Source organism: Cohnella soli, assembly GCF_042655525.1.
Taxonomy (GTDB): domain Bacteria; phylum Bacillota; class Bacilli; order Paenibacillales; family Paenibacillaceae; genus Cohnella; species Cohnella soli.
Genome location: NZ_JBHSMI010000023.1, coordinates 121,842 through 231,166 on the forward strand (window position 1 = coordinate 121,842; position 109,325 = coordinate 231,166).

Here is a 109,325-nt window from a genome sequence, read left to right on the forward strand (position 1 = left end):
AAACGGAACGAGCCTCCGCGCGAATCCGAACGACGGCAACAGATATCGCATGCAGTTCGCCGAAATCCAGCTGTACCACAACACGTCGGAAACGGCTACGACCGGCTTGTTCTCCGACGATTTCAGCGGAGACTTGAGCAAGTGGGTATACACGGACAGCAGCGCCATTCAGAATGGCGAGTTCCGTGTAACCGCCAACGAAAGGATCCGCAACGCGCAAGGCGGCTATGATTGGACGAACTACGCGTTCGAGTCCGACGTCAAGATCACGAAGAGCGCGGTCGGCCTCGTCTTCCGCAGCGCGGACGATAACAACTTCTACATGTGGCAAGTTACGGCTGCGGGCAAGCTGCGCCCGCACAAGAAAGTGAACGGCGTATGGACGCTGATCAAGGAAGTGAATGCCGGTTTCGTCGCCAACACGGCTTACAACGTCAAGATCGAAGCGAACGGTTCTACGATCAAGACGTACGTCAACGGTACGTTGGTCGACACGACGACCGATACGACGTTCTCGCGCGGCAACATCGGCTTCCGCGTCGACACCTCTGTCGAGGAAGGCATTATCGACAATGTTAAAGTGACTGCGCTGTAAGGATTGACGAGAACTAGAAAAAGGGCAGTTCCAAGCGTCGCATTTGCGGCCCTCGGGACTGCCCTCTTGAGCTTTTCAGCAATTGTTGGCAATTGTTTGTTCACTTTAATATAAAACTCCCCTGGACAATGCCTTCAATTCAGGCAATTGGAAAGAACAAAGAATGATAAATCTGATAAATTAAAATATTCTGTCATTTGTTATGATGGGAACTACCCCACGCAATTAAAATCGATCACAGAGGAGGAAGATGATGGAAGCGTATTCGGTAGGTTATGCGACGGGAAAGTTATCCAGGGTATCCAAGGCGTCTGGCTCGTTCCGGCTGCTCGTTGTGGCAGCTCTGTTGTTAACGGGCCTTCTGTTCTGGTTCCCGAATACCGGCAGCGCCGCAGGGCAAGCAGGGTGGAGCAAGCTCTACTCCAACGACGGCACGTTCACCGCGATGGCCATCGGATCAGGTCAGTCGCGAGGCGAACAGTTTAACGCCGATCAAACGTTCAATTCGCTTAAGGTGTTGTGTCCGAGTTACTCGAACAACATTGGCAATCTGACGTTAAGCCTTTACAAATGGCGCTCCGATTACGCGACGGCGGTTGCCGGAACGCCGATCGCCACCCAAACGTATACGAACTTTACCGATAATTCATGGTTGACGCTGAACTTCGCCAATTTGCCGGCCGGTTCGTATTTATGGGTGCTTAACGGAGCGACGGAGAGCGTCGGCGTATGGGCGTATGCATCCAGCACGCATCCTTCGACCGCCTATTATCAAGGCAGTACGACAGGGCTGCAAGGCTATGATTACGTATCCGAGATTTACACGTTAGGAGAAGCGCCCAACGTTGTGCCCAGCTTGCGGGAATGGGCGAGCTCCACAGGGATTTTCAGTCTTGTAACCGGTTCCCGTATTGCAATTGACAGCGCCTACATTGCTGCGTTAACGGATACGGCTCAGACGTTCCGCGATGATGTGCTGGCGCTGAACGGCCGTTCGCTTACCATTGTAAACACGACGACTCCTCAAGCGGGGGACTTATTCCTGACCATAAACAATTCCGATACGGGAATCGGGGATGAAGGCTATATTTTGCAGGTCGCCGGGTACACAACCATTAAAGCGAACACCGTCAAAGGCGTCTTCTACGGCACGCGAACCGCGCTGCAATTGCTGAATCAAAGCCCCGGCAAGATCAGCATGCCGCTGGGGACGGCCCGGGACTATCCGGCTTATCCAGAACGCGCGTTTATGCTGGACGTTGCGCGCAAGTACTTCACCGTCGATTTTATTAAGGACTATATTAAATTCCTTTCCTTCCACAAGATCAACGATCTTCACATTCATTTCTCCGACGATAGCGCGTTCCGTCTGCAAAGCACGACCTATCCGGGCTTGGCTGCTGCACAAAGCTACAGTCATGCCGATATTGCCGCCATACAGGATGCAGGACGCAAATACCATGTCACGATCACGCCGGAAATTGACCTGCCTGGCCACGCTCTATCCATGACGACTTATAACCCTGCGATCAAAAATCAAACCTGGAGCAATGTGATCGACTTGTCGCTTCCGGCAACTTTTACATTCGTGAACAATTTGCTCGACGAATTTGTGCCGCTGTTCGAGGCGCCGGATTTCCACATTGGAGCGGATGAAACGCCGAACGATGCCAGGGGGTTCCCATATGGAGACGCGAATGTGGACTCGGATCAGCGCACGCATAATTACGCGTTATCGAAAGGCTATTCGACCGCAGGGGAACTGTATCGCAAGTTCATCAATGATTATAATGCCTATCTGAAAAACAAAGGGAAGCATACGCGCGTATGGGCCTGGTTCGATACGCTTCCCGGCAACATTCCGATCGATACGGATATCGTCTATGACGCTTGGCTGGCCACAAATATTCAATCCGTATCGCAGCGCGGCTTCTCCATCATCAACTCTTCGGCCGCGAACCTGTACAGCGTACCGGGGACGGAGTGGCAGCCGAACAACGTCAATATGTATCCGAACTGGCAGCTGAGTATGTTTGATGCCTTCGGCACGTCCAACCAGCTTTTGCCCAACGATCCGCATATTCTGGGAGCGAAATTCAACAACTGGAACGACATCTCCTTAAACAAAGGCTTTACGGAGCTTGAGATCGACAAGGTGATCGCTCCTCCGATCAAGATGGTGGCCGAATTCACTTGGGGCGGACCGCGTTCTCCCGAAGGGTATCCCGCGTTTATTAACCGCACCGCGTTAGCCGGTCAAGCGCCCGGTCTGACGACGCTCGGCAACGATCCGTCCGTCAATCTGGCATTGACGCGTCCGGTAACCGTCTCGTCGACGGTAAACGGCAACTATCCCGGCATGGCGGCAGTCGACGGATCGGCGCAAACGAGGTGGGCAAGCGCCGAAGGGGTTGATCCGCAATGGATCTACGTAGACCTGGGGGCGCGATCCAGCTTTAACCGCATCAAGCTGAACTGGGAAGTCGCATACGCCTCGGCCTATACGATAGCGGTGTCTGACGATGCGACGAACTGGAAAACGATCTACTCGACAGCTTCGGGAGACGGCGGCATCGATGAAGTGGTCGTGCCTACGACAACGGCAAGGTATGTGCGGGTTTATGGTACGCAAAGAGCGACGTTATATGGATATTCGCTGTGGGAATTGGGCGTGTATTACGATCCGCCGATGGAAGACAATTACGCGCTGAACAAGACAGCGAAGGCGTCCTCTGTATTTCCCCCAGGGAATAGCGCTGACAAAGTATTGGACGGCAACGCGATGACAAGATGGTCGAGCGCGGAAGGCGTCGATCCGCAATGGGTCAGCATCGATCTGGGGCAAACGACGACAATTAACCGGGTTCAGCTCCATTGGGAAACGGCATATGGCAAATCGTACAAAATCCAGGTGTCGACCGACGAAGTGAATTGGACCGACGTGTATGCGACGACGAGCGGCGACGGCGGCATTGACGATATCGCATTCGCCAATACGAGCGCCAGATACGTACGTATGCTCGGGACGGCCCGGGGAACGGCATACGGATATTCGCTTTATGAATTCGGCGTATACAGCGATAACCCGACACCGGCCAATATGGCGCTCTCCAAGCCTGCAACCGCTTCGGGCGTTGACAGCGGTCTCGTGGCGAACAATGCAACCGACGGCAACGCGACGACCAGGTGGGCAAGTCTAAATGGCGTTGATCCGCAATGGATCTATGTCGACCTGGGCTCGGCGCAAAGCTTTAACGAAGTCAGACTGCTCTGGGAGACGGCTTACGGCAAAAGCTACAAAATTCAAGTGTCCAACAACGCTTCGACATGGACAGATGTATACCAGAACGCATCCGGAGACGGCGGGCTGGACGTCATTCGTCTGAAGGACACCAATGCCAGGTATGTCAGAATGTACGGGATTGAAAGAGGCACAGCCTGGGGGTATTCCTTGTATAGCTTTGAGATTTATAAGAGGTAGATCGGCTTCATGGTCAGCCTGCATGAAGCATGTCCCAAATCAGTCAAGGGAGGAGTCCGTGATGAGAAAACAATTCAAATCGTTGTTAGCCGTAAGTTTATTGGCGTCGTCGTTCGTGTTCGTCAAACCGTCCAATGCAAGCGCGGCTGCTGAGGACTTTCAAATCGGTATTTTCTGGCCGCCGGCCAGCGCTTATTCCAATGCGACCCAGTTCGACTATATCCGTGATGCGCACATTAATCTCATCCACAACGTGGATTCTACGGACTTGGATACGGTCGCCGAGAACGTCAATATGCTGAATCTCGCAAGCACGAGAGGCATCGCGGTTTCCGTGGCGGATTCCCGAAGTACGGCGCTCGACAGCGCCACGAACGCGCAGATCGATGCAATTGCTAATGATTATAAGAGCCACTCGGCTACTCACGGCTATTATGTCAAGGACGAGCCTGTGCCTTCGCAGTTCGCCGGATTCGCCCGGGCATATAACCGCTTCTTGTATAACCATCCTAGTTCGGAGCCTTACGTCAACATGCTGCCGACCTACTTCGGCTTCGCGGATTATCCGGCATACTTGAACCAGTGGGTTGAAACGGTAGGCGCCTCCAATCTGAAGACGCTGGCATTCGATAACTATCCTTGGAAAGCTGCAGCCGGGTCGTTCGGCGCTGATTATTTTCAGAACCTGGAGTACATTCGGCATGCCGGCTTAAAATATAACGTGCACACGGGTTCCTACCTGCAATCGGTAGGGATCCCGAACTCGCTGCGGCGGCCGAACGCCAACGAACTGAGATATAACGCTTATACGAATGTCGCTTACGGCATCAAGGAGCTGTACTGGTTCACGTGGTGGACCCCGACGGGACGCTCTGAGCCGTTCACCAACGCCATTATCGACCCGAACGGCAACAAGACGGATTTGTATGTACCGGTTCAGACGATTAACGGAGAAATCGAGAAGCTCGGGCCGACGCTCGTCAAGCTGACCTCCCAAAGCGTCTACCACAACGGCGTTATGGCGAGCGGTACTGTGCCGATTCCGAACAATTTCTTCTGGAAGCCGGCGGACGCGAGCGCCAATGTCATGATCTCGCATTTCAAACATTCGAACGGCAGACACTACGTGATGGTCGTCAACAGAACGTTGACGGATACGCTTACGCTGTCTTTTAACGTGAATCCGAAGCCATCCACTGTAACTGAAGTTTCCAAATCAACGGGACTGGGAGTGGCTACGAACTATAACGCAACTACAGGCACGATTTCCTCGAATTTCGCTCCGGGCGAAGGCAGACTGTATGCGTTACCGGCAGGCTTCGATCCCGAGTACAATCTGGCGTTGAACCGCAGCGTATCGTCCTCTAGCTCGGTCGAGGCGTATGGTTGGTCCAAATCAGCGTTGGTTGACGGACAAACGGGTACGGTTACCGGCTCCGCGGGTTGGTCGAGCTCCAACAGCTTGGCGACGAACCATACGGAGTGGGTTACGATCGACTTGGGCGGGTTGAACGTCGTCAACGAAATCCGCATGTTTCCGCGTAATGACGCCGTTAATGCGGGTTACGGCTTCCCCGTCGACTTCCAAGTACAAGTCTCCTCCGACAATACGAACTGGACGCCTGTCGTTACGCGCACCGGTTACGCCAATCCGGGCGGCGCCGTTCAAACCTTTACGTTCGGCAGACAAGCAGCGCGTTATGTCAGGGTGAACGGCACGAGCCTGCGCGCGAATCCGAACGAAAGCAACAACTATCGCATGCAGTTCGCCGAAATCCAGCTGTACCACAACACGTCGGAAACCGCTACGACCGGCTTGTTCTCCGACGATTTCAGCGGCGACTTGAGCAAGTGGGTATACACGGATAGCAGCGCAATTCAAAACGGCGAATTCCGTGTCACCGCCAACGAACGCATCCGCAACGCGAAAGGCGGCTATGATTGGACGAACTACGCGTTCGAATCCGACGTCAAGATCACGAAAAGCGCGGTCGGCCTAGTGTTCCGGAGCACGGATGATAACAACTTCTACATGTGGCAAGTAACAGCCGCAGGCAAGCTGCGCCCGCATAAGAAAGTGAACGGCGTATGGACGCTGATCAAGGAAGTGAATGCCGGCTTCGTCGCCAACACCGCTTACAATGTCAAGATCGAAGCGGTCGGCTCCACGATCAAGACGTACGTTAACGGTACGTTGGTCGACACGACAACCGATACGACGTTCTCGCGCGGCAACATTGGCTTCCGCGTCGACACCGCTGTCGAGGAAGGCATTATCGACAACGTGAAGGTATCGGCGCTGTAAGGGTTTGACGCGAACTAGAAAAAGGGCAGCTCCAAGCGTCGCATTTGCGGCCCTCGGGACTGCCCTTTTGAGCTTTACAGCAATTTTGGGCGATTTAATGATCGGCAACCATTTCTCCCAGCTGTATATAATAATTGCCGAATTGATCGGCGCTCAGCTTGGTTGCGTAGAGCCGGAAATACCGCGCCGACACAAGGCCGCTAAACGGAAACACCTGCGTCGTGCTTCCCGGATTGTAATAATCGACATAAGTATGACCGCTAATGTCAGTCCAATTCACGCCGTCGGTGCTCGACTGCAGCTTAAAGTTGACGGGAAAACAGTAGTCGGGCCGCGGCCTTACACGTAATCCGCTCCAGTTTTGCACGCTGCCCATGTCGATCGACACCCACTCGGTGCTGGAGGCGGAGCCATGAGCGTTACTGGACCAGTAGGTGTTGTTCTGCCCGTCGGCTACTTTGGCCGCCTCCCATCCTGCGATCGACGAAGATACGGAGGCGGTTCGCTTCGGCGTCATGTCCGGCTTCACGTCGGCGATCTGCATATAGTAATTGCCGTATTGGTCCGCGCTCAGCTTGGTCGCATATATCCGGATATAACGGGCGTTCACGGTGCTGTCGAATTTGAAAGTTTGGGTAGCGGTTCCGGGATTCGGATAGGCTGTATAAGCGGCTCCGGTTATGTCCGTCCAAGTGGTGCCGTTGTTGCTGCTCTGGAATTTGAAATCGACCGGAAAGCCATATCCGTTAAGAGCGCGCGGCGTGACTTTAATTGCGTCGAAGCTGTTCACAGCCCCCGTATCTATCGCCACCCATTCAGTAGAGGCTGCCGATGCATGACCGATGCTAGACCACGCAGTGTCCGGATTGTCATCCAGAACTTTGTAACCTTCCCATCCCGAAGTCATGGACGATTGACTGACACTGTAAGGGATATCTTCTATTTTCACATCGCCAAGCTGTAAGCGATAGATCCACGGCTGGTTCTCGTCATGGCCGAGCTCGGTCGCGTAAATTCTGACATAGCGGCCGTTCAGCGGCTCGTTAAAATCATACACCATCTGTGTCGGCGACTCGATCCTATACTGGCGGATGTCATAATCGGCGTCGATCCACGTGCTGTTGTCCGTGCTCACTTGAATGATGAATTTGCCTGGGAACGAAAATTCGTTTGGTTGCCGCGGCGTCAGCGTCACCCGCTTGACCATCCGGTTGCCGCCCGTGTCCACGGTAATCCACTCCGTGCTTTTGCTGTCAGTATGGCCAATGCTCGACCAGGTCGTGTTCACATCCGCGTCGACCGCCTTGGATGCCTCCCATCCGCTCAACTGGGAAGATGCGGAGACGCCGGCGCGCGGGCTAGCCGTCAGGTTAAGCGGCATGACGCTCACCTGCGGGGAATTGCCGCTATCCCCGGCTGCATTGGTGGCGACGACGGTAAAATAGTATGCCGTGCCGTTCGTAAGTCCTGTCACCGTATACGGGCTGGAGGTAATGCCGGACAACGTCGTTGTATACGAGCCGCTGGACGTGCCGTATTTCACGTTGTACGTTTCGCCCGCCACACCGGATGTGCGGAAATGCAGCGTCGCCTGGCCGTTGCCTGCGATGGCCGCTTTGACGATCGGCACAGCCGGCAAATTTGAGTCGGTCAGCATGATCGGATTCATCGCCGTGTACCAATAGGCCCACTTCGTACCGTAAGCGTAGGCGATGCGGTTGCTCTTCGTCGTGTCGAATTGCCCAAGCTCGTTGCCGGTGATGCCGGCATTGTGAGCCGCGACGTTGATAAAGCTTTTCGGCAGCGTGGCCGGCTTGTAGCTGATACCGTCAGTCGATTCGTATAGCTTGATATACGCGAACGGACTGAACCGTCTGGCGGTGCCGATCGCGATAAACTTGTTCATCGAAGGCACATATTTGTGGTCTGTCGAATCGTCCCCATCGATGTCGCGGTTGATCGCAACTCCCTGATACGTCGTGCTGCCGGGCCAGTTGGGATTCGAAGTCGAGGCTGTCCGCACCCGCGTCTGATTGATTGGTTTACCCGTTGCCGGATCTCGACTCCACCAAGTGTAGTAAATATAGAGAGTCGAATCCTTAACGACGAAACTTGGCTCGCCGGCACCATACGTATCGATATTCGGGTCGTCGAACGCGATGAATGGCTGCGGATTCGCGCCACCCCAGCCGCTTCCGTTCCACTTGGCCCATGGTCCGGCCGCGCTGGTAGCGCGGGCGACATAGACGTCGTTGTCGGTGCCGTTGCTGTTTTCCGTCGAGGTGTAGCCCATGAAATAATAGCCTCCGAATTTGACGACGCCCGGATCGCACACCGAATAGGCGTCTCTCGCGCCGGGCGTCGGCTGCAGGGCGATCGATTCGGCGCCCCACGTCGCGCCGTTGTCGGGAGAATGCTTGTAACGGATGTAATCCCACGCACCGGAAGCGCCCGGCGAGCATGTCCACATGTCGATGCTGTTGTCCGCGTTCAGAATCATCGACGGTCCATAGCGGTACGCTCCGCCCGTTGACGGGTCGTATACGTTCCAGCCAGCCGACGTCGTCCCCGTTACGGCGGCAAATACGTTAGTCGGAAATGCGACGAGATGAGCCAGGGCGATGATGATTCCGCGCAAACCGGTTGATATTCGTTTCATCATGAATGCCTCCTTTTTGTATCCGCTGGGATAAGGGATACCCGTCGAAAAAAGTCGTCATTCTTTCCCGATTGATGAAACGTCCGAGACGATAGGCTTCGTCTCGGACGTTTCGTTGTACGTAGATAAAGTATTGCACGGATAAAACTTACTGGGATTGTTTCGAAGCAACGAACGCTGCGACCTGTTTTTTGACCTCTTCGACGATTTTTTCCGCGCCGGCTTTTTTGTAGCGGGAGAGCAGATCTTCGACGGCGGCATCTACGTCTTTAACAAGGCCCATCTGAATCGGCTGCATATACTGTTTGTCGATGTTGCTAATGAGCGCAAGCTCGGACTTGAAGCTCGTCGTGTCGATGTTAAAGCCGTTGAGCAGGCTCGGCTGCGCTTTGGCCAATAGCGCGTTTTTCATGTCGATATAAGCTTGCGTATAGTTTTCGAGCGGGGGCCATTGGTCGCGGTTGTTCGACCACCAGCCTGCGCCGTACATCGGATATGGATTCGGATCGGCTTGGGTGACGACGAGTTTACCGTCGGCGTTGATCGTATAGTTTTTGCCTTCGATGCCGAATGCGAGCAGCATGTTGTACGACTTGTCTTGGTGCAGCAGGTCGAGGGCCATCAACGCGCGTTCGTAGTTTTTCGATTGCGGCGAGATCGCGAAACCGTTGCCTGTTGCCGGACGGGTCATGACGAAGCCGCTTGCCGTAATATTAGGGATGGCGCCTAATTCCCAGCCTTTGGCGGCCATGTCGGCGCTGTACTGCACGTAATTTTCGAAGGCGTTCGCCCAGTAGCCCGATTTCCCTTCTTTGCCTAGGTCGGCTCCGCTCGTTTTTTGCGCGAACGCATTTTTGGGTAACAGTCCTTTGTCGGCCCATTCTTTCATCGTTTTGGCGGCATCGATAAATTTCGCTTTGAACGAATCATCGAGCAAGCCGGTAATCGAATAAGCAGTATCATCCGGATAGAACCCGATCAGGAACGTGTTTTCTTTCTGGACGTAGTTTTGCAGCAATGCGGCGAAGATGCCTTGAACGTCGCTTGCCGCTCCGTCGATCGGCAGCATTCCCTTCTCGTTGTCCTTCAGCGCCTGGAAGTAAGCTCCGAGATCCTTAAATGTTTTCATTTCCGGCACATTGTACTTTTTGCGCAAATCTTCTCGGTAGAAGCCCGTGCCAACGTCAAGCTCCTTAAATGTCTGCGGAATCATATAAATTTTGCCGTTCACGCGCGCGTCAGCCCATTGCCCTTCGGACGTCGCCTTGGCGGAAAGTGGCATGAATTTATTGACATCGTCCAGCGTAATTTCGTGATAACCGCCTTTAGCAGCGTTCGAGGGATAGTTGACGTTGCCGTAAATGACGTCCCAGTCTTGCGGCGAAGCGAGTACGAGCGGATATTTCGTCTGCATGTCGGCGAACGGAATGTACGTCAGTTCGATCGTTGCGTTGATGTCCGCTTCCAGCTTTTTGTTCACTTCGGCCATAACAGCGTCATTATCTTTAGGCGGCTCGCCGAGCAGAACGAACTTTAACGTTACTTTGTCAAGCTGCGCTTTCGCCGACTCCGACGCGGGCGGCGATTTCGACGATGCCTGAGCGCTTGAGGGCGGAGCGCTCGAATCGCCGGACGGCGAAGCGGCGTTCGTATTATTGTTTTTGCTCGAGCAGGCAGACAAAATAAGAATCATACAAATCATGTAGACAATGCCCCATGACGCCTTTCTATTCCATTTGCGCATGTTTCGATTAACCTCCCGTTTTGTATTGTAACTATGTTAAACCGCCTTGCGGCGGAATTAACCTTTGACCGCACCGATCGTCATACCGGCGACAAAATATTTCTGCACGAACGGGTAAGCGAACACAATCGGGCCCGTCGCTACGACAGTAAGCGCGAGCTTAACCGTCTGCTGCGGCAATTCGATCACGGAAGCCGCGCCGTTGTTTTGCAGCATCTGTTTGGCGAATGTCGTGGAGCTAAGAATTCTGTACAGCGTATACTGGAGCGGGAACAGGTTTTCTTTGGTGACGAACAGCGTCGCCGTGTACCAGTCGTTCCAATAGCCAAGCGCGATAAACAGACCGATGGAAGCGAGAGCTGGCTTGAGAAGCGGGAACACGACTTTGACGAAAATGTATAAATCGTTGGCGCCGTCGATTTTGGCTGATTCGGAGATCGAATCCGGGATACTGTTCACGATATATGTCCGCAGGATTAAAATGTAGATGACGTTAAACATCCCGTTCAGTACCAATATCATCAACGTATTGCGCAACATTAAGTAGTTGGACATGAGCAGGTAGAATGGAACTAGTCCTCCGCTGAAAAGAGTCGTGAAAAACAAGTAGAACGCCATCGCGTTACGGTATTTCACATCTTTCCGCGATAGCACATAAGCGGTCATCGAGGAGAAGAAAAGGGCAACCGCAGTTCCGACGACCGTAACGAACATCGTAACCAAGTAGCTGTGTATGATTTTGTCAGGCTGCAAAAAAATGAACTTGTACGCGCTAAGATCGAACGTTCGCGGCAGCAGCGAATAGCCATCCTGCAAAATCGTGCTTTCGTCTTGGAACGAACCTACGAGTAGCATGATGAACGGCAGCACCGCAGCCAAGCCGACAAATCCGACGATAACGAAAGCGAATAGGTTAAACACGATAACGTCTTTTCCTGTTCTCATGCGGCTAATCCGCCTCTCCCCTCGCGAACCGCGATTCTAGTAAAGTGCATAGTCGCTATTTCCTTTTTTGACGAGCCAGTTGACCGTATAGATGATTAGAAAGCTCAGAACGGACTGGTAGACGCCGCCAGCGGAGGCCATGCCGAAATCGTTCGCGAACACGAGTGAGCGGAATACGAACGTGTCGATAATGTCCGTCTTGTCGGCCAGCAGTCCGTTGTCGCCGATCAGTTGGTAGAACATATCGAATTCGCCGCGCATAATACGGGACAAGCCGAGCAGCACAAGTGTGATGATTGTCGGCTTCAGCATCGGAAGCGTAATGTACAGGATGCGTTGGAAAATGTTCGCGCCGTCGATCTTGGCCGATTCGTAGCTTTCCTGATCGGCGCCCATAATCGCCGACAAGTACAGGATGCTGGAAAATCCGATCCCCTTCCAGACATAGAACAGCGGAAGCAGCAGCAGCCAAATGTTCGGATTGGAGTAGATGTCGATCGGCTGCGCGCCGAGCGCTTTGAGCCACCTGTTCAACGCGCCGTAATCATAGTTGAAGATGTTGTAGACGAACGCCGACACCGTCACCCATGAAATGAAGTACGGCAAGAACATAAACGTCTGTGCTGTCTTTTTGAAATATTTGCCGGCCATTTCCGCGATCAGAACGGCGACGAGCACCGATAGCACCGTGCTGACCGTCAGGAACACCAGATTGTACAAAATCGTATTTGTTGTAACAGTCCAAAGTTTTCCGGATTCGACGAAAAATCTGAAGTTGATCCAGCCGTTCCACTTGCTTCCGAAGATGCCGCCGCTATAGGAGTACTCTTTGAACGCGATAATAATACCCGGCATCGGAAGGTACGCGAGAACAAGGAAATAAAGGCCGACGGGCAGGAACATCAAATATAAAATCCGGTTTTTGGCCAACTCGTACAGGAAACCGCTGCGTTTGTGGACCTCTTTCATTGCTTCACCTCTTGCATATGGCATTTATGTGTGCGCTTTCATAATAAAGCGCTTGCAACATCCGTCGCTACAAGACAAATTTACGATCTCTTTTTTATCTTATGGAATGCAAGGGCAATGAAACCGACACCGTCACGCCCGGACCCGCGTTGCGTCTGTAGGTCAGCCCGTAATCTTCCCCGTAAAGCAGCTTGATCCGCTTGTTGATGTTATTTGCGCCGTACCCGCGGAATGCATTTGTTTTATTCACATCGAAAATGTTGTCCAGATTTTCGTTGGAAATACCGACCCCATCATCTGAGACGGTAACGACGAGCTTCCCATCTGCTTCTTCGGCGCCGATCCGGATCGTTCCCGTTCCGTTTTCCGTCTCAAGGATACCGTGAATAATCGCGTTCTCGACAAGCGGCTGCAGCGTTATTTTCGGCATTGGACATTCATGCAGCGCTTCGGGAACGTCGACGAGCAGCGTAATGCCGTTGCTGAACCGCGCGTTCTGTATCGCAACGTACGCCTTAATATGTTCGATTTCATTGTGCAGCGTGACGAGGTCCTCCCCTTTGCTTAAGCTCAGCTTGTAAAACTTCGACAACGACTGTACGAGATCGTAGATGCCCTGCTCCTGAATGCGCATCGCCTTCCAGTAGATGAGATCAAGCGTGTTGTACAAAAAATGCGGATTGATCTGGGCTTGCAGCGCTTTGAGCTCCATCGATTTCACTTCTTGGCCGAGCGCGTATTTCTCGTCGAGCAGCTGCGTCACTTTGGTGATCATCGATTTGAAGTTGCGCGACAGTTCGCCGATTTCGTCCTTTCCCTCATGTGTGATCTGAATGTTGAAATCGCCCTGCCGTATGCTCTTCATTTGAACGATCAAGCTGCGCATTCTGCGTGTGCTCGACGCCGCTGCGACGAACGCGAGCGGCAGCAGAAACAGCGCAATAACAAACGTAATGGCCAGCATCCGTTCCACCGCTTTTTTTTGCGATCCCAAAATTTCCTTATAAGGCGTAAGACCGATCAAATACCAGTCGGTGTCCGCAACCGTCTGCGCGCCGACCAGAAATTCTGCTTGCCCGAAAAATCGTTTCTCCCATATCCCCGATTTCAACTGCGTCGACGTGTATTGCTGCAAAATATCCGTACGGAACGACAAGCCGCTCGCATTCGCCCCCGCCGAACGGACAATGACCTCTCCGCGAGGGTCGACGAGAAACACGGCTGTCTCCTTCGTAATGGCGACACCGTCGAGAATCGAAGCGAAGATGCTTTCCGGTACATCGATAGTGAACACGCCAATGACGCTTTGCAGGCTTTCTCTGTCGTAGATGTTTCTGGCAATGGCAACGGTGCGCTTCGTATCCGACAACAGGGCGCCGGTTTTGATTTCGTTCGGAAAAATGGCGAATGTCGACCGGTTTTGTCTCAGGTTCTTGTACCAGGAAGCCCCGGCGAGGCGGCTTATTTTCATGACGTCGTCCGTCTCGTTATTAGCGGCGACGGCTTGCGACGTATACAGGTTTGTTTGGAGAATATCTTCGCTCGGCTTCGTGAAATAAATTTGCTTGCGAATATCTTCGACGTCGAAGTTCCATAAGCCGTAATTGTTCGCGTAATACGCCGAGTCCCGATGAAGAATGTCCTGAATTTTCTCGTTGGAGGCCAGTATGTTCAGGAAGTTTTTGGCGATGTACAGTTTGTACTCCATGAAGGATCGGCTTTGCTCGAATGCTTGTCGTGAGGAATAGCGCGCTTGCGCTTCGAGATCCTTCGAGGTCATCCGGTAATCGACGAAAATAAACAATGTGAACGAAAGGGCCAGCAGCAGCAAATATTGGAGGAACAGCTTGTAGTGAAGGCGCAAGTCGCGGTAAAAGCCGAATAGTTTAGTCATACTGATGCTTCACCCTGTATTCGGAAGGCGTGCAGCCCGTATATTTTTTGAACATGGTCGAGAAGTAGTTCGTATCCGTAAGCCCGATGTCGGTCGTAACTTCGTATAGCTTCTTCTGCCGGTCGCGAAGGAGCTCTTTGGCCTTCTCGATTCGCAGCTCGGTTATATATTCGCCAAGCGTGCGGCCTGTCGTTTTTTTGAACAGGGCGCATAGGTACGTCTGGCTCAAATGCGTATGCGCCGCAATCGTTTGGATCGACAACTGATTGCTCTCGTAATGGCTGGCAATATATTTTTTGACCTCGTCGATTTTTTCCAGGGAGCCGGACTTGCCCTCCGGCTTCTGCATCGTCATTTCGATATGCGTGAGCAGCAGCTGCGCCAGCTCGTCCAGCGTAATCCGCGTGTTGATTTCCCGCCACATATAGGTTCCGCCGCTGTCGTCAGTCGCATCGGCAATATCCCACTGCATTGTCGCTTCGAACAGTGCACGCATGAAGTTGAAATAAACGTTTCTGATCTTGCTCGTATCCGGATCCTCTGTCCGTCTGATGTCTGCGGTCAACTGCCGGACGTACGCTGTCACGCGTTCCGGCGAGTCGCTCCGCAGCTGTTTTTTGAACCGGGCGTATTCGGCTTTGTCGATGTCGTAACCTGTCGGAGCGGCCAGCGGCGGGACAAAAATCCGGTTCGTGCCGGCATAGAACTGCCTGCTGGCCGCTTCGAGCGCCGACTTATTTAGTTCCGCGAACGCGTCCCCGCGTTCCGTCGCGGAGCTGCAGCCGACAGACAGCGTATAGGCGTCCGGAAACGCCTCCTGCAATTGAACAAGCATGCGCTCGGCCGCCGCCTTCGCCTGCAGCGGCCCGGATACCTGCGCTCCGGTGATAACCGTCAGACAGTCGCTGCCCATAAATCCGGCGATATGACGTACATCCGCGGACGCATGCGCCCGGTCCACCGCGTTCAGCATGATCAACTTCATCAGTGTCTTCTCATGCTCGGCGACGGCGGGCGACCAGTTCAATACGATCGTATAAACGCGATACACATCCTCGCGAAGTAACGGCAGGACGGTCGGCTCGGCGCGCTCGAGCCAGACGGAGATGTCCGTCTCCTTGCAGATCAGATCGACAATTATTTCTTCGCGCCGGTAATGGACGCTCTCCTTCCGGTTGGAGAGGTCGAGCCGCTTCTGCACAACATTGACGAACAAGTCGCGCAGTTGCTCCATGTTGACGGGCTTATCCAAATAATCGGCGGCTTGCACATGAATGGCCGATTTCAGGTAAGCTTTGTCGGAGAAGCCGCTGAGAAACACGATTTCGCATGTTGGGTACAGGCTGCGGATGCGCTGCGCCAGCTCGATGCCGTTCATCTTCGGCATGCGGATATCGGTCAGCAGGATCGTAGGCCTGAACTTCTCGGCCAGCGCCAGCGCCGCCACGCCGTTCTCCGCTGCGCGAACTTGCTCGATGCCCCATTCTGACCACGGAACGAGCTCCATCAAGCTGTTGCGCGTCGTTTCCTCATCGTCGACTATTAGCAGGTTAACCATCGGTTCAACTCCCTTTCGCAATCGGCTGCAACCTTACGATAACAAGCTTTGTATTCGGTTACAAGCATTTCACTTTTGTATAAACGCGACTGCGCTACAGCACGGATTGCTTACGTTTTAACAACTGAACAGTTACGGATATGTGGTAAATACAAAGGGGATGTTGCCGCTTACAATGAAGGCAGAACGGAAGAGCAACCGCTGACAAGGCTGTAACTTCCGCGCTTTACAATCAAATAAGGGGTGAATGTATTGCGTATCAAAGGAAAAAGAAAAATGACCGTTTTATCGTTGTGCACAGCGCTCGTATTGACCCAGCTAGCGGGATGCAGCGGCAATAAAAATGCTGAGAATAGTCCCGAGAACAGCTCCCCGCCGCCGCCGTCGACGGCAAGCAGCAGCCCCTCCGCTTCGCCGGAAGCGTCAACTGCAGCCCCGGCCCCGGAATTGAGCGGTACGATCAGAATTTCTCTCGCCAATTTGTCGAATAAAGTATGGGGCGCGGTTGGAGAGGCTTACATGAAGAAGCATCCGGGCGTAAAGGTGATTGTAGATAATAAGCCGGCCGAAGGGTATAGAGATTGGCTGACGGCGCAATTCGCGGCTGGAACGCCGGAAGTGGACTTGGTCGTCAACAATGAAGTTGCGGATTTGAAAGCAGCTGGCAAGTTTGTCGATTATTATCCGTATTTCGAGAAAGACAATCCGTACACATCGAAGAAGTGGAAAGAAAGCTTTAATCTGCCGGCGATGAATATTAATCTGGACGCCATTAGCGCGGAAGACCATTTGTACGATCTGAGCTTCGAATCGATTCAGGTTGTGTGGGTGTATAACAAGGAAATATTCGCGAAGGCAGGCATTACCGATCCGCCGAAGACATTCGATGAATTGCTCGCAGACATGAAGAAGGTAACGGATGCAGGTTATGCAGGACTCGCTCTTGGCGGAGGCGCCAATTCCTTCTGGACAGGACGCGTCGGCTGGCTGGAGGGGATTTATGCGGATCAATATATGCGCGATTCCGTTAACATTTACCGCTCGCAAAGCAATGACTACACGTATTTCCCGAAAATCGACGATGCGTGGAAATACGATCCTACGGATCCGTATAACGATTCGAATCAGAAGACGACATCCAATGACTTGCGCGCTTTGAAAGCGATTAAGGATAAAGAAGGTCCTTACAAGATCGCAGGAAACCCGAAATGGAAAGAGTACATTGAACATCTGAAAGCATTGTTGAAATTTACGCCGAAAGGTTTCTTAGGTCTTAGCGACGATCAAGCATACACGTTGTTCCTGACGGGGAAAGCGGCAGCGACTCTCGCTTTCCCTGACCTGTACTGGCAGCTGCCTAAAGATTTCAAAGACGCGAAGAAGACGGGAGCAGCCGGCGGCGTCAAGCCTTTCGAATTCGGATTCTTTAATATGCCTTCGATAGAAGGACCGGAAGTGATGGCGCCTGCCCGCTCGGTTCAAATCCCGATCGGATATTGGGGCCTCGTGCAGAAGGATGCCGCCCAGACGGACCTTGATATCGACTTTATGATGTATTTGACGAGTCCGGAAGGCTATAAAGTTTATTTGGAAGCCATTCAGAACAGCACCGACGCTTCCTTGGCCGGTCCTCCGATGCTGAGAGACGTTCAACTGCCGGAAGAGATGCAGAAAGTATTCGCAAGCGTCGAACCGATCGGTCATTTCCAGAACGGTCCGACAGCAGCAGGCGTTCTTCCGCGCGGGTTGTGGGATTACCAGCCGTCTGTTCAAGACATGATCGTATCGATTCAGAAGTATTTGGGCGACAAAATTACGACGGAACAGTACTTGCAAGCACTGCAAGATAACGTCGACAAAAACTTCGAACCGATGTTGAAGGAGCGGAAAAAAGAGTTGTCCGATCTCGATCATCCTGATGTTAGACCGCCTGAACGCAAATAAGCAGACAAACATCGGATCGCGAAGACTTCCGCATGAGTGGGTTTGCAGACACGCCCCCATGCGGAGTCTTCGTTTGTAGCACAGGAGGGAAAGCATGATAAGAACGATCGTCATCATCCTTGTATGGGTATTCATGCTGCAAGCCTCATCTGTCAGCGCCGCCGCAGATTCGACATGGACGGTTGATAAACAAACAAGTGTAACTTCCATTGCCGTATCGCCGGATGGCATGCAAGTCGCTGTCGGCGGTAATAACGGAGCCGCCGCCCTATTCGATCAGAGTGGAGAACCGCTATTTCACTTTAAAGCACGGAACAAAGTGACAGGCGTGGATATGCTGTCGAACGGCACGTTGTTAGTCGCCTCGGATGACCGTCATTTATATGCGTATAGCCATGACGGGAAGTTGCTGTGGGATGCAGATATGAAGACGAGGGTGAAGGATATCTCAGCATCAAGCGACGGAAAGCTCGTAGCTGTCATTTTGCAGGCAGACGCTTCGCTCACTTACGTGGATGTCTCTAATGGTCAGATCATGGGAACAGCGGATACCGGAACGACCTCCAAGACGATTAAAGTATCCGATAATGGAGATTGGACAGCAGTGGGAGCCAGCGATCAATATATGTATTTGCTCGATCGCAACGGTCAAATCTTGCATAAAGTCGGTGTAGCAGGTCCTATTCAGGCAATGGCAGTATCCGATAAGGGCACAACAGCGATCGGCAGCATAGGCGGTCGAGTCGAATTGTTCGATTCGGATGGGAAGCCGCTAGCCTCCTTTAAGGTGAAGGACAATCCGACTTCCGTTGCGTTGTCCGCAGACGGAAATTACGTCGCTGTCTCCGATCTTAAGGAATTCGTGTATGTGTTTTCAAGCGCGGGAGATAAGTTGTGGGAGCAAAATGCAGGCACGACCGTTCGTCAAGTAGCGTTTAGTCCGGAATCGGCAACGTTGTACAGCGGCACCGATGCGGGCGTCGTTACTCCGTATGACGTAGGCAGCGTGCTAAGGGACGCGAAGCGCCAAGCCGCGCTTAAGCTGATCTGGTGGACAATCGCAGCGGTCGTTATCGTTATTTTGATGCTATTGATGCTTTACCGAATGAAAAAGAGAGATCAACTTCATGTATTCCGCGCCATCTGGAAATCCCGTTTTATTTATTTGGCACTGGTTCCAGGCTTCGGACTGTTATTGTTGTTTCTATACTTTCCTGCCTTCTCGGGGCTGTATCACTCGCTGTACGATTGGCATCCGGGCGGCCGCACAACCTATGTTGGCCTAGACAATTTCAAACGTGTTGTTCATGATCCCTATGTATCCAAGGGGCTCGGCAATTTATTGTTATTAATAGTTACCGGGCTGATGAAAGCGATCATTCCGCCGTTAATTACCGCAGAGTTAATCTATCACTTGCGCGGCAAGCGGCTACAATACGGGTTCCGAACGGCATTCGTGTCGGCGATGATTCTGCCGGGCGTAGCCGCATTGTTGATCTGGCAGAACCTCTACGATCCGAACATGGGGGCGATTAACGCATTTCTGGAGGCCATCGGACTCGGTTCATGGGCGCATGAGTGGCTCGCCGATCCGAAGACGGCCATATGGGCGATTATATTCATCGGTTTCCCTTTTATCGGTATTCTGCAATTGCTCGTGTTCTATGCCGGCCTACTAGCGATACCCGAGGAGCTGACGGAATCGGCGAGAATCGATGGCGCAAGCTTGGCCCGCATCATTCGCTCTATACACTTGCCGCTTCTAAAGGGTCAATTCAAATTGCTTGTCATATTGACGTTGATCGGCACGATTCAAGACTTTGGCAGCATTCTCATCGTCACGGCAGGGGGGCCGATGTCTTCTACCTATGTCCCCGCGCTCCAAATGTATTATGCGGCGACCAAATTTAACGATTTGGGTTATGCTTCCGCGCTCGGCGTCGTCATGTTCGTCGCCATTATGATCATTACGATTCTGAATATGAAGCTGTTCAAAACTGCGGAGGAGTAGGAGGAGGGACTACCTTGAGCAATATACATTCGATTAAGCTGGCTTCGAGGCAAGCCCTCGTCATTGCTGCGCTCTGCCTGCTCGTACTGCTGACCGTATTGCCGATTGTATTTATGATCATCAGCTCGTTAAAGAATAACGCGCAAATATTGGGCAATTTCTGGTCGCTGCCCGTTCCGCCGCAGTGGGAAAACTATCAGGAAGCGTTCCATAGCATCTGGCGCTATATCGTGAACACAGTCATCTATGCGATATCCGGAAGCGCATGCGTGATTCTCTTATCGGCGGTTAACGGATACGTTTTTGCCAAGAAGTCGTTTCCCGGCAAGGAATTATTGTTTGTCATGATGCTGGCGCTCTTGATGATCCCGGGCATTCTGACGCTGATTCCTTCCTATGTACTCTATTCGCAGATCGGACTGACCAATACGCCATGGGTCATCATCGTGGCAAGCGCTGCGGGGGGACAAATATTCGGAACGTTCCTGTGCCGCAGCTTCATGAGCGGGTTGCCGGGGGAACTGTTCGAGGCGGCGCGCATCGACGGGGCCAAAGAGCTGACGGTATTTATCCGCATCGTTATTCCGCTCACGCTGCCGATTCTTGCTACCATCCTGATTATGCAGTCTGTCGGCATCTATAACGATTATATTTGGCCGCTCTTGACGTTGCGCGATAGCAGCATTCAGATGATCTCGGTCGGACTGACGCAGTTCCAGAATCAATTCGGCGTTGCGGACAAGGGGATATTGTTTGCCGCGTATGCCATTTCCTCCGTTCCATTGCTGGTCATCTTCTCGTTCGGGATGAAGTACTTCATTCAGGGAATGACGCAGGGCGCGCTGAAAATGTAAGTAAAAAATCGAAACGAGGAGGCAGGATGATGAGAAGGTTAGTGATTGCTTTGTGCATCGTTATGTTGGCGCTTTCAAGCAGTGTAGTGCATGCTGATGGCGCTGACGGTAGGCCGACTGTCGGATTGTGGTACAGCTCATGGTATGCCAAAAAACCGAATGTTGCTTCAACATGGGCCACAGGTTTTGGCATCGGCAGTACGAACCAGTTTCTCGGAGATGTCAATGGAGACGGCAAGGCTGACGCAGTCGTTTTCGTTGCAAGCTCGGGGACATGGTATGTAGAGCTATCTAACGGAAATGGCTTCGATTACTTTTCGACTTGGAGAACGGGGCATGGAACCGGCTCAAGCGAGCAATTTCTAGCGGATGCTAACGGCGATGGCAAACTCGATGCCATTGCGTACACCGGTTCTACCGGAGCATGGAGCGTCGCGCTCTCGAACGGAACCGGATTTAATGCGCCGAGCACTTGGATTAGCGGGCATGGCATCGGTTCCGCCAAGCAGTTCATGGCGGATGTCAACGGAGACGGCAAAGCCGATGCGATCGTGTTTTTCAGCTCCGCCGGCAGTTGGTATGCGTCTACTTCCACAGGTTCGTCATTTAACGCGTATACGCAATGGGCCAACGGACATGGCGTCGGCTCAAGCAATCAACTGATGGGCGATGTTAACGCGGATGGCAAAGCGGATGCGATCGTTTTCTTCAATGCCGCCGGGAGTTGGTATAGCGCGCTTTCTAGCGGGACTGTGTTTCAGTCCTATACGCAGTGGGCCAACGGATTTGCCGCAAACTCGCAAAATCAATTGGCGGAAGACGCAAATGGCGATGGATATGCGGATATGTTCGCCTTCTATAATTCGGATCGCAATTCAGACGGCAAAAGCGGCGATTGGTACGGCAGAACGTATAGCAGAGACTTCCCCGGCACCTGGAACGGGGAGCTCATCATGAATAGCGGTCTAGGTTATGGAGCGACGAAGACGTTCCAAGCAAACGTGACGGGCGATCCTTATGGTTGGAAAGCATCGGTGGCCTTCATTGAAAGCACGGGGACATGGAAAGTCGAGCCTTATCGGTATGCGAAGTTGAATCTGCATAATAGTTGGGATGCTTGGGGGATCAAGTATGTACCGTACACGCTCGGTTCCTATCAAACCTACGATAGTAATAATACCGCGGTCATTGACGAGCATTTGCAAAACTTCGCAGATGCCAAAATCGATTTCCTGCTATTCGATGCGACCAACGGACTGTATGCAGACGATGCCTATATTTACGAGCGACAGCAAACGGCCGCATCTCGAATCCGTAACTGGAACAGCAACCCGAGCAACCGTAAAGTCAAATATGCGCTTGCGGTCGGTGTCGTGCAGTTCACGCATACGCCTAAATCGGTGGAGTTTGAAGCCGGGGAAGTGTGGGACCGTTTTGTCAACACAGTGAACGGCGGAACGAACAACTTCTATTACGAGAATGGGAAGCCTCTCTTGGTACTGTATTGCAGCAATGCCGATCATGTTGCATGGGAGAACTGGACCGGGGATAAGACGAATTCCAATAAATTTACTGTACGTTATGCGGAAGGTCCAGCGTCGGCGGGCTACTATGGATGGTTTACGCCAGCTTCCGGAGCGATCCTTGACGATCATGCGATGAATGTCATGCCGGGCGTAGACAATCATTATCCAGGATTCACGCCGATCTCGCGCGAGAACGGAGATTATTATTCCAAGAAATCCTGGGATAAAGTGATGACGAAAAATCCGCGTCCCGAGGTCGTCGTCATCAGTTCGTATAACGAATACAGGGAAGATAATCCGATCGCGGCGACGGACACTTCTAACGTAACGGGAACGACTGAGAAATGGTACAACAAGAATGGCGTCATCGATAATTTCATGTATTGGAATATGACCAAAGAGTATATCCGCAGACTTGAAAATCGGGCATTCGGCGTAAGTCGATCCGCATCAAGCTCGGGCGAAAGCAGCGATTGGGGACTCAGCCGCCTGAATGACGGGCAGTTGAATACGGTAACCGGGTCCAGCGGTTACACCAGTCAAAATTCGTTGACAACAAATCATACGGAGTATGTCAAGTTGGATTTGGGCGCTAGCAAAACGGTGTCGAAAGTTGATCTGTATCCGCGGAATGACGGCGTTAACACAGGTTATGGCTTCCCTGTCGACTTTACCATTCAGATTTCGACCGACAATGTGAATTGGACGACGGTTGTAACCCGCACAGGTTATGCCAAGCCGAGCGACGCCGTCCAAAGCTTCTCGTTCACTGCCGCATCCGCGCGTTATGTGAAGCTGGAGGCGACGAGCCTGCGCTCGAATCCGAATGACAGCAACAGCTACCGTCTGCAATTGAACGAATTCGAAATCTATTAGGGCTTGCTTGTGCAGTAGATAGATAAAAGGATGTGGAGAATGTGCTGATCGCAACGCGTTTAACGGTAGAGTACGTAGAAAATCCGCTCGGCATCGACCGGAAGCAGCCGGGATTAGGCTGGCAATTGCAGGCGGCGGAGCGCAATAGCCGCCAAACGGCCTATCAAATTATCGTTTCCCGGAGCGAGGAGCTGCTTCGCGAGGATGTCGGGGATGTATGGGATACCGGTAAAGTCGCATCCGATCAATCGCAGCATGTCATTTACGAAGGCGCTCCGCTTGTTGCCGTGACGCGTTACTACTGGAAAGTCAAGGCATGGGATCAGCACGGGAGGGAAGGAGCATGGAGCGCGCACGGGTTTTGGGAAACGGGGTTGCTGGAACAGGCCGCCTGGCAGGCAGAATGGATTACGGGGTCCTTCCTCCCGGACCCGCAGCCGGAGCCGGACATGCTGCGGGATATTCCCGTCGTGTGGGACAGTGATGCCGGCCCGGCAGAGCGCAAGGAACAGCTTGTTCGCTATTTCCGCTTCGTTTTCGAGTTGGACGATCAACCGCTCGCCGACGCCAAACTGCAAATCTACGCTGCGGACGCCGTGCATATTCACGTCAACGGGCAGGATGAGGGGTTGATTTTTCCCTATTCCCAATCGGTCGCGCTCGATATCATCCACTGGCTGCAAGCCGGCCGGAATCTGGTCGCTTGCCGGGCTGACGGCGAGAAACAAGGATTTATTGTCGCCGTGTACGTGACGTATGCCGATGGACGAACGAAATCGTTCACGACCGCAGACGGCTGGACTACGACCGATCTTCCGGGCGAGGACTGGATTTCTCTTTCCATGGATGACGGGAACTGGCGACCGGTTGCGGAAATCGGAAAGTTCGGGCACGGAGACTGGCAATCTTATAACCGCATTCTGTATCCGGTCAATACCGCTTACGGCCCCAACCCTGTCTTCGGAAAGACGTTTCGCGTGGAGAAAAAGGTTGCGCGGGCGAGATTGTACATTTCGGCGTTGGGCGTATACCGAAGCACATTGAATGGCGTCCCGATCGGCGACGAGCTGTTCGCGCCGGGATGGACGGATTACCGGAAGCGGATTCCGTATCGGGTGTATGACATCGCTCCCTATCTAGCGGGCGGAGACAACCGGATCGAAGTGCTCGTCGGCTCCGGCTGGTATGCGGGCAACTTGAGCATTATGGGTCCGTATCATTACGGAACGAAGGTTGCCTGCAGGGCGCAAATGATCATCGAGTACGAGGATCGGTCCAGCTCGGTTCTGTTTTCGGATGAAACGTGGCAGGTGGCGGCCAGTCCTGTCGTCAGCGCGGATTTCTATATGGGTGAGAAGTACGATGCGCGCCTGGAGCTGCTGTCTCCCGTCTGGCAAAGCGCGGTTGCCCTGGACCTGTTGCCGGGAGGCGCAATGAAAGCGCAGGAAGGCCCGCCGATTCGGGCAAACCGCGAGCTCGCGCCGAAAGCTATTACCCGTCGGAGCGATTCAGTCTGGCTTGTCGATATGGGTCAGAACATGGTCGGGTGGCTTCGTCTCCAAGCGACCGGTGCTGCCGGAACGACCATCGTCATTCGTTATGGGGAGAGGCTCTCGGAGGAAGGCGAGCTATATCGCTTGAACTTGCGGACGGCCAAATCGACGGACGTCTACGTGATGAAGGGCGGCCAGGAAGAGCAATACGAGCCGCGCTTCACGTACCACGGCTTTCAATACGCGGAAATTGAAGGCTATCCGGGGGAGCTTACCGCAGACAAAGTGGTGGGGATCGTTGTCGGCTCGGAATTGGAGGAAGCGGGAGAGCTTCATACTTCCCACCCGCTCGTCAATCGCTTGCTCGACAATATTCGCTGGAGCCAGCGCGGGAACTTCTTCAGCGTTCCGCTGGACTGTCCGCAGCGGGACGAACGTCTTGGATGGACGGGGGACGCGCACGTCTTTGCCAGAACGGCGACCTATAATATGAATTGCGCAAGCTTCTATCAGAAGTGGCTTGCGGACATCCGGGAAGCGCAGCAGACGAGCGGTGCTTACACCGACATTGCGCCTGTTCTCGACTACTTCGGGATAGGAAACGTGTTTTTCGCGGACGCCGGCGTCATTATCCCGTGGACGATGTACAAAGTATACGGAGACCCAAGGTTCATCAAGGATTCCTATTCTTCCATGAAGCAGTATATTGCATTTTTGCTTGCGGATTGCGATGAGGAACTGCGTAGACGATCGGAAAGTTATGCCGACCATCTGAGCTTCGGCGCCGATACGCCCAAGCCTCTCATTAATGCAGCCTTTTTCGCGTATAGCGTCAAATTGATGGCGGAAATGGCCGGCATCGTCGGGCAAGCGGAGGATGCGACTTATTACGCAGATGTATTTGCCAAGCTGAAAGCGGCTTTCCAGCAACAGTTTGTCGGAGATGACGGCCGCCTGGTTAGTCCCACTCAAACCGCCTGTGTGCTCGCTTTAAAAATCGGCCTGTTGCCGCCCGAGACGGCATTGGCGGCAACGCAATATTTGTTGGAGGATATTCGCAGCAATGGCTGGCATTTGACGACAGGTTTTATGGGAGTCGGCTACATCTTGTCGGTGTTGACCGAGCAAGGCGAGATCGATGCGGCGTTCCGGTTATTGCTTCAGGAAACGTTCCCGTCATGGCTGTTCCCTGTCGTGAACGGGGCGACGACGATCTGGGAAAGATGGGACGGATGGGCGAATGACAGAGGGTTTCAGGATCCGGAGATGAACTCGTTTAATCATTACGCGCTCGGTTCCGTCGGCGAATGGCTTTATCGTTATTTGGCCGGTATCGATCTGGCGGATGATGCATACGGTTTCCGGAAATTCCTCATTCGCCCTTGCCCGGGCGGCGGATTCACGGAAGCGAAGTGCCGCTACCAAACGTTGTATGGCGGGATAGAGAGCGCTTGGGAACTGAACGACGATGCCTTCACGCTGCATGTCGAAGTGCCTGTCAATACGACGGCGGATATCACCCTGCCTGCGTGGGCCGACTCGCAGGTTTATATGGACGGCGTAGAGCTTCAGCCGCATCGTTTGCAATTTCAAGTCGGCTCCGGCCGCTATGTTTTCAAAGTCGTTTTCGATTCTTCCAAACGGCTTGCCGTGGGGACAACGACATGACGAGCCGCCAAGCGACATGGATATGTTACCCGAACGACTACGAGATCTGGCTGCATGCCCAAGCATCCGTGAAACGCCAATTTCGCGGCTACATCTGCCCGCCGTTCTGGCGTCTGGATGGCGCTTATTCGAACGTGATGTTCCGCAAACGCTTTGACATCGCGGAAGAGGAGACGGTGGCGCTGTCGGTGCAGGGCGAATTCGTGCTGCACCTGGACGGCAGCATGATTCCCCTCCCTTACGAGAAGACACAGATAACATCGGTTAAAGTTCCCGCCGGGCGGCATGAGCTTCTCGTTAAAGTGTTTAACGACCGGACTGTTCCTTCCGTCTACGCGGAAAGCGCATCATTCGTTACGGACGCTTCCTGGGAAGCGACATGCCATAACGGCAAATGGGTTGCTGCGGCAGCGGTCGGCTTTGACGACATCGCCTGTCCGCCGGCCGATTTTCCGTTCGCCTACGACACTGTGCGTCCGGTGGACACGATCGCAACGGAGAGGGGCGTCGTTGTCGATTTCGGACAGGAGACCTTCGGATTTGTCCGATTGCTGCAATTGACCGGCCGGGGCAAGCTGCGCTTGTATTACGGGGAGACTTTGCCGGAGGCAATGGCTGGCGAGATGGCGGAAACGTTCGACGAGTTGAGCATCGATAACGAGCTTCCGCGAACGGTGAAGACGCCCGTAACCCGTGCCTTTCGTTATGTGAACGTGCAAGCGGGCCCCGGGCTCGTCTGGTCGGACATTGTACACGATTACGAATATTTGCCGTTGACGCAATTGGGCGAATTCCGCTCCTCCGACGATCGTCTGAACCGAATCTGGGATGTGTCGGTGCGCACCTTGCACATGAATACCCGCGAGTTTATGTACGACGGGTTAAAGCGCGACCGCTGGGTATGGAGCGGGGACGCCTACCAAAGCTTCCTGATGAACAATTATGTGTTTTTCGATCAGGACGTCACGAGACGGACGCTCATTGCGCTGCGGGGCAAAGAGCCGGTCGAGATGCACATCAATACGATTATGGACTATACCTTTTACTGGTTTATCGCGTTTTACGATTATTACATGTATACCGGCGACCTTGCTTTTATCCGGCATTGCTATCCGCAAATGATGTCGCTAATGGATTTTTGCCTGAAACGACGTAACGACGCAGGAATGATGGAAGGCTTGCCGGAAGACTGGGTATTTATCGATTGGGCGCCGATGGAGCTAAGAGGCGAGGTGAGTGCGGAACAGCTTCTATTTTGCCGCAGCCTGGAGACGATTGCGCTGCTCGCGAAGGAACTGGGCGACCTCGACAACGAAAGCAAGTTCGCGAAGCTTGCGGCGGAGCTGCATGAACGGATGAGGGAGCGGTTCTGGGACGAGGAGGAAGGGGCCTTTATTTCCGGCACGTTGCAGGGCGAGAGGATCGGACAAATTTTGAAATATCCGAACATGTTCGCGTTGCGGTTCGGCTATTTGAACGACAGTCGGATCGAAGCAGTGAAACGGAACGTCATGCTTAACGAGGCGGTGCAGAAAATTACGACTCCGTATATGCGTTTCTACGAGCTGGAAGCGATGTGCGAGCTCGGAGAAAAGCAGCGCGTCCTCCGTGAAATTCGCGAATATTGGGGAGGCATGCTTGACTTGGGGGCGACGACGTTCTGGGAGCAATATGACCCCGAGCTGCCTGCCGAAGCGCAGTATGACATGTATGGCGACAAATACCGCAAAAGCTTATGCCACGCCTGGGGGGCTGCACCGATTTATTTGATCGGCAAATATTTGACCGGTGTCCATCCCGTCGGCCCCGGGTATGCTCATTACCTGGTCGAACCGGAGCTTGGCGATCTCGATTGGCTGGAAGGAACGGTGCCGACGCCTCATGGCGTTATCTCTGTTTATGCTGACAGAGACTGCATTCGAGTCACGACCTGTGCCGGTGGAAGCGGCACGCTGCGATTCAGAAGCGCCTCCGTTCCCGCGACGAACGAAGGGGAAATCCGCTTAAGCGGCCCAGGGACGTATGAAATCGCGCTTACGCTGCCGTCATCTGTCTATGAAGTCAAACGTGCGTTTTTTTCCACTCCGTCGGACTGACGCCGAACTTCTTTTTGAACATACGACTGAAATAATGAATGTTCGGGAATCCGATCGACTCGGCAATTTTCTGAATGCTTTTCTCGCCCGATTGCAAATAAGACGTGGCGGCGAACATGCGGAGCTCGTTCAAATATTGGAAAGGCGTCGAGTCGGTCATTTCCTTGAACAAGCGAATGATGTAAGAAGGCGTGTAGCCCGAACGCTTGGCGAGCTCGTCCAACGTAATATCCTGCATATAATGATCTTCCATGAACCGGATCAGTCCGTAAATATGACTATGAGCAGACCATTTTTCCGAAGGAGGAGAGAGGGCTGCTTTTTTCGTCGCCGTAAGGGTAGTCGTCGCGTAGTGGTCGATTTGGAGCATCAGCTTCTGGATATCGCAAGCCATGATCCGGTAAAAAATATCGCCGGACGTTCGGGGAAGGTTGGCGCAAATCGTTTTGTCCAACGCTTGCACGGTGTCTCGCAAGTCGGACAAACTGTCCGCACTCCAATCCAGATGGCTTTGCGACGTATTCCACATTCGCAAGACGTCAAGAGAAGGAACGAATTCCGCATGCTGAAGCCGGAACTCGACAAACCAGCAGTCCAGCACCGGGGAAAGCTGTTCAATCTGGTGCGGCGATGACGGCGTCACGATAAACAGAGCGGGGCCGCGTGCCGTGAATGCGCTGTCAATCCATTGAATATTAAATTCTCCCTCAGAGACGTAGAGCAGCTCATAGCAAGGGTGAATGCCGCCGCCCATAATTTGCTTGGAGCGCAGGGAAGTAATTTTCTCATATTCGCGAATATGCATCGGAATCATCCCTTTCACCCCTTTATCCGAAGCGGGGCGGTGTCTTATACAATATTCATTATAACGATGATAAAGGGGCGTTTCCCAGTTAAATACTCTCTCAGACAGCGTTTCATTGTCCTGACCGTCGTCATCGTATTGTTTTCGATGTTAGTTACGGGCATTTACGTGTATTCTATCATCAATAACGAGAAGGTGGAACGAACAAGCAAGGATATCGCTTCGATGATTCAGCAGCTATAAGTTTTCGGTTATTCGCCGGATGCTTTGCATGCCAATCACAATCTTCTCAGAAGTGTTTATTTATTCGAGAATAAAGATGTATTTTACAAGGGCATCCAGATCGACGGCTACAGTATGAGCTTTATGATGCCAAACATCAAATGCTGTACGGGATCGTCAAAGAAAACAATTCGGAAAATGTGATATGCCTCCATCCGATCAAGATCGGACAGTTCCAAATGGTTTCTCATAGACAACCAGCGCCAAATTTTGTCCAGTTCGGACAAAGCGCTGCTTGGCCGGAAATAGGACGGGGCCGTGACGGATAACGGCAATGCGCAATCCTTGCAGGAGGTTACGATAGACGGAGAAACTTATGGCTCAGGATATTCGGGCAGCGGTTATATCTCCCATCTTGATTTAGCGACAGGAAACTCCGTGTCGACAACGATCAATGTGGCCGCGGCGGGAACCCATAATATCGATTTCCGCTACAGCAACGGGACGGGCGCCAGCAGCACGTTAAGCGTGCACGTCAACGGGACGAAAATCAAGAACGTCACTTTCCCGGTAACTGGCGCCTGGAATACGACATGGGCGACCGTAACGAGCGCCTTCACTTTGAACGCAGGGAATAATACGATCAAAATTCAATACGATGCTGGCAACGGGCCAACGGATATCGATTATATCGTCGTGTGGTAGAAGAGTAAGAAATGAAACCCAAATTAGACTTGCCCAACTCTTCCGCGTTTGTTATGATCTAGACATTAATTCGAAATTGGCCGTGAAGAACACGCCGCTCATTTTCCCTTCAGGGGAGATGAAGCGGCGTTTTGTTGTTTTGCGGCCTGTGACGGCGATGTTATAATGGGGGAGAACGCTATGACAGCAAGTCGGTTGAATCCGAAAAACGATTATTTGTTTAAGAGACTTTTCGGAGAGCATGAAAGCAAACAGCTGTTGATCGAGTTGCTAAACGCAATTCTGCGTCCGTCGTACAACAAGAGGATCGTAGACGTTACGATCTTCGACAACACGGAGCTTACCGCCGAAGCGCTGGATGGCAAAGTCGGTCGTCTTGACGTCAGATGCGAGACGCTGGATCGCGAACAGATTGATCTGGAAGTGCAGCTTAAACGCGACTATGAGATGGAGAAGCGAACGCTGTATTATCTTGCGCGGCTGTACACAGGCTCGATTAAAGAAGGCCTTGACTACGATCTGCTGAAGAAGACGGTCACGATCAACATACTGGACTATTCCTTTCTTCCTATCGATGCGTTTCACACAACGTTTCATCTTTATGAAGAAACGCACCGCGCGTATAGGCTGACCGATGTGTTCGAGATTCATTTCCTGGAATGCGCGAAATTCCGCAAAATGGCGGTAGATATAAATGACCCGTTGCACAGGTGGCTGTTGTTTCTGGAACATAAGGCGACCGAACGTCAATTAGAGGAGCTGATGGAGATGGATGCGACGATCAAATCGGCTGAGGAACGATTGCGCATGCTGAGCGCCGACGAGGAGACGAGACGGTTATACGAAGTAAGGGAAGATGCGATCCTCGAGTACAACAGCGGACTTTCGGCCGCCGAGCGTAAAGGCAGATTAGAAGGCAAGCTGGAAGGAAGGCTAGAAGGAAAGCTTGAAGGAAAGCTTGAAGGCAAGCTTGAAGGCAAGCTCGAAGTCGCTGCGAATATGGTCGCGTTAGGGCTTGATACCGAGACGATCGTTAAGCTTACCGGACTTCCGGCTGAAGACATCGAGCGACTGAAGCGGGATAAAGTTTGAAATATCGGGGTATCGAAGAAGCAGGCAGTCTCGCTAATGAGGCAGCCTGCTCTTATTTTTACATATAAGAATTTATATCATTTTAAGGGGTAAGAGCTTCCCAAACCGCCCTTTTTCGAAATCCAAGTAGCGGCCTCGTAAGCGCATGACTCCCGTGCCTGCTGCAACGAAGGCACTACCGGATGGCGAGGGAGCTATCCCGATGTCATCAGGTTTACAATTGAAACTGTAGTTGCTAAAAAGACAACCGTGTGCGGAAAACGCGACGACGTGGAAGGCTGGAGGTTGTAGGCCCGCCGCCACTCCGCCCCCAGCTCAGCTTAGCCGGGAAGCGTTCTGCGCTCGTGTTTGACCGGAGCGCCGGACTTTCGCAAATTCGCATGTCCAAGCCGCTGCGTACCGATGACCCCGGCAACGATGAGCACCGAACCGATCAGGTGGTAAATGGTTACTTTTTCTTCGAGGAACATTGCCCCGGCCGCGATGGAGACAATGGTGGACAAGTTGTTGAATACGCTCGCTTTGGAAGCTTCCATCTTGGACAGCAAGTAGTTGGAGGTTAGCGCCGAGGTTAGCGTAGCCAATACGCCGAGAAACAGAATCGCCAAGACAAAGGAACTGTTCGCCAGCGGCGCTGCGAACTTCGTCAACGTCCCTGATGCCGCATGGCGGGTGAACGATGCGGCCATGAAGCTGACGAAGCCGACGCCAAGAATCAGGTAAGTGATTTCCACCGGGGTAAATTGTTTCGTGAGCGATCGGGCGAACACGCTGTATCCGGCGAAGGCGACGCAAGTCATTAGAAGCAAAGAAATGCCGACCATACTCGACCAAGCAATGCCCCCGTCTTTCATGACGAAGATAAAGACGACGCCGAACGCCGATAGGAGGATCGAGAGCTTTTGCAGTGCGGAAGTTCTTTCTTTCAGGAAAAAAGAAGCCAGAATCGTCGTCATCGCAGGCGTGAAGGCGTACAGAATGCCGCCTTCCGCCGAAGTGGCGTGCTGCAGCCCGTACGCTTGCAGCGTGAAGAACCCGAGCGGGTACAGCGTGGACAGCAGAATTAATCTGCCGAATGGCTTGCCCCGGTAGTTTAACTTGATCCAACCGAAAGCTACCGGAATAGACATGGCCGTGAACGAGGCTGCGAACCGGAACGCGAGCGTGTCGAGCGGGTGGGCGTTATCGATCGCGATCTTGGACATCAGAAAGGAGAAGCCAATAAAGGACGCGTTTATGACAGCTAAGAAATAAGCGAGCGTTAAACTGGATTTGCGCATCGGAGAACCTCCAAACTTATTATCGGGGACACGTTCGAACGAAACTGATTTATCCCCGTAGCATGAGGTTACGTCACCGTGAAGCAAAGAGCGATGGCGTTTTTGTTCAACTGTATTAATACAGTTGAGCTGAATGCCGTATACTAGTGGGAACAGTATGCAGAAGGGAAAGCGATGCAATGGAGACGAACGGGCGGGTCAAGAAGAAATACTTATCGGTGTTGACCGACTTGGAGTCGAAGTTAAGAGAGGGACATTACGGCCCAGGGCGAAAGCTGCCTTCTGTCCGCGAAGCGACAACGTTGTACGGATGCAGTGCGGGCACGATCGTGCGCGCTTATGCCGAGCTTGAGAGGCGACATGAGATTTATTCGATTCCGCAAAGCGGTTTCTACGCGGTGGCGAGATCCAGGGACACAAGCGACCCTGACGAAGGTGGCAAGATCGACTTCGCCTCGGCTTCCCCGGACGAGGAAATGTTTCCTTATTTGGACTTTCAACACTGTCTGAACCGAGCGATCGATCGGCATAAAACGAGCCTGTTCACTTACGGCAATCCGCAAGGGCTGGATACTTTGCGACAGACGTTGGTATCTCACTTCGCCGGTGATCAAGTGTTCGCCAAGGCGGAGAATATCGTCGTCACGTCCGGCGCCCAACAAGCGCTTGATATTTTGGCGAAGATGGCGTTTCCGAACGGGAAAAAAACGGTGCTTGTCGAGCAGCCGGGATATGATCTCTATTTGCGGTTCCTGGAGGCAGAGGGAATCCCTGTTCGCGGTTTTCCCCGTACTTCGGAGGGCATCGACCTCGCTGAGCTGGAGAAAATGTTCGCGAGCGGGGAAGTCAAATTTTTTTACACGATGTCGAGATTCCAGAACCCGCTCGGCACCTCCTATCGCGAAGAGGAGAGAAAGGCGATCGCCAAACTTGCCGGCAAGTATGACACGTATGTCGTCGAGGACGACTATGTGGCCGACTTGGGCGGCGGGAGGCGGTACGAGCCGATCTTCTCTTACGACAGGAACGACCATACGATCTATGTGAAAAGCTTCTCCAAAATCGTGTTCCCCGGGCTGAGGCTGGGCGCTGCCGTGCTGCCGGAAGCGCTGCGGGCGATTTTTCAGGCGCACAAAAGGTATGGGGATGCGTCGTTGTTGTCCCAGGCTGCGCTGGAAGTCTATATTCGCAACGGGATGTACGACAGGCACAAACATGCGATAGCCAGCCAATATGCCGAGCGGATGATGACGTTAAACGAAGCGCTAGGAGCATGCGACGACGAAGGCATAATCGAAGCGGCCGACGTTCGCGAAGGCGTCTACATTCAGTTTAAATTGCCGCGAACGGTGAATCTGGATCGGATGACGAAGCAGCTTGCGGAGCGGGGAGTTCTGGTCGTGCCGGGCAAAGAATTCTACTTATCGGACTACGGTGATTGGGACAAGTTCCTTCGGATCAGCGTGTCGAGAGCGAAGAAGGACCGAATCGAAGAAGGTGTGAGGGCGATCGTAGAGGAAGCGAAACGGTGTAACCGGAAGTAGCCGCAGGTGAGCGCTGGCGTCACTGGTAATCCGACTTATTGCCGCAACTTATAGATGCTATAAAATCAATTGTATTGTGCCTTGGGGCAAGGCATGATAGGGTTAATACATCATTGTCGTAAAATAATATCAGAATGATCGGATATGACTCATTCGGATATGGCGCATATCAAGCGAGCGAGGTGTCTCAGAGTTATGTTTCAGGCAACTAACAGCCCTTTTCGGGAAGATCAGGTGCAATGGCTTAACCAACTGTTGCCCACATTGACGGACGGGCAGAAAATTTGGCTAAGCGGGTTTTTGGCCGCCCAGTTGAGCGCAAGCGCTCAGATGGCAACTGCAACGTTGGCGCCGGCGGCGGTCCAATCGGCTGCGCCTGCACCGGCAGTTCCTGCCGCGCCGAAGGAAGCGACCGTTTTGTTCGGATCTCAGACGGGTAACAGCCACAAGCTGGGGAAGAAGCTGGCCGGCAAGCTGCAAGATCAAGGATTTGAAGTGGCACTGTCTTCGATGATTGATTTTAAGCCGAATACGCTCAAGAAAGTTCAGAACTTGTTCGTCATTGTTAGCACGCACGGAGAAGGCGATCCGCCGGACAATGCGATTTCCTTCCACGAGTTTCTGCTTGGCAAACGTGCGCCCCGCCTGGAAGAGACATCGTTCTCGGTGCTTGCGCTCGGCGACACTTCGTATGAGTTTTTCTGCAAGACCGGCAAAGACTTCGATCAACGTCTCGAGGAGCTCGGGGCCAAACGCATCGCCCCGCGCGTCGATTGCGACGTTGATTACGAAGACGCTGCGAATCAATGGTTGGCGAGCGTGCTGTCTGCGGTCGGTCAGGTGCCGACTGGCGCTCAAGCGGTGTCGGGCGGCGCGGTGCAAGCAACGCCAACCGCGACCGAATCCGCTTATTCGCGTTCGAACCCGTTCCCGGCTTCCGTGCTCGAGAACCTGAATTTGAACGGTCGCGGTTCGGACCGCGAGACGCGCCACCTGGAGCTTTCCCTCGAAGGCTCCGGTCTCCAATATGAAGCGGGGGACAGCTTGGGCGTCTACCCGGCCAACCATCCGAAGCTTGTGGACGATGTGATCGAAGCGTTCGGATGGAATGCCGAGGCGCCGGTGCCGCTTCCGAAGAACGCGGGCGAACGCCCGCTTAAGGAAGCGCTGGCCAGCGTGTACGAAATTACGGTGCTGACGAAGCCGTTGCTCGAGCAAGTGGCCGCTCTCGCAGCGAGCAGCGGACTGCAGGAGCTGCTCGCTGCCGGCAAGGAGCAGCAGCTCAAGGAGTACGTGAAAGGCCGCGATCTGCTCGATCTCGCTCAAGACTACAATCTGAAGGCGATTCCGGCGGCGAAGTTCGTTACGCTGCTGCGTAAGATCCCGGCTCGGCTTTATTCGATCTCTAGCAGCCCGAAAGCTTACCCGGATGAAGTGCACTTGACGATCCGCAAAGTGGAATACGAATCGCAAGGCCGCGTCCGCTATGGCGTATGCTCGACTTACGTGTCCGAAAGAGTGGAGCCGGGGCAAGAGTTGCCTGTTTTCGTGCAGGATAATCCGAACTTCAAACTCCCCGCCGACGGAGACGTGCCGGTCATTATGATCGGTCCGGGAACAGGCGTTGCTCCGTTCCGCGCATTTTTGGGCGAGCGGGAAGAGACGGGCGCGACCGGCAAAACGTGGCTTTTTTACGGGGATCAGCATTTCGCTTCCGATTTCCTCTATCAAGTGGAGTGGCAGCGTTGGCTGAAAGACGGCGTTCTGACTCGCATGGACGTCGCATTCTCACGCGATACCGACCGGAAAGTATACGTACAGCACCGGATGCTTGAACATAGCAAGGATTTGTACGAATGGCTGATGCAAGGCGCCGCCGTCTACGTCTGCGGAGACGAGAAGAAGATGGCGCACGACGTACAGGCTGCATTGTTGACGATACTCAAGCAAGAGGGCGGCCTTGGGGAAGAGGAAGCGGCGGCTTACTTGACGCAGATGCAACAGGACAAGCGTTATCAACGAGACGTCTATTAAGTCGGATTCGAGAAGGCAAGGGGGAAGGGACATGTCCGAAAATAATTTGTTATCGAAGAACAGCGCACCGCATAGCGATGTGGAAGCGATCAAGATCCGCAGCAACTACTTGCGCGGGACGCTGAACGAGTCGCTGATCGACCGGATCACGGGAGCGATCTCCGAAGACGATAACCGGTTGATGAAATTCCACGGCAGTTATATGCAAGACGACCGTGACGTGCGGAACGAACGGAACAAGCAGAAGCTGGAGCCCGCTTATCAATTCATGGTTCGCGTTCGGGCCGCGGGCGGCGTCGTAACACCTGAGCAATGGCTCATGATGGACCGGATCGCGCAGCGCTATGCGAACGGAACGATCCGTCTGACGACAAGGCAGTCGTTCCAACTGCACGGCGTCATCAAGTGGAATATGAAGTCGGTGATTAAGGAAGTCAATGACGAACTGCTCAGCACGCTTGCAGCCTGCGGCGATGTCAACCGCAACGTCATGTGCAATCCGAACCCGTATCAATCGGAAGTGCATGAGCAAGTGCTGGAGTGGGCGAATAAAGTCAGCGTCCACCTCGATCCTCGCAGCCGGGCTTACCATGAAATCTGGCTCGGCGAAGAGAAGGTGGCGGACAGCCGCGACGGCGAAGAGCAGGAACCGATCTACGGTCCCGTCTACTTGCCGCGGAAGTTCAAGATCGGCATCGCGGTGCCTCCGGCGAACGAAGTCGACGTCTTCTCCCAGGATCTCGGTCTCATTGCGATTCACGAGAACGGACGTCTGCTCGGCTTTAACGTCGCGGTCGGGGGCGGTATGGGCATGACCCACGGCGACACGAAAACGTATCCGCAACTGGCGCGGACGATCGGGTTCGTTACGCCGGAGCAGGTAGTCGACGTCGCCGAGAAGACGGTTACGATTCAGCGCGATTACGGCGACCGCTCGGTGCGCAAGCATGCGCGGTTCAAATACACGATCGACGACCGCGGTCTGGATTGGTTCGTTGAAGAGCTAGAGCAGCGGCTTGGATGGAAGCTGCAAGAGACGCGCCCGTATCACTTTGATCATAACGGCGATCGCTATGGCTGGGTAAAGGGCAGCAACAACAAGTGGCACTTCACGCTGCTCGTCCAGAACGGCCGCGTGAAGGACGAAGAAGGCTACTTGCTCATGACCGGCCTGCGCGAGATTGCGAAAGTACATTCCGGCGACTACCGTCTGACGCCGAACCAGAACTTGATCATCGGGAACGTTCCGACGGCGAAGAAGAAAAAAATCGACCAACTGATCGAACAATACGGCCTAACGGCAGGAGCGGCATACTCTGCGCTGCGCAGAAACTCGATGGCTTGCGTCTCCCTTCCAACGTGCGGGATGGCGATGGCGGAGGCGGAGCGTTACATGCCGACCTTGCTCGACAAGCTCGAGACGGTGCTGGATGAAGCGGGCTTGCGCGACGACGAGATCGTCATCCGCATGACGGGATGCCCTAACGGTTGCGCTCGTCCGGCCCTCGCCGAAGTATCGCTCATCGGCAAGGCGCCCGGCAAATACAATTTGTACTTGGGCGGAGGTTTTGCCGGCCAGCGCCTGAACAAGCTGTACCGCGAGAACATCGGCGAGAACGAAATTCTCGGCGAACTCGGTCCGATCTTGAATCGCTACGCGAGGGAACGGAACGAAGGCGAGCACTTCGGCGACTTCTGCATCCGTGCCGAATACGTGAAAGAGGTCACGTCCGGCCTCGATTTCCACGATTGAGATGTCATGAAAAAGGGTTGAGCGGCCGCGAGTGGCTGCTCAACCCTTTTTTTGTGGCTGGATAGTAGAAGTAAATGACATACAGCACTGAGTTGTCCGTAACGGGCAAGTCCCTTTGACGCTGTGCTTCGGCAACTTTCTGGCCAATTTGGTAAGCCCAGATGAAAGTCCAAATGCCGCATGTGACGAGCGTGAGAAGAAAATGCTTTCCACTGTGAACGAGGAATCCCCGCTTAATTCGCCGACATCATTGGTCAAAACAATGAACCAATAGATGCCGTAAAGGCCGCAAGTAACAATTGTGAGTATGATTGCCGCTGCTATGCCGCGTTGATTGACCACTGGACACCATCCTGAGAATGTTTTTATTGTCAGACACCGAGGGGACGGCGCCGATCAACCGAGTTACATTTACTCTGCTTCGACCGCGGGGCTGAGTTCGTCGAAGGATCGCTCGATCTCTTTCCAGGCAGCCTTGCCGGCAGGTCCCACAGTGCGATAATGGGCTTTGACGAACTTCGCTGATAAGCCCGATTTCCGAACGTGGGGTAGTACTCTTCTCATTTTGAACTTGAGATGTGTATCCTCGTAACGGTCGGACAGATCGTCGGACATCCAATAGTTATCCGTCAGAACGGCAGCATGCGTCAATTTGGCGATCTCCCATACATCGTAGCGGGTCAGGCCGAGATTCGCTAGCAATGCATGCGAGCCTTGCCGGTTTTCCGGAAACACGCGATCGCTGAGCCAGTGGATGATATCAGCGTGTTGCGGGGCGTATTCGGGGTTAGGCTGCAACCGGTTTCCGCTCAGAATAACCGGAAATAGCCCGATCGGATATCCCAAGCCCGAAGGAATGCTATTAGCGCCAGGCCTCGAAGGGGTGTAGTGCAAACGGGAATTGGCCTCTTCGAACCAGCCGATAAACGTGTTTCTATATCTCAGAAAGTATTTTTTGTCGGACATACTCCCACCTCTTCCCGATAACGGATCGAATTAGCGCGGTTCTTTCTTTTCCGAGCAAAACTTCGAATGAATCTATAATAAGGAGTAAGTCTTCTTGTGAAACATTCAGATTTACCCGGTGTTTACCAAGTTCTTTATCGAAATACTTGGCAAAGGACGGACCCAAATCCCCGAACGGCTTTCCTTCGCAGAAGTCTAGCAACTGAATGCCCTCTTCGGCAATTTCGTCATTGCTGAATTCGCTGAACATCGAGAGCCCATGATCGTAAAGAGGAGCGAATTCCAACTCTTGATTTTCTCGTTGCAGGAATCCGAAATTTTTACGATGGCGATCCGTATTGTTTGTCAAATAGTCGAATAGCAGCATATTGTTGATTCCTTCTCGGATATTCGAGCCCATTCCACAGAGAAAAGAGTGCAATTGCTGGTTGGATACGCCATTTGTGATTTGATCCGCGCTGATGAATGTATATGACTCGTCGGGAATGAAACTTTTCGAGACGCTGACGAGGACTTTGTCGTTTAGTGCCAATGCTTTCTGGAAACTGGTGGAGTGATCTATCTGTGGGGGATCAGAAGATTCGGGATTTCCTCGGGAGGGCACGTTGTAGTTGTCAATGTACTCGAAAAGGTGTCTATCGATTACCCATAGCTTGTATTCAACGACGTTCAATCCTATTAGACGTCCAATCAGACTTGCGATTCTCTCCGTCACAGGTTGTCTGATATTAAAGAGCTTGCCTGTGGAAGAACCGGATTTGATATAGAGATCGTCATCCTTAAGTCGTACGTTAAATTTCTTAAGGACGCCAGCTGAAGACTGAGTCGCTGTAATTAAGCCCCTTACTCTCGAGGCGGGGATATCTACAGACACAATATCCATTTTGTTCAAGTCCCAATCGCCAATAAATTGGTTTTCTGACCGTAGAATGGGCAGCATCTCCATCATCCCCCAGCGTATCATAGCTTCTCTTCAATGTAGACCGAGTATCGGCCACTTGTCAAACCGCGTTCAATATAGCTGTTCAACCAAAAAAGGCTCAACAACCTGCGGAAATGCAGTTGTTGAGCCGAAACCGGTCGCTTTATGGCAGCACGTTCCCCGCCGAGCGGTAAATGTCATACCATTCTTCGCGAGTCAGATAAATATTGCACGCTTTAATGCAGTCCCGCAGGCGCTCGATATTCATCGTGCCGATGACCGGCTGCATTTTGGCTGGATGACGGAGCAGCCATGCAACGGCGATCGTCGTGTTGCTGACACCGTAATTCGCTGCTACTTCGTCGATCTTCTTGTTCAGCTCCGGGAACTTATCGTTTCCGAGAAACACGCCTTCGAAGAAGCCATATTGGAACGGGGACCACGGTTGAATCGTGATGTCGTGCAGGCGGCAGTAGTCGAGAATGCTGCCGTCGCGGTTCACGGCTGCGCTGTTCTCCATGTTAACGTTAAAACCCTGGGAGATCATATTGGCGTTCGTGATGCTCAGTTGAAGCTGGTTGGCGACAAGCGGCTGCTTGACGTGTTTTTTCAGCAGCTCGATCTGCATCGGATTCTGGTTCGACACGCCGAAGTGGCGCACTTTGCCCGAGCTTTCGAGTTGATCGAACGCTTCCGCGACTTCCTCCGGTTCGACAAGAGTATCTGGGCGATGAAGCAGCAACACGTCGAGATATTCCGTCTTCAGCCGCTTCAGAATGCCGTCCACGGAATTCAAAATATGCTCTTTAGAGAAGTCGAACATGCCGACGTCGGGGCGAATGCCGCATTTGGATTGCAGGATGACGCTCTCGCGTACCGATGCGCTCATACCGATCGCTTCCGCGAAAATTTCCTCGCATTTACCTGCGCCATAAATGTCCGCGTGCTCGAAGAAGTTTGCGCCTTCATCCAACGCCGTGCGAACGAATTGCTCGGCTTGCTTGCCGTCAAGGGAATTGATGCGCATGCAGCCGACCGCGACGACGGGAACTTCGAGTGTGCTCGTGCCGAGTTTGATTGTTTTCATGAAAGGACAGGCCTCCTATATCCAAGTAATGATTAATGTATCGTCCATCCTTGAATATAGTCGCACACCTTGGCCCAAGATTCAATTCGGTTACAGGACGAGCGCTTCCGAAGGCTCATGGATATACGCCGCATATCGGATTGCCTCCTCGGCGAGATAACTCTCCGAACCCGCATTGGCGTTGTACGTCACGAAAGCAGGCAAATACGTAATGCCGCATTTCGTCAACGTGCGCTCGATCGGACGAAGCATTTCGCTGACCGTGTACAGATTCTCCCCGCCGGCCCGATAGGAGTTCTCGGTACCGCCGGCCGTCGTCGCGATGATAAATTCTTTTCCCTTCAAGTTGTCGCCCCCGGAACCGAAAGCCCAACCATACGTCAGAACATCGTCCAACCATTTTTTCAGAAGAGGCGGACTGCTGTACCAGTAAAATGGAAATTGGAGTACAACGCGGTCAACCTGCAACAGCAGATTTTGTTCGTGCTTCACGTCGATCGTCCAGTCGGGATATTCGGCATACAGATCGCGGAAGGAGATGTCTTCATATCGTTTCAATTCGCGCGACATCGCTTGATTGGCTCGGGATTGCTCCAGGCAGGGATGTGCGGAGATTACCATCGTTTTCATGGGGATCATCCTTTCAAAGTGGCATTAACCTCGCGAGTTAGCCCCATTATTAACGATGAATCCGGATTTGAAAAGTAAGCACTTTTTTCGTACATAGTCTCTTCAAGCATACTTTCAATAGTATGGTAAAACGTACTTAGTACAATGAATCGGCGTACTTTGAATGACGGATATCCTCTGTTATAGTTGGGGAAAGGGAGTGTTGCGCATGGCTGGAGGTATCCGGGAAACCGCGCCGACGCAAGGGGTTCTGGCGACGCTGCAAGCAATCGGAGGCAAATGGAAGCCGCTTATTCTGTTTATCCTTCTCCATGAAGGCAAGAAGCGGTTCGGCGAACTGCGGCGCCAATTGCCGAATGTCACTCAGGGGATGCTGACGAATCAGCTCAGGGAGATGGAGCGGGAGGGGCTGATCGTAAGGCGTGTATACAGCGAAATTCCGCCCAAGGTGGAATACGAGTTATCGGAGCACGGACTGTCTCTGAGCAACGTGTTGCATGAAATGTGCGGCTGGGGTTTCGATCATCTTGAATTTATGGACGTCAATGCGGAGGGACAGCTTTCGGATGACGCGGAAGCTTCGCGCTGATCTGAAGCCGGGCCGCATAAGATAACAAGCTCGTTCCGCGATTCGGGAATGAGCTTGTTGTCGTTACTGCGTGTCTTTTATCCCCAATCAGGAGAAAATACCTCGTGATTAAACATGCGGCGGATATACTCGTCCATCTCCTCCGGTGATTGCTTCATCCCGTTCTCTATCCACCAGGAGCAGATCGAGCAGACGGCCCCGGAGTAGAACGGGGCAAAAATCTCAAGGGGAATGTCGGACGAGAATCCATGCTGACGGGCCTCCGTCAAATCCCTGTTTAACGACTCCGCCCCGTGTTTGATCATCAGGTTGCTTAAGAAATGATTCTCCTTAGCGGCTTTCGTAAGCGCCCGGAATTGTTTCGTATCCGCGAATCTCTGGAAAGTCTTGAACGGGTGAAGCAGACGCTGCTCGCAGCTTGTATTCGCGAACAACTCATCGATCAGCGACAGCCCATACGACGCTAGATGATATTTATCTTCGAAATGCTTATAGAACGTCGTTCGGTGCACCATCGCCGTATCGCAGATTTCTTGTATGCTGAGCGATTCGAACGTACGATGTTCCAACAAGCCGATTAGTGCGTCCCAGAGAAGCTTGCGCGTACGCCGAACGCGCAAGTCCGTCTTGGCGTCGGGGTTGCCGTTCTTATCCATAGCTTGCTTATTCATATACATTTGGCCCTCCTCTGTAGATTAAGCTACAATTGGTCGCGAACTGGTTCTTGGCTTTTGCCGGTTGCAACGTGTATATTTCGACTATACATCTGTGGAGTTAAGCATACAAGTGTAGAAAATCAGATGAAAATTATCAGGAGGAAATGTTCACAATGAGCGCAGTATCGGCTACAACCAAGACGTCACAGCTCGATTTAAGCAATATCAAGAGAGGTCCCATCGTAGTCGCGTTGATTATCGGCGCTTTCGTATCGATTCTGAACGAGACGTTGCTCGCCAACGCTATTCCGGAATTGATGAAAACATTTGAAGTATCGGCGGCTACGATCCAATGGCTCTCGACCGCATACATGCTCGTCGTCGGCGTACTCGTTCCGATTACGGCATTGCTGCAGCAATGGTTTACGACGCGGCGAATGTTCCTTGGCGCAATGGCCTTCTTCCTAGCCGGGACGGTCGTTTCGGCGTTTGCCCCCGAATTCGGCGTGTTGTTGACCGGACGGATTATTCAAGCACTGGGGACAGGCTTGATGCTCCCGGTCATGATGAATACGATTCTGGCGATCTACCCGCCCGAGAAGCGCGGAGGAGCGATGGGGTTCATCGGACTTGTCATCATGTTCGCGCCCGCGATCGGTCCGACGTTGTCCGGTCTAATCCTGGATTCGCTCTCGTGGCGCTGGCTGTTCTATTTTGTCATTCCGCTCGCGGTTTTCTCGATTATTTTCGCTGCAATCTATATGAAGAACGTGTCCGAAATTACGAAGCCGAAGGTGGATATTCTGTCCATTCTGCTGTCGACAATCGGATTCGGCGGCATTGTGTACGGTTTCAGTTCCGCTGGCAGCGGCAGTTGGTCTGATCCGGAAGTGTATTGGACCATTACTGCCGGCGTGATCGCGCTTATTCTGTTCGTCTTGCGCCAATTAAAGCTGCCGGAACCGGTCATGGACTTGCGGGCGTTCAAGTTCCCGATGTTCTCGCTTGTGACGGTGCTGCTTGTCGTCGTTATGATGACGCTGTTCTCGACGATGATGCTGCTTCCGATGTTCTTGCAAACCGCATTGCTTATGACGGCATTCAAGTCAGGTCTCATCATGCTGCCCGGCAGCATCATCAACGGTATTCTGGCGCCGGTATCCGGCAAGCTGTTCGATAAGTTCGGCCCGCGGGTTCTTGTCATTCCGGGTCTTGTCCTGATCATCCTCGCCATCTGGATGTTCACGGGCGTGGATGTAGGCACGAGCACGGGCTATATCGTGACGATCCATATCATTATGATGATCGGCATTTCGATGGTGATGATGCCGGCCCAGACGACGGGCTTGAACCAATTGCCGCGCAGTCTGTACCCGCACGGTACGGCGATTATGAACACGTTGACGCAAGTAGCCGGCGCGGTCGGAACGGCGCTGTTCATTAGCATCATGTCGCACGGCTCGAAAAACTACCTCAGCGGATCGAGCGATCCGAAGAATCCCGCCGAATTGATCAAAGGGATGATCTCCGGTCTTCATAACGCGTTCTGGCTTGGCCTGATCATCGGTATCGTCGCGCTCGGCATCGGCCTGTTCATCAAGAAAACCCGCCCGCCCGAAGGCGAAGAAGGTCGCATGATGGGCCACTGATGCAAAGTTGCACCTATTCAATAAGGGGTTGTCCCAAAGGTCGAAAGCGTGACCTGCGGGGCAACCCCTGTTTTTGTGCTCACGAAGGCAAACTGTATTTAAAACGAAAGGGATATCAATAATTCGAAATAATGCAAGCGATTCAATTGTTGTATGGTATGTCTGAAGGGGGGATGAGCGGTCGGATGGCCGAAAAAATGAAATCGCATGAAAAAATTAATAACGGAGGAGATATTGATGAAAAGCAAGAAAACGTGTATCCGAACTTTGATTTTCTGGAAACCTAATCTTTCGATTCTGCTATCGCTAGCCTTGTTGTCCAGCACCTTTCTTTCGTTAGGGAGCGCATACGCGGCGACTCCGTCCGTCTGGATTCAAGGGGCGTCGGACAGAGCGTTCCAAACATCGACGATGCCGGAGGGAGCCGGTACGGCGATCACGTTATACGCGGCCAGAAATGAATATCAAGCCGCGCAAATTTTGGTCAGGTCGTCCTCTTCGCAATCACACGTATTCGTGACTACATCTGCGCTTACCGGGCCTCGAGGCGCTGCAATTCCCGCGTCCAACATTAAAGTGACGAGAGAAATTACCCATACCGGCGTATGGAAGGCCTCTGGGGATCACGAGAACCCTCCGGGCTCCACTTCCCCGGACAGCGGCGATTATACCGATTCTTTGGAGGACAACACGCCGCAATCGGTTGCGGCCAATGTGACTCAGCCCTATTACTATAGCGTCTACACGTCCCCGACGCAGACACCGGGGACATACACAGGCAAGGCCGTCGTCCACAGCAGCGGCGGCAACGTGACCGTAAACGTGACGGTCGTCGTATACAACGTAACCATTCCGCCAACGAATCAGTCCACCTTTAAGATTAACAACTGGTTCGGGTCGGCGGGCTGGGATTTTTCGGGAACGGAGCAAGTCATTCCTTTGCAATATAACGTCAAGATGTACGATGCGAATTGGTGGAAAGTGATCGAGAACATCGCAGCCAATCACGCCAAGCACCGGAACAACGTCATTCATACGGATTTCCACGGCTTGCTTATTCCGGATACGACAATCGATACGAACGGCCACATCAATTTCGGTTGGGCGACATTCGATCGATTCGTTCAGACGTTTATCGACGCGGGCGCCTTGCAATATATTGGCGTCCCGCAACAAATTCAGCATGCGGGTAGCGGCTCGATGGTCGATACGCTGGTCAGAGGCCCGGACGGCAAAGCCGTGTTTTACGGCGACGTTCCCGATTCTCCGACGTCCAACGCGTATTTGGACCAGCTGTTGCCGGCGTTGAAAGCGCATCTCGACGCGAAAGGCTGGACCGACAAATTGATTGTGAGCGCCGAAGATGAACCCCTAGCTCAGGAACAAATCGATGCCGCCAACTGGTACTACGCCAAATTGAAAGCGGTTTTCGGTAATCAAATTCAGACGAATGAGGCGCAATTTCTGGTTTGGCCAGGCTCTGAAAACAGCTTGACGGGCTATACGCCCCTGACGGAAACTTATGACCAAAATACGGCGTTCTATCAAAAACAAAGAGTCGATAACGGCAAAGAGTTATGGCTTTACACATCTAGTAGTCCTCTAGGAGATTATATGAACCGGTGGATCAGCTATCATCTCGACAAAACCAGGCTGATCCCCTGGCTAGGGTGGAAGATTGGCGCAACAGGTTATCTCCACTGGGGCTGGAACTATTGGCTCAAATGGAACGGCGAGACATCGTCGTTTACTGCAGCCGATACGGAAAGCGGTGACGGCCAAGGCGGGGGAAACTGGTGGCTCGTTCGTCCGAATAAGGCGGCGTACGATATTTATGACAGCGTCCGCAGCGAAAATCAGCTTTACGGGATTCAAGATTATGAACTTCTGAACATTTTGAAACAAACGAAGCCGCTTGTTGCCAAAAGCATCGCAGAATCCCTGATCACCGACTTTACGGTTTTCACCCGTTCGGGCGCTAACGTGGATATCGCGCACAAGCAAATTCTCGACGAGATCGTTTCGTCGCAAGCAGATACGCGGTTTGCATTCTCCGACGATTTCAGCAGCGGCAACGACGGAAATTGGTTGCATTCGCTCGGAACCTGGTCCGTATCCGGCGGAGAGTACAGTCAGTCCAACGCCTCGCAGTGGAAGGCGACTTCCGCGGTCAAAGGCCGATCTTATGGCGATTTTGTCCTTACTTTCGATACGAAAATCGTAAACGATAACGGGAGTAGCTCGAATTGGGCCGGGGCTGTCGTGCGCAGCGCTAACGGCACGGATATCGATACGGGATATTTGGTCGGGCTGCGCAATAACGGCAAAGTGTTCGTCTATCGATCCGGTACGTCACTTGGAGAGGCAACGGTGCCTGGCTATGTCGTAGGCCAATATACGACGGTGAAAGTCGTGGCCAGCGGCAATAACATTCAAGTGTTTGCAGGTAACAATGCCACCGCTTTATTAAACGTGAACGACAGCGGATTTACGTCAGGCAACATTGCATTGATTACGGCAAGCAGCGCCAATTTCGACAACGTGGTCATAAATGCGGAGCAAAATGTGGCGGAAGGCAAGGCGGTAACAACCTCCAGCTCGGATACGGCCGGCGGTTGGTTCCCTCAAGCTGCCGTGGACGGAAGAATTTCTTCCTCGGCGAATGCCAATGGATGGAGCAGCAACGACAGCACGACAACGAACCATAGCGAATCGATCGCAGTTGACTTAGGCAAAACGTATCCGATTAGCCGGGTAGACTTATACCCGAGAAACGACGGAGCGCAAACCGGCAATGGGTTCCCGATCGATTTTACGATCCAAACCTCGACGGATAACGTCAACTGGACGACTGTCGTCACGAAGACGGGATATGCGCGTCCGGGCGATGCCGTGCAGTCGTTCCCATTCGACAGCGTCAACGCCAGATATGTCAAAGTGAACGGAACGAATCTCAGAATCGATGACCAGTCGTCTTACCGCATGCAACTTGCGGAAATCCAGGTTTTCGGCGGCAATCTGGCAGCCGGGATGAAAGTGACGGCATCCAGTTCCTACGAAAGCGCGGCGGACGGCTGGGGGATGATGAATGCGACGGACGGCGCTCGGTTATCCAACGCGAACTATTCGATGGGATGGAGCAGCAACAGCAATCTTGCATCCAACCACGCCGAATGGGTAACCGTGGATCTTGGAGGCAGCAGCAAAATCAGCACCGTCAATCTGTTCCCGAGAAACGACGGCGCAAGCACGGGATATTTCTTCCCGATCGACTTCACGATTCAAACTTCGCCGGACAACGTCAACTGGACGACCGTCGCCGCGCGAACGGGATACGCGCAGCCTGGCAATGAGGCGCAAGTCTTTACGTTCCCTAGCGCGACGGCAAGATACGTGAAGATTAACGGAACAAATCTGCGATATAACGAAGGTGCTTATCGAATGCAGCTTGCCGAAATAGAAGTAAAATAGCTTTAAACGATATAAAAGGACTGGAAAACTTCGGTTTATCCAGTCCTTTTTTTTGCCTTTTGGAGATAGGAGAAATATCGAGATACAAAACGGTAAACGGAACGTAAGGAACGTCAACAGGTCGAAATGGTGATCAAATCGGGGGCGCTCTACAATGAAAATGCATCAATAATCGAGGAGGTCAAGAGAGATGAAGATCCGCAAGAAGGGGTTATTAGCGATTACGCTTGTCCTGAGCATCGTTCTAGTAACGGCTTGCAGTGGCAAAAACAACGAAAGCAGCGGCAGCACTGTCCCCGCTTCGTCACCGGGAGCGGAATCGACGAAGGCGGCTGAAGCGTCGCAGTCGGCTGCTGCGAAAGAAAACGATCCGCTAGGCAAGTATGATACGCCGATTGAAATTACCACTGCCCGCGGCATGACCGGCTCGATGAAGTTCCCGGCAGGAGATACGATCGATAACAACGTGTGGTCAAGAGAGTACTTGGACGCTTTGGGCATTAAAGTGAAGAACGCTTGGACGGCGGATGAATCGGCTTTCGACCAGAAAATGAACGTATCGATCGCGTCCGGCAACATCCCCGATCTGGCTCCGGTGAAAGCGGTTCAATTGAAACAACTCGTCGATGCGAACATGTTGGAAGATTTGACGGACGTTTGGAACAAGTATGCATCACCGCTTACGAAAGAGATTTTTACGACGGAAGGCAAAATCACGCTCGATTCGGCGACATTTAACGGCAAATTAATGGCAATACCTGCCGTTGTCGGTGCTTTTGACGCTTCCACGCTGTTATGGGTGCGCAGCGACTGGCTGAAGAAATTAAATTTGCCGGAGCCGAAGACGATCGCCGATGTCGTGAAAATCGCCGATGCGTTTACGAATCAAGATCCCGACGGGAACGGCAAAAAAGATACGATCGGCTTGGAGCTGCAGAAGGAACTGTTCGAACGCAATTCCGGTTATGCGGGAATCGACGGATTTATGTTCGGCTATCATGCTTACCCGCGTTTCTGGCTTAAAGACGCTTCCGGCAACTTGGTGAATGGCAGCATTCAACCGGAAGTAAAGGCGGCGCTCTTGAAGCTTCAGGAAATGTACAAAGCCGGACTGATCGATAAAGAGTTTGGATCCAAGGATACGAACAAGGCAGCGGAGGCGCAAGCCTCCGGCAAAAATGGACTTAACTACGGACATATGTGGAATCCGCTGTTTCCGTTTAACGCCGGCCGCGACAACGACCCGAAAGCGGAGTGGACAGCTTATCCGATCGTCTCGGTTGACGATCAACCGGCGAGGCCCGGAGTCACGCAATCCATCAACGATTTCACCGTAGTGAAAAAAGGGTACGCACATCCGGAAGCCGCCATTAAAATGCTGAATCTGTGGGTTAAAATTTCAAACGATGAAAGTCTCGAAACGAGTCAGAAGTATGGCGTAACGCCGGACGGCATCGAAGTATTCAAGTTCGCCGTCCTCAGGGCAGGATTCACCAATGGAAATCTGAAGATGCACTTGGCCGTGACAGATGCGTTAAAAACGAAAGATACGTCAAAACTCACGATTAAGCAGAAAGAAACTTACGATAAGGTAACGAAATATTTAAGCGGGGCAGGGACGACTGCTGAATGGTCAATGGAACGGATTTACGGCGAAACCGGATCGTTCAGAGCCATGAACGAATACGCCACGAAGAATCTGGATATTTACAACGAATTCTATGGCACGCCGACCAAGACGATGGCGGCCAAGCAAGCGACGCTGGACAAGATGGAATACGAAGTGTTCACAAAAATCATTATGGGCGATCCGATCGACAACTTCGATAAGTTCGTGTCGGATTGGAAAAAAATCGGCGGAGACGAGATTACGAAAGAAGTCAACGAATGGTACAAAAATAAATAACCGTAGGAGGGGGATACCTTGAAGGCGAAGCCCGATGGGTATTCCCCTTCTTGTTCAAGAAAAAGGGAGCGCAGAACGGATTCGATCAGATGATTTGCCTCGGAGGAACCGGATAAGATGAAACTCGGTGTAAGTACGTATAGCTTGTGGAAAGCAATCCGCAGAGGCGAGATGGATGTGCTCGAAGCCATCGACTGGATCGCGGAGCAAGGCGGGGTACATGTCGAAATCGTACCGCCAGTCCATTTGGGGGAGAAGCCGGAATTGGTCCGGCAAATCGTCGAGCGGGCCGCCCGCGCGGGGATCGAGATTTCCAATTACGCGATAGGCGGCAACCTAGTCACCGACGACGACGCCGAGTTCGAGGCCGAAATCGAACGGCTTAAAGGGGAAGTTGATATCGCCCGCGCCCTCGGCGTCAAACTAATGCGTCACGACGCGGCAAGCCATTCCGACACGTCGATGAGCCATTTCATGCGCCGCTTGCCGAAGCTGGCCGAAGGTTGCCGTCGCGTCGCAGATTATGCGGCTTCGTTCGGCATTACGACCAGCGTGGAAAACCACGGCTTCTTCTTGCAGGCGAGCGACCGCGTGCTGGCCCTTGTCGATGCCGTCGGCCGTCCGAATTTCAAGACGACGATCGACATCGGCAATTTCATGTGCGCCGACGAAAACTCGGTCGCTGCCGTCAAGAAAAATATCGGCTTCGCATCGATGATTCATATGAAAGACTTTTATTTGCGCCCGGCTTCTCTCAATCTCGGCGAAGGCTGGTACAAGACGATGGCGGGTAATTATGTGCGCGGCGCGATCGTCGGACACGGGGATATCGACATTCCGGAAGTGCTGCGCATCGTTCGGAATTCCGGTTACGACGGCTATATTTCCCTCGAGTTCGAAGGAATGGAAGATTGCCGCGAAGGGACGCGCATCGGCCTCGACAACATGAGAAGATGGCTCGCGGATTGACTTCAAGCGGATTCGTCGTAATACGATTTTAGACAAAGGGTGAACGAAAAAATGTCAAACACGAGCGGTTATGCGATCACATTCTGGGGGGCTCCGCCCGTCGGCCACACGAACGAACAACGGTATAAGGAAATTGCCGAAGCCGGCTTTACGCTTGTTACTCCGCCTCTTCGGGGACCGGAACAGAACTTGAAGCATGGGTCTTACGAGGAGAACAGCCGGATCTTGGAGCTGTGTGCCCGATTCGGTATGAAGGCCATCATCGAAGACAGCCGGATGAGCTTAGCATTGGAGGATAAAGAGAACTGGAAATCGCATCTGGACAACATCGTGAACGATTATCGGTCCCACCCGGCTCTCGAAGGCTATTATATTTTCGACGAGCCCAACGCAACAATGTTTGCCCGCTTAGGAGCGATTACCGCTTATTTGAGAGAGATCGACCCATACCATCCCGGTTACATCAATTTGTTCCCCAACTACGCAACGCCTGAACAACTGGGAACGCAGACCTACCGCGAGTATGTTGAGCGCTATGTCGATGAAGTACGACCGGAGATGGTCAGCTACGATCACTATGCGATGTTCGGGCAGGGACGTAGCGTGGACAAAATTGAAATTTCCGACAATCGGGAACGACTCATTTTCGAATCGAATACGAGGGAAGAGCGACCAAGCTTCTTCGAAAACATTGAAATTGTAAGAGAAATATCTTTCCACCATCAGTTACCATTCAAGGCGATCCTTTTGCTCGTCGCTCACGGCGCATATCCGAGTCCGTCGGAAGCACAGCTGCGCTGGCAGACGTTTATCAGCTTGGCGTACGGCGCTTCAACGATTTCATACTTCACATACTGGACGCCATCTGACGAACCGATTTGGCATTATCGCAACGCCATGTTCACATGGGATGGCAAGAAAACCGATAAGTACGACATCGTTCTTGCGTTAAACCGTGAATTATCGCGATTAGGGGGATTTCTCTATAACCGTAAGTCGCTGGGTATTTATCATGTAGGGGAGGAACGGGAGCAAGTCACCTATTTTCACGACACGGGATCGATTCGAGAGATTGCCGGGGGCAGGGCGGTAGCCGGGTATTTCGAAGGGGCTTATTGGCTGATCGTGAACAAGGATTATGAGCGGTCAACCGAGCTCACGGTAACCTTAGAGGATGGCATTACTGCAATTCTGGTCGACAAGATTACCGGTGAAGAGCGCTTGCTCGCCCTTCACGGGAATCGGTGTACGCTGACGTTTCAGCCCGGCGATGCGGAATTGCTAAGGCTGGAAGATAGCCGCGTGAAACGATAATCGCTCTATTTGAAAATACGATCAATTTCGTTGATTTCTTCTTCTGTCAGGCGGACGTCTAATGTTTTTAAATTATCCATCAATTGCTCTGCGCTTTTTGCTCCGGGTATGACAGCATCGATTAAATCATGCGTTAAATACCAAGCAAGGACTACATGAGCAACTTCGGCCTTTTTTTCATTAGCCATTTGGCGGAGTTGCTCCACCTTTTCAAGATTTTTTATATAATTATCGCCTTGGAAGTGGGGCATATCTTTGCGTAGATCATTGAAAGTCGTATCCTTATTGTATTTACCGGCCAGCAAGCCTGATGCTAGAGGAAAGTATGGAATAAACGAGATATTATTCTCCGCCGCATATGGAAACAATTCTTGTTCGGCTTCACGCTGCAGCAAACTGTAGTTTCCCTGTATGACATCGACATAGCCATCTTTATTTGCTTCTTTCAATTGTGAAAGCGAGAAGTTAGAAACGCCGATTGCTCTAATTTTACCTTCGTCCTTCAGTTGCTTTAAGACGCCAACCGCTTCATCTTTGGGCGTATTCTGATCTGGAACATGAATATAAAATAAATCTATGTAATCTGTTTGCAGCCTTTTCAAACTATCTTCAACGGATTGTTTCAAGTAAGCAGGCGAATTATCCATGGCAATATCATTGCCGGCAAGCGTAAGGCCGCCTTTTGTTGCCAGAATGAGATTTTGACGCTTTCCTGCTTCTTTTATCACTTCACCTATTAATTCCTCTGAACGTCCTAATCCATAAAAATACGCCGTATCAAAAAAATTCGCTCCATGGCTGATCGCTGCCCGCACCAAATCTTTTCCTTCTTCTTCATTTACATGAGGAAAAATATTGTGGCCGCCTACAGTGCTTGCTCCAAGTCCGATTGGGTTAACAACTAAATCTGTTTTACCGATTCGCGTTTGTCTCGTCATTCTCGTCAACTTCCTCTCATTTATAAGCTTTGACAGGTGCAACTTCTAAAGTCAATATGGGCGAGGTTTTTACCGGTATCCAAAGTGTAAATCATTACGTAACGTTAGCTTCAAGTGGAAAATGGAATATTCAATACCTATTTACGCCGCCCTACCGCGAACAACAGGACGATGGCGATGCCGGCGAATAACGAGCAGACAAGGTAGACGTCGCGATAACCGAACCATTCCGAAGCGAAACCGAAAATAAGGAATGCGAGCGTCTGACCGATTTTCGACGTGTTCATGTAAAGCGTCGTCGCAGTACCGGGCATGTTCGGAACGAAGTTCTGGAAGTAGGTGATGGCGATGCCGTTCTTAATCGAGATGGCTGCTGCGCTGAAAATCTGAATTGCATACACTTGCCAAGTCGCGGTTGTGAAGAACAGCAGCGTGAAATAGATGAAGGCGAACGCCACGCCAAGTCGTATGAGCAGTCGATTGTCCGCCTTCGAGGGCCGGGCCGACCGTCCACGAGAGCGCGAAGAACTTGCGGAACACGTTCATATAGAAAGGTGCATCTTTGGGCGGCAATTCCGACTTCGACAACGTTTCTCTGGCGTATGCGAAAATTTGAGATGAAGAAGACGAGGCTACGCCGAGTACAATAGATGATAAAATAAGCAGAACATAATAGTTTCTGGCGTATGCGAACAACGTGTAGCCGACGACGGCCGCGACGGCTGCGATGAGAATCACTGTGCGCCGTTCCATTTTCCCGTCGGAGATTTTGCCCATATACGTAGAGATCACGATGTTCGCGATCGCCGATACGGTCATAAATATACCGAAAGCGGCATTGCTCATCCCGACTTCGTCGATGCCGAACAAGGAGTTGAACGGAACGACAAATGAAAGCGAGATGCCGACCATGAGGTTAATCACGATTAGCGGCGGGAATCCTTGCACTTGGAACATGCGCAATGCTTGGGATTTCAAACCGGAGAATGGATGTGACACTTGTTGTCAGCCCCTTGCTGCGAGTCTGGTTGAAGAGTAATCGGAGAAGACGTTTTGACTTGACGATGAATAACATGGAAGAACTTATTATAGAAGATAACGTAAGGGTTGTCACCGAAAGGAGATTGGAAGGATGCATGACGTATTGTGGACGGAGCAGCAGAGAAGGATCGCCGGGGAGGCGGTCGAATGGGCAAGAGCTAAGTTGCATAAAGATAGCAGCGGCCACGACTGGTGGCATATCGACCGTGTCGTCAGGACGGCGCGAACGATCGCCCGGGAAGAAGGAGCGGATTCGTTCGTCTGTGAGCTGGCTGCGCTGCTTCACGATATGGCGGACGAGAAACTGAATGATGACCCTCGCGCGGCGGAGCAGGAACTGGAACGCTGGCTTGCGAACAGCGGAGCGGACGATGAGGTCGTCTCTCATGTGCTGGAGATCATTCGCACCATGTCGTTCAAGGGCGGCGCGCGGGCTCCGATGAAGACAAAGGAAGGTAAAGTCGTACAAGACGCCGATCGTCTGGATGCGATCGGAGCGGTTGGCATCTCCCGCGTGTTTGCGTACTCGGGGGCCAAGTCGCGTCCGATCCACGATCCCGAATTGAAGCCAAGAGAGCGCATGACGGAAGAAGAGTACCGCAACGGCAAAGATACGGCGATTAACCACTTTTACGAGAAGCTGTTGAAGCTGAAGGGGCTTATGAACACAGTCGCCGGCAAGCGACTCGCGGAAGAGCGCCACGCATTTATGGAGACGTATTTGGAGCGTTTCTACGCCGAGTGGGATGGCGTAAAGTGAAATCGAGAAGGCCCTCACATGAGGTGCAACGCGTGATGGCTGTCAATTTGTTTATAAACGTGAGAAAAGGCAGCCCGCGGGGATAAGGCGTGGGCCAAAAATCAAGAACGAGAGCAGGTTATCACGTAAAGATAGCCCGCTCTTTTTTATATATAAGGTAATGATAAAGGCAGGTGCTGCTTGTCTTGCAGGATGCTTAACTAAGTCGCATGCCGCCGTCCACTTCGAGTACCGTTCCTGTCACGAAGGTATTGTCGACTAGATAAACGATGGCCTTGGCGATATCATCGGGTACGCCTACCCGACCGACTGGCGTATTTTCGGCATAAGTGCTGAATACAGCCGCGCGCTGCTCAGCCGGCAGCCAATTCCACCAGGCCGTGTTGACTACGCCTGGCGAAACTGCATTAACGCGCAGCGGCGCAAGCTCGAGTGCAAGATTAGGCACCATCGCCTCAAGCGCTGCGTTGATGGCGGCCAGGCCGGAAATGCCCGGCGAGACGTTACGGGCGGAGATGGCCGTAATGAACGTGATGGAGCCGTTCGCGCTGATCGTGTTCAAGCTCAGTTGGGCCGCCGTTAGCTGCGGCCAGAATTTGGCCTCGAAACCGCCGCGCAGATCATCTAGTGCGAGCTCGCGGAAATTCCCCGCTCCCTTGGCGCCGGACACTGATATAATGAGATGGTCGAACGCGCCTTGGCGCTTGTAGAATGCTTTGACCGCTTCCGGGGAGCTCGCATCGAGACATTCGCCTGAAGAGTTGCCGCCGAGTTGCCGAAGCGCTTCTTCAAGCTTAGCGCCGTCCCGCCCCGTAATGACGACTTTGGCTCCTCCTGCTGCAAGCATCTGTGCCGATGCGAATCCCATGCCGGATGTGCCACCCATAATAATGACGCGTTGCCCTTGAATTCCGTTTCCCATGTTCATTGCCTCCCGTACTGATTGATTTGTTTGCCTGCTTGCATTATAATACGTTACGTAACGTAAAGTAAATAGATATTAGAAATAATTTTCCTGGAGGGTTTATTTATGGATAGACATCAAGCTAAGCCGGCGCCCGGCCGCCCCAGAAGCCAGCAAGCGATGGAGGCGGTGTTGACGGCAGTGCGCCAGCTGCTGGAGACGTCGGCCTACAAGCAGATCACAATGGAGGGAATCGCCAAGGCGGCGGGCGTAGGCAAGCCCACGCTGTACCGATGGTGGCCGAATGTGGCCTCCATCGTCATGGATGCGATGACGAAGCAAGCCCGTCAGGACATCGGGGTTCCGGATACAGGCTCGCTCGAATCGGACTTGCATCTCTACATCGGCGATACATGCCGCTCGCTGACACAGGGCGCCGGGAGCATCATGCGTAGCTTGATGGCGGAAGCCCAGTTCGACGACGGCTTCGCGCAGATATTCCGCGAGTCGTTCATCTGCTCTCGCAGGGAAACACTTATTGCTCTGCTGAAGCGAAGCGCCGCAAGAGGCGAGCTGCCGAAGGACGCCGATCTGGAGCTCCTCACCGACCTCTGTTATGGACCGATCTGGTACCGTCTGTTGAACGGCCACGCTCCGCTCGATGAGCCTTTCGTGCAGGCTATTACGGCTCATATTATGAGAGGATGACGATAAGTGACAACCAGCTCCCGCTCCGCACGCATCCAGGAGAAATGTCCCCTGAGAGGTAAGGGCTCTGGCCGATCTGGTTGACCGTTCCCCCATCTAAGACAAAACCATTGTGACGGCTGAAAGACAGTTCCTGCGCTCAAGGGATGATGACCCCCCCCCCGCCCGATATGGAAGCGCTGATTCGTATAAACATTTTGCCGATTCGACCATTCGCCCAGGGCAGGAGAATACGCGCAAAGTCCGCTATAAATCAGCTGTTAGCTTCGTCTACCGAGTAGCATAAAGCGGATCTTCCATCCGCTTCGTTTGCTATACCCTTTTTCCTTGCTTGCACCATAAAACAAACGGCACGGGTTGATTTCCCATGCCGTTGCAAATTCCATTTTTATTCCCGGTTAGTCTTTGAGCTTATCTTAATGACATTGATCGCGGGCCTTTCATATGACGTTTGTTTATTCGGCCGAGCCTTCGATCCGCGCAAGCTCCTGGCGCACGAGAGGAGCGACTCGCGTGCCGAGCAGCTCGATTGCGCGCAACGTATCCTTGTGCGGAATGGAGCTGGCATCCATGTGCAAGAAGAAGCGGTTTATACCGAGATTCCGGCGCAGCAGGACAATTTTCTCGGCGACGTATTCGGGCTCCCCTGCATAAATTGCACCGCGTAGGCTGTTGGAGGCATCGAACATGTCTCGGTCGAAACTGCCGCTCCACCCGCGCTCCTTCCCGATGACCGTCGATTGGTGGCGCCAGTGCGGGAATAGCAGATCTTCCGCTTTGCCCGGCGTATCGGAGACGAAGCCGTGCGAATGTGTTGCGATCTGCAGCTTGGACACATCGTGCCCGGCTTTCGCCGCAGCCTTCTTGTAAAGCTCAACAAGCGGCGCGAATCGCTCCGGCATGCCGCCGATGATGGCGAAGACGACCGGTAACCCGAGCATTCCGGCGCGGACAGCAGATTCAGGGCTGCCGCCAGTCGCGATCCAGACGGGCAGCGGTTCTTGCACGGACCGCGGATAGACGCCCTGATTGTTGATGGCTGGGCGCAGTCCGCCTTTCCAGGTCACTTTCTCCGATTCGCGGATTTTGAGCAGCAGCTCAAGCTTCTCGTCGAACAACTCATTGTAATCGTCCAGGTTGTAGCCGAACAGCGGGAACGACTCGATGAACGAGCCCCTGCCCGCCATAATCTCCGCTCGGCCGTTGGAGAGGCCGTCCAGCGTGGAGAACGACTGGTACACACGAACCGGATCGTCCGAGGACAGCACCGTTACGGCGCTGGATAACCGGATGTGTTTCGTCTGAGTGGCTGCGGCCGCAAGCACGATAGCTGGAGCGGAGCCTGCGAAGTCCGGGCGGTGATGCTCGCCGATGCCATATACGTCTAGTCCAGCCTGGTCGGCTGTGACGATTTCCTCAACTGCGTTGCGCAACCGCTCGGCGTGACTGATCACTTTCCCTGCCGCGGGGTTAGGCGACGCTTCCAGAAAAGTGCTGATGCCGATTTCTATAGATGGGGTTACGTTCGTTGTCTCTGTCATCACGATTCGCCTCCTGTTTTGAGTTTATTTTACTATACTTTTTATAGTTTCTGCAACTGAGTAAGTTGATATTGAATTGGAAAGCGCTGCAGGCGCAGAATAGCCGGATTTCATCGGGCTATAGTCCGCGAAATCGGCGGCAAGCGCAGAATAGCCGGGTTTCATCGGGCTACAGCCCGCGAGATCGATCGCAAGCGCAGAATAGCCGGATTTCATCGGGCTATAGTCCGCGAAATCGGCCGCAGGCGCAGAATAGCCGGATTTCATCGGGCTATAGTCCGCGAAATCGGCGGCAAGCGCAGAATAGCCGGGTTTCATCGGGCTATAGTCCGCGAAATCGGCGGCAAGCGCAGAATAGCCGGGTTTCATCGGGCTATTGTCCGTGAAATCGACTACGAACGCTTTTGCGTTTTCTCCTGAACAATCGGGAATAAGCATCGGCGTGTTATAATATGGGCAAAGGAGTGCGGTGCGATTGGTCATACAGGAGTCGACTTACACAGCATACCGGCCGATGTTGTTCGGACTGGCGTACCGTATGCTAGGCAGCGCGTCCGATGCGGAGGATATCGTGCAGGACGTGTTCGCCCGTTACATGCAGTTGGATGCGACCGACATCGGGAACGAGAAGGCGTATTTGGCGAAAATGACGACGAATCGCTGCCTCAACTTGCTTCAATCGTCGAAGCGAAGGCGTGAAACATACGTGGGGCCATGGCTGCCGGAACCATTGCCTGACGAAGCCGGAGACGGCAGTCGGAGCGGGGGCGGGAGCTATTGGAGCGATCCCGCGGAGCGCCGGGAGAACATCGGTTACGCCTATCTCGTTCTACTGCAGAAGCTGTCGCCGCTTGAACGCGCGATCTACGTGCTGAAGGCGACGCTTGGCTTCGAATACGCGGATTTGGCGGACATGCTGGGTAAGACGGAAGCGAGCTGCCGGAAGACGTTTAGTCGGGCTCAGGCGAAGATCGGCTCGGAGACAGGTCCGGCGTCGGCGCCCCTTCCGGCCGTCGTGCTGGACGGGGAGAGGGAGGCGGCATGCGAGCGGTTCGTTGACGCGTTTCTAAGTGCTGCGGATACCGGCAACTTCAAGCCGCTGCTTTCGTTGTTGCTGGACGAAGTCACGCTCGTGTCGGACGGAGGCGGCAAAGCCCGCGCTGCGCTTAACTCGATTGTCGGCATTGAGCGCGTGATGGCCTTTATCGAAGGAATAGCAGCCAAAGGGGTGTTCGAAAGAGGTTTGCGTCGCGTTCTGGTGAATGGGGCGCCGGCGCTGGCGCAATATCAGGATGGACGTATCACAAAAATGATATGCGTCGAAATAACAAAGGAGCCCGAAGGCTCCCGTATCAACAATATTTACATGGTGATGAACCCTGACAAGCTGACGCGTTTCGAGTAAGGCGGTGGTCAGATGCAGCCCGGGAACATGCCCGTGCCGACGCCGATTCTGTTCCAGGCGTTGATCATGTTGATTGCCATCAGCAGGTCGACGTATTGCTTCTCATTGAAGTGGACGCGGACGCGGGCGTACACCTCGTCAGGAATGCCGGCCGCGGACAGCTTTGTGGCATACTCGGTCAGCTCGAGAACAGCGCGTTCTTCTTCCGAATAGAGCGGTGTTTCGCGCCAAGCGGACAGAAGCAGCAATCGGTCGACGCTCTCGCCCATAGCCAGCAATTCTTTCGAGTGCGTGCTGATGCAGTATGAACAGCCATTAATCTGCGATGCGCGCAGCTTGATGAAATTGTACATTTTTTTCTCCAACCCCGTGCTCGCAATAAATTGCTCCATTCCTATCATGGCTTTGTAAGCTTCGGGATTGGCTTGCCTACCGTTCAATCTTACTTCCATTGAGAATCGCTCCTTTTAATTTGCTTGATTTACACTCTTTAGACAACTAGAGAAATCGTTTTGTGACATCATCTGAAGGGGTCGAATAAAAAAATGCCGATGAAACCAAGAAATCAACAATATGAAGTGAGTAAGACGCTCGCCCGAGTCGCAACGGGACAGGCTTTCGCGGAAGTTGTCGTCCGGGGAGGCAAGCTCGTCAACGTATTTTCCGGGGAAATACTGGACAATATCGATGTCGCAATCGCGGCAGGCAGAGTCGCTTATGTCGGCAATGCGGAGCGCGCGATCGGACCGGACACGCAAGTCGTCGACGCCCGGGGGCGCTACATGGCGCCGGGGCTGCTGGATGGCCACATGCACGTCGAAAGCACGATGCTTTCCGTGACGGAATTTGCGCGGGCGGCATTGCGGACAGGAACGACCGGCATTTTCATGGACCCGCACGAAATCGCCAACGTTTTCGGTTCGGAAGGCGTTCGTCTGATGCATGAGGAAGGCCAGCAATTGCCGCTGAAGGTATTTACGACGTTCCCATCCTGCGTGCCGGCGACGGACGACTTGGAGGACGCAGGCGCAAGGCTGGAAGTGGAGCATATCTCGGAAGGACTGCAGTGGGATAACGTGGTCGGCCTCGGCGAAGTGATGAACTTCCCGGGCGTCGTATTCGGCGATCCGAAAATGCTCGGGGAAATCGAGGCGACGATGCGAAGCGGCGGGACGGTAACGGGACATTTTCCAAGCGATGATGATCCGATGCTGCAGGCGTATATCGCCTCCGGTGTCACTTCCGACCACGAGACGGTTACGCGAGAGCAGGGGCTGCGCAAAGTCCGCCTTGGCATGCACCTCATGATTCGCGAAGGCTCCGCGTGGCACGATGTGAAAGAAGTCATCAAAATCGTCACCGAGGATAAAGTGAATTCGGACAACATCTCCCTCGTCACCGACGATGTGATGCCGCAGACGCTCGTCGAGAAAGGGCATATCAACCACGTCGTTCGTCGCGCAATCGAAGAAGGTGTCGATCCCGTAACGGCGATCCGCATGGCGACGATTAACGTAGCGCGTTACTACAAGCTGGATCAGCATCTCGGCGGTATCGCTCCAGGCAAATGCGCGGACATGCTGCTCATCGACGACTTGAGCGACATGACGCCTTCGACAGTCATTGTGGATGGGCATGTCGTGTATGACAACGGCGACTACGTTGTTGAGCTTCCGAAATTCGTCTATCCTGACCATATTCGTAGTTCGATGAACGTGAAGCGGTCGCTAACGCCGGACGATTTCAAGCTGGCCAGCCGTTATGACGGGCGGGATCGGACGACCGTCAACGTCGTCGGCGCGATCGAGAACAGTGCCAGAACGGAGAAGCGGACGGCGACATTGCGTGTCGAGAACGGCGTTGTCCAGCCGGATCTTGAGCAAGACGTAGTCAGGCTCGCCTGCATTGAGCGTCATCATGGTACGGGCGAGATTTCTCTGGCTTTCGCGCAAGGATTTCAATTGAAGTCGGGAGCGGTCGCTTCGACGGTTGCGCATGATAGCCACAACTTGATCGTCATGGGGACGAACGACGAGGATATGGCTTTTGCGGCAAACGAACTCGTTCGTATCGGGGGCGGGATGATCGTTGTCGAGGACGGCCGGGTGCTGGCGGAAGTGCCGATGGCGATTGCGGGCCTCATGTCCGAGAAATCTCTGGCCGAAGTCGTTGGCGAAGTTGCCCGGATGGAAGAGGCGTGGAAGCAGATTGGCTGCCCGCTGAATGCGCCGTTTATGACGTTTTCTCTCCTCGCGTTGCCGGTCATTCCGGAAATCCGCATCACGAATCGCGGCCTCGCCGACGTGACGCAATTTAAACTGATTAACGTGGAGATTGCGGAATGATCGTTGACGAACGCATAAGAAACATTTAAGGTCTAGGCTCTTTGGAATTAAGAACTCTCTGTTAGGATGAAGTCGTGACCATAACGGCCGAGCCGGCGAAGGAGGGGATTCCGCTGAAGAAGCTGATCGTGCTGTTAACGACGGTACTGATGCTGGCGGGGTGTTCGATGTCTTCGGGCGGCGGCGTCAATGAGGAGGCGGGGAAAATGAATCTAGCTCTGCACAGCGCCGCAGAACGCGGGGATGCCGCAGAATTGAAGAAGTTGATCGACGGAGGCGCGTTGCTGGATAGTCAGGACGGGCGAGGAAGAACGGCGATGATGGTAGCGACCTACGCGAACCGCCCGGAAGCCGTCCGGTTGCTGATTGAAGCGGGTGCCGATATTAACTTACAGGATGACATGCTGAACAATCCGTTCCTTTACGCGGGGGCGGAGGGGCTAGAGGACATCCTTGACCTGCTGATCAAAGCGAAGGCGGATACGAAAATCCGCAATCGATACGGAGGCGTCGCGATTATTCCCGCCTCGGAGAAAGGGCACGTGAACAACGTAAGGACGCTGCTGGAGAAAACGGACATCAACGTGAATCACGTCAACGATCTCGGTTGGACAGCGCTGCTTGAAGCGATCATTCTAAGCGACGGAGGCGAGAGGCATCAGCAGATCGTAAGGCTGCTTCTCGACCACGGGGCCGACGCCAATATCGCCGACGGAGAAGGCGTGACGCCGCTGCAACACGCGAAGAGACGCGGGTACGCGGAAATCGCGAAGATGGTCGCGGATGCAGGCGGGCGTTAGCATACGAAGAAAAGTGACGTCCGGGGCCGGACGTCACTTGTTTGTCGAGAAAGCACCGGTAGTCTGACACGCCAACGTTGGCGTGTTTTTTTATTTGGTGGACCGCTGACCGCTTCGCTGGCGGCGAAGCGCCCGCCAACCGTTGGGTAACGGTTGCCACAGCCGTTAATCAATCAAAACCGGTGCCATTGGATTGCTAATGGTTGTGAGCAACGTTATTTGGTGCGGATTTCCCCGAATCGCGTCAAAACATTGGAATAGCGGCAAGTACAACCGTTAGAATCACGAAGGGCCTAAAATCGGCGATTTAACGGCGAGGGCAACCGTTAGAATTCGTGGAACACCCTATGAGTTTAGAAGCCTGCAGCTACTTTAGCCGCTTGCGCCAATCCGGCCTCGATGATTTCTTGCGAACGGTCCGGAAATTGGTTGTGGCCTTCGACGACGACCGTCTCCACGTTTGTTACGCCCCAGAAGGACAGTTGGCCTTTTACGTAGTTTAGAGACATTTCCAGTTGCGCCATCGGACCTTCCGAATACACGCCGCCGCGAGCGTTCAGCAATACGACCTTTTTGTCGCCGAACAAGCCGACTGGACCTTCCGGCGTATATTTGAACGCTTTGCCGGCTTGACCGAGGTAGAACAAGTACGTCAGCAATTGAGCCGGGATCGTGAAGTTCCACAGCGGGAATGCGAGTACGACTTTATCCGCAGCAACGAATTGCTCGAGGTAGCCGTTAGCGATTGCCGCCGCTTGCTTCTCCTCTTCGGTTTGGTCGAAGCCGCGAGCTTCTTTGAACAGGCCGGCCATCATGTCGTTATCGTAGTACGGCAAGTTCTCTTCGAAAAGATTCAACTCGGTAATCTGGTCGTTCGGGTGACTTGCGCGGTATGCTTCAACGAATGTATGGTACAGCTTTACGCTGACTGATTGATCCGATGGACGATTGTTTGCTTTGATGAACAGTACGTTTGCCATGTTGTTATTGACCTCCTGAGTATGTGGTGCATGAATGGTTTGGTTTACTGTGTAACAACTGAGCACAGTATACACCCGGATAAATTGCTAAGTCAATATCAGTTACTTACTTTTTTATTGTTAAAATTTTGCGGACGCATGGCATTCATTTATGCCTGCTGACTCCGTAAAGCGCAACGAGCGCATTTCAATCCCGTCCTCTGCTCCTTAACGAAGGGTATGATATACTCGGAATATGACAACCGATATTGATGTACACGATACAGATAAAGCAACGAAAATATGCAAAGTTTGCTCCGAACGCAAGCCGCTTTCCGACTTTCTGAGAAGAAGCGGAACCTTGAACGGGATTGCAAGACGCAGGGGTACTTGTCGTTCTTGCAGGAGACAGAAGAGCGAGGGTCCGGACGGACGGCTTGTTACGGACAATAATATTGGAGACGCGGTGGCCCATGCACCGGGGCAGGTCGAGTCGTCGGATGAGTCGCCGAAACGCAAGCGCAGAAGAAGGAAGCGTCGTAGAAGCGGAGGAGCTCCGGTGGAGCTGGCAGATCTGCTCGTAGGAACGGACGCATCCGCGGAGTCGAAGGAAGTTAAGGCGGCGCCGAGCGCAGCCGAGGTGGCTGGGGATGAACCGCCGAAGCGCAAACGCAAGCGTAGAAGAAGGAAGCGCCGTAACAGCGGCATTGCTTCGCAAGTTACTTCATCCAGCGCTTCACAGACTTCGTCGGCGGACACTTCGCCGAAGCCTGTCGCGCCGGCGAATCCGATACCGCTTTCGGCTCGGCCGCTTGCCCCTCCGCTTCTCTCCGCGCGAGAGTCATCCGACGCGACGAGCTTACGGCCGACGCGGCTCGGTTTCATCCGCATGCGTGGAAAGACCGACAACGGCCGACGCTGGTACCAAGAGGTCGAACCGGAGCTTGCGATAACGCTGGTGAAAGAACGCGCCGCCGTTGTCGTCAATCGGCATACGATCCGGCGTATTTACAGCAACAAGGAGTTCCGCCGATTAATTCTGGAGCGCGACGGCTATGTATGTTACTTCTGCGGCCAATACGGCGATACGATCGATCACCTGCTTCCGCGTGCCAAGGGTGGCCATACGACGCCGGACAATTGCGTCTGTGCGTGCAATGAGTGCAATCAGTCGAAAGCCGATCGCGATCTCGAAGAATTCATCGGCGCGCGCGAGTGAGCGCGATCGCCTGAAGGGGCTGAACGTCAGCCCACCAACTCCATGAATGAATTCCGCCATAATGCCCACAATAACCCGGTAACGACGCTCGCTATGAAAAGCATAGTGGTCCGGAAGGGGATTCGTTCATGAGACAACGTTTGTTAGCGGCAGCTTGCTTATCCGCCGCGCTGCTGCTAAATTCGTCGACGGCTGCTGCGCAAAGTGCGTCGCCGGGCAGCGGGCAGGCGATGAAACAAAAGTCATGCATCTCGCCGGCGAAAATCCAATTGCAGAACGACTTGCGGAAGTTATGGATCGACCATGTTGTCTGGACGCGCAATTACATTGTCAGCGCGGTGGCCGGAGCGGACGATCAGGCGAAAGTGCTCGCGAGACTGTTGCAGAACCAACAGGATCTCGGCAATGCAATCAAACCGTTCTACGGCGATGCTACAGGCAATAAGTTTACGGATCTACTGACGCAGCATATATTGCTCGCTGGGAAAGTTGTCGACGCAGCGATTAAGGGCAATCAAGCAGATGTCGCCGCGAACAACAAGCTCTGGTACCAGAATGCGGATGAAGTCGCCAAGTTTCTGGGCGGTATCAATCCGAACTGGAAGGAGCAAGAACTGAAGGACATCTGGCATAAGCATCTGCAATTGATTACAACCGCAATGACGACAAGGCTCGCGAAAGATTGGACCGGGGACATCGCAGCCTTCGACGAAGGCGAGCAGCATATGATTCATTTTGCAGATGTAATGGCGGATGGAATCGCGAAGCAGTTCCCGGACAAGTTCAAATAAACAAACATGCGAAGGACTTCAATCTCCACTGGAAAGTGGCGGTCGAAGTCCTTTTGCTTGCAGATGTGCCATGATCTTCGTTAGCGAAGGCGAGAGCGGATCCATATGCCAACGTCGCCATTTTGAAGAATGACCGCCAGCCGATATTCGACCTTGGATTCGAAGGGTATCCGGAGGCCGAATTGGCCAAAACTGACGGAAACGATCGGCTCGTCGCTCGCGGCCGACCGTTACGATCACGGCAGCAACCACCCGCAGTGTTTCTCGCTGTATTTGGAAAATTACCAAATATGGCAACAACGAACAAAAAGAACCCGATCCCGGACAGCCGGAGATCGGGCTCTCTGCGTTTATTCGCTTCGCGCTGCCGAAGCGATCAATTCGGTCAGCCCCGTCCGAATGTCCCCTTCGACGACGCCTCCATGATAACAGATAACGCGCTCGATATCGAAACCGAGTAGATTGGACAGAGAGTCGACTGCGGTTGCCATGTCGAGTGTGGAATGAGGATCAGGTCCGCGCAACACACCGTTGTCAGCTGTCAGCGCGTCTCCGGCAATCAGTGTTCGGGATGGTTGGTGGTAATAGCTAACATGTCCGGGTGTATGTCCAGGCGTGTCGATAACAACGATTCCTCCGCACAAGGACAGTCGTTCGCCCCCTTCGACGGTGCGCTGAACGTTGGCTTTAGGCGGATTCAACATGAGCCGCTTCAGTCCTTGCTTAAAAGCTTCGGGAACACTGTCGGGCATCCGGTCGACACTGGCGATTGCTTCGTCGGTAAAACGGAGAATTCGACGCTCGCCTTCGATGTAAGGCTTTTCCTCGAAATGGGCGTATACGTTTATCGGTGCCGGCGCGTTATCGACGAGTGTTTGCAGGTTGCCGATATGATCAATATCTTGGTGAGTCATGAGAATATGGTTCAAGCGGCCCGGGTCGACGTCATAGCTTCGTATGCCGTCAAGAAGTTGCTCAAGCTGGCCGGGAAACCCGGTGTCGACGAGTGCGACATCGCGTTCGTCATAGAGCAGCGTCAGATGGACGATATCCGTTCTCCCCATTACGGGGGCGGATATAGGCAATACGGCGATAGAGGGATTCGTTGGCAAAGCGTTCACGCTCCTTCGTCATTGTAGAGGACCGGCCGGGTTCTACGAAAATGATTATAGAGAAGGTGGATTAGAAAGTAAACACTAAAATATTTTATTATACCACAAAAATATTTATTTGTCAATATACAAAATCACAAATATTGTCGTGGCGCGTCATGCCTCGCAAATGTCGAATTCTGTTGCCGCCGCATGCAGATTATGGTTCAATCAGGGTAAATCCGAATGCGAGTCCGAGAGTGTTTTCGGAGCAGGAACGTCAGAGGCAGAGGAGTGCGTGCAACTTGAGTTTACAGGGATCTTACGACATGATGCTTGTCGTGTTTTCTTACATTGTCGCGGTCGCGGCGTCGTACGCGGTGCTCGACATGGCGGGGATGGTCAGTTCTTCAATCGGCCGCAATCGTTGGATATGGCTGCTGTTTGGCGGCGTATCGATGGGGATGGGCATTTGGTCGATGCATTTCGTCGGCATGCTGGCGTTCAGCTTGCCGGTGAAGATCGCCTATGATCTTGTCTACGTGTTGCTGTCCGTATTGGCAGCGATCTTAGCGTCGTTTATCGCGCTGATTGTGGTGAGCCGGAAAACGTTGACGATAGGCAGGCTGCTGCGGGGCGCAGTTCTCTTCGCAGCAGGCATAGTGACGATGCACTACACGGGCATGTATGCGATGCAGATCGACATTACATATGACCCTTTTCTATTCACGATGTCCATTGTCATTGCGCTTGTGGCGTCGGTCGCTGCGCTTTGGCTTTCTTTCTACTTCCGCAAAGGGAGCAAAGGTATCGGCTGGAAGAAGTTCGGGAGCGGCTTGATCATGGGCGCGGCGATTGCCGGGATGCATTATACGGGGATGATGGCGACTCACTTCCACCACGGGGGCAAAGGAATGATGCCCTCCGGCATCGTGTTGGATCAGAAGTGGCTGGCCTACTTCATCGCTGGCGGCACGTTGTTCACGCTGGGCCTTTCCGTGCTCGGGGCTTTCATTTCCAAGAGATTTTCTTTTAAAGACTTAGAGCTGCAGCGACAACAGGATGAGATCTTCGTCATGAACAAGGAGCTTCTTCAATTAAATGAAAATTTGGAGCGGCTAGTGGAGGAACGGACAGCGGAGCTCGCCAAGGCGCACGACGAAGCGATTCAAGCAAATATGATCAAAAGCCAGTTTCTTGCCAACATGAGCCACGAGCTGAGAACGCCGTTGAACGCGATTATCGGTTATAGCGAGATGTTGATTGAGGACGCGGAAGACATGGATGAGCCGACTTTTGTGACCGACCTCGGCAAGATCGCCAGTTCCGGACAAAACTTGCTTGCGATCATTAACGACATACTTGATATTTCCAAGATCGAAGCGGGCAAGATGGACGTCTATTTGGAGCCGTGCAGAGTCAACGACGTCGTACAGGACGTGCTCACGATGGTCAAGCCGCTTGTCACCAACAACAATAACACGCTCGATACGCGCCTGACGGACGGCGAGATCAAGACGGACGTCACTAAGCTGCGGCAAATTTTGCTGAATCTGCTGAGCAATGCGAACAAGTTCTCCCAGCAAGGTACGATTGTATTCGAGGCGCATCCGGAAACGCGGGAGGGCAAGGCGGGTTTCGTCTTTGTCGTGCAAGACACCGGAATCGGCATGACGGAGGAACAAGTCGGGCGGCTGTTTCAACCGTTCACGCAAGCGGATTCGTCGACGACGCGTAAATACGGCGGCACGGGACTCGGACTTGCCATCAGCCAGCGCTTCTGCAAGTTACTCGGAGGCGATATTCGCGTAGAGAGCGTTCTTGGCAAGGGCAGCACGTTCAATTGTTGGCTCCCTGCCGAACCACAGGAGCAGTCCGCGGCACCGGAACAGTTGCCTGCAAGCCGGCCATCCGAAGAGGAGAGCCATGTAGGTGTTCTTCTCATAGACGACGAGCCGGTCAATCATCAGATTTTGAGTCGTTTTCTCGCCAAAGAAGGGTGGACGGTGGCTTTCGCCGAGAGCGGAATGGACGGGCTGCGGATGGCTCGGGAGCTTCGTCCCCAAGTGATCTGTCTGGACATCCTTATGCCGAGCATGGATGGCTGGAACGTCTTGTCTACGCTTAAGAGCGATCCTCAGCTTGCGGATATTCCGGTCATTATTTTGTCGATGACAAGCGACAAGCAGCTCGGACTCTCTCTTGGGGCTTCAGACTTCCTGATGAAGCCCGTTCGGCAAGACAAGCTGCTCAGCGCGCTCGCCAAATTCGTCGACCGGCAAGAAGCCCGAACACAATCGGTGCTGCTGATCGAAGAAGCGCAAGCCGAAGACGAGGCGGCTAGCGCCAGCGAGGGCAGCACAGCCGACGACAAGCCGGATGATGAGACAAGGCAAACGCCTGAGGACAAACGGGGGCAGACGACATGACGACCATATTGCTGGTGGAAGATAACGAATTGAATCGAGACATGCTAGTGCGCAGGCTGACGAGAAAAGGTTATACGATGATTATCGCTGAAGATGGCTTGCGAGGCGTTCAACTGGCTGGAGCCGAGCTGCCCGACGTCATTCTGATGGATCTAAGCTTGCCGGTTATGGACGGGTGGGAAGCGACGAAGGCGATCAAAAGCAGCGACGCAACGCGGGGTATTCCGGTTATTGCGTTGACGGCGCATGCGATGGCCGGAGATCGGGAGAAGGCGATGGGGGCGGGGTGCGACGATTTCGACACGAAGCCGATCGACCTGGAGCGGCTCATCGGCAAGATCGAAGCTGCGCTCATAACGCGATAAAGAGAGGGAGCGGAGATCATGGACTCGATGAATTTGAAACTCGCAAAGATAATGATCGTCGACGACCAAGAGGTTAATATCGGTTTGCTGGAACGAATTTTGCGGCGGGCCGGTTTTTCCGAACTGTACAGTACGATGGATGCTTTGCAGATCGGGAGCATGGTGGAGGAAATCGGGCCGGATATCGTGCTTCTCGATTTACATATGCCTGATATGGACGGCTTGCAGGCGCTCGAAGTCATTCGTGAACGGAAAGGCGCGAACCAGTTTCTTCCGGTGTTGATGCTTACCGCCGACACGACGTCGGAAGCGAGGCAGCGCGGGCTTCAAGCTGGCGTAGATGATTTTTTGACGAAACCTTACGATAGAACCGAAGTGGTCCTGCGTATTCATAACTTGCTGCGGACGCGGTTTCTTCATCTGGAGCTGCAACGCAATAACTCCTTGCTGGAGGAGAAAGTGCAGGAAAGGACGAGGGAACTGAGCCAGGCGCAAGTCGAGATGTTGCAGCTTCTCGGTCGCGCGGGCGAGTTTCGGGACGACATAACGGGCCGGCATACCGCCCGGGTCGGCTACATGTCGGGCTTGATCGCGAAGCAATACGGGCTGTCCGAACGCGAGAGCGATTTGATCCGCCGTGCCGCGCCGCTGCACGACATCGGCAAAATCGGCATTCCCGACGGGCTGTTGCTGAAGCCGGGCCGTTACGAGCCCGAGGAGTTCGAGCGGATGAAGGAGCATACGCTTATCGGGGAAAGCATATTGGCCGGAAGCGCCTTCGAGGTGCTGAAGCTTGCAGGCACAATCGCAAAGTCTCATCATGAGAGATGGGATGGAAGCGGTTATCCGAGCGGCATGCAGGGCGAAGACATTCCCGTTGCCGCGCGTATTGTGGCGCTCGCCGACTTCTACGACGCGCTTACGCACGAACGGCCGTACAAGAGGGCATGGACGCACGAAGAGGCGCTTGAGGAAATTATCAATCAACGTGGGCGGCATTTCGATCCGCGTGTCGTAGATGCATGGCTGGCGCTTGCCGAGCGAGAAGAGGTGCAAAACCTTCAAGAAGCTCGTTAGATCGGGGTGAGCAAATAGGGATGGCGATAGGGACGAATATGGAGTGGATGAAGCAGTTTGAACGCGAGATCGAAGATACGTTCCGGGAAGCCGAGAAAGAGGCTTCCCTATTTCCCTTCCCTTTGAACGGAATCGGGGTGGATCATCTTGCCAAGCTGAACCCGCTCCGAAGCGGACAAGGTTCCAACTTGATCACTTTCTTGCTGCCTTATTGGCTGAGTGAATATGCGGGCAGTTCGCCGGAAGTTGGCCGTGAACTCGCAGTCGGCAATGTCTTCGCGATGCTGCACTTCTTCCTGCTGGACGACGCGATGGATGAGGGCGGGATCATGAAGGGGGCTGGAGCGCCCAGTCGCCGCTTGCTCGCTCTCGGTCAACTCTGCCATGCAGCGTTCCAAGGCCGCTACGATCGGATTGCAGTTCCGGGATGGTCTTGGAGTGCCAGTAATAACGAATATGTGCGTCAGTGGGCTGAAGCTGTCGCCGAAGAGGGCGAGGTTGCTGCTGATCCGGGGGATGTCGGGCGGCTTGCTCGCAAGTCCGCGCCGGTCAAATTGTGCGTCGCAGTCATTCTCCGCTTGTCCGGGCGGGAAGACCGGCTTCCAGAACTGGAGAAGGCGGTCGATTTGGCGCTCGCGACACTGCAACTGTCGGATGATTGGACGGATTGGCGGGAAGATCTGGCAGGAGGACAAGAGAAGTGCAACGCGTTTCTGACGCTTGCGCGCGAACGGATTGCCTTGCCGTTAGCGGAGCCGCTGGACGAGCGACAAGTTCGGCGCGCGATCTACCGGGCGAATGCCGCAGGGGCGCTGTCGGATATCGCGGATGGCTACAGCGAGCGAATGAGCCGTCTAACGGACATTCCGGGCGAATTGTATGCATTCCAGCGGGCGACCGCGGCGGGAATACGTGAAGGTGCGGACGAAGTGGCAGCAGTCAAGACTAGGCTTGCGGTCGAGGGCGGATTGTCCTATTTTTTGTCGCAACACGTCATAAAATGAGAGATTTTTCCTATTTAAGGTGGTATAATGGTTGTGCTACATAACCATCTATTGGAAGGGCGTGCCCGCATGTCTCCAGAAACGTTAAAAGTACAGATTATCCAGAAAGCTTGGGAAGACGCTGCATTCAAAGCTGCTTTGTTGAGCGATCCAAAGAGTGCGATTCTGGATGCGTTCGGCATCGCGATTCCTGAGTCGATTGAGCTGAAAGTCGTTGAAGAAACACCGACGACGTATTATCTCGTATTGCCTCCGAATCCGGAGGACGTCTCAAGCGACCCGTCAAATGTTGGTCTGATGTGGTAATGGAATAGGCTCGGCGAGAGGGAACCGGATCGTAAATTCGGTTCCTTTTCCTTTGGTGCTGGACACTTTGATCGTGCCTTTCATGACTTCCACGATCCGGTATGTCACCATTAAGCCAAGGCCAGTACCTTTAGTCTTGGTTGAGAAGAAAGGCACACCGAGTTTGGCGATTTGGCTTTCCTCCATCCCCTGGCCGTTGTCGGCAATTCGGACAACGGCTTCTTTTCCATCCTCTAGCACTTCGATCTTGATAACTCCGTCTTTGCCCGTTGCTTCGATGCTGTTTTTAATAATGTTGATGAGCGCTTGCTTTAACTTCGATGAATTGCCGTAGATCGTAATATCGCCTTCGCCCGAGAACTCGAGTATTCCGCCATGCAGGGCGGCCATTGGATTCATAATCGCTTCAATTTTTTTGATTTCGGCGATCAGGTCAAGTTGGACGATCGTGTCCAGTTCAGGTTTGGCAAATGTCAGAAAGTCGGTAATAATCTCCGCCGCCCGGTCGAGCTCGTTCGTGGCCAGATCAAAGTAAGGTTTGTCTTTGCTCTCTGTTCTCGAAGACAGCAGTTGAAGAAACCCCCGTGTGACTTGCAGCGGATTACGTACTTCGTGGGCGACGGAGGCTGCCAAATCGCTGATGATTTTCAATTTCTCTGCGCGCTGCAGCCGGTGGTTATACATCTCGAGGTCTTTCGAATAAGCGACGAGTTTGCCGTAATCGGCAGAGATGCGCCTTGCGAGAATGATAACAAGGGCGATCATCATCATAACGACGCCGAATTTCCAGAAATAAAATACGTGTTTACGGTCTGACCAGTAATAGTAGACCAGATCGGAGATTCCGGACAAGGCAAGCAAGAGGATGCCGGCGGACAAAATGATCGCGTTCCGATTCCCTTTCACTGCGTTTATGGCCGTCAACGTAATGATCGAGAGCAATTGCACAAGAATGAAGAAGCCCATCATTTTGACGGACAGGAAATAATAGATGTCGTAATAGCGTTCCGGATCGGACGCATAGAATGCAAGTCCGCATGCACACAGCGCAGAATAGGCCAACTGAACGCGCCGGAACAAAGTAAAGTAGCGGTATTTGCCTTCGAACACTTGATCGATGTAGTCGTTCAAGGCGGGCAGCAGCACGAATAACGATAGATCGAACAAGTGAAGCATAAAGCTCCCATACGGCTTGAAGTAGACATAGAGGAGCGGATTGTATACGACGATGATCGTTCCGGTCGTTAGCGCGATCAGGCACAAGGAGATCCATGAATTCCGCTGTTTCCGATGCAAGTAACCTGAACAGATCAGCATAATGAGCGCCAGGAAAAAGATAGACGAACCAAGCAACAAATCCGGCAGCTCGCGAGTAACGAATCGTTTGGACAACGATTGGAAGTCGTCGATCAGAATGCCGCTGATCAACCCTGCCCTGTTTTTCGGGGTCACGATGCGCAATTCGAGCGTAGTCGGCTGTGCCGAAGAGTCTAACGTCATTAACAACTTGTTGAGATCGACATTTAACGTGCGCTTCGATTCGTAAAGCAGCTTGCCATCCTCATAGACGGATAGCTCCAGGCCGTACAGACGCTCGATGAGTAAGCCCGGATGCTGCCAGTCTGCGGTCGGAGGAACATCGAATTTGACCCACATGCCTCGGATGCCGGATTTCAGATTCGTTTGTTGGTCGCTGCGACTATACGTCTCCCAGCTACGGGAAGAGGAAGGGATGTCCGAGTGTTCTTCACCCGCGGGAATCCACTGTACTTGCCACTTCTCTATGGTCATTCGCTTGCCTTCCGCATGCGCAAGAAGTGAAGGCGACAGCATGAGCAGTGCCAGCCACATGGTCAAGCAACGAAGTAGAAATCGATGTCGAGCCAGCGTGAGTCTCCCCCTCTAAAAAGCCTAAGCCGAAAGTTGTGCATAAATACAACTGTAGAGAAAAATTCGACAGTTTCTTACATAACCCTCCAACAATGAACAACTTTTTCTCTCGGTCGATAACTTAATGATGAATTAACGATAGGCGGCGGATGAAAAAGCAATTGGCGGGTCGGATTGAAAATTTGGAGGATTGACAAAACGATACTGTTGTAACTATAATGGTTACATCGAAAGGGTGTTGCGCATGCAGATCAGCAGCAGATTTTCCATCGCCGTTCACGTGTTATCGTTGCTGGCCATTTCGCCAAGTGCCCACCATACGTCGGAATGGATCGCTGGCAGCGTAGGAACGAATCCTGTTATCATCCGAAGAGTGATCGGGCAGTTGAAAAAGGCGGGACTCGTAAACGTCCGGGCCGGCAGCGGCGGGGCTACGTTGGTGAGAGGGTTAAGCGATATTCGTCTGCTAGACGTCTATCGTGCGGTCGACGTTGTGGAGGAGGGACAATTGTTCCACATGCACGACGAACCGAACCCGCAATGCGAGGTCGGGGCCAATATCGAGGCGGTATTAAGATTGCTCTTCGGCAAGGCTCAGGCGGCGATGGAAGCGGTGCTGGCAGATGTGACGCTGGAGGAACTCGTTCACGTGCTGGCGGAGCGGATCAAAGCGAAAGCTTGATTTGCTTTTTTTATCCGCTTGTTGTAACTGTATTGGTTACACCTGAGCTTCTGCCAGATTTGTGTGCGGACAAACCTTTCGTTAGACAGAACAATTTGGGAGGAAGAATCATATGAAAATCGGAATTATCGGAGCAAGCGGTAAAGCAGGGAGCGTAATCGCGAAAGAGGCGGCATCCCGTGGTCACGAAGTAACGGCGATTGTACGCAGTGCGGCGAAAGTTGCAGACAACGGCTACAGCGTGGTGGAGAAGGAAGTATTCGACTTGACGGCGCAAGACCTCGGCGCGCTTGATGTCGTCGTGAACGCATTCGGCGCTTTGCCCGGTCAGGAGCATCAGCATGTGGAAGCAGGCAGGTCGCTTATCGCGGCGTTGAAGGGCGCGCCGAATACACGCCTGATCGTCGTGGGGGGTGCGGGCAGTTTGTACGTCGACGAAGGGAAAACGCTCCGTGTCGTAGACACGCCCGAGTTCCCGGAGTTGTACAAAGCGACGGCGTTGAACCAGGCGGCAAACTTGGAAGATCTGAAAGCTTCCGCTGGTATACAGTGGACGTTCGTCAGCCCGTCCGCGTTCTTCAATCCGGCAGGTAAGCGCACAGGTGCTTACCGTACGGGCGAAGATCATTTGCTTGTCAACGCGAAGGGTGACAGCTACGTGAGCTATGCCGATTACGCCATTGCGATCGTCGACGAGATCGAGAGCCCGCGGCATGTGAATGCCCGCTTCACGGTCGTCTCGGAAGCGGAGTAATAGCGGCAACGGCGAGTGCCGCACTCCCTCCAACGAGAACACTGACGCGATGGTGTCAGTGTTTTTCGGTTACAATTGGGGCTAAGCTTGAACAATCAGGAGGAGGCACGTTCATGAACGCATCGCAGGACAAAGTAGATTTGATGAAATCGGACAAGTTGTACTATCAGGCTCCGCAACATCCGGTAACGGTGGAGCTGCCCGAGCTAGCTTACTTGTCCATCGAGGGGGAAGGTTCGCCGGATGGAGAGGGCTTCGCCTCCTCTGCTGAAGCGTTATACAAAGCCGCCTATTCGGCGAAGGCGTTGTCCAAGGCGGCGGGGCAAGATTATGTTGTGCCGAGGCTGGAAGGGCTATGGTGGGTCGACGGTAACCGTAACGGGCTTGAGGTGCCGAAGGAAGAGTGGCGTTGGAAGCTGCTGATCAGGTTGCCTGATTTTGTGTCAGAGGCGATGGTCGAAACAGCGCTTGTGCAAGCGGCGGCGAAAAACAAAGACAATGCGTTGATCGGCAAAGTGTCAAGAACGTTGCTGAAAGAAGGTACATGCGTTCAAATGCTCCACGTTGGCCCTTATGCGACGGAGCCGGAGACATTGGGCGCAATGTATGCCTATATGAAGCGGGAGAAACTCGTTCACAATGGGCTGCATCACGAAATCTATATTTCAGACCCTAGGCGATCGGCACCAGAGAAGATGAAAACCATTCTCCGGCAGCCCGTGGACAGTGAGTCATAGGCTGTTTTGCTTGTTTAACGGCCTCTTTTCTGGGACAATAGGAGGCATTAGAACGAGCGACGGGAAAGAGGACGAAGGTCATGAGCAAACAATCCATCTATGGGCTTACTTTCGAGCAGCTCACGGCATGGTTAATCGAGAATGGGCAGAAGAAATCGCGGGCCCTAAGAATATGGGAATGGCTTTATAAGGAACGGGTGTCATCGTTCGCCGACATGACGGACGTGAACGCAGACTGCTTACAGACGCTAGAGGAGCATTTCGTCATTCACACGCTGACGGAGCATACCAAGCAGCAGTCGGCGGACGGGACGGTGAAGTTCTTGTTCCGTCTGAGCGACGGCAATTTGATCGAGACGGTGTTGATGCGGCATAAGTTCGGATTGTCCGTCTGCGTGACGACCCAAGTCGGCTGCAACATCGGCTGCAGCTTCTGCGCGAGCGGATTGCTGAAGAAGAGCCGTGACTTGTCTGCAGGGGAAATTGTCGAACAAATCATGAACGTGCAGCACCACTTGGACCGGGCGGGCGCGGGCGAACTCGTCAGCCATATCGTGGTCATGGGCATCGGCGAACCATTCGATAATTTCGCTAACATGGTCGATTTCCTGAACATCGTCAAGCACCAGAAAGGATTGGCGCTCGCGGGGCGCCACATTACCGTATCGACGAGCGGACTCGCGGACAAAATCCGCGAATTCACCGACGCCGATCTCCGCGTGAACTTGGCCGTGTCGCTCCACGCGCCGAACAACGAGCTGCGGACGCGGATCATGAAGATTAATAAGGCGATCCCGATCGAGAAGCTGATGGATGCGATCGATTATTATTTGGAGAAATCGAACCGCCGGGTAACGCTTGAATATATTTTGCTGAAGGACGTCAACGATCAGCGGGAGCATGCGCTCGAACTTGCGGAGCTTATAGGAGAACGGCGTCGTACACTCGTGAACGTCAACCTGATCCCGTACAATCCGGTCGACGAGCACAGCCAGTACCAACGGACCGACCGCGAGACGGTCAGCGCCTTCTACGATACGCTTAAGAAACAAGGCGTAAGCTGCAGCGTCCGTCTTGAGCATGGCACGGACATCGATGCGGCATGCGGCCAGCTTAGGAGCAAGCAGATCAAAAACGAGGCGCAAAGGAGCGGTTGACGATGAAATATCGGAGACTTGGCGGCAGCGGGTTGGAAGTGTCGGCACTAGGACTCGGCACGAACGCCTTCGGCAAAAGAGCGGACGAAGCAACGTCCATCCGAATCGTGCATCATGCGCTCGACAGCGGCATTAATTTTATCGATACGGCGAACATTTATGCCGGCACCGAGTCGGAGCGGATCATCGGGCTCGCGCTGGAAGGTCGGCGCGAAAGCGCTGTGCTCGCGACGAAAGCCGGTTTGCCGCGCGGAACGGGGGCGAACGAGCGGGGCTCGTCCCGCTTCCATCTGCAGCGAGAGCTGGAAATGAGCTTGCGGCGGCTGAAGACGGATTACGTGGATCTGTACCAGATCCATACGTTCGATCCGAACACGCCGCTCGAAGAGACGCTTCGCGCACTTGACGATATGGTCAGCTCAGGCAAAGTGCGTTACATAGGCGCGTCCAACTACGCGGCCTGGGAGTTGATGAAGGCGCTCGGGATTAGTGACCGGCAAGCGCGCAGCCGCTACGTCTCAACGCAGACGAGCTACTCGCTCGCGGATCGGACGCCGGAGAACGAACTCGTGCCTCTTTGCCTCGACCAGGGCGTCGGGATTATCCCGTATTTTCCGCTTGCGGGCGGGATTTTGAGCGGGAAGTACGTTGCCGGAGCTGAAGCGCCGGCGGACTCGCGCGCGAACACCGACCCCGGATTCCGCCGTTTCCTGGAGGAGCGTTACATCGCGCTTGGGGAACGGGTCAGCCGAATCGCTGCCGACCAAGGCGTATCGTCGAGTGTGTTGTCGCTGGCGTGGCTCATGGGCAAGCCGGCCGTCTCGACAGTTATCGTGGGTGCGACCGGAACGGCGCAACTGGAAGAGAATTTGAAGACCGCCGTATGGGAGCCGGGCGCCGATGTGCTCGCCGAGTTGGACGAGTTAAGCGACGAGTTCTGTTACGGCAAACCGTTCGCTGTGTATCGGTTAAGCTGACGACTGGCGCACTATATACGGCTTCTATTCGACCGGTTATCCGATTGATAAAGCGACGGAGAAGCTTCGGACGGAAACGATCGGAGAAACGGGCTACGCTAAATCTTGAAACATTGTTCAAAGGCTCCGACTGCGAGCGGAAGGACCGATTTTCAAGGTGGCATCCGCGGCGCTTGTTGCGATTAGAAATTGGGCGGCGTAATACGTCAGCATAATAAGCGGTCCGGAATATTCGACGTCGGAGACGAACATGTTCCATGACAAAATGGAGTCGGAGACGAGGAACAACAGGCTGCCTGCAATGGCGGTTGCCTTACCGGTCATGATGGCGGTCCATGCCATAGAACAGATCACGAGAATATACAAGACGACGGGAGCCATCAGGGCTCCTTTGTCGTCTTCGGCTAGCGCGCGGAGCAGCTCAGTTCCCATATACGCAGCGAACAACCCGAGCGGAACGATCGATGCGAAGCGCAGTTTCGAGGGACGATAGCGACGTGCAAACGCCGATACGTAGAACAGGTGGCCGATCAAGAACGCAGACAAGCCGACGACGAACCAACGCAGCGTACCGTCACCGATCATGCAGAAGGCGAGTCCGATCGCGATAAGAGAATGGTAACGTTCCTTGGTTTGGGGAAAGTTCCATACGGCGTACAAGATCATCAGCGCCATCGGGATAAGCTTGAATAGCAATTTAACGGCTTCAGGTTCGGAAGGGATGAGGAAAATATAAACAAGTCCCACAATCGCGATCAGTATGGGCAACGCGGGTTTCAAACGATGCATGACTCTAGGCTCCCATCGATGGATAATGAATTTCCTTAACTTTTCGACGAAATCTCCCGCAATCCTGCCTACTCGTAACTGTCCCGCAAATCGTCCTATGCGTTGGTGGATGAACAATGGTATGGTAGACGTAGGACATTCGGGAACGGTGCAGTCGGGATCACGAGGGGGATTGTTGATGGGAAAACAGTTTGAGTCCATCCTTCCGCAGCACGCGGAGTTCATAAGTATGCAGAAAATATATTTTGTCGGCTCTGCGCCATTGTCGGCGGACGGACACGTGAATTTGTCGCCGAAAGGCCACGATTCTTTGCGGGTGCTGACTCCGAACAGGGTAGCGTACCTCGATCTGACCGGCAGCGGCAACGAGACAAGCGCTCACATCGCAGAGAACGGCAGGATCACGATTATGTTTTGCGCGTTCGAGGGGCCTCCGAATATTTTACGTCTGTATGGCGATGGAACGGTTATCTTGCCTGGAACGGAGGAATGGGCAACGTTGTTTCCGTTATTCGATCCGCTTCCGGGAGCGAGGCAAATTATCGTCGTCGACGTCCATCTCGTGCAGACTTCTTGCGGTTATGCCGTACCGTTCATGGATTATCAAGAGGATCGCCCGACGTTGAATCGATGGGCAGAGCAGAAAGGTGAAGAAGGGCTTGTCGCCTATTGGCAAGAGAAGAACATGCGTACGATTGACGGGATGCCGACGCCCCTTGGGCGGAGCTTATTCGCTTCGCACGATGCATGAGTCGCCCCCGTTTAGGGAACCAAATGAAGTAGAGAGAGCAAGGGAGTGCTAAGGATGGCGAATGAAGAGGTCATACTGACCAAAGAAGGATTGGCGAAATTGCAGGCCGAATTGGACGATCTGAAATACGTCAAACGCAGAGAGCTGGCGGAGCGCATCAAGCTTGCGATCAGCTACGGAGACTTGAAGGAAAACAGCGAATACCACTCGGCGAAGAACGATCAGTCTTTCATGGAAACCCGCATCATCGTGCTGGAAAAAATGCTGAATAACGCCCGTGTCGTTGACGCTGACGGGCTGGGGGCGGATACGGTGCAAGTCGGTTCCGTTGTCGTTCTGAACGATCTGGAGTTCGACGAACGGTTGGAATACCGCATCGTCGGTCCGGCGGAAGCGGACGTGTTGGAAAATAAAATTTCATACGAGAGCCCGCTTGGCAAAGGGGTACTCGGCAAATCCAAAGGAAGCATCGTCAGCGTGGAAGCGCCAATGGGTGTCGTCAAGTACGAGATCGTTGACATTAAACTTGCCTAACCCGGCGATAGAAGTAAAAGGCGACGTCAAGGAAGTGATCCTTGGGTCGCCTTTCGCTATTCGCTGGGTAGTCATTCGTTAGAAATTCGGATTGCCCATTTTGCCTGCCTGGAAGTCTGTGAACGCCTGGATCAGTTCCTCGCGGCTGTTCATGACGAACGGACCATGCTGGAATACCGGTTCGCCTAACGGCTCTCCGCTGAGTACGAACACCAGCGTGTCGTCCGTCTGCCCTTCGATTTCAATCTGCCCGGCGACGTTGTCGAAGAGAATAAACTCTCCTGCGCCGGCCGTCTCCGTTCCGTTTACTTTCGCCGAGCCGCGAAGAACGATTGCCCCGGTGTTAAAGTTGTCCGGCATTTCGAAGCGAGCTTTGCCGCCGGCCTTAAGCGTGATGTCGAACAGATGAATAGGGGTAAACGTCCGCGCCGGACCGCGTACGCCCTCATACTCTCCCGCTATAATCCGTACCGATCCGCTGTCGTCAGGCAATTGGACACGCCCCATAGCGGCTGCGGTCAGTTCCTGGTATTGCGGCGGATGCATTTTGCTGGCTCGCGGGAGATTGACCCAAAGCTGGATCATGTGGAACAGACCGCCCTGACGCGCGAACTCTTTTTCCTGATATTCCTTGTGCAGCAGTCCCGAACCGGCCGTCATCCACTGGACGTCCCCCGGCCCGATGATGCCGTGGTTGCCATAGCTGTCATTGTGCTCGACAGAGCCTTCATATGCGATCGTCACCGTCTCGAAGCCGCGATGCGGATGAGCGCCCACGCCTCTTTGCGCCACCGTAGGCGGGAAGTAGTGAGGTGCATTGTAGTCGAGCAGGAGAAACGGGCTGAATCGCTCTCCGAAATCGTTACCCCCGGGGAAAAAGTTCGATACCCGGAAGCCATCGCCGACCATATGGAACGGAGCGCCTGTATATTTGCCTTCGATGCTGCGATAAGCTGTCATGTTGGTGAACTCCTTTCGGCTTTTGGATGTGATGCTGAATATCTTTATTTTTATTATCTTTATTTTAAGATAAAAACATTCATTCGTCAACCCGCTAACCTGTCCAAGCCGAGTTGGTGTTCGCGAATATCATGTACCGAAGGCGATTCCCGTATTCCGGGGACGATGGAGGGGAGAGAGATATGCGAAAGGTGAAAGCGAACGAAGTAGTAAATCAAGTGTACTCTAACCGGGTGGTTCGTTCGGAGTTCGACGCGAATTGGAGAACGTTCATCGGCAGAGGCGGCTACGTCATCTATGTCGCCACTGCGAACAATGCCAAGGTGACGGTGCTCCTGGGCAACGGTTCGTCGAAGCTGCTGACGTTCGGTAAAGGCGGAAGAGTACTTGTCGGAGGCGGCGGGACGAGCCATTACAGCAAACCGCACACGGTGCAGAACTTATAAGGATATTAGCGGCCGTCCGATAGGATGGCCATTTATGTTACAATCAATTCTAATCGAACCCAATTTACATAAGAAGCGAGAGAATATCGTTGAAGAAAACGAAAATCGGATGCCTGCACGCGCACCCTTCCAATATCGCTTTCATCGAACAAGCGCTTGCCGTGCGCTCGGGGGAGATCGAGCTTCGCCATTACGTCGATTCGGAGTTAGTCAATCGGCTGACAGGAGATCCTTCTTTCGCAGAGGAGCATGGACGGCAAGGAGTCACCGATCAACTCAAGCGGATTGAAGCGGATGGGGCGGATGTGATTATCGTGACGTGCACCAACTATGCAGCGCTGCTCCCGAGAGATCGATTACCCGATGACGTTCCTGTTGTAGGGATCGACGGACCATTTTTGAAAGAAGTATGCCGCAGGAAAGGCCGACAATTGCTTCTGTTCACGAATCCGGCGACAGTGGAAGGAACGATGGGGCGATTGAACGAATGCGCGGCTGCTGCCGGTCTGCAACCGAACGTAGAAGCGAGGCTCATTCCGGGTACATTCGAGTTGGTGATGCAAGGGAAAAAAGAGGAATACGAGCAGGCGTTAGCGGCGTATATTCGGGCTCTACCGGATGGAGAAACTGTCCTTTCCGTTGCACAACTATCTATGGTAGATGTCGCACGGGCCGTCAGCGATGAACGTTTGGCGAGGGGTGCTTCGGCGATCGGTAACCCGCTCGATCCGCTAGTCGCCTATCTTGAGGAGAGAATAATAAGCGACCCAATCTGAGGAGTCGTGATTAATTCCGAAAGTAATCATGGTATAATCATGAATAGTTGAAGGGCATGTCCACATTTTAGACGAGACGGGGTTCAGTCATGATTTGGGATAACAAAATCGCGACCACGCTGCAATGGTCGAGCGAAATCTCCAATAGAGAGCAGAAGGAGAAAGTGGCCGACAAGATCGCCGAGCGCGTGCGTTCGGGCGACGTCATCGGCGTCGGATCCGGCTCCACATCTTACTTGGCGCTGCTGGCTATCAGCAGGAAAGTGAAGGAGCAGAAGCTGGACGTTCTCGCGATTCCGACATCGCATGAAGTATCGCTTGCGTGCTCGATCGTCGGATTAAAGACAACGACATTGCAGAACGCGCGTCCGGACTGGGCGTTCGACGGCGCCGACGAAGTCGATCCGCAGAAAGGGCTCATCAAGGGTAGAGGGGGCGCAATGTTCGCCGAGAAGCTCGTTATTAAGAGCTCTCCGGAAAATTACATTCTCGTCGACTCCTCGAAATTCGTCTCCTACTTGGGTGAGAAATTCGCTGTGCCGGTCGAAGTCGACCCTCGGGCCATTAATCTGGTGGAAAATGAACTTCTGAAGCTCGGCGCACGAGAGATCGACCTTCGTCTGGCGAAGGGCAAAGACGGCCCGATCATTACGGAAGCGGGCAACTTAATCGTCGACGTACGATTCAACAAGATCACTTCCGATTTCGAGAAAGAGATCAAAGCGATTCCGGGCGTCATCGAGTCGGGCTTGTTCATCGGTTACGAAGTCGAGATTCTAACGACTTGATAAAATGTGTTCACAGCCATGTCCTGGCGTTTGTCGGGATGTGGCTTTTTTGTTGCGATTAATGGTTTTCGCGATCAGCGTGAGGCTGTCGACTGCTTACAAAGGCGCCTTGAACAGGGCTTCGAGCGCTGAGTTACTTACGAGGGCGTATTAAATCTGCCCGAACGGAACTTGTGTACGCTGAGTTACTTACGAAGGCGCATTAAATCTGCCCGAACGGAGCTTGTGAACGCTGAGTTACTTACGAAGGCGCATTAAATCTGCCTTGAACAGGGCTTCGAGAGCTGAGTTACTTACGAGGGCGCATTAAATCTGCCCGAACGGAGCTTGTGAGCGCAGAGTTACTTACGAGGGCGCATTAAATCTGCCTAAACGGAGCTTGTGAGCGCTGAGTTACTTACGAAGGCGCATTAATTTGCCTGATCGACAACCTCAGCGGAAATATTATTTCGTCGAAATCGTGCCGGCAAGCGGAGGAGAGCGACTTTTTTTTGCCGATGCGGGGAACAGTAACGGAGAATCCGATGAGAAAGGGGATCGACATGAAACGATTATGGATCGGGTGCTCCGCTCTGTTGTTGCTGAGCGCATGCGGCACAGCCGGCAAGGACGGCGCCCGGATGAACATGCATGGGAATATGCATGGGAACGGTTATATGCCTCGCGTCAGCTCCGTCGAAACCACGCAGCCGGTTAACCAGCAGATGATACGAAGCAACGATACGTTGCAAAGCATTGCGGACCGGTTCCACGTTAACCTGGAAGATTTGATTCGCGCGAATCCGAACTTGGCGGGCTACCTCAACAATCCGAACGCTACTATCGGAGTTGGTAATGGCACCGGCACGGGCGCGGGAGCCGGTACGGGCACAGGGACAGGCGCGGGAGCCGGTACGGGCACAGGGACAGGCGCCGGCAACGGTAGGGGCACTGGAGCGGGAGTCGGTAACGGAGCGAACATGGGCGCCGGGAACGGCTACCAAGGGGGCGCTCCGCAAGGCTCGCCGGCCAATCCGGGCCAAAACCAAGGAACGGTCAACGTACCTGCGAACAGCAACTTGACGGGCTACGAGCAACAAGTGCTCGAGCTTACGAATCAGGAAAGGCAGAAGGCCGGGTTGTCCGCATGCGCGGGAACGGACGCTAACTTGAACCGTTCCGCACACGCGAAGTCGGAAGATATGGCGGCAAAAGGATACTTCGCACATGATTCGCCAACATACGGCGATCCGTTCGCAATGATGCGTAACTTCGGCGTACAATATCAATCCGCAGGCGAGAACATCGCCATGGGGCAACCGACGCCTGCCGAAGTCGTGAAAGCTTGGATGAACTCGCCGGGACACCGGGCAAACATCCTGAAAGGCGAGTACACCCACCTCGGGGTAGGTTACGTCATTCAGAACGGCAAAGCTTACTGGACACAGCAGTTTATTCAGAAGTAATTGAACTATCGACGGATAATACAGGCGGACGGTAAATTGCGCGAATGAAACTGTCATGTTATGATTAGGATAGAAAAAGGAGCCGGATGGCCGTCCGACTCCCTGCACAACATATTGGATGGGAAACCTCCAGTCAAAGACCAGAAAATAACCCGCAGGCCGTCAACCTGGGCGGGTTATTTTCGTTTTTTCAGATATGTGAGCAATGTCAGCAAAAACATGCCGAGCATAATCACTTCTGTCAACGAAAATTGCATGAGCATCACCCCCGCTCTGGAGGCGATACTTTCCCACCCAAGTCTGTTGTACATCCACATTATACCGAAATAATCCAAAGATTGATAGCTGAGCAGGTTTTCTTGTGAACTAACCAAGAAACATATCCATGAAGTGACGAGCACCTTTGGACAAGTGGCGGTCTTTCAGCCAGACGAGCCCGACATCGCTTTGGAATTCGGCGTCTGCGATTGCCAATTGCTTGATGCTCGGCAGCGCGAACGTATTCATGACCGAAGCAGGCAGGATGGCGATGCCGATGCCGCTGGCAACGAGGGATACGGTGATGGCAACGCTGGAACATTCGCTAATAATTCGCGGCTCCAACCCCCGTTGGCCGAATTCGTGGAAAATGCGGTCGTGCATGCCGGTTGTTCGGTCGGTTTTCAATGTGAGGAAAGGGAGCTTCGCGAGTTCTTTCAGCGTCAAACTCTGCTCTTCGGGGGCCGGGCTCCAATCAGCGGGAACGATGGCGACGAACGGATCGGAAGGCAGCGGAAGGACAGAATAATGTTGCGACTGAAAGTCGGATTGGAAAGGCAACCGCGAAACAATCAGTTCAATGTCTCGACTCTCCAATAATTCTCCGAGCAGGAAATGATCGCCCTCCTGCAGTTTGAACGTAACCGCCGGATACTTCTCCGTGAACCGACGAATGGCGGGCGGCAGCAAAGAGATGCAGGAGACAACCGCTCCCACCGATAGAACGCCATGGACGCCTTCCCCGAGCTTCTGTACGTAAGTGATCGTCTCGTCGAACTGGTTCATGAGCGCAAGCGCTCTCTGACGGAGCGACTCTCCCGCCTGCGTCAATCGAAGCTGCTTGCCCATCCGGTCGAACAAGACGACACCAAGCTCCTGCTCCATCAGCTTGAGCTGCCGGCTAAGCGGTGGCTGCTCCATATTGAGCTGTTTGGCCGCTCGCGTAATTTGGCCTTCGTTAGCGATCGCGAGGAAGTAGCGCAACTGTCTCATATCCATTTTCGGCGAAACCTCCCGAATCCTTGGATTCCGAATTCCATAACATACCCGGAAGGTATGAATGACAAATAAAACAGATATTATCAATATACTTACTGCTCTGCTATCATTCAACTATAAGCAGGAGCTACAGCGCTCTAATTACCGATACGGCAAGGAGAAGATGACCGAATGCCCCTCAGTAAAATCACCGTGGAATTGACGAACGCCCCCAAGAACAAGCCGGATAACGACAAGCTTGGATTCGGGAAATATTTTACCGACCATATGTTCATTCTCGATTACGATGCCGGCAAAGGATGGCACGACCCGCGTATCGTACCTTATCAGCCGATCGCCCTCGATCCTGCGGCCAAAGTGTTCCACTATGGGCAGACGGTATTCGAAGGGATGAAAGCGTACAAAACGCCGGAAAATTCCATTTTGTTGTTCCGTCCGTACAAAAATCTTCAGCGGCTGAATCGTTCGAGCGCGCGTCTGAGCATTCCGCATATCGACGAAGGGCTTGTCATCGAGGCTTTGAAGCAGCTTATCTTGGTCGACAAGGACTGGATTCCCGACGAGCAAGGCACATCTCTCTACATCCGTCCGTTCGTGATTTCGACGCAGCCGACGCTTGGCGTGCAGCCGTCCGAACAATACAAGTTCATGATCATCCTGTCTCCCGTCGGTTCCTATTACGCCGAAGGCATTAATCCGGTCAACATTTTCGTGGAATCCGAATACGTTCGCGCGGTAACCGGCGGCATCGGCAATGCGAAAACGGGCGGCAACTACGCGGCGGGACTGAAGGCGCAGCAGGAAGCGACGGAGAAAGGTTACTCCCAGGTGCTGTGGCTGGACGGCGTTCATCGCAAATATATCGAAGAAGTCGGCAGCATGAACGTCTTCTTCAAAGTCGGTGATAAAGTGATCACCCCTGCGCTGAACGGCAGCATCCTCGACGGTGTAACGCGGGATTCGGTCATTCGATTGCTTAAGCATTGGAAAATCGAAGTGGAAGAGCGGACGATCTCGATCGACGAACTCGTGGACGCTTACCGCGGCGGTCAGCTAAAAGAGGCGTTCGGTACCGGAACGGCGGCCGTCATCTCCCCGATCGGCGAGCTGAATTGGCAGGGCGACAAGCTGACGCTGAACGGTGGCAAAACAGGCGAACTATCGGCTCGCGTATACGAGTTCATGACCGGTCTGCAACGCGGCTTGATCGAAGATCCGTTCGGCTGGATCGAGAAACTGTAGGGTATTTGTAGAAACGGCAGTCAGGGACGCAGGGATGCGTTCCGGGCCGCCGTTTTTGCTGCTATTGCACGATCAACAAACAAACGTCTGATACTAGCCCCCAGTTATTAACCCATCGTCAAACCTAACCCCGCTGCCCCCACCGTCATGCCGATAGCACACTGACAGACGCTATCGACGTACGACCAGGCAGCCTGCCCACCAATAGCGCACCGACAGACGCTATCGACGTAAGACTAGGCTGCTTGCCCACCAATAGCGTACCGACAGACGCTATCGACGTACAACCAGGCTGCCAGCCCATCAATAGCGAACTAACAGACGCTATCGATGCACGACCAGGGGAAGGGTTTTCGCTTGTCTGTGAAGGGTGACGCCGTAGTTTTTTATGCCGGAAAGTATGAAGCCTCACTGCGACCCAGTTACTTGGCAGCAACGGCCGCAGGGACGAGAACCGCCTGAGCTTTCCCGAACCGCACGCGGTAAAAGATCAAAATAACGACAAGCAACAGCGCAAGCACGAGGTACAGATTGCTGAAAGCATAACCTTCGGGGTGCGAGTTCAGAGGGTTCCAGTTCACGGATGAGCTTTGTGAAGCAAGAATGCCGTATATGCTGGCCGCAAGCCCTTGGGAGATGAAGTTCATCATGGAGAAGAGTCCCATGCCCACTCCGGCTTGCTCCTTCGACAACGTTCTGGAGACGGCGCTCGACATCGAGATTTGAACGAAAGATTGGCCGACATTGCCCAAGATAAGGAACAATGAGATCCAGAGCGGGGGAATGCCGACGAAGATGGAGAGCAGCAGGAAGAAAGCGATCAGACTGCAGGCGGCAACCGTAAATACGTAAGATGAGCCTTTGCGGTCCGCGAGCTTGCCGCCTTGCCTGCCGACGATAGCGGACACGATAGCGGCGGGAACTAGCGCGAATCCGATTTGGCCGGACTCCAGATGATACACATTGGACAGCAAGATCGGCGTCATAAAATACAGCGAAGTGATGATGCAGCCGACAAGAAAGATGAGTGCGAGCAAGATCGTGTAAGGCTTGTTCCGAAATAATCGAGGCTGAATGAAAGCTTCTTCGGGTTTGACCGACCGGACGCGTGCAACGAATAAGAGGAGCGAGATGGCCCCCGTGATCCCGTACGTCCATTCCAGCTTCGTGACCGCCAGCAGAATGGCGGAGATCGAAGCGGCAAGCAAAGCACCGCCGAGCCAGTCGAACTTCGACGCGGGTCCTTTCGGCTCGTTCGCGAGGTTGCGGCGGAACACAGGCAATAGCACCAATATGAGCAGCGACGGGAGGAACAACCATCGCCAGTCGGCTACGCTGGATATAATGGCCGCAACGACCGGTCCCAAGGCGCCGCCTAGCGCGAGTCCGACAGCGGTCATACTAACGGCCGAACCGCGTTGTTCCGGAGAGAAGTAGCGCACCGGAATGAGCAGAGCGAGAGCGGGGAGAGCTGCGGCACCTGCGGATTGCATGCATCTTCCGGCGAGAGCAAGCCAGAACGTATGCGAGACGAGACCGACAAGCGATCCCGCGGCGAACAGCGTTAGCCCGAACGTGATGAGGGTTTTCAATTGGAATCGGTCCGCGAGCTTTCCGTAGGTGACGGTGCCGAACGCGTAGATCAGCGTATAAGCGGTTGTCAGCCAACTCGTCTGCGCCAGCGTCATTCCGAATTCCTGGCTAATCTGCGGGAGGACGATATTAAACATCAGTGCGCTCATCGAAGAAATCATCACCGTAAACATCATAAGACGCATGAGAACCGGACCTTTGTTCATCGTTAACCTTCTCCTTTTTCGATATCGAATTGTGTGCAAGTGCATACTTGCATTTTGCGGGTAAAAAAAGCTAGGGGGTTAAAGCCCTAGCGAAAATCCGTACGCTCTCCTCGATAAAATCGGCCAATTCCGCTTCCTCGAGATGATTGCGGAAGACGCCGTGATTCATTTCCAGATAAGCTCTGGCTTGAATCTCTTGCTTCCCGGGAGGAATAACCAAACCGCGCTCGGCCATCCCGGTCAAATAGTTCGCGAGCAGCATCCTCAGGTGCTTCGGGTGCCGTCTCGCTTCCTGGTACACCTCATCCGGCAGATGGCTGGTGCCTCGCTGGATAATCATGAACAACTTTCGGTTGCTATTCATGATTTTGTGATAGGTGCGGCTAATCAGAAGCAGGTCCTCATGCAAGCTCCCTTGCAACGATTCGCCGAACAGCTTCGTCATCGCATCCGCATAGTGGAAGCGCGCGAACGCCGCCGCGACCAGCTTCTCCTTCGTGCCGTAATGACGAAACAACGTCACTTCGTTCACGCCGGCTTCCGCCGCGATTTCTTTCGTTGTCGTGGCTGCGTAGCCCTTCTCCGCCATTAGGTCGATCGCAGCAAGCAGCAACTTGTCAGCGGTCGTTCGTTTGCTACGATCCTCGCTCATCGGTATCTCCGCCTTGTTTGCAAGTACTTACTTACATTCATAGTATACGGTGAAGAAATCGCATTGTAAACCATTGAATCAAATTTTTTTCGAAATCGTGCGTAAACACTGACCGACAGTTGTCAGTGTTCGAATCGTACAATGAAATCAAGAAATGAGGCGAGAGACGAAAGGATGAGGAAATTGACGAACAACGTAACGAAAGCGGGATGGGTGCTCGCGGGATTGCTGCTTTCCATTCTGATGGCTTCCATGGACAATACGATCGTGTCGACCGCGATGGGAACGATCGTCGGAGAGCTCGGCGGGCTCGACAAGTTCGTGTGGGTGACATCGGCTTACATGGTGGCGGAGATGGCGGGGATGCCGATCTTCGGCAAACTGTCGGATATGTACGGTCGCAAAAGATTTTTCGTATTCGGGATGCTCATGTTTATGCTGGGCTCGATCCTGTGCGGGACTGCGAATTCCATCGTTGAGCTCAGTATTTACCGTGCGATTCAAGGCATCGGCGGCGGTGCGCTCGTGCCGATCAGCTTTACGATTTTGTTCGACGCGGTTTCTCCGGAAAAAAGAGGCAAGCTGATGGGCATGTTCGGCGCGGTGTTCGGATTGTCGAGTATTTTCGGACCGCTTCTTGGTTCGTACATCGCGGAGTATGTAAGCTGGCAATGGATTTTCTACATCAACTTGCCGATCGGTTTGGTCGCGTTAGTGATGGTTGCCAAGTTCTACAAAGAGTCTTTGTCCCATGCTAAACAACGCATCGATTGGCTCGGTGCGGCAACGTTGGTCGGAGCGGTCGTCAGCCTGATCTTCGCTCTCGAACTCGGCGGCAAAATGTACGCTTGGAACTCCGCCCAAATTCTCGGTTTGTTCGCTGGATTCGCGGTGTTCGGAACGTTGTTCCTGTTCGCGGAGAAGCGGGCTGTCGAACCGATCATTTCGTTCAGCATGTTCCGCGACCGTCTGTACGCTTCCAGCAGCGTTGTCGCCATGTTAAGCGGTGCGGCCTTCATCGCTGCTTCAGTATATATCCCGATCTACATTCAGGGCGTGCTCGGCGGAACGGCGACGAATTCAGGCCTGGTGCTGCTGCCGATGATGCTCGGAACGGTAGTTACGGCGACGATGGGCGGCATGCTTATGACCAAGTTAAGCTACAGAACGATTATGGTGTCTACGCTTGTGCTGCTCATTGCTGGAATTGCGCTGTTGACGACGATTACGCCGGATACGTCCCGGGTCGTCGTGACGCTGGAGATGATACTCGTCGGTCTTGGCATCGGCGCATCGTTCTCGGTGCTCACGAATGCGGCAATTCACAGCCTGGCACCTAACAAACGCGGTGCGGCGACGTCCACGGTGAACTTCCTTCGTTCGTTCGGCATGATGGTCGGCATTACGATCTTCGGCATTTTCCAAAGCCACGCGATGACCGACAACTTGGCTAAGGCGTTCGGCGGCTCCGGTTCGAAAGCCGTTCCTCCGGGCCTGAACTTGAACGATCCGTATGCGCTGCTGAACCCTGCGGTGCGAGCGGCAATGCCGGAAAGCACGCTGCATGCGGTGCTGAACGGCTTGTCTTCCTCGATCTCCGAAGTGTTCGCTTGGGGATTGATCCCCGCAATCTTGTCGCTGGCCGCAGCCTTATATATGCGCCGCGAGAAGTTCGATCCGAAGGCGGAGATGGATGCGAGGGCTGCAGCCGCTCATTAACTATTCAATCCGCAGCATCGTAGGAGCCAGGCCGGGCTGGGTCTGGGGACTAAATTTCATACAAAGCGATGCACAAGGTAGTCTGTCTGAAGGCGTCTGTACGAAATCTCGTACAAAGCGAGGCACGAGGTAGCCTGTCTGAAGGCGTTTGTACGAAATTTCATACAAAGCGAGGCACAAGGTAGCCCGACTGTAGGTGTTTATACGAAATTTCGTACAAAGTGGTGCACGAGGTAGTCTGTCTGAAGGCGTCTGTACGAAATCTCGTACAAAGCGAGGCACGAGGTAGCCCGTCGGATGACGCTTACGATGAATCGGTAACTGGACGGTCATTAGAATTGAAAAAGCGCGATTTTAGCGCGAATTTAAAAGAAGATCAAAGGGAGCGTGTGAAAAAATGATCATCAAACGGCAATGTCATTAAGTTAAGGCACAGGGCAAATAAATCAAGAAAAAAGAGCAGTTATCGAAAGATAGCTGGCTCTTTTTTTTGCACGAAAGTCTGCCCGGTTGAACTATGCTTTAGCGGGTCTGTAGGTTACCAAGAGGGAACCGACCTTAAGAGCTTTAACGTCCACGAGATGGAATTCCTTCTGCTCCTTAAGATTGTCAAACAAATGCTCGCCTACGTTGACCACAACCGGGTGCATGACGATCTGATATTCGTCAATAAGGTTTGCGTTTGCAAGTGATCGCACGAGCGTCGGACTACCGAAAATAACAATGTCGCCACCGTCACCGCTTTTTAAGTCCTTAATTTGCTCTTCTATATTGCTGCCGGTCAATTGTTTTGGAGCTTCAAAATCTCCCCATTTTAGCTGGTCGAGCGGGCGGACGTTTGATACAACTAGTTTGTGGGCGTTGTTTATCTTATCACCCAGACTTGAACCTCCATCGTCCCGTTTAGCCCCTCGCATAGTCGGCCACTTTCTAGAGAGGTCTTCGTAAGTTCCGCGGCCAAGCAAAAGGGTATCGGCTGTCTCGAAAATTTTTAATAGATACTGAGATCCTTCCTCGATGCCGGCGCTATTCCTCCAGACCGCCCAGTTGGTTTTGTCTTCGCTTGGGTCGCCGGTGACAACTCCATTCAAAGTACTGTGAATGAATAGAATGATCCTACGCATGAACTCTCGCCCTTTCTATCTTTGATACTCGTCATTTTGCTTCTCATTTATTTAGACGAAATTTGATTACGATATTCATCGACGTATTTGTGAAGGAGGCCCAAATTGGGAGAAATCCAGGGCTAAACGCGGGTCTCTCGCTTCCTCCATTCGGAAGGAGACACGCCGTAAGTCATCTTGAACAGTCGGCTGAAATAATGGACGCTTTGGAAGCCCGTTGCAGAAGCAATTTCCTGCACGGGTTTTTGCGTTGTCGAGAGAAACCAGGCGGCGGCGTTCATGCGCAAATCCTGTAAATACTTCAACGGGGATTTGCCGGTGATGCTTCGGAACTGCCGGATGAAATAAGAAACGTCCAGATGGGCGGAGGCGGCCAGTTGGTTGACGGTATGCGGCTCGAAATAGGTGGATTCCAGATTACGCATGAGCGTGCGGATACGTTCGGAGGCTTCAGGTTGCTCCAGACGGGAACCGGTAAGGCGATCTGCTTCGGAAGCGGGCAGGAAATAGCAGCCGATCAGCAGCAGAATTTTACGGATATCCAATTGGGCGATCTGTTCGGCTACGGCTGCGAAAGGAGACTGTGGTGACAGCGTCTCGAGCAAGGAGTGCGCTGTGGTATACACCGACGCAAGACCTGGTTTCAAACGCTCTTCGCTCGTTTGCAGCATGTTCCAATCTCGCTGTTGAGGCAGGCCAGGGAAGGCTGCGGCGCTCTCGACGCCCAGTTCCAAATACAGAAAGCTGCATGGGGACGAACGTTCGCTGATCAGCGTATGCGGCGTGTTCGGCGCAAGCAGGAACAGAGCGGGCGCTTGCACGCGGTAGTCCTTACCCATCCATCTCAGATGGGCGCTGCCGCTCGAGATGAACAGAATTTCATAGCAAGGATGAATGCCGCCGCTTTCCAATTCCGCCTCTGCCGACAGATGAACAATATCGTATTTACGCAGTTCCACGCCGTTCGCCTCCTTCGCCAACTCCGACTATAAGTTGAATTTACGCCTACCGTAGGCAGATTACAATCTCTGAAGTCGATTTTGTGCAAATCGTGCTTCAAACAGCTAGAGCAGCGGGCATTTATGAATCGGCCGGATCCGTCAACTCGTATAGTCTCTGCAAATACAAGACGACTCGCGTCATGTAGCATGAAAGCTAGAACGACAACAGTGAGGAGAGGTTACAGATGAGCATGAAAACGTTGCACATTACCGGCCCGGGACAAGCGGAAATCATCGAGACTGAGATTCCCGCCATTCGGGATCACGAAGTGCTTGTGGAGATTGAAATGGTGGCGACTTGTCCGAGATGGGACATGAATATGATGGCAGGCAGAGATATGTTCGACTATGCGAAGTCGCCGGAGTATCCGCTGCCGCCGGGCTGGCCCGGTCACGAAGCTGCGGGGATCGTCAGAGCGGTCGGGAGCGGAGTCACGGGACTTCGGGTCGGCGACCGGGTTGCGGCGCTTGAGCATATCGGCGGCAACGGTGCTTATGCCCAGTATTTGAATTACAGGGAGCATGAGCTGATCAAGCTGCCCGACAATGTTTCTTTCCTGCAGGCGGTATCTTTCGAACTGCTGAAGTGCGTCATGATCGGTTTGTCCCAATTCGGCGATCTGCGCGGCAAGTCGATGGTTGTCTCGGGGCTCGGTCCGGCGGGGATGTTGGCCATTCAGGTGGCGAAAATCTGGGGCGCTTCGGAAGTCGTCGGTATCGACATTAATGCGGAACGAGTTCGTCATGTGCGTGAATTGGGGATCGGGGACGCGGCACTTACGGAGGAGCTTGGCGACAGGCGGTTCGACCTCGGTTACGATTGCGTAGGGGCAGCGCCGTCCGTGCAAAATTTGCTGCGCATCGTCGATCGGCACATTGTTATTTTCGGCGTGTTGAAGGGCACTGTGCAGTACGAGGAGGGGCTGTGGTTCACAGGCCTGAAGCTGGAGTCGTACCGTTATCGGGAATTCGGGCCGCGGGACCGCGAGCTGCTGCTCGACGCCGTTGCGAACAAAGGGCTGAACACGACATGTATCCAGACGCACCAAATTCCGTTTACCCGCTACGCCGAAGCCGTAGAGAAGTTGAGAACGCAGGAAGCGATCAAAGTTTATTTTTATCCCGGACGGGATTTTGAATAAGATGAAGGAGGGGCCGCGAATGAAGGGGCATGCGGTTGTGTTTACGGACCGGTTAAAGGCCGAATATCGGGAGATTGATATCCCTGAACCGGGGCCGGACGACGTCGTTGTTGATGTGGAAGTGTCCTGGATTAGCAATGGGACGGAGTCGTCGTTTTTCCGCGGTGAGCGGATCGCCGGCGATACGCCGTATGTCGAGGGGGCGCCGTGGCCGTTTCCGATTGTGGCAGGATACCAGAAGACGGGAATCGTAAGCCGCGTTGGCGCAAATGTACGGAATGTGCAGCCGGGCGACCGCGTCTTCGCCACCATTAGCCGGGTGGAGGGGATGTTCGACTCGTTCGGCGGTCACGTCAGCCCGGCCGTCACGCCGGCCGATCAAATATGGAAGCTGCCGGAGGGGCTGCCTGCCGCAGACTTCTCCGGTCTTGTGCTAACGCAAGTCGGGTACAACTGCGGCATGCGGGCGCCAGCCGGACCGGGCGATCGCGCGGTTGTGCTCGGCGACGGCCTTGTCGCTAACTGGACGGCACAGACGTTGCTTCATCGCGGGGCGGAAGTGATCGCGCTCGGTCGGCACGATGATCGGCTCGAGCGTTTCCCCGAGGCGGTTGTCCGTTGCAATACGAAGGCGGCCGACGTCGCGTCTGCCGTTCGGGCGTTTGCCCCGGAGGGCGTGTCTATCGTCATCGATACGGTCGGGGATATGGACAGTGTGATGGGGTTGCTTCCGCTGATGCGTCACGATAGCCATATCGTGTCGGCTGGGTTTTACGGCAGCGAAGGATTTGTCGATGTTCAACTATTGAGAGCAAAGGAAATTACGCTGCATTGCCCATCCGGCTGGACGCCCGAGCGAATGAACGAGACGTTGCGGGGCGTGCATGAAGGCTGGCTGGAGACAGGTCGGTTGATAACGCACCGTTATCCGGTCGAGCGCGCAGATGAAGCGTGGAAGCTGATTGCGGACAAGAAGCAGTTTTGCTTGGGTATTGTGCTAGACTGGAAATAGAGAGAAGGAGGACGAAGACGATGGGGTTTGCGCGTTTTAACGAAAGGCTGCGCGAGAGAGCCGGGGATGTCAGGGCCCGCGCGGTCACCTATGTCGCGATGGGCGACAGCGTCACGCAGGGTTGTATGGCAATCGGCGTGTCGGAGTACGAGAATATTTACCACCAGGTGTTGAAGCGCGGCCTTGAACGCCGTTATCCGGAAACCGTCATTAACGTCATCAACTCCGGCGTAAACGGCGATCAGGCGGAAGGCTCGCGATCCCGCTGGGAGCGCGATGTGCTCATGTACAAGCCGGATCTCGTCACGATCTGCTTCGGCCACAACGATGCGCACGGCCGCCAGGGCGGATTGCAGCCTTTCGTGCAGGCGCTTGACGATCTGGTGGCGCGCGTGCGGAGCGAGACGGACGCCGAGCTGCTGCTCATGACGCCGTGCATGATGACGAACAGGGACAACGACGCAGTCGCGGAGGCGCACAAGCCGCTGATCCCCGATTTCGTCTCCTTGGCCGAGGACGGCATTCTGCAGCTGTACGCCAACGCCGTGCGCGAGTTGGCTGCCAAGCTAAACGTTCCCTTGCTGGACGTGTATGGCATGTGGGAGCAGATGGTTCGGGAAGGCGTCGATATTGTGGCGCTCCTGTCCAACGGCATCAACCATCCGAACCCGAGCTTCCACGTCCAGTGGGGCCGGGCGCTGGAAGAGAAGCTTTGCGGGGAGTAGATGGCGGGCGTTAGTTTGATCGATTTCTCGGGTAAAGCGAGTCCAGGCGAGAACGAAGTGTGCGAAATGCACATAGTTCTCGCCTGGATGTTATTAATCACCGAAACGAATTTCCGAAAATACACTTAGCTGCACCCGAATATATTCGTAAATCCGTATATTAGCATAGACAATTATATATTAAGAACCTCTTATCCCGTCACCGCAAAATCCGCGCCCACCGCCGTAACGGCATCCGTAACTTCCGTAACTATCACCTGCCGATCATTCGCTTGGGAAGACGTCCAGAATCGTGACGCCGCCAGGCTGCAGCTTGACCTCGAAGCTTTGCTTGGAGGAGATCTCGCCGGTGTAGTGGTGGACTAGTCCGCCGGTCGCTTCGTCTTTGTAGCGGACGGGCAGAATCGGGAAGCTTGAGACGACGCGCGTGTCCGCAACGGTCGGTTTCATCGTGACGAAGGCGCGGCGGTACTGATAGTCGGTTTTGTTGAATAGATAGAGCCGGTATGCGCCGTTGGTCAGTTGGAAAGCCATGTATGGCGTGTCGCACGTCAACGGGCAGTCGGACAGCGACTGGAGCAGCAGCGCGACTGCATCGCGGAATCCTGTCGTCACCTTAGCGAAACGAAGCGTGTCGACTAGCGTGTAAGGGTGGTCCTCCACATCGGCCGGTTCACCCTCCAAATTCGGCGCGCCGTCGTCGACGGAGAGCAGCGCTTCGACTGCCGCGAGGAGCTCATCCGAAACCGAGGCCGAAGCGGAGCCGCCGAAGGCGAAAGCGGTCAACGGGCGGTTGCTGAAGCGGTCAGCGATCAACACGGCAGGCTTAATGCCGTAGGCTTCCGGCCGGAAGCCGCCGAGCGCGGTGCAGATGACCGTTCCGCGATCGTAAGCTGCGATCATACGTTGCTCTTCGGGAGACAGCATGTCGAAATCGGGAACGAGCAGCGTGCCGGAGAAGCTGTCCAGATCCTCCGAACGTACGCAGGCGCCGCAATGAGTGCCGGCCTTGGCCAACTCGTAGAACAGCTTGAACGGCGTCCAGCGGCGGGTGTCGATATACTCGTTCAGCATGCGCTCGTACGCATAGTCTGACCACAACATAACTGGAGACAGCGTGCGCTCGACATCGGCGGAGAAAGCAATCTCCATACGCTCGCGCTCCCAATTCCAGTCTTCGCGCTGGATGCCGTCGCCGAGGCAGAGGAAGTAGCCTTCCAAAGCGCGCCTAGATCCGTTTTTCTCCGCAAGCTGATAGGCCATCATCGTATACAGATCGCGTTCGTGCAGGCAGGGTGCATGCTTCATCACGTCCCATTCTTCGGTCGCATCCTGCACGCCGGCCATGGAGATCAGATGACCGTCGCGAATATGCGCCGCCGTCGTCGGAGCGATCGCCATATACCGGTGAAAAAAGTAATCCTGTGTCTCCCACGGAGAAGAGATGAAGACGCTCGTCGGCAGAATGTTCGCCGTCAGGTAATCGACGCCGGCACGCATGATCCGGGCCATATCCATGCCGAGGCAATACTTCGTCTCGAACGGGTCCGTGCAGTACATGCCGAGCACCATCACTTCGCAGCCGACAGCGTGGACGCGCGCGCAGATTTTCGCAAAGAAACGTTCCCAGCGCCAGCACAGGAATTCGATCCATTCGGCGCGAGCATGCCGCCAAATCCAGTCCCCGCGGGCGTCTTCCGTCTCGGCTTCGTCGTTGCCGAGTCCCGCCTTAATCGTATCGGGCAGGACGAATCCGGTATGGTCGACGAACTGCGTCACCAGGTCGGTCGAGTAGTCGCCGTGAAATATGTTCCCGTTCGGGCAGAAGCCGTCTGAGAGATGGACACCCTTAAAGCCGTAATCGACCAGCGTACGGCAAAGCTGATCGACGAAAAAGTCCTCATAGTAAGTCCCATCGGCAAACCGCTTGAGCGCAAAGTGCCCGTGCCGCCCGCCCCCTCGGCGATGGCTGTAGATTTCCGGGTGATCGGCAATCCATTCGCGGTGAAAGGCGTCACCGATCGTACTGCCCATAATACCCGCGTACATCCCGGTACCGGAAGCGGCCAGGTTGCGCGCGAGGTCTCGTAAATCATGATTCGTCCAAGGCTGCCGCTCCCGTTCGGAGTTGCGCGGAATGCCGTAGTAGGCGCAGTTGTCGGCGGGCAGTTCGTATTCTTCGTCCATTCCCCGGTGCTGGTTCACGAAATCCGGATGAAACAGCAGCGCGCAAGCCCCGTCCGGGACAAAACCTGTCTGATTCAGAAATCTGTCCGCGCCCCGGTCTGCATCCTCGCGCTCGAAGCCCAACATTTGCATCCAGATAAATACTTTACCGTTTTTCAGCTTCTCCAAAATGTCTCACTCCTTGTCTCACACTCAGTCCTGTTCAGCGAAAATTATAAGCAGGGAGCTGCGGCCCGACCACTTTCCATATTCGTCATCAGCTATCTTTTGTCCACCTGTCGCTCGCCGCTGCAGCCAAGTGGCGAAAAGATAGTCCAAATGGTCAACGGACAGTAGCGTTCCGTGGGACGATCCCTTATAATTTTGAAAACAACTCGGGTGGGCAGCGGGGTGGGCGCGTGAGAGCATTCAAGTATCCGAACATTTTCGTTAGAATCGTGGTTCTATTTCTTCTGCTTATTATTCCTCTCTATTTGCTCGTGTTTATCATCAACCATACGAGCGGCGGCATTCTGCGGAAGGAGATCGCCGGCTCCATGGCATCGCGCATCGGCTCCTACTCCGCGTTGATCGATTCGGAGATCAACCATATCGAACAGATGAAGACGGATTTTCTGAACGACGAGGATCTCCAGAAACTGAGCACGGTCTCGATCACGCTGAGCGATTATGAGAGACTGACGGCGGTTAACCGGTTGAAAAAGAAGCTGAATTCGTTCAAGGATTCCGCGCGCCTGATCAAGGACATCCAGGTGTACATCCCCAATCTCGAGAAAACAATCCGTGTCTCGACCTATTCGGACCCGATGAGCGAGCCCGAGATGAAGATGATCCGCGATTCCAACACGCTCCGGAGTCCGAGAATCATTCCTTGGAACGGCGAGTTGATCTTGGCTTTGTATGACCCTCCGCATTCCGGCGCGAGAACGAACTTTTACATGAAAATCGTGCTGTCCAGAGAGGCGATGATGACGACGCTGCAGCAAGTCACCGCCAAAGAGGACGGCAAATTCTATATGACCAATCTCGAACGTTCGTGGATGCTGTCCAATTCACATCCTCAGGCGACGGTCGAAGGCGTACCGGCAAGCCTGGAAAACCTGCTCAAAGAGGGGGCGGGGCGTTCCGACAGCGGGTTCGGGAGCTTGAAGCTGGACGGGCAACCGTTCTTCGGCGCATACCAGAGCTCGAAATATTTGAATACGGTGCTGCTGGTCGCTGTCCCGGAGAACCGGATTTTCGGCATGCTGGACCGGTACAATCTGCTGCTCTGGCTGCTGTCGGCGGCGACTGTCGTCATTGTGATCGTGTTCTCGTACCGGATGTACAAAATCATCCATCGCCCGCTGCAGGTGATGGTGCGCGCGCTGCGGAAAGTGGAGGACGGCGATCTGAATATTGCGCTCAGCCACGGCAAGCACGACGAATTCAAATATTTGTTCGGGCAGTTCAACGTGATGGTTAGCCGGCTGCGTGTCCTGATCCGCGAAGTGTATGAGGAGCGCATCCATTCCCAGCAGGCGCAGCTCAAGCAGCTTCAGTCGCAGATTAATCCCCATTTTCTGTACAACACGATTTTCGTGCTGCATCGAATGGCGTCGTCTTACGGCCTGCCAGATGTGACGCGTTTTACCGATTTTCTCGGCAAATACTTTCTGTTCCTGACCCGCACGGGCGCGGACGCTGTAACGCTGGCAGAGGAGTGGAACCACGCGGTTATCTACACGGAAATACAAAAAGTCCGGTTCGCCGACCGGATCGAGGTGGAGTGGCCTGAGTTTCCGTCCTGCCACAAGGAGCTTCGCGTCCCGCGAATGATCATCCAACCAATTCTTGAGAACGCTTACAAATATGGGCTGGAGAAAAAAGTCCGCGGCGGCAGGCTGCGAATTGCGGCGGAAGAAATCGAGGGCGGCGTAAACGACGGGGGAGGCGTAATGATCGTCATTGAGGACAATGGCGATCATCTGGACGACGAGACGCTAAGCGGGTTAAACCGTTCGCTGTGCGGCGACGAGATCGGTCAGGAAATCACCGGCTTGCTGAACGTGCATCGACGCTTGCAGCTATACTACGGGGCCGGATCCGAAGCCGGACTGCAATTCGGCAGAAGCGAACTGGGCGGGCTGCTCGTCGCCGTCAAAATTCCGTATCGGGGAGGAATGAAGCATGCATCGCGTATTGATCGTGGATGACGAGCCGCTGATCGTTCACGGGCTCGTCGACTTTCTGGCGCAGCAGGAACACTGGGCGCTGGAAGTGTATGGCGCGTTATCCGCCGAAGAGGCGCTGGCGCTGCTCGGCAAGCATCGGATGGACATCGTCGTCTCGGATATCGGCATGCCGGAGATGGACGGACTGGAGCTGCAGAAGCGGATCATCCGGCAGTGGCCGAAGTGTAAGGTCATTTTCCTGACCGGGTTCAACGATTTCGATTATGTCCAAGAGGCGATGCGCCACCAGGGTGTCGACTATGTGCTGAAGGCGGAAGGGGACGACGCGGTCGTTCGGGCGCTGGAGAAAGCGATCGAGCAGATCGGGGAAGAGATCCGCAAGGAGGAGCTTGTCGCCCAAGCGGACAAACAGCTGAAGCTGGCGCTTCCGTCGCTGCAGAGAGAATTGCTAAGCCATATTCTGCAAGGGGATCAACATGCTATCACCAAGCTTGAGAAGCTGTTCGCGGAACTGAACGTACCGCTCGCAGCGGACGCTCCGGTCCTGATGGCGATGGTCCGGGTCGATCATTTCGGACGGTTCCACAGCATCTACGACCGCAGCCTGCTGATCTACAGCATCCGAAATATCGCGCAGGAGATTTTGACGAGTTCGGTCAGGCTGGTTTCCGTGGAGCTGGACCGTTCCCGAACGATGTGGCTGATGCAGCTGGCGGGAACGGACGAAATCGGCGGCCTGCGGGAGAACATTCCGCAGTACATCGGGGGCTGTCTCGAGCTGATTCAGATGACGTGCAGGGATCTGCTGGATACGCCGCTTTCTTTTATTATGAAGAGGACGTCCGTTCGATGGGAGCGGTCCGCCGATCTCTATGAAGAATACAACCGGCTGCTGTCGCGGGGGCTGGGCATGGGCTCGGAATTTCTGTGGGTCTATGACGAGGGCTCGTCGGAAGCGGCGAGCGGGAGCGCGCGTGCGCCGTTCAACTCCGGACAGCTTCGCAGCCGAATCGACCTGATGACGCTGTATTTGCAGAACGGACAGAAGGAGGCGTTCGACGGCGCGCTGGCGGAGGTGATCCGCGACGGCGACCGGTACGAGGGCGATCCGGCGATCCGTCAGGAAATCTATTATTCGCTCGTGCCCATGTATCTGACGCAGCTGAACCGGCTGTCGGGCGAGGAGCGCGAGCGGCTGTTCGATATCGACAGACTGACGGGGCTGGGCGCGCACGTTTCCTGGAAGGAGGCGATGGCCTACTTGCAGGAGCTGTCGGGAGCGATATTCGCGGAAAGCCGCGGCGGCATGGAACAGGAGGAAAATGTCGTCGTACAGAAGGTTCAACGCTACGTCCGGGAACATCTGGGAGACGATCTTTCGCTTGTGGCCATTGGGGACGTCATCGGCCACAATTCGAAATATTTGTCCCGGCTATACAAGAAGGCGACGGGAGAGGACTTGTCGAGCTATATTAGCGGCATGAAGCTGAAGAAGGCACAGGAGATGCTGAAGGACACGCAGATGAAGATTTATGAGGTGTCCGCTGCGATCGGGTTTCTGTCGGAACCGTATTTTTATCGGTATTTCCGCAAGGCGACGGGTATGACCCCGCAAGAGTATCGGGATCTCCATGGAGGCGACAAAGATTGAGTATCTATGAACGACTAGGTGCGGCCGTCTAAAGCAACTGGTGGATAGAAGATAGAGGAAGTGGACATCGGAAAGTATTCGCCTGACGACTGCCCTCCTTATAATGGGACTATTCAAGGAGCCCGCATTTGCGGGCTTCCCATAAAGCGAGGGAAACGAATTGCGGACAACAACGAAAAACTATGAGAGCTGGATATGGATCGAGCTGATCGGATTCGATCATACGCAGGCGGATTATGGCGTGGCAGAATACCTGGATACGGTGGGATTCGCACCGGAAGCCGTTTCTCTTCTGTTCTTCACCCCCGATTTCGTGCATGGTCATGCCGGAATGGAGTTCGAATGGACGCTGCCTCCCGAAATGTGCTCTTATGCGGCCCGTCCATTCGGCAAACGAAACGACCGGCAGCCCTGGACCAACTTCCAGCTCAGGGGGCTCGTCAAGGAGCTGCAGTCGCATGGCGTCGCCGTCTACTGCAGCTTTTTCAATTTGTTCCTGTACCGGCTGGAAGGCAAGCCGCAGGCAAGTCGATGGTGCTCGGAGCATTCCGAACTTTATGAGATGCGCGCCAGCGGGGAACCGCTGCAAGTCATTCACCCGCTCAAGCGGTTCAAGGACGGCTCCTACTACGAAGACTTGTTCCTTCGCGATCTGATGACGGTGATGCGGGAATTTGGCTTCGATGGTTTCCATGGCGCCGACGGTTATACGAGCTCGCGTTTAAGCCTCGCGGAATCCGATTATTCCGACGATATGGTTGAGCAATTCGTCCGGCATGCGGGGACGGAAACGGTCGCGGGAATTTCTCTTCATTGCGATGGGGATTCCGGAAGCATGAAGGAGCGGGCGGATTGGATCTGGACAAACAGACGCATGGAATGGATACGCTTTCACGCGGAGCGTTGGGGAAGCCTCTGGGACAAAATCGTAGCTGCGCTCCATCGGGAAGGCAAGAAGGTCGTATTTAACTCAGCTTGGACCCGGGATCCGTTCGAGGCGTTGCATCGATACGGCGTCGATTATCGCCGGATTGCGGAGTCGGGCGTCGACGGGATCATCGTGGAGTCCGTCGGGGCGTCCCTGTCGGCGGGCGCTGACGAGACGGAATACGAGCCGGGCTCGGAATTCATGGCGATGGTCATGACTCTGAAAGCTTACGTGCCCGGCACGAAGCTGATCTGCCTGAATGCGATTCAGGATACGAACGAGCAGTGGGATTCGCTGCGGCATGCTCCGACCGTACTGGAGCGGGATATTTTCTCCTTCTCTAACGTCTATTCGAGGCAGTCGGACGGTGCCGTGCGCTGCGCTTCGGGGTTTATGGCCTGCCTGGGAGACGGAATCGACCGCGACGGCTGGAAATGGCTGACTTCGAGATGGGATCTCGGCTTTGGCGGCGAGCCAAGCAACGTATTGGGCGCCTGTCTGGTATGGTCCGACCGACTGCTCCACCGAAATCTGGAGACGTATGGCCGGACGCGGGAGTGGCATCCGCACAAATTCGCCCACGAACTGATCGAACGCGGCGCGCTTCTGCACGGCACGGTTAATGTCGGCCATCTGAAAAATACGAGCGGAGCGATCGTCGCCGTGAACGTTCATCTGCTCCCCGACGACGAGCTGCAGGAAGTGCTGGACTATCGGAACGGCCGGGTGATGATCATCGGTGCATGCGACGATCGGATTCTCCGCATCGCGGAGGAAGCCGGGTGGAAGCTCGAGTGCGAAGCGGGAGACATGTTCTGGGCGCAAGCGGAACGGACCGGCGGCGGAAATCCGGTGGTGCGGTCAGCAAGCGCAGGGTCGGAAAGAAAACAGGAGGAAGCGGGCGAAGCGCCGAATGACGCGATTTCCTGGCTGCATAGCCTGACGTATCGTCACATGCCCGAAGAACTGCTTGAAGCTTGCGTCCGATGGACCGCTGAAGATGAAGGAGGGGCTCCGAGGGCGCTGCGGAATCAGGAGTACATCCGGATCGCCGTATTGGAGATGGAGCCGAACCGGTGGCGGCTTCTGCTGCGGAACCTTCATATGAATTACAAGACGGCACAGATCGAGATCGGCCGCACGATCTCTTCGGTTCAGGTGCTGACGGACTTTCCGGGCATCCCGGTATTTCCGGATCAATCCCGCTTTCGGCTCTATGTGCCCGGCAGAGGGATGGTGATCGTCGACATTCGGTTCTGAAAGTTAGTGGAGAAAAGATAGAGAAAGTGGAATATGGCAAGTGGTTGCCCATTTGCAGTCAACTTATAATAAAAATCGTTAAACAAAACCATTTATGATTCCATTAAGGGGGAAGAGCATGAAAAGAAATTTATTGCTGCTAATGTGTTTTGTATTTGTAGGTTCTATCTTGCTTACAGCGTGTTCGAAATCCAACAATTCCGCTTCACCGGGCGCTTCATCAAGCGCCGCTTCCAGTGCGCCATCTTCCGCATCTTCGGAGCCTAGCGGAGAAGCAACGCCTGATCCGAGTGCAAAGTATGATCCGCCGATTACGGTAACAACGGTTAGGGCAATCACTGCAGATATGAAGCTTCCCGAAGGTCAAACTTATGAAGACAATGTATGGACGCGTACATTACGCGATGAGTACGGAATTGATACAAAAGTGCTGTGGGCTGTCGATAGCGGACAGTATGACAGCAAACTAAACATGTCCATCGCTTCCGGCGAATTGCCCGATCTGATGAAGGTTTCTCCTGCGCAATTCAAGCAACTCCTGGAATCGGACAGTTTGGCGGATTTAACGGAGGTGTACGAGAAATACGCTTCGGAGGAAATGAAGAAGCAGCACGCTATTGGCGACGGCATCGCGCTGAAATCAGGAATGGTCGGCGATAAGCTGTATGCTCTTCCTGATGCGGCCTCAGCTATTGGCGGGGCGCCAAGCACTTTGATCTGGATTCGTACCGATTGGCTGAAGAAGCTCGGCCTGCAGGAGCCAAAATCGCTTGAAGATGTGTTCGCCATCGCTCGAGCGTTCACCAAGAACGATCCTGACGGAAATCATAAAGCAGATACGACAGGAATTGTATTCGAAAAAGATTTCTTAGGCAGCGCTCTCGGCAATCGCGGCTTGTTTAACTCTTTCGATGCTTTCCCGAAATCCTGGATAGCGGATAAAACCGGAAATCTCGTCTATGGCAGCATTCAACCGGAAGTAAAAACAGCACTGCAGGCTTTACAAAATCTGTACAAGGAAGGACTAATTGATAAGGAATTCATCGTCAAGGACGCTGGAAAAGTGATTGAGACGCTGGTAGCCAACAAGGCCGGAATCGCCATTGGACCGCATTACTTCGGACAATTTATTCATCAAACGAAGGTTAAGCACCCGGAAGTGGAATGGAAACCATTCCCGCTGATGAGATTGGACGGCAGCCAGGCGAAGGTCTCGCTGAATTCGCCGACGTTGGGACAATACGTTGTGCGCAAAGGCTATTCTCATCCTGAGGTTATCGTGAAGATGATGAATATGGCTTTCGATATCACCGTTGGCGATAGAGCGACGAAAGAAAATTATGATAAATACATGTACGATCCGAAAGACGGAACGATTCAAATCTGGAAATTTGCTCCCGTCTTCTCCAATGATTCCACGGATGTGTTATTCCAGCAAATCATTGATGCGACGGATGCGAATGATCCGTCTCTAGCGACGGATGCAACGGCCAAGCTTGTGATTGAAAACGCGAAGAAAGCGCGAGATGGCGAGAATTCCTTATACGGTTGGACGCTATACTCCGATGCTTGGAAAATTTATTTTGACCTGATGAAGAAAGGCTTGTATGTAAACAACGGTTTCTACGGCGTTCCGACACCGACAATGACGGATAAACAAGCGACGCTTGACCAACTTGAGCTGGAGACGTTCTCCAAGATCATTATGAATGCTGCGCCAATCGACGACTTTGATAAATTCGTGGAAAATTGGAAAAAGCTTGGCGGAGACCAGATTACGAAAGAAGTAAATGAATGGAAACAAACCATGAAGTAAATCAAGATGCCTGATCATGAGTCGGTTGCTTCCATGGAGCAAGCCGACTCATGTTGGCAATGGAGGAGCCTGTATATGCCAGCTCGCAAATGGAGGAAAGAAGGGCCTCTTCATCTCATGCTGCTGCCCTCGCTTGTGCTGTTGTTGATGTTCAGCTACTTGCCGATGGCTGGAATTGTCATTGCGTTTCAGAAGTTTAATGCGGGTCTAGGCGTATGGCGTTCGAAATGGATCGGATGGGATAACTTCACCTATTTATTCATGCTGCCTAACTTCAATCAAGTTCTTATCAATACCGTCGTTATTGCAGGGATGAAAATCATTGTCGGGATTCTGTTGCCTTTAATCGTTTCCATCATGCTTAATGAAGTGCGCCACAAGCTGTTGAAATCAGGGATTCAGACGATTATTTATCTGCCCCACTTTTTATCATGGGTCATACTGGCGGGAATATTGATCGATCTCTTGTCAATGAAGGGCTTGGTTAACGCGTTTTTGACCCGCATATTCGATATTTCACCGATCTTTTTTCTGGGTGACAATAGCTGGTTTCGAATAATACTTGTGCTCTCCGACGCCTGGAAGGAATTCGGATTCAGCACAATTGTCTATCTTGCCGCCATTACGAGCATCAATCCGGCCCTTTACGAATCTGCCACAGTAGACGGCGCGGGCCGTTGGAAAAAGACATTAAACGTGACGATTCCCGGGATCATCCCGATTATCGTGCTCCTGACGACTTTAAGTCTTGGCAACGTGCTCAACGCAGGCTTTGATCAAGTATTTAACTTGTACAATACGGCCGTCTACGAGACCGGTGATATTATCGATACGCTCATTTATCGTACCGGCTTGGTGGAATTCAAGTATGGCCTGGCGACTGCCGTAGGCGTTTTTAAGTCGGTCATCTCATTCATCATGATCTCCATATCTTATTGGCTTGCTTATCGGCTAGCAAACTATCGGATTTTCTAGAAGGAGCGCTATCGCAATGAAATATGCACAGCGACCTATGGAACGAGCCGGCATTTGGCTGATTTATCTCGTTCTTATTGTCCTCTCGATCTTATGCATTCTGCCCATGATCCACGTATTGGCGGTTTCATTATCCGGCTCAGCCCCCGCCACCGCCGGTCAGGTTAACTTCTGGCCGATCGATTGGACGTGGGAGTCCTATCGCTATGTATTCGGCAAAGCCCAATTTATTAAAGCGATGGGTGTCTCTGTGGAGCGGGTTGTGCTTGGTGTAACCATTAGCATGCTATTGACCGTGCTTGCTGCGTATCCGTTGTCCAAAGAGCAGAGCGAATTTCGCTTCCGAACCGTGTATGCCTGGGTTTTCGTAGCGACGATCTTATTTTCAGGCGGACTCGTTCCCTGGTATATGACTATACGAACATTTCACATGCTTAATACGATTTGGGCGCTTGTCCTTCCGGGGGCTGTTGCGGTATTCAACACCATCGTGCTGCTTAATTTTTTTCGCGGCTTGCCGCGAGAACTGGAGGAAGCGGCGTTTATCGATGGCGCCCGGCATGGAACTGTTCTATTTCGGCTGTTCGTACCGATGTCGCTGCCAGCGATAGCAACGCTTACGTTGTTCAGTATTGTGGGGCATTGGAATTCCTGGTTCGATGGGTTGATTCTGATGAATAGCCCATCCAATTATCCGCTTAGCAGCTATTTGCAAACGGTAATCATTGGACGTGAAATGACACAACTGTCTCCTAATGACACCGTCCTTTTGTCGCGAATTTCGGAACAGACATTGAAAGCGGCGCAAATCTTTGCAGCATCGCTGCCTGTGCTGATCGTCTATCCGTTCCTGCAGCGTTTCTTTGTTAAAGGCATTGTGTTGGGCAGCGTTAAAGGATAAATTCGTCAAATCAGACAATAGAGCAAGCGACTTCGGCGTTGCGGCTTACTTGGATATGGTCGTAACAGTTCCGGACGGCATTTCCTTGCTTTTTTTGTTATTCAGAATTTATAAGTTTCACGCTTATCCACTTCTGAATAACCTCCGCAAAGCTTCTCCAGCGCCGGAAGGACGCTGAAGGCGTTTTTGCTTGCTGATCTCGTTTACCGCAAGGCATCGACTGGTTTCATCCAACGATTTTTGGTGTGACTTTGTAGACTAATAAACAATTGGTGTAAGTATTTTTGATCCCAAAAAAATGAAGGGGTTGTGATACTGTGAAATATATGAAGATATTGGGTATTATCTTATTTGTTATTATGTCCGTCGTTCCACAATCAGTTGCAGCAAGGGCTTATGCAGAAGAGTCTGATCCATTACCCGTGATCATCTCGGACACCTTCTCGATTGATGGGGTCAATCGCACGGTCGGCAGTCAATTAAACGGTAGTCAAACAGAGGTTGGGTATGTGAATTGGACGACTAAAAGTGGTCAATGGGCTTACCCTAATGCATATGTTTTCGCAGAGACAGCAGGAGAACAGTATATTAAGCCAAGTGCTTCGGACTCTCTTCAAGCAAATGTGCCCTTTGAACCACAACAGAATTCACAAATGAGTGTAGAGGCGGATCTATGGCCGGACAGCAACGGAACGGGGTTCATGGCAATCGGGTTTAATAAGGGAGAATCTGAATTTTGGTATGACGGCCAAATTTGGATGAATATCAGAGGCAATGGGGCTTACGAAATTTATGCGAATGGGACGGCTATTCCCATTGGACAAGGAACATCCACAGCTTTCATTCCGAATCAAATGAACAAATTGAAAGTGAGCTATGACTCATCTTTGAAAACGGTAACAGCATGGGTAAACAATGAACAAGTAGTCGATCATTTTAGTCTCGGCAGTTTTACACCGGATATCCAATATACAGGATTTATGGTTACTTCGGGAGATGTAAATGTCCAAAGGATTGATAATTTCGTCGTTAGAGGTGTACGGGTTCCATTGCCGGAACCAACATTACCAGTGGTCATTTCGGACACCTTCTCGATTGATGGGGTCAATCGCACGGTCGGCAGTCAATTAAACGGTAGTCAAACAGAGGTTGGGTATGTGAATTGGACGACTAAAAGTG

87 protein-coding genes and 1 pseudogene are annotated in these 109,325 nt (G+C 53.3%); 55 read left to right on the plus strand and 33 right to left on the minus strand.

Annotated features, from left to right (window positions below; translation table 11 throughout):
• The 3 genes from ACFPOF_RS11245 to ACFPOF_RS11255 form a co-directional block, all read left to right on the plus strand.
• Nucleotides 1-595, plus strand: a 595-nt coding sequence (locus ACFPOF_RS11245) for a 3-keto-alpha-glucoside-1,2-lyase-like domain-containing protein (RefSeq protein WP_378132537.1), incomplete at its 5' end; no start/stop codon positions are given.
• 250 nt (nucleotides 596-845) lie between these two features.
• On the plus strand, nucleotides 846-4,076 hold the full coding sequence (locus ACFPOF_RS11250; RefSeq protein ID WP_378132538.1) for a discoidin domain-containing protein: 3,231 nt from the start codon (nucleotides 846-848) through the stop codon (nucleotides 4,074-4,076).
• Nucleotides 4,077-4,137: 61 nt separating this feature from the next.
• Nucleotides 4,138-6,381, plus strand: a complete 2,244-nt coding sequence (locus tag ACFPOF_RS11255; RefSeq protein ID WP_378132540.1) for a discoidin domain-containing protein — start codon at nucleotides 4,138-4,140, stop codon at nucleotides 6,379-6,381.
• A 94-nt stretch (nucleotides 6,382-6,475) separates the two neighbouring features.
• Here ACFPOF_RS11255 and ACFPOF_RS11260 read toward each other — a convergent pair whose 3' ends face one another.
• The 6 genes from ACFPOF_RS11260 to ACFPOF_RS11285 all read right to left on the minus strand — a co-directional run bounded on the left by ACFPOF_RS11260 (nucleotide 6,476) and on the right by ACFPOF_RS11285 (nucleotide 16,150).
• A complete protein-coding gene (locus tag ACFPOF_RS11260; RefSeq protein WP_378132542.1) occupies nucleotides 6,476-9,043 on the minus strand; it encodes a discoidin domain-containing protein in 2,568 nt (855 codons plus the stop codon).
• Nucleotides 9,044-9,188: 145 nt separating this feature from the next.
• Nucleotides 9,189-10,784, minus strand: coding sequence for an ABC transporter substrate-binding protein (locus ACFPOF_RS11265; RefSeq protein ID WP_378132543.1), 1,596 nt, complete (start codon nucleotides 10,782-10,784; stop codon nucleotides 9,189-9,191).
• A 57-nt stretch (nucleotides 10,785-10,841) separates the two neighbouring features.
• Entirely contained in the window at nucleotides 10,842-11,729 is an 888-nt protein-coding gene (locus ACFPOF_RS11270; RefSeq protein WP_378132545.1) for a carbohydrate ABC transporter permease, read from the minus strand.
• Between the two features lie 36 nt (nucleotides 11,730-11,765).
• Nucleotides 11,766-12,698, minus strand: coding sequence for an ABC transporter permease (locus ACFPOF_RS11275; RefSeq protein ID WP_378132547.1), 933 nt, complete (start codon nucleotides 12,696-12,698; stop codon nucleotides 11,766-11,768).
• 94 nt (nucleotides 12,699-12,792) lie between these two features.
• Nucleotides 12,793-14,592 (minus strand): cache domain-containing sensor histidine kinase, encoded by a 1,800-nt coding sequence (locus tag ACFPOF_RS11280; RefSeq protein WP_378132548.1) that lies wholly within the window; start codon nucleotides 14,590-14,592, stop codon nucleotides 12,793-12,795.
• A complete protein-coding gene (locus tag ACFPOF_RS11285) occupies nucleotides 14,585-16,150 on the minus strand; it encodes a response regulator transcription factor (protein WP_378132550.1) in 1,566 nt (521 codons plus the stop codon). The genes ACFPOF_RS11280 and ACFPOF_RS11285 overlap by 8 nt, the downstream gene beginning before the upstream one ends.
• Before the next feature lie 276 nt (nucleotides 16,151-16,426).
• Here ACFPOF_RS11285 and ACFPOF_RS11290 point away from each other — a divergent pair, with 276 nt between their 5' ends.
• The 6 genes from ACFPOF_RS11290 (at nucleotide 16,427) to ACFPOF_RS11315 (ending at nucleotide 28,618) form a co-directional block, all read left to right on the plus strand.
• Nucleotides 16,427-18,094 carry an ABC transporter substrate-binding protein gene (locus tag ACFPOF_RS11290; protein WP_378132552.1) on the plus strand — a complete coding sequence of 556 codons (1,668 nt, stop codon included), beginning with the start codon at nucleotides 16,427-16,429 and terminating at the stop codon, nucleotides 18,092-18,094.
• A 94-nt stretch (nucleotides 18,095-18,188) separates the two neighbouring features.
• Complete coding sequence (locus tag ACFPOF_RS11295; protein ID WP_378132554.1) at nucleotides 18,189-20,105, plus strand: DUF5711 family protein; 1,917 nt, start codon at nucleotides 18,189-18,191, stop codon at nucleotides 20,103-20,105.
• Between the two features lie 14 nt (nucleotides 20,106-20,119).
• Entirely contained in the window at nucleotides 20,120-20,959 is an 840-nt protein-coding gene (locus ACFPOF_RS11300) for a carbohydrate ABC transporter permease (RefSeq protein ID WP_378132556.1), read from the plus strand.
• 29 nt (nucleotides 20,960-20,988) lie between these two features.
• Nucleotides 20,989-23,361 (plus strand): FG-GAP-like repeat-containing protein, encoded by a 2,373-nt coding sequence (locus ACFPOF_RS11305; RefSeq protein ID WP_378132558.1) that lies wholly within the window; start codon nucleotides 20,989-20,991, stop codon nucleotides 23,359-23,361.
• A 41-nt stretch (nucleotides 23,362-23,402) separates the two neighbouring features.
• A complete protein-coding gene (locus tag ACFPOF_RS11310; protein WP_378132560.1) occupies nucleotides 23,403-26,522 on the plus strand; it encodes a family 78 glycoside hydrolase catalytic domain in 3,120 nt (1,039 codons plus the stop codon).
• On the plus strand, nucleotides 26,519-28,618 hold the full coding sequence (locus tag ACFPOF_RS11315; RefSeq protein WP_378132562.1) for an alpha-L-rhamnosidase-related protein: 2,100 nt from the start codon (nucleotides 26,519-26,521) through the stop codon (nucleotides 28,616-28,618). The genes ACFPOF_RS11310 and ACFPOF_RS11315 overlap by 4 nt, the downstream gene beginning before the upstream one ends.
• Here the strand turns inward: ACFPOF_RS11315 and ACFPOF_RS11320 are convergent.
• On the minus strand, nucleotides 28,584-29,432 hold the full coding sequence (locus tag ACFPOF_RS11320; RefSeq protein WP_378132564.1) for a helix-turn-helix transcriptional regulator: 849 nt from the start codon (nucleotides 29,430-29,432) through the stop codon (nucleotides 28,584-28,586). The two genes, ACFPOF_RS11315 and ACFPOF_RS11320, sit on opposite strands and share 35 nt — an antisense overlap.
• A gap of 531 nt (nucleotides 29,433-29,963) precedes the next feature.
• Between ACFPOF_RS11320 and ACFPOF_RS11325 the strand changes: the two genes are divergently transcribed.
• Together ACFPOF_RS11325 and ACFPOF_RS11330 are read left to right on the plus strand one after the other, a co-directional pair.
• Nucleotides 29,964-30,350 carry a CBM35 domain-containing protein gene (locus ACFPOF_RS11325; RefSeq protein WP_378132565.1) on the plus strand — a complete coding sequence of 129 codons (387 nt, stop codon included), beginning with the start codon at nucleotides 29,964-29,966 and terminating at the stop codon, nucleotides 30,348-30,350.
• A gap of 180 nt (nucleotides 30,351-30,530) precedes the next feature.
• Nucleotides 30,531-31,442, plus strand: coding sequence for an Rpn family recombination-promoting nuclease/putative transposase (locus ACFPOF_RS11330; protein WP_378132567.1), 912 nt, complete (start codon nucleotides 30,531-30,533; stop codon nucleotides 31,440-31,442).
• Nucleotides 31,443-31,762: 320 nt separating this feature from the next.
• On the opposite strand, the gene ACFPOF_RS11335 is transcribed toward ACFPOF_RS11330, so the two are convergent.
• A complete protein-coding gene (locus tag ACFPOF_RS11335; RefSeq protein ID WP_378132569.1) occupies nucleotides 31,763-32,722 on the minus strand; it encodes a DMT family transporter in 960 nt (319 codons plus the stop codon).
• A gap of 179 nt (nucleotides 32,723-32,901) precedes the next feature.
• Between ACFPOF_RS11335 and ACFPOF_RS11340 the strand changes: the two genes are divergently transcribed.
• The 3 genes from ACFPOF_RS11340 (at nucleotide 32,902) to cysI (ending at nucleotide 38,053) form a co-directional block, all read left to right on the plus strand.
• A complete protein-coding gene (locus ACFPOF_RS11340) occupies nucleotides 32,902-34,266 on the plus strand; it encodes an aminotransferase-like domain-containing protein (protein WP_378132571.1) in 1,365 nt (454 codons plus the stop codon).
• 195 nt (nucleotides 34,267-34,461) lie between these two features.
• On the plus strand, nucleotides 34,462-36,300 hold the full coding sequence (locus ACFPOF_RS11345; protein WP_378132573.1) for an assimilatory sulfite reductase (NADPH) flavoprotein subunit: 1,839 nt from the start codon (nucleotides 34,462-34,464) through the stop codon (nucleotides 36,298-36,300).
• Nucleotides 36,301-36,331: 31 nt separating this feature from the next.
• On the plus strand, nucleotides 36,332-38,053 hold the full coding sequence (gene cysI / locus ACFPOF_RS11350; protein ID WP_378132575.1) for an assimilatory sulfite reductase (NADPH) hemoprotein subunit: 1,722 nt from the start codon (nucleotides 36,332-36,334) through the stop codon (nucleotides 38,051-38,053).
• A 4-nt stretch (nucleotides 38,054-38,057) separates the two neighbouring features.
• Here the strand turns inward: cysI and ACFPOF_RS33560 are convergent, their stop codons facing one another.
• The 6 genes and pseudogenes from ACFPOF_RS33560 to ACFPOF_RS11380 all read right to left on the minus strand — a co-directional run bounded on the left by ACFPOF_RS33560 (nucleotide 38,058) and on the right by ACFPOF_RS11380 (nucleotide 41,658).
• Nucleotides 38,058-38,162, minus strand: coding sequence for a hypothetical protein (locus tag ACFPOF_RS33560; RefSeq protein WP_465251467.1), 105 nt, complete (start codon nucleotides 38,160-38,162; stop codon nucleotides 38,058-38,060).
• 164 nt (nucleotides 38,163-38,326) lie between these two features.
• Nucleotides 38,327-38,395, minus strand: a pseudogene (locus ACFPOF_RS11360) (DUF4234 domain-containing protein); the annotation flags it as partial.
• A gap of 69 nt (nucleotides 38,396-38,464) precedes the next feature.
• Entirely contained in the window at nucleotides 38,465-39,019 is a 555-nt protein-coding gene (locus tag ACFPOF_RS11365; protein ID WP_378132577.1) for an aldo-keto reductase family protein, read from the minus strand.
• The gene (locus ACFPOF_RS11370; protein WP_378132579.1) at nucleotides 38,988-39,968 is read right to left on the minus strand and encodes a HipA domain-containing protein; all 981 of its coding nucleotides are present in this window, start codon (nucleotides 39,966-39,968) and stop codon (nucleotides 38,988-38,990) included. Before ACFPOF_RS11370 ends, ACFPOF_RS11365 begins: the two co-directional genes overlap by 32 nt.
• 136 nt (nucleotides 39,969-40,104) lie before the next feature.
• Nucleotides 40,105-41,028 (minus strand): aldo/keto reductase, encoded by a 924-nt coding sequence (locus ACFPOF_RS11375; protein WP_378132581.1) that lies wholly within the window; start codon nucleotides 41,026-41,028, stop codon nucleotides 40,105-40,107.
• Nucleotides 41,029-41,118: 90 nt separating this feature from the next.
• Entirely contained in the window at nucleotides 41,119-41,658 is a 540-nt protein-coding gene (locus ACFPOF_RS11380; protein ID WP_378132583.1) for an NAD(P)H-dependent oxidoreductase, read from the minus strand.
• Nucleotides 41,659-41,866: 208 nt separating this feature from the next.
• On the opposite strand from ACFPOF_RS11380, the gene ACFPOF_RS11385 reads away from it, so the two are divergent.
• Nucleotides 41,867-42,247 (plus strand): winged helix-turn-helix transcriptional regulator, encoded by a 381-nt coding sequence (locus ACFPOF_RS11385; RefSeq protein WP_378132585.1) that lies wholly within the window; start codon nucleotides 41,867-41,869, stop codon nucleotides 42,245-42,247.
• A 77-nt stretch (nucleotides 42,248-42,324) separates the two neighbouring features.
• Here ACFPOF_RS11385 and ACFPOF_RS11390 read toward each other — a convergent pair whose 3' ends face one another.
• Nucleotides 42,325-42,918 carry a TetR/AcrR family transcriptional regulator gene (locus ACFPOF_RS11390; protein ID WP_378132587.1) on the minus strand — a complete coding sequence of 198 codons (594 nt, stop codon included), beginning with the start codon at nucleotides 42,916-42,918 and terminating at the stop codon, nucleotides 42,325-42,327.
• Nucleotides 42,919-43,076: 158 nt separating this feature from the next.
• On the opposite strand from ACFPOF_RS11390, the gene ACFPOF_RS11395 reads away from it, so the two are divergent.
• The 5 genes from ACFPOF_RS11395 to ACFPOF_RS11415 all read left to right on the plus strand — a co-directional run bounded on the left by ACFPOF_RS11395 (nucleotide 43,077) and on the right by ACFPOF_RS11415 (nucleotide 52,212).
• Nucleotides 43,077-44,552, plus strand: coding sequence for an MDR family MFS transporter (locus ACFPOF_RS11395; protein ID WP_378132589.1), 1,476 nt, complete (start codon nucleotides 43,077-43,079; stop codon nucleotides 44,550-44,552).
• A gap of 237 nt (nucleotides 44,553-44,789) precedes the next feature.
• On the plus strand, nucleotides 44,790-48,023 hold the full coding sequence (locus ACFPOF_RS11400; protein ID WP_378132591.1) for a discoidin domain-containing protein: 3,234 nt from the start codon (nucleotides 44,790-44,792) through the stop codon (nucleotides 48,021-48,023).
• A 190-nt stretch (nucleotides 48,024-48,213) separates the two neighbouring features.
• Entirely contained in the window at nucleotides 48,214-49,929 is a 1,716-nt protein-coding gene (locus ACFPOF_RS11405) for an extracellular solute-binding protein (protein WP_378132592.1), read from the plus strand.
• A 117-nt stretch (nucleotides 49,930-50,046) separates the two neighbouring features.
• Nucleotides 50,047-50,898 carry a sugar phosphate isomerase/epimerase family protein gene (locus ACFPOF_RS11410; protein WP_378132594.1) on the plus strand — a complete coding sequence of 284 codons (852 nt, stop codon included), beginning with the start codon at nucleotides 50,047-50,049 and terminating at the stop codon, nucleotides 50,896-50,898.
• A gap of 51 nt (nucleotides 50,899-50,949) precedes the next feature.
• Nucleotides 50,950-52,212, plus strand: coding sequence for a hypothetical protein (locus ACFPOF_RS11415; protein ID WP_378132596.1), 1,263 nt, complete (start codon nucleotides 50,950-50,952; stop codon nucleotides 52,210-52,212).
• A gap of 5 nt (nucleotides 52,213-52,217) precedes the next feature.
• On the opposite strand, the gene ACFPOF_RS11420 is transcribed toward ACFPOF_RS11415, so the two are convergent.
• From ACFPOF_RS11420 to ACFPOF_RS11430, 3 genes are all read right to left on the minus strand, one after another.
• Nucleotides 52,218-53,150, minus strand: a complete 933-nt coding sequence (locus ACFPOF_RS11420; RefSeq protein ID WP_378132598.1) for an aldo/keto reductase — start codon at nucleotides 53,148-53,150, stop codon at nucleotides 52,218-52,220.
• Between the two features lie 137 nt (nucleotides 53,151-53,287).
• On the minus strand, nucleotides 53,288-53,551 hold the full coding sequence (locus ACFPOF_RS11425; protein ID WP_378132600.1) for an MFS transporter: 264 nt from the start codon (nucleotides 53,549-53,551) through the stop codon (nucleotides 53,288-53,290).
• Entirely contained in the window at nucleotides 53,508-54,149 is a 642-nt protein-coding gene (locus ACFPOF_RS11430) for an MFS transporter (RefSeq protein WP_378132602.1), read from the minus strand. The genes ACFPOF_RS11425 and ACFPOF_RS11430 overlap by 44 nt, the downstream gene beginning before the upstream one ends.
• 133 nt (nucleotides 54,150-54,282) lie before the next feature.
• Between ACFPOF_RS11430 and ACFPOF_RS11435 the strand changes: the two genes are divergently transcribed.
• Nucleotides 54,283-54,951, plus strand: coding sequence for an HD domain-containing protein (locus ACFPOF_RS11435; protein ID WP_378132604.1), 669 nt, complete (start codon nucleotides 54,283-54,285; stop codon nucleotides 54,949-54,951).
• Between the two features lie 196 nt (nucleotides 54,952-55,147).
• On the opposite strand, the gene ACFPOF_RS11440 is transcribed toward ACFPOF_RS11435, so the two are convergent.
• Complete coding sequence (locus tag ACFPOF_RS11440; RefSeq protein ID WP_378132606.1) at nucleotides 55,148-55,873, minus strand: SDR family oxidoreductase; 726 nt, start codon at nucleotides 55,871-55,873, stop codon at nucleotides 55,148-55,150.
• Nucleotides 55,874-55,981: 108 nt separating this feature from the next.
• Between ACFPOF_RS11440 and ACFPOF_RS11445 the strand changes: the two genes are divergently transcribed.
• Nucleotides 55,982-56,563, plus strand: coding sequence for a TetR/AcrR family transcriptional regulator (locus tag ACFPOF_RS11445; protein ID WP_378132608.1), 582 nt, complete (start codon nucleotides 55,982-55,984; stop codon nucleotides 56,561-56,563).
• Nucleotides 56,564-57,018: 455 nt separating this feature from the next.
• Here ACFPOF_RS11445 and ACFPOF_RS11450 read toward each other — a convergent pair whose 3' ends face one another.
• Together ACFPOF_RS11450 and ACFPOF_RS11455 are read right to left on the minus strand one after the other, a co-directional pair.
• The gene (locus ACFPOF_RS11450) at nucleotides 57,019-58,104 is read right to left on the minus strand and encodes an LLM class flavin-dependent oxidoreductase (RefSeq protein ID WP_378132610.1); all 1,086 of its coding nucleotides are present in this window, start codon (nucleotides 58,102-58,104) and stop codon (nucleotides 57,019-57,021) included.
• 24 nt (nucleotides 58,105-58,128) lie between these two features.
• Nucleotides 58,129-58,587 (minus strand): hypothetical protein, encoded by a 459-nt coding sequence (locus ACFPOF_RS11455; RefSeq protein WP_378132612.1) that lies wholly within the window; start codon nucleotides 58,585-58,587, stop codon nucleotides 58,129-58,131.
• Here ACFPOF_RS11455 and ACFPOF_RS11460 point away from each other — a divergent pair.
• Nucleotides 58,580-59,509, plus strand: coding sequence for a sigma-70 family RNA polymerase sigma factor (locus ACFPOF_RS11460; protein WP_378132614.1), 930 nt, complete (start codon nucleotides 58,580-58,582; stop codon nucleotides 59,507-59,509). The genes ACFPOF_RS11455 and ACFPOF_RS11460 overlap by 8 nt on opposite strands.
• Before the next feature lie 8 nt (nucleotides 59,510-59,517).
• On the opposite strand, the gene ACFPOF_RS11465 is transcribed toward ACFPOF_RS11460, so the two are convergent.
• On the minus strand, nucleotides 59,518-59,961 hold the full coding sequence (locus tag ACFPOF_RS11465; RefSeq protein WP_378132616.1) for a carboxymuconolactone decarboxylase family protein: 444 nt from the start codon (nucleotides 59,959-59,961) through the stop codon (nucleotides 59,518-59,520).
• A 99-nt stretch (nucleotides 59,962-60,060) separates the two neighbouring features.
• Here ACFPOF_RS11465 and ade point away from each other — a divergent pair, with 99 nt between their 5' ends.
• A complete protein-coding gene (ade, locus tag ACFPOF_RS11470; protein WP_378133131.1) occupies nucleotides 60,061-61,854 on the plus strand; it encodes an adenine deaminase in 1,794 nt (597 codons plus the stop codon).
• 74 nt (nucleotides 61,855-61,928) lie between these two features.
• A complete protein-coding gene (locus tag ACFPOF_RS11475; RefSeq protein WP_378132618.1) occupies nucleotides 61,929-62,654 on the plus strand; it encodes an ankyrin repeat domain-containing protein in 726 nt (241 codons plus the stop codon).
• 353 nt (nucleotides 62,655-63,007) lie between these two features.
• Here ACFPOF_RS11475 and ACFPOF_RS11480 read toward each other — a convergent pair whose 3' ends face one another.
• A complete protein-coding gene (locus ACFPOF_RS11480; RefSeq protein WP_378132620.1) occupies nucleotides 63,008-63,634 on the minus strand; it encodes an FMN-dependent NADH-azoreductase in 627 nt (208 codons plus the stop codon).
• 538 nt (nucleotides 63,635-64,172) lie between these two features.
• Here ACFPOF_RS11480 and ACFPOF_RS11485 point away from each other — a divergent pair.
• On the plus strand, nucleotides 64,173-64,832 hold the full coding sequence (locus ACFPOF_RS11485) for an HNH endonuclease (protein ID WP_378132622.1): 660 nt from the start codon (nucleotides 64,173-64,175) through the stop codon (nucleotides 64,830-64,832).
• Nucleotides 64,833-64,960: 128 nt separating this feature from the next.
• Nucleotides 64,961-65,623, plus strand: a complete 663-nt coding sequence (locus ACFPOF_RS11490) for a glycosyltransferase (RefSeq protein WP_378132624.1) — start codon at nucleotides 64,961-64,963, stop codon at nucleotides 65,621-65,623.
• A gap of 350 nt (nucleotides 65,624-65,973) precedes the next feature.
• On the opposite strand, the gene ACFPOF_RS11495 is transcribed toward ACFPOF_RS11490, so the two are convergent.
• The gene (locus ACFPOF_RS11495) at nucleotides 65,974-66,735 is read right to left on the minus strand and encodes an MBL fold metallo-hydrolase (RefSeq protein WP_378132626.1); all 762 of its coding nucleotides are present in this window, start codon (nucleotides 66,733-66,735) and stop codon (nucleotides 65,974-65,976) included.
• A 284-nt stretch (nucleotides 66,736-67,019) separates the two neighbouring features.
• On the opposite strand from ACFPOF_RS11495, the gene ACFPOF_RS11500 reads away from it, so the two are divergent.
• Genes ACFPOF_RS11500 through ACFPOF_RS11520 form a run of 5 tightly spaced genes read left to right on the plus strand, consistent with a single transcriptional unit; the run spans nucleotide 67,020 to nucleotide 71,895 of the window.
• Entirely contained in the window at nucleotides 67,020-69,143 is a 2,124-nt protein-coding gene (locus ACFPOF_RS11500) for an MHYT domain-containing protein (RefSeq protein ID WP_378132628.1), read from the plus strand.
• Entirely contained in the window at nucleotides 69,140-69,508 is a 369-nt protein-coding gene (locus ACFPOF_RS11505; RefSeq protein WP_378132630.1) for a response regulator, read from the plus strand. Before ACFPOF_RS11500 ends, ACFPOF_RS11505 begins: the two co-directional genes overlap by 4 nt.
• Before the next feature lie 18 nt (nucleotides 69,509-69,526).
• Nucleotides 69,527-70,585: an HD-GYP domain-containing protein gene (locus ACFPOF_RS11510; RefSeq protein WP_378132632.1), complete on the plus strand. Its 1,059-nt coding sequence runs from the start codon at nucleotides 69,527-69,529 to the stop codon at nucleotides 70,583-70,585.
• Nucleotides 70,586-70,605: 20 nt separating this feature from the next.
• Complete coding sequence (locus tag ACFPOF_RS11515; protein WP_378132634.1) at nucleotides 70,606-71,589, plus strand: hypothetical protein; 984 nt, start codon at nucleotides 70,606-70,608, stop codon at nucleotides 71,587-71,589.
• A 27-nt stretch (nucleotides 71,590-71,616) separates the two neighbouring features.
• Nucleotides 71,617-71,895 (plus strand): NHLP leader peptide family RiPP precursor, encoded by a 279-nt coding sequence (locus ACFPOF_RS11520; RefSeq protein WP_378132636.1) that lies wholly within the window; start codon nucleotides 71,617-71,619, stop codon nucleotides 71,893-71,895.
• Here the strand turns inward: ACFPOF_RS11520 and ACFPOF_RS11525 are convergent.
• A complete protein-coding gene (locus tag ACFPOF_RS11525) occupies nucleotides 71,872-73,686 on the minus strand; it encodes an ATP-binding protein (protein WP_378132638.1) in 1,815 nt (604 codons plus the stop codon). The genes ACFPOF_RS11520 and ACFPOF_RS11525 overlap by 24 nt on opposite strands.
• A gap of 343 nt (nucleotides 73,687-74,029) precedes the next feature.
• Here ACFPOF_RS11525 and ACFPOF_RS11530 point away from each other — a divergent pair, with 343 nt between their 5' ends.
• The 5 genes from ACFPOF_RS11530 (at nucleotide 74,030) to ACFPOF_RS11550 (ending at nucleotide 78,092) form a co-directional block, all read left to right on the plus strand.
• Complete coding sequence (locus tag ACFPOF_RS11530; protein WP_378132640.1) at nucleotides 74,030-74,467, plus strand: Rrf2 family transcriptional regulator; 438 nt, start codon at nucleotides 74,030-74,032, stop codon at nucleotides 74,465-74,467.
• 112 nt (nucleotides 74,468-74,579) lie between these two features.
• Nucleotides 74,580-75,221, plus strand: a complete 642-nt coding sequence (locus tag ACFPOF_RS11535) for an NAD(P)-dependent oxidoreductase (protein ID WP_378132642.1) — start codon at nucleotides 74,580-74,582, stop codon at nucleotides 75,219-75,221.
• A gap of 113 nt (nucleotides 75,222-75,334) precedes the next feature.
• Entirely contained in the window at nucleotides 75,335-75,958 is a 624-nt protein-coding gene (locus ACFPOF_RS11540; RefSeq protein WP_378132644.1) for a GyrI-like domain-containing protein, read from the plus strand.
• Between the two features lie 80 nt (nucleotides 75,959-76,038).
• Nucleotides 76,039-77,115 carry a dual-specificity RNA methyltransferase RlmN gene (gene rlmN / locus ACFPOF_RS11545; RefSeq protein WP_378132646.1) on the plus strand — a complete coding sequence of 359 codons (1,077 nt, stop codon included), beginning with the start codon at nucleotides 76,039-76,041 and terminating at the stop codon, nucleotides 77,113-77,115.
• Nucleotides 77,116-77,117: 2 nt separating this feature from the next.
• Nucleotides 77,118-78,092 (plus strand): aldo/keto reductase, encoded by a 975-nt coding sequence (locus ACFPOF_RS11550; RefSeq protein ID WP_378132647.1) that lies wholly within the window; start codon nucleotides 77,118-77,120, stop codon nucleotides 78,090-78,092.
• Nucleotides 78,093-78,209: 117 nt separating this feature from the next.
• Here ACFPOF_RS11550 and ACFPOF_RS11555 read toward each other — a convergent pair whose 3' ends face one another.
• On the minus strand, nucleotides 78,210-78,881 hold the full coding sequence (locus ACFPOF_RS11555; protein ID WP_378132649.1) for a lysoplasmalogenase: 672 nt from the start codon (nucleotides 78,879-78,881) through the stop codon (nucleotides 78,210-78,212).
• A 178-nt stretch (nucleotides 78,882-79,059) separates the two neighbouring features.
• Between ACFPOF_RS11555 and ACFPOF_RS11560 the strand changes: the two genes are divergently transcribed.
• A complete protein-coding gene (locus ACFPOF_RS11560; protein WP_378132651.1) occupies nucleotides 79,060-79,632 on the plus strand; it encodes a pyridoxamine 5'-phosphate oxidase family protein in 573 nt (190 codons plus the stop codon).
• A 54-nt stretch (nucleotides 79,633-79,686) separates the two neighbouring features.
• Entirely contained in the window at nucleotides 79,687-80,166 is a 480-nt protein-coding gene (gene greA / locus ACFPOF_RS11565) for a transcription elongation factor GreA (protein WP_378132653.1), read from the plus strand.
• Between the two features lie 78 nt (nucleotides 80,167-80,244).
• On the opposite strand, the gene ACFPOF_RS11570 is transcribed toward greA, so the two are convergent.
• Entirely contained in the window at nucleotides 80,245-81,126 is an 882-nt protein-coding gene (locus ACFPOF_RS11570; protein ID WP_378132655.1) for a pirin family protein, read from the minus strand.
• Between the two features lie 182 nt (nucleotides 81,127-81,308).
• On the opposite strand from ACFPOF_RS11570, the gene ACFPOF_RS11575 reads away from it, so the two are divergent.
• From ACFPOF_RS11575 to ACFPOF_RS11590, 4 genes are all read left to right on the plus strand, one after another.
• Nucleotides 81,309-81,572: a hypothetical protein gene (locus ACFPOF_RS11575; protein WP_378132657.1), complete on the plus strand. Its 264-nt coding sequence runs from the start codon at nucleotides 81,309-81,311 to the stop codon at nucleotides 81,570-81,572.
• 89 nt (nucleotides 81,573-81,661) lie between these two features.
• A complete protein-coding gene (locus tag ACFPOF_RS11580) occupies nucleotides 81,662-82,348 on the plus strand; it encodes an aspartate/glutamate racemase family protein (RefSeq protein WP_378132659.1) in 687 nt (228 codons plus the stop codon).
• Between the two features lie 89 nt (nucleotides 82,349-82,437).
• Complete coding sequence (gene rpiA / locus ACFPOF_RS11585) at nucleotides 82,438-83,136, plus strand: ribose 5-phosphate isomerase A (RefSeq protein WP_378132660.1); 699 nt, start codon at nucleotides 82,438-82,440, stop codon at nucleotides 83,134-83,136.
• 542 nt (nucleotides 83,137-83,678) lie between these two features.
• Complete coding sequence (locus ACFPOF_RS11590) at nucleotides 83,679-84,581, plus strand: CAP domain-containing protein (protein WP_378132662.1); 903 nt, start codon at nucleotides 83,679-83,681, stop codon at nucleotides 84,579-84,581.
• Between the two features lie 366 nt (nucleotides 84,582-84,947).
• On the opposite strand, the gene ACFPOF_RS11595 is transcribed toward ACFPOF_RS11590, so the two are convergent.
• The gene (locus ACFPOF_RS11595; protein ID WP_378132664.1) at nucleotides 84,948-85,838 is read right to left on the minus strand and encodes a LysR family transcriptional regulator; all 891 of its coding nucleotides are present in this window, start codon (nucleotides 85,836-85,838) and stop codon (nucleotides 84,948-84,950) included.
• Between the two features lie 171 nt (nucleotides 85,839-86,009).
• On the opposite strand from ACFPOF_RS11595, the gene ACFPOF_RS11600 reads away from it, so the two are divergent.
• The gene (locus tag ACFPOF_RS11600; protein ID WP_378132666.1) at nucleotides 86,010-87,080 is read left to right on the plus strand and encodes a branched-chain amino acid aminotransferase; all 1,071 of its coding nucleotides are present in this window, start codon (nucleotides 86,010-86,012) and stop codon (nucleotides 87,078-87,080) included.
• 422 nt (nucleotides 87,081-87,502) lie between these two features.
• Here ACFPOF_RS11600 and ACFPOF_RS11605 read toward each other — a convergent pair whose 3' ends face one another.
• Together ACFPOF_RS11605 and ACFPOF_RS11610 are read right to left on the minus strand one after the other, a co-directional pair.
• Entirely contained in the window at nucleotides 87,503-88,879 is a 1,377-nt protein-coding gene (locus ACFPOF_RS11605; protein WP_378132668.1) for an MFS transporter, read from the minus strand.
• Nucleotides 88,880-88,949: 70 nt separating this feature from the next.
• A complete protein-coding gene (locus ACFPOF_RS11610) occupies nucleotides 88,950-89,531 on the minus strand; it encodes a TetR/AcrR family transcriptional regulator (RefSeq protein ID WP_378132670.1) in 582 nt (193 codons plus the stop codon).
• Nucleotides 89,532-89,705: 174 nt separating this feature from the next.
• On the opposite strand from ACFPOF_RS11610, the gene ACFPOF_RS11615 reads away from it, so the two are divergent.
• A complete protein-coding gene (locus tag ACFPOF_RS11615) occupies nucleotides 89,706-91,250 on the plus strand; it encodes an MDR family MFS transporter (protein WP_378132672.1) in 1,545 nt (514 codons plus the stop codon).
• A gap of 515 nt (nucleotides 91,251-91,765) precedes the next feature.
• Here the strand turns inward: ACFPOF_RS11615 and ACFPOF_RS11620 are convergent.
• Both ACFPOF_RS11620 and ACFPOF_RS11625 read right to left on the minus strand, forming a co-directional pair.
• On the minus strand, nucleotides 91,766-92,374 hold the full coding sequence (locus ACFPOF_RS11620; protein WP_378132674.1) for a dihydrofolate reductase family protein: 609 nt from the start codon (nucleotides 92,372-92,374) through the stop codon (nucleotides 91,766-91,768).
• 122 nt (nucleotides 92,375-92,496) lie between these two features.
• The gene (locus tag ACFPOF_RS11625; protein WP_378132676.1) at nucleotides 92,497-93,333 is read right to left on the minus strand and encodes an AraC family transcriptional regulator; all 837 of its coding nucleotides are present in this window, start codon (nucleotides 93,331-93,333) and stop codon (nucleotides 92,497-92,499) included.
• A gap of 227 nt (nucleotides 93,334-93,560) precedes the next feature.
• Here ACFPOF_RS11625 and ACFPOF_RS11630 point away from each other — a divergent pair, with 227 nt between their 5' ends.
• Genes ACFPOF_RS11630 through ACFPOF_RS11640 form a run of 3 tightly spaced genes read left to right on the plus strand, consistent with a single transcriptional unit; the run spans nucleotide 93,561 to nucleotide 96,254 of the window.
• A complete protein-coding gene (locus ACFPOF_RS11630) occupies nucleotides 93,561-94,517 on the plus strand; it encodes a zinc-dependent alcohol dehydrogenase (RefSeq protein ID WP_378132678.1) in 957 nt (318 codons plus the stop codon).
• A gap of 19 nt (nucleotides 94,518-94,536) precedes the next feature.
• Nucleotides 94,537-95,529 carry a zinc-binding dehydrogenase gene (locus tag ACFPOF_RS11635; RefSeq protein ID WP_378132680.1) on the plus strand — a complete coding sequence of 331 codons (993 nt, stop codon included), beginning with the start codon at nucleotides 94,537-94,539 and terminating at the stop codon, nucleotides 95,527-95,529.
• A complete protein-coding gene (locus ACFPOF_RS11640) occupies nucleotides 95,499-96,254 on the plus strand; it encodes an SGNH/GDSL hydrolase family protein (protein ID WP_378132682.1) in 756 nt (251 codons plus the stop codon). Before ACFPOF_RS11635 ends, ACFPOF_RS11640 begins: the two co-directional genes overlap by 31 nt.
• Nucleotides 96,255-96,518: 264 nt before the next feature.
• Here ACFPOF_RS11640 and ACFPOF_RS11645 read toward each other — a convergent pair whose 3' ends face one another.
• Nucleotides 96,519-98,609: a hypothetical protein gene (locus ACFPOF_RS11645; RefSeq protein ID WP_378132684.1), complete on the minus strand. Its 2,091-nt coding sequence runs from the start codon at nucleotides 98,607-98,609 to the stop codon at nucleotides 96,519-96,521.
• Nucleotides 98,610-98,839: 230 nt separating this feature from the next.
• Here ACFPOF_RS11645 and ACFPOF_RS11650 point away from each other — a divergent pair, with 230 nt between their 5' ends.
• From ACFPOF_RS11650 to ACFPOF_RS11680, 7 genes are all read left to right on the plus strand, one after another.
• Complete coding sequence (locus ACFPOF_RS11650; protein WP_378132686.1) at nucleotides 98,840-100,636, plus strand: sensor histidine kinase; 1,797 nt, start codon at nucleotides 98,840-98,842, stop codon at nucleotides 100,634-100,636.
• Nucleotides 100,611-102,266, plus strand: a complete 1,656-nt coding sequence (locus ACFPOF_RS11655) for a response regulator transcription factor (RefSeq protein ID WP_378132688.1) — start codon at nucleotides 100,611-100,613, stop codon at nucleotides 102,264-102,266. Before ACFPOF_RS11650 ends, ACFPOF_RS11655 begins: the two co-directional genes overlap by 26 nt.
• A gap of 160 nt (nucleotides 102,267-102,426) precedes the next feature.
• Nucleotides 102,427-104,454 carry a hypothetical protein gene (locus tag ACFPOF_RS11660; RefSeq protein WP_378132690.1) on the plus strand — a complete coding sequence of 676 codons (2,028 nt, stop codon included), beginning with the start codon at nucleotides 102,427-102,429 and terminating at the stop codon, nucleotides 104,452-104,454.
• 118 nt (nucleotides 104,455-104,572) lie between these two features.
• On the plus strand, nucleotides 104,573-106,270 hold the full coding sequence (locus ACFPOF_RS11665; RefSeq protein WP_378132692.1) for an extracellular solute-binding protein: 1,698 nt from the start codon (nucleotides 104,573-104,575) through the stop codon (nucleotides 106,268-106,270).
• A gap of 75 nt (nucleotides 106,271-106,345) precedes the next feature.
• Entirely contained in the window at nucleotides 106,346-107,245 is a 900-nt protein-coding gene (locus tag ACFPOF_RS11670) for an ABC transporter permease (RefSeq protein ID WP_378132694.1), read from the plus strand.
• Between the two features lie 16 nt (nucleotides 107,246-107,261).
• Complete coding sequence (locus tag ACFPOF_RS11675) at nucleotides 107,262-108,146, plus strand: carbohydrate ABC transporter permease (RefSeq protein WP_378132696.1); 885 nt, start codon at nucleotides 107,262-107,264, stop codon at nucleotides 108,144-108,146.
• A 317-nt stretch (nucleotides 108,147-108,463) separates the two neighbouring features.
• Nucleotides 108,464-109,325, plus strand: an 862-nt coding sequence (locus tag ACFPOF_RS11680; protein WP_378132698.1) for a hypothetical protein, incomplete at its 3' end; no start/stop codon positions are given.

What these genes read in the sequence shown, in the direction of transcription:
- rpiA (WP_378132660.1), top strand. Translation starts at nt 82,438, where the DNA reads ATGATTTGGGATAACAAAATCGCGACCACGCTGCAATGGTCGAGCGAA.
- cysI (WP_378132575.1), top strand. Translation starts at nt 36,332, where the DNA reads ATGTCCGAAAATAATTTGTTATCGAAGAACAGCGCACCGCATAGCGAT.
- ACFPOF_RS11605 (WP_378132668.1), bottom strand. Translation starts at nt 88,879, where the DNA reads ATGAACAAAGGTCCGGTTCTCATGCGTCTTATGATGTTTACGGTGATG.
- ACFPOF_RS11515 (WP_378132634.1), top strand. Translation starts at nt 70,606, where the DNA reads ATGGCGATAGGGACGAATATGGAGTGGATGAAGCAGTTTGAACGCGAG.
- ACFPOF_RS11405 (WP_378132592.1), top strand. Translation starts at nt 48,214, where the DNA reads ATGAAGATCCGCAAGAAGGGGTTATTAGCGATTACGCTTGTCCTGAGC.
- ACFPOF_RS11345 (WP_378132573.1), top strand. Translation starts at nt 34,462, where the DNA reads ATGTTTCAGGCAACTAACAGCCCTTTTCGGGAAGATCAGGTGCAATGG.
- ACFPOF_RS11440 (WP_378132606.1), bottom strand. Translation starts at nt 55,873, where the DNA reads ATGGGAAACGGAATTCAAGGGCAACGCGTCATTATTATGGGTGGCACA.
- ACFPOF_RS11280 (WP_378132548.1), bottom strand. Translation starts at nt 14,592, where the DNA reads ATGACTAAACTATTCGGCTTTTACCGCGACTTGCGCCTTCACTACAAG.
- ACFPOF_RS11400 (WP_378132591.1), top strand. Translation starts at nt 44,790, where the DNA reads ATGAAAAGCAAGAAAACGTGTATCCGAACTTTGATTTTCTGGAAACCT.
- ACFPOF_RS11655 (WP_378132688.1), top strand. Translation starts at nt 100,611, where the DNA reads ATGCATCGCGTATTGATCGTGGATGACGAGCCGCTGATCGTTCACGGG.
- ACFPOF_RS11415 (WP_378132596.1), top strand. Translation starts at nt 50,950, where the DNA reads ATGTCAAACACGAGCGGTTATGCGATCACATTCTGGGGGGCTCCGCCC.
- ACFPOF_RS11520 (WP_378132636.1), top strand. Translation starts at nt 71,617, where the DNA reads ATGGTTGTGCTACATAACCATCTATTGGAAGGGCGTGCCCGCATGTCT.
- ACFPOF_RS11370 (WP_378132579.1), bottom strand. Translation starts at nt 39,968, where the DNA reads ATGATGGAGATGCTGCCCATTCTACGGTCAGAAAACCAATTTATTGGC.
- ACFPOF_RS11385 (WP_378132585.1), top strand. Translation starts at nt 41,867, where the DNA reads ATGGCTGGAGGTATCCGGGAAACCGCGCCGACGCAAGGGGTTCTGGCG.
- ACFPOF_RS11375 (WP_378132581.1), bottom strand. Translation starts at nt 41,028, where the DNA reads ATGAAAACAATCAAACTCGGCACGAGCACACTCGAAGTTCCCGTCGTC.
- ACFPOF_RS11620 (WP_378132674.1), bottom strand. Translation starts at nt 92,374, where the DNA reads ATGCGTAGGATCATTCTATTCATTCACAGTACTTTGAATGGAGTTGTC.
- ACFPOF_RS11635 (WP_378132680.1), top strand. Translation starts at nt 94,537, where the DNA reads ATGAAGGGGCATGCGGTTGTGTTTACGGACCGGTTAAAGGCCGAATAT.
- ACFPOF_RS11465 (WP_378132616.1), bottom strand. Translation starts at nt 59,961, where the DNA reads ATGGAAGTAAGATTGAACGGTAGGCAAGCCAATCCCGAAGCTTACAAA.
- ACFPOF_RS11275 (WP_378132547.1), bottom strand. Translation starts at nt 12,698, where the DNA reads ATGAAAGAGGTCCACAAACGCAGCGGTTTCCTGTACGAGTTGGCCAAA.
- ACFPOF_RS11315 (WP_378132562.1), top strand. Translation starts at nt 26,519, where the DNA reads ATGACGAGCCGCCAAGCGACATGGATATGTTACCCGAACGACTACGAG.
- ACFPOF_RS11530 (WP_378132640.1), top strand. Translation starts at nt 74,030, where the DNA reads ATGCAGATCAGCAGCAGATTTTCCATCGCCGTTCACGTGTTATCGTTG.
- ACFPOF_RS11535 (WP_378132642.1), top strand. Translation starts at nt 74,580, where the DNA reads ATGAAAATCGGAATTATCGGAGCAAGCGGTAAAGCAGGGAGCGTAATC.
- ACFPOF_RS11330 (WP_378132567.1), top strand. Translation starts at nt 30,531, where the DNA reads ATGACAGCAAGTCGGTTGAATCCGAAAAACGATTATTTGTTTAAGAGA.
- ACFPOF_RS11595 (WP_378132664.1), bottom strand. Translation starts at nt 85,838, where the DNA reads ATGGATATGAGACAGTTGCGCTACTTCCTCGCGATCGCTAACGAAGGC.
- ACFPOF_RS11600 (WP_378132666.1), top strand. Translation starts at nt 86,010, where the DNA reads ATGCCCCTCAGTAAAATCACCGTGGAATTGACGAACGCCCCCAAGAAC.
- ACFPOF_RS11305 (WP_378132558.1), top strand. Translation starts at nt 20,989, where the DNA reads ATGAGAAGGTTAGTGATTGCTTTGTGCATCGTTATGTTGGCGCTTTCA.
- ACFPOF_RS11250 (WP_378132538.1), top strand. Translation starts at nt 846, where the DNA reads ATGATGGAAGCGTATTCGGTAGGTTATGCGACGGGAAAGTTATCCAGG.
- ACFPOF_RS11395 (WP_378132589.1), top strand. Translation starts at nt 43,077, where the DNA reads ATGAGCGCAGTATCGGCTACAACCAAGACGTCACAGCTCGATTTAAGC.
- ACFPOF_RS11380 (WP_378132583.1), bottom strand. Translation starts at nt 41,658, where the DNA reads ATGAAAACGATGGTAATCTCCGCACATCCCTGCCTGGAGCAATCCCGA.
- ACFPOF_RS11525 (WP_378132638.1), bottom strand. Translation starts at nt 73,686, where the DNA reads ATGACCATAGAGAAGTGGCAAGTACAGTGGATTCCCGCGGGTGAAGAA.
- ACFPOF_RS11550 (WP_378132647.1), top strand. Translation starts at nt 77,118, where the DNA reads ATGAAATATCGGAGACTTGGCGGCAGCGGGTTGGAAGTGTCGGCACTA.
- ade (WP_378133131.1), top strand. Translation starts at nt 60,061, where the DNA reads ATGAAACCAAGAAATCAACAATATGAAGTGAGTAAGACGCTCGCCCGA.
- ACFPOF_RS11490 (WP_378132624.1), top strand. Translation starts at nt 64,961, where the DNA reads ATGAGACAACGTTTGTTAGCGGCAGCTTGCTTATCCGCCGCGCTGCTG.
- ACFPOF_RS11390 (WP_378132587.1), bottom strand. Translation starts at nt 42,918, where the DNA reads ATGAATAAGCAAGCTATGGATAAGAACGGCAACCCCGACGCCAAGACG.
- ACFPOF_RS11510 (WP_378132632.1), top strand. Translation starts at nt 69,527, where the DNA reads ATGGACTCGATGAATTTGAAACTCGCAAAGATAATGATCGTCGACGAC.
- ACFPOF_RS11285 (WP_378132550.1), bottom strand. Translation starts at nt 16,150, where the DNA reads ATGGTTAACCTGCTAATAGTCGACGATGAGGAAACGACGCGCAACAGC.
- ACFPOF_RS11410 (WP_378132594.1), top strand. Translation starts at nt 50,047, where the DNA reads ATGAAACTCGGTGTAAGTACGTATAGCTTGTGGAAAGCAATCCGCAGA.
- ACFPOF_RS11575 (WP_378132657.1), top strand. Translation starts at nt 81,309, where the DNA reads ATGCGAAAGGTGAAAGCGAACGAAGTAGTAAATCAAGTGTACTCTAAC.
- ACFPOF_RS11540 (WP_378132644.1), top strand. Translation starts at nt 75,335, where the DNA reads ATGAACGCATCGCAGGACAAAGTAGATTTGATGAAATCGGACAAGTTG.
- ACFPOF_RS11590 (WP_378132662.1), top strand. Translation starts at nt 83,679, where the DNA reads ATGAAACGATTATGGATCGGGTGCTCCGCTCTGTTGTTGCTGAGCGCA.
- ACFPOF_RS11435 (WP_378132604.1), top strand. Translation starts at nt 54,283, where the DNA reads ATGCATGACGTATTGTGGACGGAGCAGCAGAGAAGGATCGCCGGGGAG.
- ACFPOF_RS11615 (WP_378132672.1), top strand. Translation starts at nt 89,706, where the DNA reads ATGAGGAAATTGACGAACAACGTAACGAAAGCGGGATGGGTGCTCGCG.
- ACFPOF_RS11555 (WP_378132649.1), bottom strand. Translation starts at nt 78,881, where the DNA reads ATGCATCGTTTGAAACCCGCGTTGCCCATACTGATCGCGATTGTGGGA.
- rlmN (WP_378132646.1), top strand. Translation starts at nt 76,039, where the DNA reads ATGAGCAAACAATCCATCTATGGGCTTACTTTCGAGCAGCTCACGGCA.
- ACFPOF_RS11445 (WP_378132608.1), top strand. Translation starts at nt 55,982, where the DNA reads ATGGATAGACATCAAGCTAAGCCGGCGCCCGGCCGCCCCAGAAGCCAG.
- ACFPOF_RS11480 (WP_378132620.1), bottom strand. Translation starts at nt 63,634, where the DNA reads ATGGCAAACGTACTGTTCATCAAAGCAAACAATCGTCCATCGGATCAA.
- ACFPOF_RS11675 (WP_378132696.1), top strand. Translation starts at nt 107,262, where the DNA reads ATGAAATATGCACAGCGACCTATGGAACGAGCCGGCATTTGGCTGATT.
- ACFPOF_RS11265 (WP_378132543.1), bottom strand. Translation starts at nt 10,784, where the DNA reads ATGCGCAAATGGAATAGAAAGGCGTCATGGGGCATTGTCTACATGATT.
- ACFPOF_RS11670 (WP_378132694.1), top strand. Translation starts at nt 106,346, where the DNA reads ATGCCAGCTCGCAAATGGAGGAAAGAAGGGCCTCTTCATCTCATGCTG.
- ACFPOF_RS11455 (WP_378132612.1), bottom strand. Translation starts at nt 58,587, where the DNA reads ATGACCAATCGCACCGCACTCCTTTGCCCATATTATAACACGCCGATG.
- ACFPOF_RS11320 (WP_378132564.1), bottom strand. Translation starts at nt 29,432, where the DNA reads ATGATTCCGATGCATATTCGCGAATATGAGAAAATTACTTCCCTGCGC.
- ACFPOF_RS11505 (WP_378132630.1), top strand. Translation starts at nt 69,140, where the DNA reads ATGACGACCATATTGCTGGTGGAAGATAACGAATTGAATCGAGACATG.
- ACFPOF_RS11560 (WP_378132651.1), top strand. Translation starts at nt 79,060, where the DNA reads ATGGGAAAACAGTTTGAGTCCATCCTTCCGCAGCACGCGGAGTTCATA.
- ACFPOF_RS11450 (WP_378132610.1), bottom strand. Translation starts at nt 58,104, where the DNA reads ATGACAGAGACAACGAACGTAACCCCATCTATAGAAATCGGCATCAGC.
- ACFPOF_RS11290 (WP_378132552.1), top strand. Translation starts at nt 16,427, where the DNA reads ATGACCGTTTTATCGTTGTGCACAGCGCTCGTATTGACCCAGCTAGCG.
- ACFPOF_RS11570 (WP_378132655.1), bottom strand. Translation starts at nt 81,126, where the DNA reads ATGACAGCTTATCGCAGCATCGAAGGCAAATATACAGGCGCTCCGTTC.
- ACFPOF_RS11365 (WP_378132577.1), bottom strand. Translation starts at nt 39,019, where the DNA reads ATGTCCGACAAAAAATACTTTCTGAGATATAGAAACACGTTTATCGGC.
- ACFPOF_RS11260 (WP_378132542.1), bottom strand. Translation starts at nt 9,043, where the DNA reads ATGATGAAACGAATATCAACCGGTTTGCGCGGAATCATCATCGCCCTG.
- ACFPOF_RS11340 (WP_378132571.1), top strand. Translation starts at nt 32,902, where the DNA reads ATGGAGACGAACGGGCGGGTCAAGAAGAAATACTTATCGGTGTTGACC.
- ACFPOF_RS11270 (WP_378132545.1), bottom strand. Translation starts at nt 11,729, where the DNA reads ATGAGAACAGGAAAAGACGTTATCGTGTTTAACCTATTCGCTTTCGTT.
- greA (WP_378132653.1), top strand. Translation starts at nt 79,687, where the DNA reads ATGGCGAATGAAGAGGTCATACTGACCAAAGAAGGATTGGCGAAATTG.
- ACFPOF_RS11630 (WP_378132678.1), top strand. Translation starts at nt 93,561, where the DNA reads ATGAGCATGAAAACGTTGCACATTACCGGCCCGGGACAAGCGGAAATC.
- ACFPOF_RS11335 (WP_378132569.1), bottom strand. Translation starts at nt 32,722, where the DNA reads ATGCGCAAATCCAGTTTAACGCTCGCTTATTTCTTAGCTGTCATAAAC.
- ACFPOF_RS11295 (WP_378132554.1), top strand. Translation starts at nt 18,189, where the DNA reads ATGATAAGAACGATCGTCATCATCCTTGTATGGGTATTCATGCTGCAA.
- ACFPOF_RS11665 (WP_378132692.1), top strand. Translation starts at nt 104,573, where the DNA reads ATGAAAAGAAATTTATTGCTGCTAATGTGTTTTGTATTTGTAGGTTCT.
- ACFPOF_RS11255 (WP_378132540.1), top strand. Translation starts at nt 4,138, where the DNA reads ATGAGAAAACAATTCAAATCGTTGTTAGCCGTAAGTTTATTGGCGTCG.
- ACFPOF_RS11420 (WP_378132598.1), bottom strand. Translation starts at nt 53,150, where the DNA reads ATGACGAGACAAACGCGAATCGGTAAAACAGATTTAGTTGTTAACCCA.
- ACFPOF_RS11610 (WP_378132670.1), bottom strand. Translation starts at nt 89,531, where the DNA reads ATGAGCGAGGATCGTAGCAAACGAACGACCGCTGACAAGTTGCTGCTT.